This window comes from Planctobacterium sp. AWH2_060, assembly GCF_056158425.1.
In genome coordinates this window covers 1,095,755-1,211,097 of the sequence record NZ_JBSWTG010000001.1, presented here as the reverse complement: position 1 = coordinate 1,211,097, position 115,343 = coordinate 1,095,755, and the positions used below count along the sequence as shown (strand labels likewise).

General features: G+C 43.9%; 103 protein-coding genes (1 of these 103 cut by a window edge). 47 read left to right on the top strand and 56 right to left on the bottom strand.

What is annotated here, in order from left to right; genetic code table 11:
- Positions 1-85: 85 nt before the first annotated feature.
- Positions 86-1,264, bottom strand: coding sequence for a hypothetical protein (locus ACXAD8_RS05300; RefSeq protein WP_475225787.1), 1,179 nt, complete (start codon positions 1,262-1,264; stop codon positions 86-88).
- Between the two features lie 104 nt (positions 1,265-1,368).
- Between ACXAD8_RS05300 and ACXAD8_RS05295 the strand changes: the two genes are divergently transcribed.
- The 3 genes from ACXAD8_RS05295 to ACXAD8_RS05285 all read left to right on the top strand — a co-directional run bounded on the left by ACXAD8_RS05295 (position 1,369) and on the right by ACXAD8_RS05285 (position 4,126).
- Complete coding sequence (locus ACXAD8_RS05295; protein WP_475225785.1) at positions 1,369-1,668, top strand: P-loop NTPase fold protein; 300 nt, start codon at positions 1,369-1,371, stop codon at positions 1,666-1,668.
- Between the two features lie 45 nt (positions 1,669-1,713).
- Positions 1,714-2,882 (top strand): IS3 family transposase gene (locus ACXAD8_RS05290; protein ID WP_475225752.1). Its coding sequence is split into 2 segments (ribosomal slippage): positions 1,714-1,966 and positions 1,966-2,882, totalling 1,170 coding nucleotides; the frame shifts between segments, so codons are not numbered across the junction.
- 41 nt (positions 2,883-2,923) lie between these two features.
- Positions 2,924-4,126 (top strand): P-loop NTPase fold protein, encoded by a 1,203-nt coding sequence (locus ACXAD8_RS05285; protein WP_475225782.1) that lies wholly within the window; start codon positions 2,924-2,926, stop codon positions 4,124-4,126.
- 2 nt (positions 4,127-4,128) lie between these two features.
- Here the strand turns inward: ACXAD8_RS05285 and ACXAD8_RS05280 are convergent, their stop codons facing one another.
- The gene (locus ACXAD8_RS05280) at positions 4,129-4,515 is read right to left on the bottom strand and encodes a hypothetical protein (RefSeq protein ID WP_475225780.1); all 387 of its coding nucleotides are present in this window, start codon (positions 4,513-4,515) and stop codon (positions 4,129-4,131) included.
- Positions 4,516-5,072: 557 nt separating this feature from the next.
- Here ACXAD8_RS05280 and ACXAD8_RS05275 point away from each other — a divergent pair.
- Positions 5,073-5,330 (top strand): ribbon-helix-helix domain-containing protein, encoded by a 258-nt coding sequence (locus ACXAD8_RS05275; RefSeq protein WP_475225778.1) that lies wholly within the window; start codon positions 5,073-5,075, stop codon positions 5,328-5,330.
- Entirely contained in the window at positions 5,317-5,607 is a 291-nt protein-coding gene (locus tag ACXAD8_RS05270; protein WP_475225776.1) for a type II toxin-antitoxin system RelE/ParE family toxin, read from the top strand. The genes ACXAD8_RS05275 and ACXAD8_RS05270 overlap by 14 nt, the downstream gene beginning before the upstream one ends.
- A gap of 449 nt (positions 5,608-6,056) precedes the next feature.
- On the opposite strand, the gene ACXAD8_RS05265 is transcribed toward ACXAD8_RS05270, so the two are convergent.
- Positions 6,057-6,446 carry a Cd(II)/Pb(II)-responsive transcriptional regulator gene (locus ACXAD8_RS05265; RefSeq protein WP_475225773.1) on the bottom strand — a complete coding sequence of 130 codons (390 nt, stop codon included), beginning with the start codon at positions 6,444-6,446 and terminating at the stop codon, positions 6,057-6,059.
- A gap of 88 nt (positions 6,447-6,534) precedes the next feature.
- Here ACXAD8_RS05265 and ACXAD8_RS05260 point away from each other — a divergent pair, with 88 nt between their 5' ends.
- The 4 genes from ACXAD8_RS05260 to ACXAD8_RS05245 all read left to right on the top strand — a co-directional run bounded on the left by ACXAD8_RS05260 (position 6,535) and on the right by ACXAD8_RS05245 (position 13,019).
- Positions 6,535-7,275, top strand: a complete 741-nt coding sequence (locus ACXAD8_RS05260) for a transglutaminase-like domain-containing protein (protein WP_475225771.1) — start codon at positions 6,535-6,537, stop codon at positions 7,273-7,275.
- A complete protein-coding gene (locus tag ACXAD8_RS05255) occupies positions 7,256-8,143 on the top strand; it encodes a cation diffusion facilitator family transporter (RefSeq protein ID WP_475232883.1) in 888 nt (295 codons plus the stop codon). The genes ACXAD8_RS05260 and ACXAD8_RS05255 overlap by 20 nt, the downstream gene beginning before the upstream one ends.
- A 485-nt stretch (positions 8,144-8,628) precedes the next feature.
- Positions 8,629-9,858 carry an efflux RND transporter periplasmic adaptor subunit gene (locus ACXAD8_RS05250; protein WP_475225768.1) on the top strand — a complete coding sequence of 410 codons (1,230 nt, stop codon included), beginning with the start codon at positions 8,629-8,631 and terminating at the stop codon, positions 9,856-9,858.
- A gap of 11 nt (positions 9,859-9,869) precedes the next feature.
- Entirely contained in the window at positions 9,870-13,019 is a 3,150-nt protein-coding gene (locus ACXAD8_RS05245) for an efflux RND transporter permease subunit (protein ID WP_475225766.1), read from the top strand.
- 184 nt (positions 13,020-13,203) lie between these two features.
- Here the strand turns inward: ACXAD8_RS05245 and ACXAD8_RS05240 are convergent, their stop codons facing one another.
- From ACXAD8_RS05240 to ACXAD8_RS05215, 6 genes are all read right to left on the bottom strand, one after another.
- A complete protein-coding gene (locus ACXAD8_RS05240; protein ID WP_475225764.1) occupies positions 13,204-13,857 on the bottom strand; it encodes a hypothetical protein in 654 nt (217 codons plus the stop codon).
- A gap of 2 nt (positions 13,858-13,859) precedes the next feature.
- Positions 13,860-14,117 (bottom strand): hypothetical protein, encoded by a 258-nt coding sequence (locus tag ACXAD8_RS05235; protein WP_475225761.1) that lies wholly within the window; start codon positions 14,115-14,117, stop codon positions 13,860-13,862.
- A gap of 52 nt (positions 14,118-14,169) precedes the next feature.
- Positions 14,170-15,285: an ISAs1 family transposase gene (locus tag ACXAD8_RS05230; protein WP_475223818.1), complete on the bottom strand. Its 1,116-nt coding sequence runs from the start codon at positions 15,283-15,285 to the stop codon at positions 14,170-14,172.
- Positions 15,286-15,371: 86 nt separating this feature from the next.
- A complete protein-coding gene (locus ACXAD8_RS05225; RefSeq protein ID WP_475225759.1) occupies positions 15,372-19,079 on the bottom strand; it encodes a hypothetical protein in 3,708 nt (1,235 codons plus the stop codon).
- Between the two features lies 1 nt (position 19,080).
- A complete protein-coding gene (locus ACXAD8_RS05220) occupies positions 19,081-20,421 on the bottom strand; it encodes a tyrosine-type recombinase/integrase (RefSeq protein WP_475225757.1) in 1,341 nt (446 codons plus the stop codon).
- Positions 20,422-20,821: 400 nt separating this feature from the next.
- Positions 20,822-21,286, bottom strand: coding sequence for a hypothetical protein (locus tag ACXAD8_RS05215; protein WP_475225754.1), 465 nt, complete (start codon positions 21,284-21,286; stop codon positions 20,822-20,824).
- 258 nt (positions 21,287-21,544) lie between these two features.
- Between ACXAD8_RS05215 and ACXAD8_RS05210 the strand changes: the two genes are divergently transcribed.
- Positions 21,545-22,713, top strand: a protein-coding gene (locus ACXAD8_RS05210) for an IS3 family transposase (protein WP_475225752.1) whose coding sequence is annotated in 2 segments (ribosomal slippage) — positions 21,545-21,797 and positions 21,797-22,713 — 1,170 coding nt in all. Because the reading frame shifts where the segments join, the coding sequence is not laid out codon by codon here.
- Here the strand turns inward: ACXAD8_RS05210 and ACXAD8_RS05205 are convergent.
- Complete coding sequence (locus ACXAD8_RS05205; RefSeq protein ID WP_475225749.1) at positions 22,710-24,356, bottom strand: S8 family peptidase; 1,647 nt, start codon at positions 24,354-24,356, stop codon at positions 22,710-22,712. The two genes, ACXAD8_RS05210 and ACXAD8_RS05205, sit on opposite strands and share 4 nt — an antisense overlap.
- A gap of 1 nt (position 24,357) precedes the next feature.
- Positions 24,358-25,467: an AAA family ATPase gene (locus tag ACXAD8_RS05200; RefSeq protein ID WP_475225746.1), complete on the bottom strand. Its 1,110-nt coding sequence runs from the start codon at positions 25,465-25,467 to the stop codon at positions 24,358-24,360.
- A gap of 350 nt (positions 25,468-25,817) precedes the next feature.
- On the opposite strand from ACXAD8_RS05200, the gene ACXAD8_RS05195 reads away from it, so the two are divergent.
- The 3 genes from ACXAD8_RS05195 (at position 25,818) to ACXAD8_RS05185 (ending at position 27,768) form a co-directional block, all read left to right on the top strand.
- The gene (locus ACXAD8_RS05195) at positions 25,818-26,186 is read left to right on the top strand and encodes a hypothetical protein (protein ID WP_475225744.1); all 369 of its coding nucleotides are present in this window, start codon (positions 25,818-25,820) and stop codon (positions 26,184-26,186) included.
- A 354-nt stretch (positions 26,187-26,540) separates the two neighbouring features.
- Positions 26,541-27,362 carry a hypothetical protein gene (locus ACXAD8_RS05190; RefSeq protein WP_475225742.1) on the top strand — a complete coding sequence of 274 codons (822 nt, stop codon included), beginning with the start codon at positions 26,541-26,543 and terminating at the stop codon, positions 27,360-27,362.
- The gene (locus ACXAD8_RS05185) at positions 27,355-27,768 is read left to right on the top strand and encodes a hypothetical protein (RefSeq protein ID WP_475225739.1); all 414 of its coding nucleotides are present in this window, start codon (positions 27,355-27,357) and stop codon (positions 27,766-27,768) included. The genes ACXAD8_RS05190 and ACXAD8_RS05185 overlap by 8 nt, the downstream gene beginning before the upstream one ends.
- An 862-nt stretch (positions 27,769-28,630) precedes the next feature.
- On the opposite strand, the gene ACXAD8_RS05180 is transcribed toward ACXAD8_RS05185, so the two are convergent.
- On the bottom strand, positions 28,631-31,399 hold the full coding sequence (locus ACXAD8_RS05180; RefSeq protein ID WP_475225737.1) for a choice-of-anchor B family protein: 2,769 nt from the start codon (positions 31,397-31,399) through the stop codon (positions 28,631-28,633).
- 184 nt (positions 31,400-31,583) lie between these two features.
- On the opposite strand from ACXAD8_RS05180, the gene ACXAD8_RS05175 reads away from it, so the two are divergent.
- Positions 31,584-32,345, top strand: coding sequence for an MbnP family copper-binding protein (locus tag ACXAD8_RS05175; RefSeq protein ID WP_475225734.1), 762 nt, complete (start codon positions 31,584-31,586; stop codon positions 32,343-32,345).
- Positions 32,342-33,448 carry an MbnH family di-heme enzyme gene (locus tag ACXAD8_RS05170; protein WP_475225731.1) on the top strand — a complete coding sequence of 369 codons (1,107 nt, stop codon included), beginning with the start codon at positions 32,342-32,344 and terminating at the stop codon, positions 33,446-33,448. The genes ACXAD8_RS05175 and ACXAD8_RS05170 overlap by 4 nt, the downstream gene beginning before the upstream one ends.
- Here the strand turns inward: ACXAD8_RS05170 and ACXAD8_RS05165 are convergent.
- The 5 genes from ACXAD8_RS05165 to ACXAD8_RS05145 are packed head-to-tail and all read right to left on the bottom strand — an operon-like array spanning position 33,438 to position 36,796.
- Positions 33,438-34,337 carry an FAD:protein FMN transferase gene (locus tag ACXAD8_RS05165; protein WP_475225729.1) on the bottom strand — a complete coding sequence of 300 codons (900 nt, stop codon included), beginning with the start codon at positions 34,335-34,337 and terminating at the stop codon, positions 33,438-33,440. The two genes, ACXAD8_RS05170 and ACXAD8_RS05165, sit on opposite strands and share 11 nt — an antisense overlap.
- A 5-nt stretch (positions 34,338-34,342) precedes the next feature.
- Positions 34,343-35,521: a DUF3570 domain-containing protein gene (locus tag ACXAD8_RS05160; RefSeq protein WP_475225726.1), complete on the bottom strand. Its 1,179-nt coding sequence runs from the start codon at positions 35,519-35,521 to the stop codon at positions 34,343-34,345.
- A gap of 19 nt (positions 35,522-35,540) precedes the next feature.
- Positions 35,541-35,750 (bottom strand): DUF4266 domain-containing protein, encoded by a 210-nt coding sequence (locus ACXAD8_RS05155; protein WP_475225723.1) that lies wholly within the window; start codon positions 35,748-35,750, stop codon positions 35,541-35,543.
- Complete coding sequence (locus tag ACXAD8_RS05150) at positions 35,747-36,250, bottom strand: TlpA disulfide reductase family protein (RefSeq protein WP_475225721.1); 504 nt, start codon at positions 36,248-36,250, stop codon at positions 35,747-35,749. The genes ACXAD8_RS05155 and ACXAD8_RS05150 overlap by 4 nt, the downstream gene beginning before the upstream one ends.
- 42 nt (positions 36,251-36,292) lie before the next feature.
- On the bottom strand, positions 36,293-36,796 hold the full coding sequence (locus ACXAD8_RS05145; RefSeq protein ID WP_475225718.1) for a thermonuclease family protein: 504 nt from the start codon (positions 36,794-36,796) through the stop codon (positions 36,293-36,295).
- 283 nt (positions 36,797-37,079) lie between these two features.
- Here ACXAD8_RS05145 and ACXAD8_RS05140 point away from each other — a divergent pair, with 283 nt between their 5' ends.
- Positions 37,080-37,409 carry a hypothetical protein gene (locus tag ACXAD8_RS05140; protein ID WP_475225716.1) on the top strand — a complete coding sequence of 110 codons (330 nt, stop codon included), beginning with the start codon at positions 37,080-37,082 and terminating at the stop codon, positions 37,407-37,409.
- A gap of 55 nt (positions 37,410-37,464) precedes the next feature.
- Here ACXAD8_RS05140 and ACXAD8_RS05135 read toward each other — a convergent pair whose 3' ends face one another.
- Positions 37,465-38,133 (bottom strand): hypothetical protein, encoded by a 669-nt coding sequence (locus ACXAD8_RS05135; RefSeq protein ID WP_475225714.1) that lies wholly within the window; start codon positions 38,131-38,133, stop codon positions 37,465-37,467.
- A 220-nt stretch (positions 38,134-38,353) separates the two neighbouring features.
- Between ACXAD8_RS05135 and ACXAD8_RS05130 the strand changes: the two genes are divergently transcribed.
- The 8 genes from ACXAD8_RS05130 to ACXAD8_RS05095 all read left to right on the top strand — a co-directional run bounded on the left by ACXAD8_RS05130 (position 38,354) and on the right by ACXAD8_RS05095 (position 45,847).
- Positions 38,354-38,674 carry a DUF3718 domain-containing protein gene (locus tag ACXAD8_RS05130; protein WP_475225711.1) on the top strand — a complete coding sequence of 107 codons (321 nt, stop codon included), beginning with the start codon at positions 38,354-38,356 and terminating at the stop codon, positions 38,672-38,674.
- Positions 38,675-39,212: 538 nt separating this feature from the next.
- Positions 39,213-40,381 (top strand): IS3 family transposase gene (locus ACXAD8_RS05125; protein WP_475225063.1). Its coding sequence is split into 2 segments (ribosomal slippage): positions 39,213-39,462 and positions 39,462-40,381, totalling 1,170 coding nucleotides; the frame shifts between segments, so codons are not numbered across the junction.
- A 617-nt stretch (positions 40,382-40,998) separates the two neighbouring features.
- The gene (locus ACXAD8_RS05120) at positions 40,999-41,841 is read left to right on the top strand and encodes a LytR/AlgR family response regulator transcription factor (protein ID WP_475225708.1); all 843 of its coding nucleotides are present in this window, start codon (positions 40,999-41,001) and stop codon (positions 41,839-41,841) included.
- A gap of 229 nt (positions 41,842-42,070) precedes the next feature.
- Complete coding sequence (locus tag ACXAD8_RS05115; RefSeq protein ID WP_475225705.1) at positions 42,071-43,072, top strand: response regulator; 1,002 nt, start codon at positions 42,071-42,073, stop codon at positions 43,070-43,072.
- 7 nt (positions 43,073-43,079) lie between these two features.
- Positions 43,080-43,580 carry a PAS domain-containing protein gene (locus tag ACXAD8_RS05110; protein ID WP_475225702.1) on the top strand — a complete coding sequence of 167 codons (501 nt, stop codon included), beginning with the start codon at positions 43,080-43,082 and terminating at the stop codon, positions 43,578-43,580.
- A gap of 154 nt (positions 43,581-43,734) precedes the next feature.
- Positions 43,735-44,508: a DUF2884 family protein gene (locus tag ACXAD8_RS05105; protein ID WP_475225700.1), complete on the top strand. Its 774-nt coding sequence runs from the start codon at positions 43,735-43,737 to the stop codon at positions 44,506-44,508.
- Between the two features lie 87 nt (positions 44,509-44,595).
- Positions 44,596-45,030, top strand: coding sequence for an HNH endonuclease (locus ACXAD8_RS05100; protein ID WP_475225698.1), 435 nt, complete (start codon positions 44,596-44,598; stop codon positions 45,028-45,030).
- Between the two features lie 64 nt (positions 45,031-45,094).
- The gene (locus tag ACXAD8_RS05095) at positions 45,095-45,847 is read left to right on the top strand and encodes a penicillin-binding transpeptidase domain-containing protein (protein ID WP_475232881.1); all 753 of its coding nucleotides are present in this window, start codon (positions 45,095-45,097) and stop codon (positions 45,845-45,847) included.
- 13 nt (positions 45,848-45,860) lie between these two features.
- On the opposite strand, the gene hemW is transcribed toward ACXAD8_RS05095, so the two are convergent.
- From hemW to ACXAD8_RS05070, 5 genes are all read right to left on the bottom strand, one after another.
- Positions 45,861-47,039 (bottom strand): radical SAM family heme chaperone HemW, encoded by a 1,179-nt coding sequence (gene hemW, locus ACXAD8_RS05090; RefSeq protein ID WP_475232879.1) that lies wholly within the window; start codon positions 47,037-47,039, stop codon positions 45,861-45,863.
- 3 nt (positions 47,040-47,042) lie between these two features.
- A complete protein-coding gene (locus tag ACXAD8_RS05085) occupies positions 47,043-47,660 on the bottom strand; it encodes an XTP/dITP diphosphatase (protein WP_475225695.1) in 618 nt (205 codons plus the stop codon).
- A gap of 9 nt (positions 47,661-47,669) precedes the next feature.
- The gene (srmB, locus tag ACXAD8_RS05080) at positions 47,670-48,890 is read right to left on the bottom strand and encodes an ATP-dependent RNA helicase SrmB (RefSeq protein WP_475225693.1); all 1,221 of its coding nucleotides are present in this window, start codon (positions 48,888-48,890) and stop codon (positions 47,670-47,672) included.
- A 56-nt stretch (positions 48,891-48,946) separates the two neighbouring features.
- Positions 48,947-49,510 (bottom strand): acyloxyacyl hydrolase, encoded by a 564-nt coding sequence (locus ACXAD8_RS05075; RefSeq protein WP_475225691.1) that lies wholly within the window; start codon positions 49,508-49,510, stop codon positions 48,947-48,949.
- A gap of 131 nt (positions 49,511-49,641) precedes the next feature.
- Entirely contained in the window at positions 49,642-50,874 is a 1,233-nt protein-coding gene (locus ACXAD8_RS05070; RefSeq protein ID WP_475225689.1) for a multifunctional CCA addition/repair protein, read from the bottom strand.
- Positions 50,875-51,027: 153 nt separating this feature from the next.
- On the opposite strand from ACXAD8_RS05070, the gene ACXAD8_RS05065 reads away from it, so the two are divergent.
- The 4 genes from ACXAD8_RS05065 to ACXAD8_RS05050 all read left to right on the top strand — a co-directional run bounded on the left by ACXAD8_RS05065 (position 51,028) and on the right by ACXAD8_RS05050 (position 54,618).
- A complete protein-coding gene (locus ACXAD8_RS05065) occupies positions 51,028-51,939 on the top strand; it encodes an ExeA family protein (RefSeq protein WP_475225686.1) in 912 nt (303 codons plus the stop codon).
- A complete protein-coding gene (locus ACXAD8_RS05060) occupies positions 51,932-53,011 on the top strand; it encodes a general secretion pathway protein GspB (protein WP_475225684.1) in 1,080 nt (359 codons plus the stop codon). Before ACXAD8_RS05065 ends, ACXAD8_RS05060 begins: the two co-directional genes overlap by 8 nt.
- 26 nt (positions 53,012-53,037) lie before the next feature.
- A complete protein-coding gene (locus tag ACXAD8_RS05055) occupies positions 53,038-53,739 on the top strand; it encodes a hypothetical protein (protein ID WP_475225681.1) in 702 nt (233 codons plus the stop codon).
- 405 nt (positions 53,740-54,144) lie between these two features.
- Positions 54,145-54,618 (top strand): Dps family protein, encoded by a 474-nt coding sequence (locus tag ACXAD8_RS05050; protein ID WP_475225679.1) that lies wholly within the window; start codon positions 54,145-54,147, stop codon positions 54,616-54,618.
- A 58-nt stretch (positions 54,619-54,676) separates the two neighbouring features.
- Here ACXAD8_RS05050 and ACXAD8_RS05045 read toward each other — a convergent pair whose 3' ends face one another.
- The 8 genes from ACXAD8_RS05045 to ACXAD8_RS05010 form a co-directional block, all read right to left on the bottom strand.
- Positions 54,677-55,885, bottom strand: coding sequence for an HD-GYP domain-containing protein (locus tag ACXAD8_RS05045; protein ID WP_475225677.1), 1,209 nt, complete (start codon positions 55,883-55,885; stop codon positions 54,677-54,679).
- Between the two features lie 109 nt (positions 55,886-55,994).
- Positions 55,995-56,597: a 3-isopropylmalate dehydratase small subunit gene (leuD, locus tag ACXAD8_RS05040; protein ID WP_475225674.1), complete on the bottom strand. Its 603-nt coding sequence runs from the start codon at positions 56,595-56,597 to the stop codon at positions 55,995-55,997.
- 1 nt (position 56,598) lies between these two features.
- Positions 56,599-58,002, bottom strand: a complete 1,404-nt coding sequence (leuC, locus tag ACXAD8_RS05035; protein WP_475225672.1) for a 3-isopropylmalate dehydratase large subunit — start codon at positions 58,000-58,002, stop codon at positions 56,599-56,601.
- Positions 58,002-59,099, bottom strand: a complete 1,098-nt coding sequence (gene leuB / locus ACXAD8_RS05030; RefSeq protein ID WP_475225670.1) for a 3-isopropylmalate dehydrogenase — start codon at positions 59,097-59,099, stop codon at positions 58,002-58,004. The genes leuC and leuB overlap by 1 nt, the downstream gene beginning before the upstream one ends.
- Before the next feature lie 2 nt (positions 59,100-59,101).
- Positions 59,102-60,661: a 2-isopropylmalate synthase gene (leuA, locus tag ACXAD8_RS05025; RefSeq protein WP_475225667.1), complete on the bottom strand. Its 1,560-nt coding sequence runs from the start codon at positions 60,659-60,661 to the stop codon at positions 59,102-59,104.
- 588 nt (positions 60,662-61,249) lie between these two features.
- Positions 61,250-61,906 carry a hypothetical protein gene (locus ACXAD8_RS05020; protein WP_475225665.1) on the bottom strand — a complete coding sequence of 219 codons (657 nt, stop codon included), beginning with the start codon at positions 61,904-61,906 and terminating at the stop codon, positions 61,250-61,252.
- A 49-nt stretch (positions 61,907-61,955) separates the two neighbouring features.
- On the bottom strand, positions 61,956-63,248 hold the full coding sequence (gene eno / locus ACXAD8_RS05015) for a phosphopyruvate hydratase (protein ID WP_475225662.1): 1,293 nt from the start codon (positions 63,246-63,248) through the stop codon (positions 61,956-61,958).
- Between the two features lie 108 nt (positions 63,249-63,356).
- Positions 63,357-64,988, bottom strand: a complete 1,632-nt coding sequence (locus tag ACXAD8_RS05010; protein ID WP_475225659.1) for a CTP synthase — start codon at positions 64,986-64,988, stop codon at positions 63,357-63,359.
- 238 nt (positions 64,989-65,226) lie between these two features.
- Between ACXAD8_RS05010 and ACXAD8_RS05005 the strand changes: the two genes are divergently transcribed.
- The gene (locus tag ACXAD8_RS05005) at positions 65,227-65,634 is read left to right on the top strand and encodes a response regulator (RefSeq protein ID WP_475225657.1); all 408 of its coding nucleotides are present in this window, start codon (positions 65,227-65,229) and stop codon (positions 65,632-65,634) included.
- A 10-nt stretch (positions 65,635-65,644) separates the two neighbouring features.
- Here ACXAD8_RS05005 and mutS read toward each other — a convergent pair whose 3' ends face one another.
- Positions 65,645-68,221: a DNA mismatch repair protein MutS gene (gene mutS / locus ACXAD8_RS05000; protein ID WP_475225654.1), complete on the bottom strand. Its 2,577-nt coding sequence runs from the start codon at positions 68,219-68,221 to the stop codon at positions 65,645-65,647.
- Positions 68,222-68,256: 35 nt separating this feature from the next.
- Between mutS and ACXAD8_RS04995 the strand changes: the two genes are divergently transcribed.
- The 3 genes from ACXAD8_RS04995 (at position 68,257) to tmk (ending at position 71,066) form a co-directional block, all read left to right on the top strand.
- Positions 68,257-68,742 (top strand): CinA family protein, encoded by a 486-nt coding sequence (locus ACXAD8_RS04995; protein ID WP_475232877.1) that lies wholly within the window; start codon positions 68,257-68,259, stop codon positions 68,740-68,742.
- A gap of 358 nt (positions 68,743-69,100) precedes the next feature.
- The gene (recA, locus tag ACXAD8_RS04990) at positions 69,101-70,135 is read left to right on the top strand and encodes a recombinase RecA (RefSeq protein ID WP_475225652.1); all 1,035 of its coding nucleotides are present in this window, start codon (positions 69,101-69,103) and stop codon (positions 70,133-70,135) included.
- Positions 70,136-70,400: 265 nt separating this feature from the next.
- On the top strand, positions 70,401-71,066 hold the full coding sequence (gene tmk / locus ACXAD8_RS04985; protein WP_475225649.1) for a dTMP kinase: 666 nt from the start codon (positions 70,401-70,403) through the stop codon (positions 71,064-71,066).
- A gap of 75 nt (positions 71,067-71,141) precedes the next feature.
- Here tmk and ACXAD8_RS04980 read toward each other — a convergent pair whose 3' ends face one another.
- Positions 71,142-71,483 (bottom strand): Fis family transcriptional regulator, encoded by a 342-nt coding sequence (locus ACXAD8_RS04980; RefSeq protein WP_475225646.1) that lies wholly within the window; start codon positions 71,481-71,483, stop codon positions 71,142-71,144.
- 246 nt (positions 71,484-71,729) lie between these two features.
- Between ACXAD8_RS04980 and ACXAD8_RS04975 the strand changes: the two genes are divergently transcribed.
- Positions 71,730-72,353, top strand: coding sequence for a thiol:disulfide interchange protein DsbA/DsbL (locus tag ACXAD8_RS04975; RefSeq protein WP_475225643.1), 624 nt, complete (start codon positions 71,730-71,732; stop codon positions 72,351-72,353).
- Here ACXAD8_RS04975 and ACXAD8_RS04970 read toward each other — a convergent pair.
- The 11 genes from ACXAD8_RS04970 to ACXAD8_RS04920 all read right to left on the bottom strand — a co-directional run bounded on the left by ACXAD8_RS04970 (position 72,295) and on the right by ACXAD8_RS04920 (position 83,348).
- Positions 72,295-72,528 carry a gamma-glutamylcyclotransferase family protein gene (locus tag ACXAD8_RS04970; RefSeq protein WP_475232875.1) on the bottom strand — a complete coding sequence of 78 codons (234 nt, stop codon included), beginning with the start codon at positions 72,526-72,528 and terminating at the stop codon, positions 72,295-72,297. The genes ACXAD8_RS04975 and ACXAD8_RS04970 overlap by 59 nt on opposite strands.
- Before the next feature lie 81 nt (positions 72,529-72,609).
- The gene (locus tag ACXAD8_RS04965; RefSeq protein WP_475225640.1) at positions 72,610-72,996 is read right to left on the bottom strand and encodes a cupin domain-containing protein; all 387 of its coding nucleotides are present in this window, start codon (positions 72,994-72,996) and stop codon (positions 72,610-72,612) included.
- Positions 72,997-73,035: 39 nt separating this feature from the next.
- Positions 73,036-73,377 carry a gamma-glutamylcyclotransferase family protein gene (locus ACXAD8_RS04960; protein ID WP_475225637.1) on the bottom strand — a complete coding sequence of 114 codons (342 nt, stop codon included), beginning with the start codon at positions 73,375-73,377 and terminating at the stop codon, positions 73,036-73,038.
- 75 nt (positions 73,378-73,452) lie between these two features.
- A complete protein-coding gene (locus ACXAD8_RS04955) occupies positions 73,453-74,325 on the bottom strand; it encodes a hypothetical protein (protein WP_475225634.1) in 873 nt (290 codons plus the stop codon).
- A gap of 183 nt (positions 74,326-74,508) precedes the next feature.
- Positions 74,509-75,627, bottom strand: coding sequence for a pyridoxal-phosphate-dependent aminotransferase family protein (locus ACXAD8_RS04950; RefSeq protein ID WP_475225631.1), 1,119 nt, complete (start codon positions 75,625-75,627; stop codon positions 74,509-74,511).
- Between the two features lie 331 nt (positions 75,628-75,958).
- Complete coding sequence (gene prpF / locus ACXAD8_RS04945; protein WP_475225628.1) at positions 75,959-77,143, bottom strand: 2-methylaconitate cis-trans isomerase PrpF; 1,185 nt, start codon at positions 77,141-77,143, stop codon at positions 75,959-75,961.
- 54 nt (positions 77,144-77,197) lie between these two features.
- Positions 77,198-79,792 (bottom strand): Fe/S-dependent 2-methylisocitrate dehydratase AcnD, encoded by a 2,595-nt coding sequence (gene acnD / locus ACXAD8_RS04940; protein ID WP_475225626.1) that lies wholly within the window; start codon positions 79,790-79,792, stop codon positions 77,198-77,200.
- Positions 79,793-79,860: 68 nt separating this feature from the next.
- Positions 79,861-80,982, bottom strand: coding sequence for a bifunctional 2-methylcitrate synthase/citrate synthase (gene prpC / locus ACXAD8_RS04935; RefSeq protein WP_475225624.1), 1,122 nt, complete (start codon positions 80,980-80,982; stop codon positions 79,861-79,863).
- Between the two features lie 97 nt (positions 80,983-81,079).
- Entirely contained in the window at positions 81,080-81,958 is an 879-nt protein-coding gene (gene prpB, locus ACXAD8_RS04930; RefSeq protein WP_475225621.1) for a methylisocitrate lyase, read from the bottom strand.
- The gene (locus ACXAD8_RS04925) at positions 81,955-82,638 is read right to left on the bottom strand and encodes a GntR family transcriptional regulator (protein WP_475225619.1); all 684 of its coding nucleotides are present in this window, start codon (positions 82,636-82,638) and stop codon (positions 81,955-81,957) included. The genes prpB and ACXAD8_RS04925 overlap by 4 nt, the downstream gene beginning before the upstream one ends.
- Before the next feature lie 176 nt (positions 82,639-82,814).
- Positions 82,815-83,348, bottom strand: a complete 534-nt coding sequence (locus ACXAD8_RS04920; protein ID WP_475225617.1) for a DUF2062 domain-containing protein — start codon at positions 83,346-83,348, stop codon at positions 82,815-82,817.
- A 56-nt stretch (positions 83,349-83,404) separates the two neighbouring features.
- Here ACXAD8_RS04920 and ACXAD8_RS04915 point away from each other — a divergent pair, with 56 nt between their 5' ends.
- From ACXAD8_RS04915 to ACXAD8_RS04890, 6 genes are all read left to right on the top strand, one after another.
- Positions 83,405-85,690, top strand: coding sequence for a DNA internalization-related competence protein ComEC/Rec2 (locus ACXAD8_RS04915; protein ID WP_475225614.1), 2,286 nt, complete (start codon positions 83,405-83,407; stop codon positions 85,688-85,690).
- Positions 85,691-85,796: 106 nt separating this feature from the next.
- Positions 85,797-87,545: a lipid A export permease/ATP-binding protein MsbA gene (msbA, locus tag ACXAD8_RS04910; protein ID WP_475225612.1), complete on the top strand. Its 1,749-nt coding sequence runs from the start codon at positions 85,797-85,799 to the stop codon at positions 87,543-87,545.
- Entirely contained in the window at positions 87,545-88,516 is a 972-nt protein-coding gene (gene lpxK / locus ACXAD8_RS04905) for a tetraacyldisaccharide 4'-kinase (RefSeq protein WP_475225610.1), read from the top strand. The genes msbA and lpxK overlap by 1 nt, the downstream gene beginning before the upstream one ends.
- Before the next feature lie 29 nt (positions 88,517-88,545).
- Positions 88,546-88,743, top strand: a complete 198-nt coding sequence (locus ACXAD8_RS04900) for a Trm112 family protein (RefSeq protein WP_475225607.1) — start codon at positions 88,546-88,548, stop codon at positions 88,741-88,743.
- An 8-nt stretch (positions 88,744-88,751) separates the two neighbouring features.
- A complete protein-coding gene (gene kdsB, locus ACXAD8_RS04895) occupies positions 88,752-89,504 on the top strand; it encodes a 3-deoxy-manno-octulosonate cytidylyltransferase (protein WP_475225606.1) in 753 nt (250 codons plus the stop codon).
- 13 nt (positions 89,505-89,517) lie between these two features.
- Positions 89,518-90,180, top strand: coding sequence for an SDR family oxidoreductase (locus tag ACXAD8_RS04890; protein WP_475225604.1), 663 nt, complete (start codon positions 89,518-89,520; stop codon positions 90,178-90,180).
- A 119-nt stretch (positions 90,181-90,299) separates the two neighbouring features.
- Here the strand turns inward: ACXAD8_RS04890 and ACXAD8_RS04885 are convergent, their stop codons facing one another.
- From ACXAD8_RS04885 to ACXAD8_RS04860, 6 genes are all read right to left on the bottom strand, one after another.
- Positions 90,300-91,475: a hydroxymethylglutaryl-CoA reductase gene (locus tag ACXAD8_RS04885; RefSeq protein ID WP_475225601.1), complete on the bottom strand. Its 1,176-nt coding sequence runs from the start codon at positions 91,473-91,475 to the stop codon at positions 90,300-90,302.
- 766 nt (positions 91,476-92,241) lie between these two features.
- The gene (locus ACXAD8_RS04880; RefSeq protein ID WP_475225599.1) at positions 92,242-92,904 is read right to left on the bottom strand and encodes a hypothetical protein; all 663 of its coding nucleotides are present in this window, start codon (positions 92,902-92,904) and stop codon (positions 92,242-92,244) included.
- Between the two features lie 248 nt (positions 92,905-93,152).
- Positions 93,153-94,382 (bottom strand): ABC transporter permease, encoded by a 1,230-nt coding sequence (locus ACXAD8_RS04875; RefSeq protein ID WP_475225597.1) that lies wholly within the window; start codon positions 94,380-94,382, stop codon positions 93,153-93,155.
- A gap of 10 nt (positions 94,383-94,392) precedes the next feature.
- Positions 94,393-95,706 carry an ABC transporter permease gene (locus ACXAD8_RS04870; protein ID WP_475225594.1) on the bottom strand — a complete coding sequence of 438 codons (1,314 nt, stop codon included), beginning with the start codon at positions 95,704-95,706 and terminating at the stop codon, positions 94,393-94,395.
- A gap of 10 nt (positions 95,707-95,716) precedes the next feature.
- Positions 95,717-96,424 (bottom strand): ABC transporter ATP-binding protein, encoded by a 708-nt coding sequence (locus ACXAD8_RS04865; RefSeq protein ID WP_475225592.1) that lies wholly within the window; start codon positions 96,422-96,424, stop codon positions 95,717-95,719.
- 15 nt (positions 96,425-96,439) lie between these two features.
- A complete protein-coding gene (locus ACXAD8_RS04860) occupies positions 96,440-97,714 on the bottom strand; it encodes an efflux RND transporter periplasmic adaptor subunit (RefSeq protein WP_475225590.1) in 1,275 nt (424 codons plus the stop codon).
- Positions 97,715-97,959: 245 nt separating this feature from the next.
- On the opposite strand from ACXAD8_RS04860, the gene ACXAD8_RS04855 reads away from it, so the two are divergent.
- On the top strand, positions 97,960-98,445 hold the full coding sequence (locus tag ACXAD8_RS04855) for a GNAT family N-acetyltransferase (RefSeq protein WP_475225587.1): 486 nt from the start codon (positions 97,960-97,962) through the stop codon (positions 98,443-98,445).
- Entirely contained in the window at positions 98,445-98,912 is a 468-nt protein-coding gene (locus tag ACXAD8_RS04850) for a GNAT family N-acetyltransferase (RefSeq protein ID WP_475225585.1), read from the top strand. The genes ACXAD8_RS04855 and ACXAD8_RS04850 overlap by 1 nt, the downstream gene beginning before the upstream one ends.
- Positions 98,913-99,504: 592 nt before the next feature.
- On the opposite strand, the gene ACXAD8_RS04845 is transcribed toward ACXAD8_RS04850, so the two are convergent.
- A complete protein-coding gene (locus ACXAD8_RS04845; protein ID WP_475225583.1) occupies positions 99,505-100,044 on the bottom strand; it encodes a hypothetical protein in 540 nt (179 codons plus the stop codon).
- A gap of 284 nt (positions 100,045-100,328) precedes the next feature.
- Between ACXAD8_RS04845 and ACXAD8_RS04840 the strand changes: the two genes are divergently transcribed.
- Positions 100,329-100,727: a universal stress protein gene (locus ACXAD8_RS04840; protein WP_475225580.1), complete on the top strand. Its 399-nt coding sequence runs from the start codon at positions 100,329-100,331 to the stop codon at positions 100,725-100,727.
- A 55-nt stretch (positions 100,728-100,782) separates the two neighbouring features.
- Here ACXAD8_RS04840 and ACXAD8_RS04835 read toward each other — a convergent pair whose 3' ends face one another.
- The 3 genes from ACXAD8_RS04835 to ACXAD8_RS04825 are packed head-to-tail and all read right to left on the bottom strand — an operon-like array spanning position 100,783 to position 108,328.
- Positions 100,783-103,869, bottom strand: coding sequence for an efflux RND transporter permease subunit (locus ACXAD8_RS04835; RefSeq protein ID WP_475225578.1), 3,087 nt, complete (start codon positions 103,867-103,869; stop codon positions 100,783-100,785).
- A 2-nt stretch (positions 103,870-103,871) separates the two neighbouring features.
- Positions 103,872-107,231 (bottom strand): efflux RND transporter permease subunit, encoded by a 3,360-nt coding sequence (locus ACXAD8_RS04830; RefSeq protein WP_475225576.1) that lies wholly within the window; start codon positions 107,229-107,231, stop codon positions 103,872-103,874.
- A 26-nt stretch (positions 107,232-107,257) separates the two neighbouring features.
- The gene (locus tag ACXAD8_RS04825) at positions 107,258-108,328 is read right to left on the bottom strand and encodes an efflux RND transporter periplasmic adaptor subunit (protein ID WP_475225573.1); all 1,071 of its coding nucleotides are present in this window, start codon (positions 108,326-108,328) and stop codon (positions 107,258-107,260) included.
- 359 nt (positions 108,329-108,687) lie between these two features.
- Here ACXAD8_RS04825 and ACXAD8_RS04820 point away from each other — a divergent pair, with 359 nt between their 5' ends.
- From ACXAD8_RS04820 to ACXAD8_RS04800, 5 genes are all read left to right on the top strand, one after another.
- Positions 108,688-109,218: an SRPBCC family protein gene (locus tag ACXAD8_RS04820; RefSeq protein WP_475225571.1), complete on the top strand. Its 531-nt coding sequence runs from the start codon at positions 108,688-108,690 to the stop codon at positions 109,216-109,218.
- Positions 109,219-109,372: 154 nt separating this feature from the next.
- Positions 109,373-110,410: an XdhC family protein gene (locus ACXAD8_RS04815; protein ID WP_475225569.1), complete on the top strand. Its 1,038-nt coding sequence runs from the start codon at positions 109,373-109,375 to the stop codon at positions 110,408-110,410.
- A 4-nt stretch (positions 110,411-110,414) separates the two neighbouring features.
- Positions 110,415-111,023: a nucleotidyltransferase family protein gene (locus ACXAD8_RS04810; protein ID WP_475225566.1), complete on the top strand. Its 609-nt coding sequence runs from the start codon at positions 110,415-110,417 to the stop codon at positions 111,021-111,023.
- Positions 111,020-111,481: a (2Fe-2S)-binding protein gene (locus ACXAD8_RS04805; protein WP_475225564.1), complete on the top strand. Its 462-nt coding sequence runs from the start codon at positions 111,020-111,022 to the stop codon at positions 111,479-111,481. The genes ACXAD8_RS04810 and ACXAD8_RS04805 overlap by 4 nt, the downstream gene beginning before the upstream one ends.
- A complete protein-coding gene (locus ACXAD8_RS04800) occupies positions 111,481-113,745 on the top strand; it encodes a xanthine dehydrogenase family protein molybdopterin-binding subunit (protein ID WP_475225562.1) in 2,265 nt (754 codons plus the stop codon). The genes ACXAD8_RS04805 and ACXAD8_RS04800 overlap by 1 nt, the downstream gene beginning before the upstream one ends.
- Before the next feature lie 85 nt (positions 113,746-113,830).
- Here ACXAD8_RS04800 and ACXAD8_RS04795 read toward each other — a convergent pair whose 3' ends face one another.
- Both ACXAD8_RS04795 and moeA read right to left on the bottom strand, forming a co-directional pair.
- On the bottom strand, positions 113,831-115,201 hold the full coding sequence (locus ACXAD8_RS04795) for an MATE family efflux transporter (RefSeq protein WP_475225560.1): 1,371 nt from the start codon (positions 115,199-115,201) through the stop codon (positions 113,831-113,833).
- 13 nt (positions 115,202-115,214) lie between these two features.
- Positions 115,215-115,343, bottom strand: the final stretch of a protein-coding gene (gene moeA, locus ACXAD8_RS04790; protein ID WP_475225557.1) for a molybdopterin molybdotransferase MoeA. The gene runs 1,098 nt beyond the window's last position; only the last 129 of its 1,227 coding nucleotides appear in the window; its start codon lies off the right edge, out of view; its stop codon occupies positions 115,215-115,217.

The following is a 115,343-nucleotide window of genomic DNA, read 5'->3' as shown; positions in this document are numbered from 1 at the left end:
ATGCCGATAGTTACGATGCTATGACTATGACTAGGTTGCATCCAAGGCAGCTTATCAATCGGATGAATAAGCGCCAGTTCTTTACCTACTTTGCCGATGGCCGCGCTCGTGGGCCGGATACGTCGAGGTGAGCTTTATTTGAAGATTTTGCTTTAATTGTTTCATCCCACAAGTTTCTCAATGATGATGTTACAGTGTAAATCATATAGTTTATGATTACTTTTTGTATTGTATCTGGACAAACCGCTGTGCGCGGCGAGATTTGTGGTTTAATCGTATGAATTAGTTCTGCAACCCGAAAAATAATATGATTTTCAAAATCCTCTTGAGAGGATTGTTCGAAATACACTCTAACATTATGTATCTCTCTAAAAATATTAGGCAACCTCCCCTTTAGTGTGTTGAAGTCTGACTTATGTCCAATCGAATATTGAGCAACGTTCCCTATTTTATCAATAGCATCGAATAAGGCAGAAAAAAGTTGCTCAAAATTTGCTATTTTGCTGTCATCTAATAGTTCGTTTTCAGATGGAAAACTGTTTGGTATCTTGATCTCGCCACCAAAAAGACCAGTATTCGCGTCATTTTCTAGATCGAAACTATTTAAAAGCTCATCTGTTATTAATTCTTCATTGTTATCGAAAGTGCCATACATACACGTCAATATATTCTCAAGTATTGATTGAGTCTCTTTAGACATGTTGCGTAAATCGGCTAGTCTTTGAGCGTCAAAAGCATGTTTTTCTGGATGAAGAAAATCAAATACTAAGTGGTAATTTAGGAGAGTTGTTAGTTTATAGTCTTGATTCTCTGGGTAGTGTTTTAAATCTCGTTCACTCACTTTTTCCATGGAATCCACAAAGTCTTTCTTTCTCAAAAAGTATTCGTTTAATTGGTTCTGTTTTCGAGTGAGTTGTTGTTGCTGTTGTGAATGTAATATCTGCAAATCGGTGTTGGTTATTTGTATCTCTGTTTCGCGACTTCGTCGAACTAAAAACATGAATGCTAATATTGTAAGAAGAGCTGCACAGCATCGAAAAAACAATTGAAGGTTTTCTGCTAAGTAGTGAATACCCTGATTATTAAATACAAATCGAGACTGGAACAGCTCGCTTAAATTCATAAGCAAAATGAAAAAGCAAAACGTGATTCCGGCGGCAGTTATCTTTGCTACAAAATCCCTAAATTTTGAATGACGCCTTTTCAGTGTTTTGAGTTGCTCTTCTGTTGCCTGAATGTCTTGTATGAGTTGTGTTTGTTCCATGGCGAGTTTGTCCTTGAGATAAAAGTTAAGCTAATTACACTGGATAAAAATATTCCTATCAGGTAGCTTTTACAAGAAGTTTTTAGGGCGAAGGAATAACCAAAATGGCTGATACCAATGAGAGTGTAGAAGTGGGCATTGACGAAATCTGGAAAGACGACAAGCTGAACCGGAGGGCAGAGGCAGAGAAGCTGACAGAATACCTATTAAATCGATTCACAGTTAAGCAGGATTCCTTTGTGTTGAATCTGGATGCTGAGTGGGGCTTAGGGAAAACCTTTTTCTTGGAGCGCTGGAAGCAGGATCTTGAAATAAACAAACAATGTAAGGTTGTTTATTTTAATGCCTGGAAGTCAGACTTTCATAGTGATCCTTTGGTCAGCTTTATTGACGTGTTCCAATAGATTCACACACCCGGTTAAGAGATAATTCTCATAACTGGAGTATTTATGAAAACCCGAAAAAGCTATTCAAAAGAATTCAAACTGGACGCAGTGAGTCTGGTCACTGAGCAAAACTACAAAATTGCCGAGGCAGCAAGAAGTCTGGGGATCTGTGCCAATATGCTTGGCCGCTGGATTAAAGAGCGGGAATCTGAAGGTGCTCACGCTTTCCGCGGCAATGGCAAACTTACACCAGAGCAAGAGGAGCTTCGCCGTCTCAGGGAAGAAAATAAACGCCTGAAAATGGAGAAAGAGATTTTAAAAAAGGCGACGGTCTTCTTTGCCAAAGAAACCAGGTAAAGTACGGTTTCATCACCCAGCATAAGAAGACCTGGCCAATCAGCCTGATGTGTCAGGCATTGGGTGTCTGTCGTCATAATTATTACAGTGCGATGCGTCGGGAACAGGTCCAGGAGCCAGATCCACAGCATGATGAATTGATTGAATGGGTAGAAAAAATTGCGGACGCCAGTGACTTTACCTATGGCGTCCGGCGTATGAAACGAGCGTTGAATTCACTGGGTTATCCGGTAGGTAAGCAACGCACTCGTGCTTTGATGAAAGAAGCAGGTATCAGCGTTAAAAGGCGCAAGAAGTATAAAGTGACGACCAACAGCAATCATAACCAGCCAGTATTCGACAATGTACTGACACGCGAATTTGATGTGCAACAGCCCAACCAGGCTTACGTCTCTGATATTACCTATATCTGGACTCAGGAAGGCTGGTTATATCTGGCAGTGGTAATTGACCTGTTCTCACGCAAAGTCGTGGGCTGGAGCATGTCATCGCGTATGAATGCGCAGCTGGTCTGTGATGCACTGACCATGGCATTGTGGCAACGTCAGCCCAACGCTGGTCTGATCCATCACTCAGACCGTGGCTCACAATACGCGAGCCGTCAGTTCAGACAACTGCTTAAACGCCACAAGGTCACAGGTAGCATGAGCAGAAAAGGTGACTGTTGGGATAATGCGGTAGTAGAGAGCTTCTTTGGTACGTTGAAGCAGGAGCGAGTGCAATGGCGCTACTACCAGACGCGACATGCAGCGCAGCAAGATATTCTGCAATACATTACGATGTTTTATAACAGCCAAAGATTGCATTCATACTTGGATTACAGAAGTCCAAACCAATATGAAGCTGACATGGAGAAATTAGAAAAAGCCGCTTAACTGAGGTGTGTGAATTTGGTTGACCATGTCATATTGCTGCAGTGGAGTCTCAATTAAAGGAGTTTTTTGCAAAGAATGAAATTGTAAAAAGACATTGGACTAAACTTATTAAAGAAGCGGCCCCGACATTGATTGGTGCTGTAACAAAAAAGGCCATAGGTATAGGTGTTGAAGAGTGGAATGATGCGACAACCTCAGAAGAAGATGACTCCTCACATGATGATATTGAGACCGATGAAAAAGATAAGACAAGCGAATTGCCCTCCACTGTCAGCACAGTTGCTTCAAAACTTACCAAGCTTGCTATAGAGCAACAGAAACTAGCCAATGATAAGATCGATGTCTTCATCAAATGTATTGAAAAAATTGCATTTATTGCTGGAGGTGGTGTTGAGGGCAGGTCATCGCCTAATATTCAGGAACGTATTTCGCCTACTCCTGCGACAAAGCCCCTATTCATCTTTGTAGATGAGCTGGATAGGTGTAGACCTACCTACGCAATTGAACTCTTAGAAATCATCAAACACTTGTTCGAGGCCAAAGGGGTCTATTTTGTGGTGTCTACCGCCTCTGAACAATTAAGTGAATCCATTAAGGCTGTGTATGGACAGAACTTTAACTCTAAACTTTATTTAAATCGGTTTTTTTCCCAAAAGTATCAATTCATCGATACTGATATAGAGTCATTTATCACTTATCTTTGGTCTAAAGAGTTGGTGGGGTGTGAGAATTATCATACTTTTGAGAATTGGAATGATACACGAAAATCAATTATTGAATGTTTGGTGTGTATCGCAAAAGCTGTTGAAGCCAGCTTGAGAGATATTTATCAAGCGATTCATTATCTAGACTGTATACGATTACAGAATGCCAATTATGATATTGCTTTGGTGCCAATGGCCACACTAGTTTTCTTAAAAGTAACGAATCAAGATGTTTACAACACTTACAAAGAAAGCTTCAAAAGGAAACCAATTCTTAAAACTATTATTTCTAAAAATGAGTTGAAAAGCATAGGTTTAGCAAAACCAAAAACTAAAGGTCTAAATTATAATCTATTTCAAATGTCCACAGATATGGTCAATATTTGCTTGCAAGACCAAAAAAATGACAATCGGGGTAACATTGGATTAAACAATTGGAACACTGTATTTAAGCACTACAGAGAAGGCGCATCTTCGTTATTACAAGTCTATGACTATGCCGAAAAAGTTGATTCTTCGTTGGTAGTACTTGGTGATTAGTTTCAATTCAACCTATTAACCCCACGTCCTGGCCTGCTGCCAACCCACCAACTGACAGCGGTTGAGGTAAGGAATATCAGTTCCATTACCACCAGGCGGAACAGGTCGAATACTTCTTTGTCGGTGAGGCTTTCAAGGCCTCCCACCAATACCCAAATTTTTGTTGCCACGAGTGTGCTGGCTACCAGCAGGTAAACAGTGATGCCGGGGCGTATAACGCCTCGGATGGCATCCACGATTTGCACACCAGTATTGATTGCCTGGGTTTTGATGCTTTCCTTAAATGCTTCTTCCTGAATTATCTCTTTCTTTAGCTGGCCTTTTACCTGCTCGGTTTGTCGGTCGCTGTCGGCGATATCCAATTCGTGTTTGGCGTTAAACTCAGCCATTTTTTCGGTGTGGGCGTACTGCAGCTGCAGGTTCTTGCGTTCTTCGCGTTTAGCCAGCCAACTACCAAAGGTGCCGATAACAGCGCCAATGCCGCGCTAGTAAAGATTTCAGTAATCCAGTTTAATTCTTCAAATATTAAGAGGTTAGGAGACAAGTTGGATGCACTACCAAAGATATACAGTTGACTTTGTGTGCGATTATTGTTGCCTAAAAACGTTATATAAGGGGGGGTAGCACATGTGTGTCACCTTGGGAACGATACTGCTTAAATTCCGGCAGACTTTAATTAGAAAGGTCTGTTAGGCTAAAAAATGGTGGTCCCACCTAGACTCGAACCAGGGACATACCTATTATGAGGCTCCATTGGTAAGCTTATAATCCCTTTATAAGTGCGTGTTTTAACGTGGTCATGACCAGCTACTTACCGATGTTGTTATCACCTATGAATTATATGGTGTAACTCAAATTGATTCTTACTAGCTCTGTACTAAACCTTATTGCGGTAGTATAAAGTAGGATTAAATCCTTGCGAGATTTCTTTCATTGGAGGTATATTATGGCAATGGTAAAGAAAAGTATCACAGTGACTGAACAACAAGAGCAATGGATGCAAGCTCAACTTGCAACTGGTAATTATGCCAGTGATAGCGAGTTATTAAGAGATTTGATCAGAAAAGAGCAAATGCGTACTAGTGAAGTTGAAGTTATTAGGCAAGAGCTGATCAAAGCCGAGCAAAGCGGTTTTAGCTCTCGTTCCCCTGAAGATATTGTTAAAGCGGTGATTGCCAGAAAACAAACCAATGGCGAAGTATAGATTAAGTAGTGCTGCCGCTCAGGACTTCGAAAAGCTATTTGAATATGGTATCGATAACTTTGGTTTAACTCGGGCTAAATCATACATTGATGGATTGATTACTCAGTTTCAAAGCATTGCGGAAAACCCATTACATTACCAAGCAGTTGATCATATTCGTAATGGCTATAGACGTAGTGTGTATGGAAAACATGCTATTTACTACACCGCATCTAATGACTGTGTTGATGTCATGCGAATACTCAGTTCAGAAAACCTTAACTCCGCCTTTGAGTAATGAATGTGTCCAATTCGATATCAGATAGACTCTTAGAAATTGATAATCGACTATTTGAATCTGCTGTTTGAAGGGATGCCGAAAAGAAAATCAGGTCACTACCTGGCAGATCTCCTGCCGTGGGAGACCTACTAAACGAAACTAACCCCGTTTAGACGTAATTCGCCGGACGCTTACCTAATAATAACAGCGCACTATTTTATGAATAATTAATAGTAGAAACTAGACAGAACCCTAAAGCGTAACTGGGAGCTTTTTTACGTTTGAAAGTTGAGGATATTTCTAAAAATGGTGGCCCCACCTGGACTCGAACTGAAATGTGGTATGGACTTTACACCACCAATAATTAAGTAATTTTTATTTTATAGAATATAGAGTGTTAGGGATAATTTTCTAATCAATTTAATATACGAGTAACTCTTGTATCGAGCGAACAAAGAAGCTAATTATTACACCTCTAGCGTTCTCATAATCCCACACTTTTCAACTGTATTATCTGAGGAGCAGGCTTTCTTCATTATCTGAAGCTCGGATTTTAATGCTCTCAACTCTCGAATCCGCTTGTTTACTAGATCAAGCTGGTTTGCAATTAAGTCATTTATTGACGAGCAACTTTCTTCAGGTCTGTTTTTAAGCTCAAGTAAAGTCTTGATTTCTGACAAAGGAATATCGAGACTTCGACAATGTTTAACGAACTCTAATTCTTTGAACGCTTTTTTATCATATAACCGAAAATTTCCTTCGCTACGACTAGGCGGGTTCAGTAACCCTTCTTTTTCGTAATACCTAATTGTTTGTATTGAACAGCCCGATACCTTGGCTAGTTGGCCTATCTTCATATTAATTTCTATCCCGACTTGACTCTATAGTAACTATAGATTCTATGGTTATGTTATTCAAAGTGAAACTGCGTGAGTGTATGACAATATGAATGAGAACTATTTGTCTGAAACAACAATACTAGACTTCAATCATGAGACTATTCAGCGATTGATTAAAGAGCGAAATTGGCAAGCTATAGATGATTACAACAAGATAGGTGTCGCTTACACTTTTGTTAAAGACGAAATCCAGTTCGGATATAATCGCAGCGATGATATTGCCGCAAGCGAAGTATTAGCTGATGGCTATGGTCAGTGTAATACCAAAGGCAATTTATTGATGGCACTATTGCGAGCACTTGGTATTCAATGCCGATTTCATGGCTTTACGATAGAGCAACAGCTTCAAAAAGGAGCTATTCCTTCTTATGTATTTTGGCTTGCGCCTAAATATATTATCCATAGTTGGGTTGAAGTTTTCTTTGATGGTGAGTGGATAAGTTTAGAAGGCTTTATTCTGGATGAAGCTTATCTAACTTCAATTAAGTCTAAGTTTAGCCAAATTAAAGATAATTTCTGCGGATATGGAGTCGCGACAACCTGTTTGTCAAATCCAGAGACTGAATGGACAGGAAAAGATACATACATTCAAAAAGAAGGCATTCATGATGACTTTGGTTTATATAACTCGCCAGATGAATTTTACCGTCAAAAAGGAACTAATTTGTCAGGAATAAAACGCTGGTTATATCAAACTGTGATTCGTCATCTTATCAATATGAATGTTAATCGACTTAGAAACACCAGTAACCAAGGTAGAGGTGAAAATGCACAACCACAATCATAGTCACCACCACACACATGATAAAAGTGAGCGCATAGGTTGGACATTTTTTCTGAATGTCACTTTTACCATTATTGAATTCATTGGAGGCTGGTTAACCAACAGCACTGCAATCATGGCTGATGCAGTTCATGACTTAGGTGACAGCATATCTATCGGTTTTGCTTGGTTGTTGAATCACTTTTCAGATAAACAAGCATCTTCAACTTACAGTTACGGCTATAAGCGTTTATCACTGTTTGGTGCCTTAATAAATAGCGTTGTTTTAATTGCTGGCTCTATCTTCATATTGGTGGAGGCCATCCTTCGATTATCTAACCCCGAAATGCCGATGGTAGAAGGAATGCTAGGGTTGGCATTACTCGGTGTCACAGTAAATGGTTATGCCGTTTATAAACTCAAAGCTGGAACTACATTAAACGAGAAAGTATTAACGTGGCACCTATTGGAAGATGTTCTTGGTTGGGTGGCTGTCCTTCTCGTATCAATTATCTTAATGTTTGTGGATTGGCCTATTTTGGATCCATTGTTATCTATAGCCTTCACACTATTTATTTTGTTTAACGTAGTTAAAAACTTAAAGTCGACTTTTGCGTTGTTTCTACAAGCGTCACCCGATGAAGAAACACAAAACAAAATTACGGATGCCTTGTTATCTAAATCTGAGGTTGAAGAGATTCATCACTTACATTATTGGTCTTTAGATGGGGAAAGTCATGTGTTAACTGCACACCTCGTCTTGAATGAACCATATGATGCACCTAAGTTGCAATCACTCAAGCAAGTTATTTCTGAAGAGTTAAGCGCCTTTAATTTGTCGCATACAACCATCGAATTTGAATTTCCTGATGAAGTTTGCAGAGATGATTAACACCAATGTTGTACATTGCCCTTAGATTTGTACCAGTAAATTTGTTACATTACATACATCTAACGAAGAGAATAGAATATTGAACATTAACGTTGCTTTAAAAATACTGCTGATAATATCGATTGTTTTACAATCGTTTGTCGCCGTATCTGCAAGCACGGAAACTCATCAGTTAGACGTTGAGCATCTACAATCCATTCATGATCACGAAGCAGATCATTCTCCTCAGCTAGATAGTGATAACGAACACGATATCGAGGACTGCCACCATTGCGGACATTGTAGCGGCAATCATACCAGTTGGATTCTGGTTAAAGCGTTTACTCCAAACCTATCATTAAATAACTCACACAACTTTGATAAGTTGATTTCGTTGCCTCTAGGTACTTCAACTAGGCTCTATCGACCACCTATCGCTTAACTTCATTCCATAAAGAGCGCTATCGCGCAAACACAATTTGGTTTAATAAAAGTTAAGAGTCATTATGAATAATATTTTTCGAATCACTGGTATAGCCTTAGTGATCATTCTTGGTGTGCTTTCAATAAGCACAACATTGGCTAGTGAAAGTCAAAATAACACAGCATACGATGAACATTCACATGAGCATGAAAAACCCACCAAAGAACCTGCTCATGACCACGACCATGCTGAAGATAAAGAAAATAGCCCTGAAAAGCTTGCAATAAAGGAAGAAGCGCATGAAGAAGGAATTACCTTAAGTGCTGAAAAAATTAGATTAGCAGGCATAAAAATTGAGGAACTGTTGCCAAAGAAACACCTTAATTCGGTTTACGCTCCCGGAGAAGTGAAAGCAAACGGTTATAAGAGCTATATAGTTTCACCTCGCACAGACTCTGTGGTGATTAATCGCCATGCGAGCTTAGGAGACCACGTTAAATCTGGACAAAAACTGGTTACTTTGTTCAGCGAAACGATGGCTCAAACTCAAGCTGACTTTTTAATTGCGTCTTCTAACTGGAAGCGAGCTAAAAAGCTAGGTAGTAATAACATAAGCGAACGTACGCTTGTTGAAGCGGAAAACATTTATAAAGGTGTTTATGGCAAGTTAGTGGCTTTTGGTTTAACAAAGCAAGCGATTGATAAAATATCCCAACAAGATAGCGCTACGTTTGGACAGTACGGTCTTGTTGCTGAGCGAGAAGGCGTTGTTTTGCAAGATGACTTCATGCAAGGGCAGCGTATTGAGGCAGGTGAAACGATTATGTTACTTGCCGATGAGACTGACCTTTGGGTAGAAGCTAATATACCGCCAAATAAAGAAATAAATTTAGCTTTAGGCAGTCCAGCTTTAATTGATTTGAATGGTGTTAAATACCAAGCCAACGTCATACAAGAAGCTCACACTATTAACCCCATTACTCGTACCAGAACAGTAAGGCTATCGGTTACTAACTCTGGACATAAACTCCATTCAGGTATGTTCGTGAAGGTCTATTTTCAGTTCGAGTCGAGCAACGAAGTCATAGCAGTACCAGAAGACGCTTTGATACGAAGCAGCGATGGCGATTGGACAGTGTTTATTGAAGATCATCCAAACGAGTTTAAGGCTGTTGAAGTGACGAGAGGCCAATCTTTTGGTGAGTATCGCGAAGTTTTAGGTATTGAAGCCAGAACTAAAGTGGTGACACGGGGGGCTTTTTTTGTCGCGTCTGAAATCGCGAAAGGCGGATTTGATCCGCACAATCATTAAGGAGGCCATTCATGTTTAATCGAATTATTGATTGGTCTATTAATAACCGATTGCTCGTGTTAATCGCGTTAATTACGTTGATTGCAAGTGCAGTTATCACCATACCTAAGTTGAATTTGGATGCTTTTCCAGACGTAACAAACGTACAAGTCGCTGTTAATACCGAAGCTCCGGGTTTAGCTGCTGAAGAAGTAGAGCAACTTATCACTTACCCAATAGAAGCTGTGATGTACGCATTGCCAGACGTGGAACAAGTGCGCTCTATTTCAAAAACAGGCTTGTCCGGCGTAACGGTAGTATTTAAAGAAGGCACAGATATATATTTTGCTAGGCAACTGGTTTTTGAACGTTTACAAGCAGCGAAAGAGCTTATACCTGCTGGTGTTGGAACCCCTGAGATGGGGCCTAACACTTCAGGTTTAGGGCAAGTATTTCAATATTTGCTGATTTCAGATGACGAAAGCAAGTATGACTCAATGGCACTTAGAAGTCTTAATGACTGGATCATTAAACTTTTGATCATGCCTGTGGATGGTGTAACGGATGTATTGTCATTCGGTGGTAACGTCCGTCAATATCAAGTTAATGTCGATCCTTCTAAGCTATTGTCTTATGAGTTAACCCAAGAAGATGTTGTGTTAGCGCTTGAAAATAACAACGCCAATGTTGGTGGCTGGTACATGAATCGCGGACAAGAGCAGCTCGTTATTCGAGGTACAGGTTGGTTTGAAAGTGGTGAAAAAGGTGTTGAAAATATTCAGCAAGTACCCGTGAAAACACTTAATGGTGTAGTAGTTACAGTCTCTGATGTCGCTAAAGTAGAACTCGGCGGTGAGATCAGACAAGGTGCTGTCACTATGACACGTAAAGCTAACAATGGCGCTGTTGAAAACTTAGGTGAAGTGGTCTCTGGCATAGTATTAAAGCGCATGGGATCGAATACCAAAGCGACAATAGATGGCATTAATGCCAGAACTGAGCTTATCAATCAGGCATTACCTGAAGGCGTAAGATTTGAGCCTTTTTATGACCAAGCTGACTTAATTGAAAAAGCGGTGGCAACCGTCGTTGAAGCCCTTACTTTGGCTTTTATCTTTATCACTGTTGTACTTGCTTTATTTTTGATGAATTTAAGAGCCACATTCTTAGTGCTGGTTTCTATTCCAATCTCTATCGGTATAGCGCTTATGGTGATGGCTTGGTTGGGTATTTCAGCCAATTTAATGTCGCTTGGCGGCATTGCTGTCGCTATTGGCATGTTAGTCGATGGTTCGGTTGTTATGGTTGAAAACATGTTTAAACATCTAAATAGGCAATTAGAAAGTAGCAGCGATGAAGCGAACGATGATACTAAGAAAAAGTTGAAACTGGCAGGCAAGGAAGTCGCTCGTCCGATCTTTTTTGCAGCTTCCATTATTCTCGTTGTTTTTACACCGCTATTTAGTTTCGAAGGTGTTGAAGCAAAGCTGTTTCAACCAATGGCTATCAGCATTATGTTAGCTGTGGTATCAGCTATTGTTGTTGCTTTATTTATTGTTCCTGCTCTTGCCACTTTTATGTTTAAAAGAGGGGGGAAAGAAAGAGAAAGTTTGATTTTAAAACCTGTCGACATTTTGTATCGAAAGTTATTGAAAATCGCTTTAAGTCAGACCAAAGCCGTTGTTTTTTTCTCATTATCACTTATTGCTTCGGCAGCGGCTGTTCTTCCACAAATAGGGACAGAATTTGTGCCGGAACTAGAAGAAGGAACGATTAACCTAAGAGTTACATTAGCCCCTTCTTCTAGTTTGGAAACTGCGCTCTCGGTTGCTCCAATCTTGGAAGAAAAGCTAATGGCTTTCCCAGAAGTGACTTATGCGTTAAGCCGAATTGGTCGAGCTGAGATTGGTGGCGACCCAGAGCCTGTGAACAACATTGAAATCTACATTGGCCTTAAACCTGTTTCAGAATGGACAAGCGCATCTAATCGTTATGAGCTGCAAGATAAAATGGAGCGTTCATTGGAAGCATTTCCGGGACTGTTACTGAATTTTTCTCAACCTATCGCCACACGCGTGGATGAGTTGTTATCGGGTGTTAAAGCACAACTTGCCATTAAATTATTTGGCTCTGACTTACAGGTGCTAGCAAACAAAGGGCGAGAAATAGAAACTGCGATTAAGTCAATTGAGGGTGCTAAGGATGTTGCACTTGAGCAGATTGCAGGTGAAGCGCAGCTTGTCATCGCTCCAAATCGACTTGAGCTTTCTAGATATGGTTTATCCGTTGGTGATGTCATGGAAGTAGTTCAAGACGGCATAGGTGGAATTGAAGCTGGTCAAATCATCAATGGCAATGAGCGTTATGATATTTACGTGCGCTTAGAAAAGGAATTCAGATCTAATAGTGAAGCAATAGCTGATATAAGACTGCAATCTCCTACAGGAGCTTGGGTGCGTATTGGTGATGTAGCTACCGTGTCTTTTGAGTCTGGCCCTCCACAAGTTAGAAGAGACGATGTACAACGTCGAGTGGTTATTCAAGCTAATGTCCAAGGCCGTGATATGGGAAGTGTGGTTGAAGATATTCAGGCTGCGATAAAATCTGAAGTAAAATTGCCAGCAGGCTACTCAGTATCTATTGGCGGTCAATTTGAAAGCCAGCAACGTGCACAACAGCGCCTTTCTATCGTCGTGCCGTTATCTTTGGCTTTGATAGCTTTGCTTCTTTACTTTGCGTTTGGCTCAGTAGGACAAGCTATGCTGATCTTACTTAATGTTCCACTAGCCGTTATCGGTGGCGTGTTTTCACTATATCTCTCCGGTCAGTACCTATCAGTCCCAAGCTCTGTTGGCTTTATTACTCTTTTTGGCCTAGCTGTACTTAATGGTGTCGTCATGGTGGAGAGCATTAACCAACGGATCAAAGATGGGCTTGTACCCGACAAAGCAATATTTGATGGTGCTACATCAAGGTTACGCCCTGTTCTCATGACAGCTATTACTTCAGCGTTAGGTTTAATACCTATGTTGATGTCAAATGGAGTTGGTTCGGAAATTCAAAGACCACTAGCAAGTGTAATTGTTGGCGGCTTAATTACAGCTACTTTATTGACGCTTTTTGTTGTACCTAGCTTGTATAAGTTTTTTTCTAAAGGAAAAATAAAAGAGATCGCGCTATAGCGTCTCATTTAGCCCCATACAATTCTGTTTGGGGCTATCCATGCTTCCTACTCTCAAATTAGATAGTCACATGAATGTCCTTTCATGATGTTCTAAAGCCTGTTATAGGTAATTTTAAGTTATTTTTACATGTAGTCTGACAGTGTTAAGTAATGGTTAAATTACTTGTTACGGCCTTATTAATTCAGATGCCCGTTCCAATGATTTGAATAATCGTAGATTCAAGAATCTTAGACTTTTTTAATATGTCTTTGGGAACTAGTTCATTGTCAACAATTTTGGATAAATCTATGAGACTTTCTTTATCAATTACGACAGAATCTTTGAACTCACATAACAGTGCAACTATCACCTTATGACTGGCATCTAAAGCTTCCAAGAGGTCATTCTGGGAAAAATTCGATGTTAGCAAATGAGGCTGTTCCACCTTTTTTAATAAATTCTTATTTTTGTATTCTAGTTTTTTGATTTGATTTTGAAGGCTGGTGATCTGTGATTCTTTTGTTACTTCTAATAACGCCATAGAATATTTTTCATTCGAGTTTTTCTGACTGTTAAAGTGCTTGAGAACCTTCTCCCTATATGGGGCTTTGTCACTAACTAAAGTTGAAACTGAAATCTTATCTATTTTGTTAGGGTAACGGTTTGTCGCAATATTTATCTCTTTTTCGTTGTACTTTCTTGCGATAAAAGTTGCTAGTTGCCAAAGAGATTCAAATTGAGATTTACTTTGCTCTAAGTCTCTAAGTATTTCGAAAATGGCGTCAAGTCTTATCTTACACTTGGTAGAGTGGTATCTATTAGCGTTACTTTTGTTAGCAGGCTCAATTTTTTTCATATCTAGCTTATTACTTTTAGATTAGAAAGTTTTTTGAATGTCTCTTCAATGTCGTCTAGTGTTTTGTTTAATGAAATAGGGTTAGTGATATTGATGGAGGCAAGCAAGCCCTTTGTATCTGTGTCCTCAGAAGATAACTCAATTTGCTCCTTAATTAATGTTCCGAGCTCATCACCGTTGATAAGCAGCTTTCTTCTAAATTTGTCCATTTGAGCTTTTGCTGAAGGTGTTGCGTACTCAGAGTTTGCTAAGCTATCCATTTCGCGAACCAAGGCTTTGTTGAGAGGTGTATCACGGCGAGAGCATGAGCGTTCATTTATTAACCATCTCGTTGCAGCCCGCTAAAAATACGGTTTCCAGATACCTTTCTTCCATCAGGGCCATGCGTGTTTTTCGACGAACACTGGCTTTTCTGCTTTTATCTGCCTTAATCATGTTTTTGGCTATGTGTCTCAGACGAGCCAGGTTTTCTGCACCATTACCTCTGAATATCTGGCAATCGTCCTCTTTCATGGCCGTATCTAAAACCCAATGCAGGCTGGATTCTATTCCCCAGTGACCTCGCACTGCTTTGGCAAACTGCTCTGTAGTCAATGCTGCTGAGCTAATGTAGTAACGATATTCCAATGATGGTTTTTCGTCATTATGCTGATACCTGACAGCCATACCCATGCTTTTTAATCCTGTCCATTGAGAAAAATCCTCCGATAATTCAGAAGCATCAAGAACATGATATTCTCTGGCTTCAATACGCCCATGACCCTTTTCTATCTTAAGTGATTCAGAACCAACTCCGCGAAACGCCAGCTTTAATGCATCGTAAAGCTTTTTTTGATTGCCCTTAACCGCCAAAAGATATTCAGCGCCCTTGTTAACGATGGTCTTCGCTATGGCTTTTTGACAACCCATTGCATCAATCGTAATAAGACAACCTTTAATATCCAGCAGGTTAAGTAATTCGGGGATAGCGGTGATCTCATTGGATTTGGTGTCCGTCTTTATTTGCCCCATCACAACGCCATTTGCTGTCGCAAACGCACTCACCATATGGATCGCGGACTGGCGGTTCTCTCTGTTATAAGAGCTACGCAGTGTTTTTCCGTCTATGGCAACGACTTCACCATCGGTCAGGGTATTAACCTTTTGCATCCAGCCAATAAAGCTACGTTGTAACTGTTCCGGCTCAATACTGGAAATGATACGTGCAATGGTGTCATGAACAGGCAACCCTTCCCTGAATAAACCCAACCCCTGCAACCAGTTTAGTCTGGCATGACCAAAATCCTCAATGTCTTCCCAGCCTTCGCATCCGGTAATAACACCGCAAATGGATAAGAACAAAACATCGTACAAAGGATAGGTCACTTTAGCAGACTGGCGGGGATCGGTGACATCGGAAAAATGGTCAGCGAAAACATCAATATTCATCAAACTGGCTCCCAAAAGGGAGTATAAGATCACAATGATATGAACAGGTCCAGGAACATAAACGAAAACAGACTCAACTGCTCAATTTATGTTCGCGATCTCACCGTGAGAGGTGTATCGGCTAATTTATTGTTTTCAAAATGGAGTATTAAGGCTTTGGGGTTCGCGACTAAAAGCTTACCGGAAACTTCGGTTGATGATTTATTTTTCATCTCCGTGACTTTGCGAGCCAGAATTTGAAATGACGCCACCCATGCGGTAATAGCAGATGCAGCCCTTTGCCTTTCTCCTTCTAACTTACTTAATTGACCAGATGCATTCTGAGGGTAAGATTTAATTTTTTTTAACGTCGACTCTAAATGCTCGAAAGAGTCAACATGCTTTCTAATTTCTCCAAGTATTGAGGGAATGTTATCAACCGTTTTTACCGAGTAATAACATGGTCCGCAATTGTATTCTCCAAACTCATCAATTACGTCTTTTGGGCACTTGGCACCAAAAGGGCATATATGGGTTGGAAAATACGCAAGTTGTGAATTGTTGATGTTTTGAATTGCAATTAAGCCGCTATTTGGCATTCCTTGTCGTTCAGTTTGTGATGAGAAGGAAATCGCTCCCAAATCTCGCATTGCTGTCTCAGGCTGGGACTCAACTACATCTTTGATGTTCTTTTCCAGTGCTTTTTGTGAAAGCTGAAAATAGCGCTCCAGTAAACTATTAAAACTTTCTGGGGAGCCTTCTTCATCATTTTTTACTAACCCTTCAAGGTAGTTAAGGTCTAGCTTAATATAGTAGTAAAGGCATGCTAGAGATTCATGACCTGTTATATAATCTTTAATAGCACCAGGAGGAAGTAATGTAATTTTTTCACTAGCGACGGTAGCTCTAGTTCCATGTGGTGTATGTTTGGTTTCATATTTTGTGTGACAATAATATGCCTTAAGTATAGATTGTTTAAATAATAAACGATTGCTGTAAGGCTTTGTGATAACATTCTTTAGCTCATTTTGTCGCTGATGATAAGCTTTAATTGATACTATAGAGTCTTCTCCTAAGTTACCAACCGCAGGTAATGGTAATTCATAAAACTCTCTATAAATATCGAAAAGAAACAATAGTCTTCGGTATTGGCCCGCTACACTTGCCTCAGATAATGTCCCAGAATAAGTGTTTTTTTCATTAAAAATTTGTGTCAGCGGAGAAATTAGAGGATAGGGACTAGCTTCATCGTCATTGTAAAATATTTCTTCGATTTCGGGGTCGACAAAATCAGCAAATGATTCATATCGAAGTAGTGTGTTAATAACTCTGCTACTAACTATAGCGTTCCAGGACGTTTGCTTTACTTTGTCTGTGTTAACCAAAAGTTCATACGCTTTATTATTATTGAGTTTTTTGGTTGGTATGACCGTACCTCTATCAATATTGATATCCGAATTTGGGAGACCAGTTTTCCACATGTTCGCGTCTAGATGTCTGATATGTATATGTCGAATACCTGTTTCTAGTGCAATAAAATTCTCAAAAACTTGTTGGAAAGTTGGGTAATAATAAGCTGAATTATTATAAGTAGTTACCGCTTCAGATGTAAAACGAGTCGGGATATAGGGTATGGGATAGCATTTGTCATCCATGTAGAAAACAGGGATAAAACCTAACTCCTCACAATCATATACCTGATCGTTTTTAGTTGCTAATCCAAGTTGGTATAAGTTGTTTGAGACCAAATACCAATAGAAATCGCAAATAGCAGCAGTAAATGACCAAATTACAGGGAATTGTGATTTATCAAAAATCTCTTTGTTTGTACCACTTGGTCGCTTTGATATCTTCTTGTCTAAATCTAATATAGGGTTTCTAAAATTTTTAATATTTTCATCGTGCTTGTAAAGCTCTAACCAGTCGAAAAAATCAGAAATATGTTTTAACTGGACATTGAAAGTATCAGCGTTAACTTTTTTGCCCAAATGGCGTACTAAGTCTGTTTCCCAGTCTTTATTGGAAACGTGCTCACGAGTAAAATCAGCGGGTTTTAGAGGAATTTTTTTGCTATTTAGACCTATGCTATTGGGTAACTTTTTTTCAATGAAACTTATTAACTTATTGAGAGCTGATTTTTTTTTATATTTAGCTCTTTTAGTAACGCTGTGTTGATCTAAGTATCTGTCTATATATTCCCGCCAAAGGTTACGTTTTTCGGGAGCTGCTTTGCGAGTAGTACTTAGTTCTTTTATTTGCTTAGACAATTCTTCAAAGTTTGTTAAGGGGAGAGCACCAAAGTCATCATCCCAACTGAGCTCTTCATTCTCCATTTTGCGAATGTCTTTTAATGTAATGTCGGAAAAACGATATCTGTTAACAGCCATTAACGGACTTAGAAGTTTTTGGTTACTGTTTGCCTTAATCAGCCCGTCAGGGCATAGAGTTAAAAGAGTTGTCGGATAGTGCTCGAGCATCCAATCTTTATTGTTGGCAAAGAAAGCTTGGAAGTCTCTGGGAAGTAATACTAGCTGTTTGCAATAAGCTATTTGCAGCATTATTTTTAGCGAGATCTTTAGCTCGTTAGAAAAATCTATAGTCCACTTTTCTCGTATTTCGTCAAAGTTAGTTTTAAGAACGTTTGCTATATCACTTAAAGAAATTTCTCTTAGCTTAGAAAGAGCGTATAACTGAGATATTTGGTGGGAGTCAATTTGTAAACATTTTTCAAATACGTAAATGAAAACCAATCGTGGTGTTGCTTTATTTATTTTTTCATAGCTTGAATACGACTTAGGGCTGCTATAATGCCGAGATAAAAGAACTAAAAACGTGTCTTTAATCAAACTAATACTCAGCCTTTGAAATTCACTATCTGTTGGAATCACGTGAAGTTTATTTGATGAGTTATAATTTAGAGCGGGTAGTGAGTTATATTCTTCAGTTTTTACTGAGTCATTAACTTCAGGTTTTTTCCCCAATTTCCGTTCTTTACCATTTTCATCTGTTACAACAGAATCACATACATCAGCGAGCTCTTTGAGAGAATATCTACACCGTGTCGGGGAGTATGCCTTGAATCCTGCTAATAATGGATAAAAGGGTAAGGTTTTTCTATTATTGCTTCCTGTTCTTTCTGAATGAGAAAAATAAAAGCTTCGAAAGCTAGATATATCAGTTAGGTCAATATCCTCAATGCTATACCAGTCCGTCGCGATCAAGATATTATAAGAATAATCTTTGAGGTACGTTGATCTTGTGTCTACACAACCCTTTAAGCTTTTAAATCTCTCATCTTCTATGAAAGTATTTTTAATGAGCTTCAACGTTTCTGGGTAGATTGGTAGCGCTGTTTCAATCCAACGTTTATTTTTTTGCGTTCTAGGAAACGAAAAGTTTATTGGAAGCAATACTGCTTTTTGAGCCCAAAGAGCGTAAAAGAAAACTCTTAGTCCAATCTTCAATTGCTTTTGTGCTGTTTTTACTATTTTCTTGCTTTCAGGTGGTGCAGATAGACAATTGACAACTTGAGATATCTTTTCTTGAGGCAACTCGTCGCAGGTACATAGTTCAAACATTAATTCGCACCAGTTAGTGTCAAATCCGATACTTGTTGAGCTTTTATGATTATGAAGATACTTGAAAATTATAAGTGCCGGAAAAGTCTTCGTAGATATCACTGAAGGGGCAATTGTCTGCTCGGTTTCGATATGTGATTTAAGCACTTTGAATGAATCATCAAGTGCTGAATGGATAGCGCTTTTTAGTGCTCCACCTTCAACAATAAACTTCAGTTTGTAGGTTGAATTAAACATTCTAAGCAGCTAAACGCAGTTCGATCTCTTCGATGCGTCCTTTGTGGAATTCAAGTTGTATTTCGTCAAAGCTCATGTCATTACTGAAAAGCTTTTCATTAGCTTCTGCTACATGTGCCTTTACCAGCTCCTCATCAATCTTTGCATATAACTCTGTAGAAGAAGGTGAGCTGTGTCCAAGGAGTTTCTGCACATATGCTATAGGTAAACCATACACACCACCTTTTAAGGGCAGCCAATTCAATATATATGTCGCATAGGTGTGCCTTAGTGAATGAGGACTTATCCCTTCTAAATTCTGGATACCTGATATCTTTGCTGATTTTTTAAACATTTTAATTCTTGAGCTTCTATCTGAGCAAAAATAGGGGCGATTAGTTTTAGTATTAGTAAATAGAAATGGGTGGTTACATAAACTCATCCTTTCTTGAGTCAAGTATTTCGCAACGTTTTCAAAAAACAGGCTTTTAAATGGTTCTATAAGAAAAGTAGCGGTGGTTTCTCGTCCTTTCCATGCCAATTGAGAGTACTCATCATCAGTCAAGTTGAGTTCATCTTCACTAAACTCAAATGGGCTATTCAAAGTTATTTGTTGATTTTTAAAATCGATATCCGACAAACGAAGTTGTAGTATTTCATGGCTTCGTGCTCCTGATGCAGCAAGAAGTGCGTAAATTGCTTTATCTCGATAAGAGCTGGCTGATTCTATTAACTTAACTACCTGATCAAACTCAATCGTTTTTGTGATGTAGAACTTATTTCTCTTCTTGGGTTTAGGTAATTTTAGAGCGCTAGCCCTTTGCTTTCTATTGTTTTTTATACCCCCTCTAATGAACCCAGATAGAGCTGAGTTTTTTAAGATATTCCCAATCTCAGATTTGCTTTTTATTCTCTTGGTGATGTGAAGGAATGCAGAGTCAGATATATCAATTATGCTCGCTCCTTCTATTTCATTAATTAAAATGAATTTGGTTATTGCAGCATCGATTGCAGGTAGAGAAGAGCGTTTTGTATTCTTGTTGTGATTTAAATCAGAAGCGATTTGCTGCGTAATCTTAAATCTAGACTTTTTTCCTCGAAGCAAGAAGTTAGGATAGTTTTGCAAAATACTTTTGATTTCGTCAGGCCCGATATCGTAATTCAGTAGCTCGATATACCTTGTAAAATAGTTTAAGAACTTGACTAGGATCTGACCGTACTGCTCTATAGTGTTGTTCGCATAATTTTTATCTTTTAAAAACTCGATAAAGCGAGTAAAAGGCAAATACTCGGAGTTACCTCGGATAAGTAGAGGATCATTCAATATTGATTTTGGAGTATAGAAGGTAGGTATATATGCCATTGTAATTCACTAAATTAAGGAAATCTTATTTAGTTATAGCAAGGCGTTTAGTCAATCATCAAGAGGCTAACCTTTTGAAATTAATACATAATATTCCGTTAATATAATCGAATGTCAAAGTTAGGATGAAAACTACATAGGAATGTGGGTTTTAATAACTTAACTCTATGAAAATTCCTTATTGTAGTTGAAAATATTATAAAAAAAGTTGAGGCCAGTGATGCTTTAATCCTGATAAATTTAAAAATCTCGCATTTTCTGAAAGTAGTAATTCTTAAAAATTTTGAAGAATAATAAGCGACAAATCTCAATTGAGGCTGACTCAAATAAAAAGGGGGCACATGCTTTATTGACATATGCCCAACTAAAAATTGTTGAGATCTTTTTCTGAACCTATCCTCTAGATCTTAAGTCTCTCTTGAACTCCAAGCTCTGATTGATACCTGTTAGGAGCCTCGTTTCTAATTGCATTATGTATATCAATGTTTGGGTCATTTTGAGGATCCTCAATCGTTACTACTACCGCGTATTTAGTTTTGGGGTTCTTCAAAGTCCATCTCGATTCGTGAGCTATTAGTATTTTCCAGTCTCCACCATGAATTGCACTTGAAAATGTCTTTTCCATCTTGATAACGGTGGAGTACCTATCGCTATCAAGGACAGAAGACTTAGAAAACGGAACATCTTTATATTCATTTCTATTATTCAGTTTTATTATTTTTGTGCGGATATGGGATTTGCAGTATCCACTTTTCAAAACAGCACTAGTTTCTGGAAAGAAAGATATCGTTACTTTTACTTTTATTTTGTTTCGAACTTTTCTGTTAACTAAAACTGAAGGGACGTAGAAGGGGATCTCAATCATGTCCCGAAAATCCATATCTCCTTGATATAAATAAGACTGTATGTTTTTAGTTGAATTACATAAGAATGCGACATCAGGATATCCATGTCCTTGCAAATGCATTAAATTTTTAGTTTCGAAGTCTAATAACTCAGTTTTTTTCGCAAAATGTATTAGCATTGCTTTGACCAAGCAAGCCGAAGCACTAGGAATAAACTTGACGTGTTCCAATAGATTCACACACCCGGTTAAGAGATAATTCTCATAACTGGAGTATTTATGAAAACCCGAAAAAGCTATTCAAAAGAATTCAAACTGGACGCAGTGAGTCTGGTCACTGAGCAAAACTACAAAATTGCCGAGGCAGCAAGAAGTCTGGGGATCTGTGCCAATATGCTTGGCCGCTGGATTAAAGAGCGGGAATCTGAAGGTGCTCACGCTTTCCGCGGCAATGGCAAACTTACACCAGAGCAAGAGGAGCTTCGCCGTCTCAGGGAAGAAAATAAACGCCTGAAAATGGAGAAAGAGATTTTAAAAAAGGCGACGGTCTTCTTTGCCAAAGAAACCAGGTAAAGTACGGTTTCATCACCCAGCATAAGAAGACCTGGCCAATCAGCCTGATGTGTCAGGCATTGGGTGTCTGTCGTCATAATTATTACAGTGCGATGCGTCGGGAACAGGTCCAGGAGCCAGATCCACAGCATGATGAATTGATTGAATGGGTAGAAAAAATTGCGGACGCCAGTGACTTTACCTATGGCGTCCGGCGTATGAAACGAGCGTTGAATTCACTGGGTTATCCGGTAGGTAAGCAACGCACTCGTGCTTTGATGAAAGAAGCAGGTATCAGCGTTAAAAGGCGCAAGAAGTATAAAGTGACGACCAACAGCAATCATAACCAGCCAGTATTCGACAATGTACTGACACGCGAATTTGATGTGCAACAGCCCAACCAGGCTTACGTCTCTGATATTACCTATATCTGGACTCAGGAAGGCTGGTTATATCTGGCAGTGGTAATTGACCTGTTCTCACGCAAAGTCGTGGGCTGGAGCATGTCATCGCGTATGAATGCGCAGCTGGTCTGTGATGCACTGACCATGGCATTGTGGCAACGTCAGCCCAACGCTGGTCTGATCCATCACTCAGACCGTGGCTCACAATACGCGAGCCGTCAGTTCAGACAACTGCTTAAACGCCACAAGGTCACAGGTAGCATGAGCAGAAAAGGTGACTGTTGGGATAATGCGGTAGTAGAGAGCTTCTTTGGTACGTTGAAGCAGGAGCGAGTGCAATGGCGCTACTACCAGACGCGACATGCAGCGCAGCAAGATATTCTGCAATACATTACGATGTTTTATAACAGCCAAAGATTGCATTCATACTTGGATTACAGAAGTCCAAACCAATATGAAGCTGACATGGAGAAATTAGAAAAAGCCGCTTAACTGAGGTGTGTGAATTTGGTTGACCATGTCAACTCGAATAGCTTTGCTGCTAAGCGAGTTATTAGAGGCGCTGAAAAACTTGTACCTCTGGCGTAAGACAAATAATCACCTGTGTTAGATAAACCCACAACATTAAGAAAGTCGTGTTGTGACCAATTATTTCCGCAGTTCCCGCCATGTGCGATTAGATCTGGCTTGTGATATCCCGAAAAGCCGGGACCTCTTCTAGTAAAAGGGGAGGGCTCTGAAGATTTCGCCATACTGCCCGTTGCATCCTCAAATGCAACAGAACCAACCGTCAAGCCTAGCATGGACTCGCCGGGCGACATTAGTCTACTCTCATCGAGATCAAAATATTTAGGGTAGCTCTCTTGTGGTAGTGGGCAGCTTGGCGACCATGGTATATTTCCAGTGCATATAACAAACAAAACATCATACTTCCTAGATAAAATATCAATTTCACTAGCTAAAAGGTGCACGATGTCATCTTTGATTGAAGCTGGAGCATATGGGTTTTGAGGTGTGCAAGAAATAGACAAATTGTAAACTCGAATTTGCTTGTGCCACTTTTCGACCGTTGAACGAATAAGTTCTATTAATTGATCAACGGTTACTTTTACTTTATTACCTAAGTCATCAAACTTATTAATACAAACACTCAACAATTTCACGTCAGGGCTAAGGCTGCCTGTAGTTAATTGATCTTTTATAGAATCACCATAAATGATTCGGCTGCCCACAAAAGTTCCGTGTGCTGTGTTTACACCTCGATTGTCTCCAAATGGGCAGACATCTTCGATGATGCTATCAATCAAAAAGCGATTGTCTTTTTGAATCCCAGTATCGAACATACATGCGTATGCTTTTGATGTATTTGGTGTGACGTTAATTGTGTTGTCTAAAGGTTCGCCAACACTGGCCATTTCAGTAATAATCTCATCAGCAGAGTCTAATGATTGAATAGATACAAACGACTCAGCTAAGCTTTTTAGAACAGATTTCTTTGACCTAACTCTAAGTAATGTTCCTTCCTCTCTAGGCAGGAAAGAGAGTATTTCACCATTAAGAGCTTCGACATAACTCTTAACTCCAGCATAAATCACATCGAGATCATTTGAATCTATATCGGGAAAAAGAGAAATTAATGCATCTCCTTCGGTATTGTCTTCAGTAAAATCTAATTGAAACCTTTCGGATACCTTCTCTTCAAAAGGGATTAGAGATAATTCTTCAATAGATGCGTATTTTGATTTCCCTTTACTTTCTGACGACTCACTATAAGTATTTAATTGTGAAACTAAGTCGTCAAATGATTCTTTAGACGTGCTAACGTGAGCAATGTTACTCTTCGGTGACCCAACAATTTTTGAAAGTAGATTCTCCTCTAACTTTTTACCTGTTGATGTAGATACTTTTTGTTCCTCTGGTATTTCAACCTTAAAGTATCTATTACCGATTGTTTTATCTTGTGATGTCGCGAAAATAGCCTTTAAACGATCTGCTTCGGCAAATACTTTGTGAGCATGTTTTCGGTAGCTATCCCTAGGATAAGTTCCGCCACCTCCGCCGTCATATTCTCTTTTAACGGGAGGAGCTGGTTCATCTTTGATAAAAATATGCGGCCTTTGATTTTCTACGTCCATGTTATGAGCTCTTTATTTTGTGGTGGATTGTTGAATGAGAAATACCTGTAATGTCTTCTAATTTTGAATATGTATATTTCTTTTTGTATGCTAATTTCAAACACTTAATTGCTTGTATTAAGCGCCCTTCATTAGTTGATTGGTTTGAGTCTCCTCGCCTTGCGTTTTCGATGGAAGACAAGAGAAACGATTCAATAAGGTCAGTTTTTTCAATTAATCTTCGCCGTTTAGACTCATTAATAGTTCTGTTCAAATCGGCACCAGTCATGCCAGCTGTCAGCTCAAGGATTTCTTTTTTGTATTCTGAGCTACTATAACTTTCACCTAGCTCGGTTTCTAACAGGTTATCTCTCACATTATCTTTAGGAGGAACTAACTCCCATACTACGTCAAAACGCCTCCAAATTGCGGGATCTAACATATGAGCATGGTTAGTCGCAGCTATGAGAATTCTATCTTCTGGAAGGTTATCAATATTTTGAAGTAATGATATTACGACTCGTTTGAGCTCACCTAATTCTGACTTATCATCACGCAGTTTGGCTATTGCATCAATTTCATCTAGGAAAAGAATACAATTATTAGTTTTCAAAAAGCTAAATATCTTTCGAATATTTTCGCCTGTTTCTCCCAAATATGATGATATTAGAGAATCAAATCTAACCGTATAAAGCTCTCGTTTCATTTCTGAGGCAATATATTTTGCAAGCATAGTCTTTCCGCACCCCGGAAGGCCATGTAATAGGAGAGTATTTCTAGGTTTTATATCTTGTAACTTTAATTCTTTGAACATATTCCACTCTCTAAAATAGAGAGCTAATTCATTATTCATCCACTTTGGGAGAACAGGCTTTTCCGCGTTGATATCGTTGAATCTTTCAAGTAGATCTATAGGAGGAGCAGAAAGGCTATGTTCAGACATAACAAATGTATCTGAGATTAGATTGTTATTAATTGCTATATCAGCCGCTTCTTTTATTCTAGTTGCGGCATTGTAGTGCTTTTTCTTTCTCTCAGACTCATAAATATTGTCGGCAACGGCTTTCACATCATTCCAATCCTTCCGAGACAATGCGTCAAAAATATCTATAAAGTTTTCAACGGTTGGCATTACTCAATGCTCCAAGTTAGTGTGCCTGACAAACTATTTAAATTAAGTTTATCCAATAATTTGAGTTTACCTGAAATGTTGGATAAATCAATATTGAGTCTACTCCCCTAATGGATTCTGTCGATATTAGAAACTTTAAGGATGACGTCTTGAACTAACTATATTGCAGCTAGTAAGCCGAAATTGCTTAACTATTTCAAGAAAGTAATATTGATTTTGTGTATAGTTGATAAAGGCCGTAATGGCGGCCTGTGACCACAATTACGAAGCGAAAGCCCATTTTTAAAATTGCTACTTATTGTCTAGGTATCAGAAGTGCTGTGGATTTCTTGATACTCTGAGGGTTAGTAGTGTCTGAAGGAAAATCACGATTATTAAGAACTGCACAACGGCAGGCCAGAGCACTGTCTGATTTGTCAGGGTGCAAGCTAAATCAGGCTCAAATGACTTTAGCTATTGATGTATTTGGTTATATGTCTTGGGCAAAACTAAGATCGGCGATAGAAAAAGATGAGCTTCCAGAAATAAAAGCTTGTTTACTGGACTTGGAACACGAAGACACAGCTCTATTAATTTCTGTTATAAAAACTAACTGGCAAGACTGGTCTATAAACTTCTCTCAGATTAAATACCTAAAGGGAATTGAGACTAAAAAAATTATTTCACATATCCTTAAAATTGATGAGCTTGAATTAGAGAAAGTCATCAATCAAGATTAACGATTTCTTATCCATTCTCGTTGTGTTTCCTCGTAGTTAAAGCTTTTTAAATTAAGAGTCAGTGCGCTTGAAAAGACAATTCATATATATTGCCGTCCCGCTAGTTTTACTATGATGCTTCATAGGGAAGTCGCATCAACTACTATTAAGGTCGGCGATTTTTCTTAATTGGTGTAGCCAGACTTGAGTTAAATAAGTTAATTGGCGTAGACTAATTGTGTATTCGTTATCAATATGAATTCAGGGCTGTGCGGACAGCCTGTGCCGCCAATATACGACGAAGCTCAGCATCCGTAAAAACTTAATGATTTATGTGACATACGCGTGGTGGGTTTATGTTTAATAGGTATCATTATGAGTGCATTGTCCGTTAAGTGTGGTTGTGTAGTTTACGACCGATCCAAAACCTATTCTCGACTAGATCATAATTCAGTAGCCCCTTGTTTAAAGTTTGATGTTGAATACACACATGATTATATCTCACGCATTATAGGCTTTTGTTATAGAGGCCAGTCGATTTACAACATTGCTGAGGAATTAAATAAGTGTGTTGACTATGTCTTTTATCATTTCACCCATGATTTAGAGACCATGAATCAAATATACACGGATAATAAGATTAAGCGGCTCAGAAAAGAAGTTAGAAAACCATTAGATAAAATCCCTTTTCTATTCGAATACGACTCTCTGTGGAATTCTAGAATTAGGGCAGTTTTAAGTGATATTGATTGTTACGATTTCTGCATAAGTCCTGCTGAGTTAATGGAATTGAATGGATTATCTGTTGAAAAACTCAACAAGGTTTTCAAAGCACTTAAAGTCGATTATGTAGTTGATGAAACATCTAAACTTCATAGCTCATTAGAAGATAAACTTGTTTGTCAATTGCAGCAATCAGAACATTGGATTCAATACAACCAAGTCAAACCATTTTACGATACTGCCGCACTTCCTCTCACAATCGACAAAAGGTCAATGACGCGGGAGCAGGAAACAGATTGGATATTGAGGAAAATACTCCCTTGGTTCAATAATGAACTTGAGGCTATATTCTGGTTTAAAAACGATATTATTCCTAGCTTAGGCTCACATACCCCCGAATGGCTATTAAATAATGGAAAATTTGAGGCATTGAAGTATTACATAAAAGCAATCGAGCTAAGTTGCGATGCTTGAGCTTGAGTACACTGAAGTGAGAAGAAACGAAGACGTAGATTTACTTGCTGCTAATCTAGAACATTGTGTCGTTGTTAAGTTAGTCATTAATATTTTAGATAAGTGGGAATGTGGGGTTGAACAAAAAGGTAAAATACTTGGTTTAGATCCTAATTCTTGGAAAGAAAAGGAAATAATCTTATCAGATCAGCAGCTCATACGAGCCAGTTACATTGCAAACATTCATGCTGTTTTAAGAACAAAATTCAATAATGAAAGTAATATATATGGCTTTATGAGAATGCCAAATAAAAATGAATTTTTTGATGGAAAACAACCAATTGAAGTTATTTCTGAAGGAGGTGTTGAGTCGTTAAAGTCTACTTATTATGAACTAAAAAAGAATTTACTAGTAAAGGAAGATTGAAGAAATGGTGGCCCTTCACAGACTTGAACTGTGGACCTACCGATTCAGATAATCCTATGTTTTCACATAAGCCTGGACTATATCATCACCCTCGTATTAGTACGGTGGGGTGTCGGACGCTAATGGTGTATTACGTAACAAGATCGTGTTACTCCACCTAGTCTCTGAACCTTCCTGATACGCTTATCAGGCTTGGCTGCTGATTGGCATGTTTATTTTAGAAATAAACGAAGCTTTCCAGCAATTCATCCGATTTTTCCATATAACATTACTGCTATAGGTCACAAATAACTTATGAGTCGGGTGCTCTAACCAACTGAGCTAAAGGGCCATCTCTTCATTTTGTATAATCTAGGAGAATATACATTTAAAACAATTTAATAAACTTGTTTTAAATTTATATTCTCAATTCCATTTTTACTTACGAGTAAACTCGCAGTTCAAGGACTTCTTGTCCTCTTTATTTCTTCTCTACCCTTTGTCCTTTCTGTCTTATTCAATATACGAGAATTCATATACCACATAAGAACCAGGGACCTACCGATTATGAGTCGGGCGCTCTAACCAACTGAGCTATAGGGCCATTTTCTTCTTTGTAGCACTAGTGTGCGTTGTAACCATCCATGGTGAGCCATTCCAGCTCAGACTTCCTGTCTTCGCGTAAATTTCTCTCGACGTGATGTTAAATCACCTCTCGTCCTCTTCGAGGACCGAAATTTACCCAACTGAGCTATAGGGCCATTTTTGAATTGCTTATAGATTGGGAGTGGTTCCCTTTAAGCGCTGCGCAGTATAGCAGTTTTATTTTTGTTGTCATTAGTTTGTCTACAACTTGCTGCCAATTGCGCATTTTTACGTCAATTTAGCCGATTTTATTGTTCAACCTTCTGATCACTACCATCAAAGCGCCAAGCAATACATAGCCTAAAGGCAGGCTGCCGCCACCAGAGCTGGATGGGGGCGGGGTAGTTGTGGCCGGTGGTGTTGTTGTTTGCTCTGCTTCCACCGCTACGCTGATTTGCTGGCTGCTTTGTACACCAAAGTCATCGCTGGCCGTCACTTGCAACTGCACATCTTCGGCTGGCATGGTGAAAAACACATTTTGGGTATCACTGTCGTTTAGTGTCACTGCTGGGCCGGAAATCTGAGTCCATTGCCACACCAGGTTGTCACCTTCCGGGTCGATGCCTTCAGCGCTGAGTTCTACCAATTCACCTTCAGCGATGGTGAGAGCAGACAATTCGGTAACGATGGGGGCCTGGTTGCTGTCGTCGTCTCTGATAATGATGTTAATACTGGCATTGGTTCCGATAAACTCATCGTTGTCGGCACTAAGTTGCAATACATAACTTTCTTCAGTTTCGGTTTCATCATCATTGATGATGTCAAAGCTGATGGTTTTAGCATTGGTATCACCATCGGTCCATGTCAGGCTGCCTGATGCCAGTTGGATGTCGTTCTGGCTGGAGTCTTCGAGTGCGTAGTTAACGGAAATACTTTGTTCGTTACCATGTTGGCGGTTTAAGGTAATTTGTGCGCTGCCCTGGGTTTCTAGCACTGTCAGGCTGTCACTGGAGAAACTGATGCTGCCGTAGTTGATTTTGGCGCGAATTTTGATTTCAGTTAAATAGGTATCTCCCAACGTGGCACCATTGGTGGGGTTCATCAGGCGCAGAAACAGGCTCTCTGTGGGTTCCTCGTTGTCTGCGTCATTAACAGTGTTAATGCGAATGGTACGGCTGTCGTTTTCATCAGCAGTCCAGTTCAGTGTGTCCATTTCCAGTTCATAATCGCCGCTGGCTGTGGTACCAGCAATTAACTCAACGCTGACACTGGCTGCGCCAATAAAGTTTTTGTGAACCTGAATTTCAATGCTGTCACCTTCATCAACGGTGACATTTCCACTACTGAAATTAAAGTCGCCGCTGCGGGTTTGATCCCGCAATACGTAAAGACCACTGTTGATATCACTAACCAGAATCAGGCCGCTAGGCAGGTAAGGGTAGACGCCCCAGGCACCGCTAAAGGTGCTGCCATCAGATATTGGATAAGTATCAAAAAAGCCCACTGTTTGTGGGTTGGTGGCGTCGGTAATATCCAGAATCGTTAAACCACGCTCATAATTAGACATGTAATAACGATTACCGCGCACGAAGCCATTGTGGTCGATGGCTTTGCTGGTTCCTGTCCAGGTACCAACGCGTACCGGACTGGTTAAATCGGTGATATCAAATACATACAGGGTTGAATTCATTCCGCGATTGCGTTCATCCAGTTCATCGTGAACAAAGATATAGTTGCGATCTTCGCTCCACCATCCTGAGTGCACATAACTGGCAGTATCGTAAGTGGTAGTAGCTAATGGTCTGGCATCGTCCAGGTTGGTGTGATCCCATAAGCGAAACTCGGCTTCGTTAAAATCTAATATCAGGGTGCAGCCATTTTGATTGGCGTTTGCACACTGTGATTTGCGGTCGTCGGTGATATTCACTGACGAGGCATCGTGGGTATATAACAATGAGCCTGCCAGGCTTGGCGTGTAAGCAGCTTCTGGTTGTGTGGGGTCTTGCAATGAATAGGTGCGCATGGCGCCACTGTAGTTGGGCTGCCCCAAAATGTGTAAACCGGCGCTGTTATTGAGGCCGATGTTGAGGGAGTAATCCACATTACTGATATACACGTTGTGAGCACTGGTGTCCGTGTTGGTTTTGTTGGCCACTGTCAGGCTGTTGGGCAGGTCATTAAGATCCAAAATGGTTAAGCCTTCGCTGGCGTTGTCAGCAGTCAGGTAGGCATAGGCTTGCCAGAGTTCCAGTTCGGCATCGAAATATTGGTATACCTTAACGTCGCGCCAAGTGGTGCTTTGCTGGGTTATTTTACCCACTACACTAGGGTTTTGTGGATCGGCAAGGCTCACTACTGATACGCCGTTGCGCAAACCAATAATGGCGTATTCCTGTCCGGTGTTAAGGTCCACATGACCCCAGATATCATTAGCTGCGGAAGCGGAAAATTCTGATAAAGGAACATGACTTACCAGATCTACTTTGTCGCAGGTAAATTCAGATGCTGTGCCGTTGTCGCAAGTGAGACCTTGTTGACGTTCTTGTAGCGCTGCGATTTGGTGATGGGCCTTTTTTAGTTCCGCAGAAAATTGCTCTGATTTACTGTCCACTATTACCCGAAAGCCTTTTTTCTGGGCAAGTGCACGATATTCAGGAGGCACACCTATCAGGGTGGTTTGATTTTTTTCAGGGGCATGGATTTGATAGTGGTCAGCGGTGCTGTATCCGGCAAACACCGGGTTTATCAGATCATCCAGGTGCAATAAATCAGCAGGAGAGCTGACTTTGTAACTGCCTTCAGCAACTAAAATCTTATCTCCTTTTTTGGCCTGAAGTTGTGCATAGGCAATGCTTTGGCAGGGGCGAAAACGGTTGGCACAATCGCCACTGTCTTTACCGGATTGTGCCACAAAACGCGCCTTGTCATGTTCTGAGTGAGCCTGCACCGATAACGACGTAAGACCCGACAGAAAAATACTACCGACCAGCATTCCGGGCAGTATCTTATTACACAGCTTGTTTAGCTTAGTTTCCGTCAGAGGTGACAAAAAGGCAGATGTTGTCATAGATTTATTGTCCTTATGAATGCTTTAATCGCACCTAAAAATAACCCATAATCCAAAGCCTTTTTTGCCAAGAGTCTGCATGGCGTGGCTTTGTCTTTATGTTAGTTGGGTGGCAGGGTGTTTATAGTTATCTTTTTAACGCACCACTTAATTCCCAAAGATTGTGAATTTATCAGGAATTCCCGTGAAGCAAAAACTTTTCCCAGTGATACTCGTCAGTTTGCTGATGTTGAATTCAGCCTGCGCACCTAAACCTGTAAACACACAAATACAGGTACAGTTGTGGCACCAGGGTAACCCTATAGATTGTCAGGCGATAGCTTTCGATGAGCAACAATGGCAGCTGGATAGCTTTGCTTTTTACCTGAGTGACGCTAGCTTGATAACAGAACAACAATCGTATCCGGTGACTTTTTACAGCGATGTACCACAATTACAATTGCTTCGGTTTGATGCCGAAAGCTGTCAGGGGCAGGTGACATTGCGTTCTGCAAAACCCCTAACATCCGCTACGGCACTGGCCTTTACTTTGGGAGTGCCGTTCGCCTTGAATCACGGTAACCCGGTAACTCAACCTGTGCCACTGAATGTGCCGGATATGTTCTGGACCTGGCGAAATGGCTACAAGTTTTTACGCCTCGACATGCATAGCCAGCAGGATAACTGGGCTTATCATTTGGGCAGTGTTGGCTGTGTGGCTGATAGCGCAGTAAGAGTACCAAAAATGGAGTGTGCAAAACCCAATCGCAGTCGGTTCGAAATCTCTGTGCCACAAGAGGAGTCTTTGGCTTTAGTGCTGCATCTGGACAGGCTGTTACAGGGCGTGTCGGTTGCAAAACGCAATCGCTGCGTAATGCATGGCGATAAAGAACCAGTATGTGAGCAGTTATTCGAGAATCTGACGGCTTCTGAGCAACCAGTTTTTAGCCTGGAGGCATTGCGTTGAGCTGGCCTCGAATTTTAATACTTCTGATTGCAATACTGATCTTACCTTATTGTCAGAAAGCACCGACACCCTGGCAATGGCAAATCCCGGAGGGTTTTCCGGAACCTGTAGTTCCAGCTGACAACCCCATGACGGTTGAAAAAGTGGAGCTGGGCCGGCATCTGTTTTTTGATCGTAATTTATCGGCAAATCAGGTGCAGTCTTGTGGCAATTGTCACCAGCAGCAGTTTGCCTTTGCAGAACCATTACCGCATTCCACAGGCAGCACCGGTCAGAAAGTAAGACGCAACAGTATGCCTTTAATTAATGTTGCTTATAACACCCATCTGACCTGGGCTCACAGTGAGCTGACAACACTGGAAGCGCAAATTTTGATTCCCATGTTTGGTGAGGAGCCAATAGAGTTAGGCATTACCGGTCATGAGGCCGATGTTTTGGCGCGATTTGATAACGATAAATATCGGCCCATGTTTGCTGCGGCTTTTCCGGGCGAGCCGCTAAGCTTCGACCTGATTGTCAAAGCGTTATCCAGCTATGTACGCAGTTTAACCTCTTTTAATTCTGCCTTTGATCGCTATGCCTATTATGGCGAAGATGACGCCCTGAGTGGGTCGGCCTTGCGGGGAATGGAGCTGTTTTTTTCTGAGCGGCTGGAATGCCATCATTGCCATGGTGGTTTTAATTTTAGTCAGGCCAGTAAACACGCCGGGCAGGCATTTGAGGTGACAGCGTTTCACAATACCGGATTGTATAACGAAGATGGCAAGGGGGCTTATCCAGGTTCAGACACTGGCTTGATGGAAATAACCCTTAAACCCGAACACATGGGCCATTTCAGAGCACCCACTCTACGAAACGTTGCGGTTAGTGCACCCTATATGCACGATGGGAGCGTTGCCACGCTGGAGGAGGTGATTGCCATTTATGCCGCTGGGGGCAGAGGGGCGGGCATCAATAGTCCGTTAAAAAGCCCGTTTATACATGGCTTTATGCTCAATGACCAGGATATGCAAGATTTGTTGGCGTTTTTGCATAGCTTAACCGACGAAAGTTTTTTAACCGATCCGCAACACGCCGATCCCGGCGCTGAGCCTATCCTTTAAATTGGCTTTCTACTCTGAAGTGTTGATCTATGGTGACGTAAGGTGCACCGGTTTCGGCAATCCATTTTTTACCTTCTTCTTCACCTTTTAACATGGTGATGGTGGCCAATGTACCGGCCACAATGCATTGCTCGGCCCAGACGCTCACTCCTGAAAGTCCTTCCACCGGCCAGCCAGTAACGGGATTGAGTATATGGCTGTACTTTTTATCATTGAGCACAAAGCAACGGGCATAATCGCCGCTACTGGCTAAACCACCAGAGTGCAGGGCGATTTTTGCGACAGGCTCACCTGGAATTGCGGGGTGGCTGATACCAATTTCCCATGGCCTGCCATCTGGATGAGGACCGGCTGCGGCGATGTCGCCAGCCAAATCCACCAAGCCATGACGAATACCCACTTCTCCGATGAAATTAGCTAATACGTCAGCAGCATACTCTTTAACTATGCCGCCAAAGTCCAGCTCCATTCCGGCAATGGGTAAACGAAACGCATTTTGCTCCATTGGCAGTTTATCAAAACCGATTTTATCTAAAGTGCGGTTAATATCTTCCTGGGCGGGGACACTGGGGTTTTTAAAATCCCATATCTGGCGTAAAACACCGGAAGTGATATCGAACAGACCGTCGCTTTCACGATGTGCAATGGTAGCGTACTGCATCAGGATCCAGGTTTCGGTATCAATTTCAAATAGCTGGTCGCTTCCGGCAGCTTTATTGATTTTGCTGATCAGGCTGTCTGGTTGGTAACGGGAATATTTGGCTTCCAGTCTGGCCATTTCTTCAACACAGGCAACTTTTGTCTGATTGAACTGTTGCTCGGATTCGCAATAAAAGCTGAGTGCGCAGGGAGAACCCATGGCTTTAAACTGAAAGTCAAATAAATCCATATAATCTAAAATGTGAAATCGATGCCAACACTAATTAACGTGAAATCCAGCAAAGCAGGGTGTTCACTGTCAGCATCTGCTAAAAAGTGACCGCCACCGCTGGCGTATTTCTCACCACTCAGCATTAATGACCAATTTTCAAAGGCCTTTGTTATTTTTAAGCCATAGGTTACTGCACCGTATTCTGACAGTCTATAGTCGGTGGAGTAATTTCCATCAGCTCTCACATCAGTGTGGAAGGTTTCATAAAAAAAGGCTTCTGACTGTTCATAAAGTCGAATAGAAGGCACAATTTGAAAGCCGTAATCCCAATTCTGATACCAGGCTAAATCTATGGTATTGGAGCGAATATCCCAATCATCTTGGTAAAAACGGTAATCAAAATGCAGTGCCGCATCTAAATCATCCAAAAAGTATCGGTTCTGTACAGCCAGGGTGCGCGATATGCGTTTTTCGGGGCGGGAATCTCCAATTAACGCACCATCTACGAATACCTGTTTGTAGGGATCTGACAAATAGCCACTTTTTCGCGATAAGCCTACAGCGACTTTTAGTAACCACTGCTTATTCATAATGCGGGCGTAGCTGGCCAGGTATGAATTGCTGTGTTTGCTCTGTTCTGTGGCTGGCCGTGTTCGGTAGATTTCTGCGTCTACCGGGTTGATATCATCGTTGCTGACATCAGCAGAGAAGGTCCATGTTGTTAATCGGTCTTCTGATTCTTTGGCATAGCCGATTGAGTAACTGCGACTTTTATAGTCATCTTCTGTAGAGCGAGCGGCACCCAAGGTTAGTACATCTCGGTCCAGCGCGATTTTAAGCGAGGCCGCTACATCTTCTCGGGTATCTTCGATAGACGCACCACTCATTACCTGCTTGGGTTCTTCACCCGGTACCTGGAATGTATACCAAGGCGATGCCCCAGACATTTTTTCGTGTTGATAATCAACATTGATCTGCATGGTGTCGCTTAATGGCGCTACCAGACGAAACTGATTAACCTCAATGTCGTAGCGTTCGTATTGCTGGTTTAATACGTTTTCTTGCGGAACCGCAGACTCTTCGTAGTTGTAGTGACGAACGCCAACCTGAAAGTCCTGAGCGATTTGTTGCGCTTTTGCTTGTAGCGCAGGCAGACAGGCAGCCGCAGCGGATAATGCCAAAAGCGCGTTATTGTTTTTCATCTTGTATTACCTGACTGGACTAGTTACAACCGCACCCACCACCACTATTGGTGGCACCACCTGAAGAGGCCTCTTTACTAAAATAGACATGGCGATGAAACGCTGCCTGCATGGCGTCAGGTTCGAAGGCCATTTCGTTTTTGGCGAAGCGACCTTTTTCCCACGGCTCAACCGTAGAGACACAGGCCGTGCTGAGTAAACTTAATACAACGCAGAAGATCTTTTTCATGGTGTTCCTATCAGGTGCTCAATTTGTTTGATTTTTTTATTCTTTTTGCGCTCATTAAATCCGATGTGCCGGCCTTTAATGATGCCGTTTTTATCTATGACAAAGGCAACCGGGAGTCCTGGTAACTGCAGACTCTCAGCGAGTTTGTTTTCCGGGTCGGTATAGACATCAAAGTCAGCGGGAGTATCGGCTAAAAACTGTTTAGCGTCATCGGCAAATTCGTCCATATTAATGGCCACCACTTTGAAAGTGTCAGCACTGTATTTTTGCTGTAACTCATTCATAAAGGGGAAGGACTTTTTACAGGGCTTACACCAGGATGCCCAAAAATCCAGATAAACGACTTTGCCTTTTAATTCTGTTGTGGAGATGCTTTCGCCGGTTTTGAAATCAATTAAAGTCACTTCTGGAAGAGGCGCATCTGCGTAGGCATGGTGGGCAGAGAGGCACAATATTGTGCAGTACATCAGATAGCGACAGTACTGTAAAATTCGTTTCAAAACATCACTCCTAAGCACTAAAAAGCTGAAAGTTAGTTGTATTTATCCTGGCTGGCGCGGCATTGGATTAGCTTTTTTCTGTTTGCCTTGTTCACGCCAAACCCAGGGAGGAATTCGCAACGCATGAGCTTGTCCCCACAAACCCTTACCTGAGTTCATAGCCTCATTTTGAGCTTCGCTGTAGGCTAACTGTAGTTCATAACTGAGTTGTTGTGGAGCCAGCCAGGCAAAGCCGTCTCTGAGCATCAGCAGGTTGATATTTTCACCCTTTAGAATAATTTCTCCATCTTGTGTGAAGTTGACCGATTTTTCAAAGACTTTATTACGCAACCAGGTTTTGGCTTCTCGGCCAAAAGGTTGTTCTCGCTCTGGGGCGTCAATCCACAACAGGTCTTTGCTCTCAGTCTTTCCATCGGGCATCTGTATTAATAAGGTGTCACCATCAATAATTTGCACAACTTTGTTTTCCGGAGGTGCCGCCTGATGGCAAGCGCACATAAACGCCAGCAGACAAAAAGTTAGTAAATGTCGGTAGATGGTGGTCATAGGGTAGAGCCTGATTGTGCACAAAACACCCTAACTCTAGCTGTGCCGATAAAGATGAACAAGGTTAACAATTCAGTTTGATGACTGCTTCACAAAAATCTTTAAGGGTGCAATGGCTAAAATTCCAACAAACTTAACTTAAAACCCCTAAATAAGTTGCGTTTTGAAGCACTTGCAGCTAAATAATAAGTGTGAAACATTAATTATTCTGTTATCTTTTTTAGAGTTATTTTGTTGGCTACAGACTGATATAAACGACAGAGCCTTAGAATTGGAGTAGACAATGACCGAGAGGCCTTACCTTGTAAGTGGTAGAAACACCATAATTCATAAAGTCCGTAAACTGGACTTAATTATTATCAATGGCGAAGAGCAACCGCCTATCATCGTCACCCACAAAGGCGTGAAAAAATACACCGGCCGTGTTCCTGAAAATAAGCGTGAAGCTAAAATGATGGATGCCGAGTTAGTTGATCTGACTCTGGGTGAGTTATTCGGCGATGAAAAGACTCTGCTTTTCGTTCAGACCATCAACGGTAAAGAATACAAAGTGGATTACAGCAAGTCTGATACACCACTGTTTGTGAAAATTCATCAGGACAGCGTGATTTAGTTTTTAGATCTGATTGTCCGATACAATTTCAAAAGCCCCTTGCGCAGGGGCTTTTTTATTGGATCTTATTAACCCACTGGTGCGGGCATTGGCTGGCAAAGCCTCTGATAAACTTCTCTCTGCCTTTTAATTGCCGGGCTTTGTTTTGATCAAATATCGCTAATCGGCAGATATCGATGGGTGTCACTTCGGATGAATTCACAACCGGCACTATGGTGGCGCGTTGCAGTGCTTCGGCGATGAGTTCAGAACAAAAGAACTGACTAAAGTCCTCCCGGTTTCTTCCAATCTTTGACAGTGGCCCAAAAAAAGCGGGGATATCCAGCGCCGACATCAATGCTTGTTTTACATCGTAAGGCTTAAATATTTGTGTGTGTAAAAATCGATACCAGTGACTTTGCTTAAGCGTTAATTTGTTTCTGGCTGAGTTATTCAATGGAAACCACCACACTTCACCGGGGTAATTTTCAATTCGCTCACACAGTTTGTTTACCATCACGCCTGATTGGCCGTTTAAGCGTACCGCTTCAATAATGTTTTGAACGGTAGGGCGGCGAGGGTGGTGAAGGTTTTCAACATCCAAAACCATGGCAACATGAGTGATACTGGAGCGCGTAGCTAGCTTAACAATTCGACTGAAATCACTTTTACCACTAAAAGCAATCAAATCACCGGGTAAGATAAATTGTTTGACTTCCTGGTAATTACGTCGTTTAAGCTGCATTGTGGTAAAAATACTTCATTCGGGAGTTTTATTGGCCGTTACGATAAACAACCTGTTTAGCGCGGTCAATTGTCGTGATAAATGGTTAATTAATCGATCTGTCTTGCAGTCCCGCCAGACATCGAAGATTTAATGCTGAGATTACTGTCCCTGCATAAGCTGTAGTCAGAGTTAAACGAAAAGTTTTTCTAAAAGCAGCAGAACAGCAAGTGAGGACATCATGAGAAAAGTAATTTTAACCGTAATCGCAGCAAGCACAATGGCGTTATCTGGCGTATCCCACGCAGTTGGTAATGATCTTGAAAATCGATTGGTGGATCTGTGTAAAGCAGTGAAGTCAGATGATCGCTTCCAGCTAATGAAGGAAATCAAGGAGAACAACCTGAATGCTGATGAAGTGATTGAAGGTTTGGTTTGCAATGGTGAGGATGCCGTTACCTTTGCCAAATTAAACGGCGCAGAAAAAACGGCAAACCTGCTAATTGAGCGTTCAGACCACAGTGGCAAAATCGTAGTAATCGAAGACCTAGCGAAAAATTAAATACCAGAGTTGTGATAAGTTGTAATTTAATTACATTTTATCAGGTATTTTTGTTATTTCGTCTCAGATTGATTTTATTGTCATAAAGTTTGAGTAACATTTGAGTTGTTGGGCGTAGTGAACCCGACAAACAGTATTCAGTCTCTACAAGCGTATTGCGCTTTGCTGATACATTGTAAACAGCAAGGTGTAATAACCTAAGAGCAATACATGTTTTTATCCTGGACAAAATAGAGGGCCTCGCCCTCTATTTTTTTATATGCAGCGACACTGATTAAACCTTAGCAATTCTGCTTGCAAATTGTCTTTGCTCTTAAGATGTACAGGGCGAGAGCATGAATGTTCATTTAGTGTCCAGAAACTAATAGTCTTCTTTTAGGGATTAAGTAAAACTGCTTCGTTTGCGGGTTTTGTTCCGCCAATATTTGTTCGGAGAGCTGAACCTAATCTCCCTTTACGCGCAATAAACTAAGACATTGACGTGTTCCAATAGATTCACACACCCGGTTAAGAGATAATTCTCACAACTGGAGTATTTATGAAAACCCGAAAAAGCTATTCAAAAGAATTCAAACTGGACGCAGTGAGTCTGGTCACTGAGCAAAACTACAAAATTGCCGAGGCAGCAAGAAGTCTGGGGATCTGTGCCAATATGCTTGGCCGCTGGATTAAAGAGCAGGAATCTGAAGGTGCTCACGCTTTCCGCGGCAATGGCAAACTTACACCAGAGCAAGAGGAGCTTCGCCGTCTCAGGGAAGAAAATAAACGCCTGAAAATGGAGAAAGAGATTTTAAAAAAGGCGACGGTCTTCTTTGCCAAAGAAACCAGGTAAAGTACGGTTTCATCACCCAGCATAAGAAGACCTGGCCAATCAGCCTGATGTGTCAGGCATTGGGTGTCTGTCGTCATAATTATTACAGTGCGATGCGTCGGGAACAGGTCCAGGAGCCAGATCCACAGCATGATGAATTGATTGAATGGGTAGAAAAAATTGCGGACGCCAGTGACTTTACCTATGGCGTCCGGCGTATGAAACGAGCGTTGAATTTACTGGGTTATCCGGTAGGTAAGCAACGCACTCGTGCTTTGATGAAAGAAGCAGGAATCAGCGTTAAAAGGCGCAAGAAGTATAAAGTGACGACCAACAGCAATCATAACCAGCCAGTATTCGACAATGTACTGACACGCGAATTTGATGTGCAACAGCCCAACCAGGCTTACGTCTCCGATATTACCTATATCTGGACTCAGGAAGGCTGGTTATATCTGGCAGTGGTAATTGACCTGTTCTCACGCAAAGTCGTGGGCTGGAGCATGTCATCGCGTATGAATGCGCAGCTGGTCTGTGATGCACTGACCATGGCATTGTGGCAACGTCAGCCCAACGCTGGTCTGATCCATCACTCAGACCGTGGCTCACAATACGCGAGCCGTCAGTTCAGACAACTGCTTAAACGCCACAAGGTCACAGGTAGCATGAGCAGAAAAGGTGACTGTTGGGATAATGCGGTAGTAGAGAGCTTCTTTGGTACGTTGAAGCAGGAGCGAGTGCAATGGCGCTACTACCAGACGCGACATGCAGCGCAGCAAGATATTCTGCAATACATTACGATGTTTTATAACAGCCAAAGATTGCATTCATACTTGGATTACAGAAGTCCAAACCAATATGAAGCTGACATGGAGAAATTAGAAAAAGCCGTTTAACTGAGGTGTGTGAATTTGGTTGACCATGTCACATCAGTTAAAACAACGATGAGAGCTATCAGGGATGATAGCTCAATCAATGCCCAGCACAGGGATGTGCTGTCATTGATGGTCGTCGTTGTTCTGATGGCGAAGTTTATGATTTTGCGCGTCAGGGGCTGCGGGGGATTCTTAAGGGGGGCGCAGCCCGGTCCCCTTGAGGCGCAGTCGGCGCCCCGACAATGATTTCAATCAACTTATAATGGTTGAATTAGACCACGGTGCCAAAAAAGTCTATCTAACAGCAAACTCAAAACCAGAGCCTGTAGTTAGGTTGAGTACTGCAAGATCGATAATTTAAGACGTAGTCAAAATAATTAAGCTTTAGCTTCGGTTAGGTCAGGCTGTGTCGGATGTCGCTCAAAAATCGTTCGCGATATTGCCCTGCTAAGATGTAACCATACATAAACAAATTTCAAATTCTTCACAGCTTGTTACATCCCGCGATTGTTAGAGCGCCTGATTCGTCTATGCTGAATTTGGGGGAATAATTTTGGAGTTTATTTAGAGCGTGTCGAAAATTGCGGTACACATTTCGTATAGCAAAGGTCTGCACGCTCTCATCGAGGCAAAAGCTAATGCACAAAGAGTTTGTAAAGGTATTGATTGCTGACGATGAAACATTGGCCCGGCAAGGGTTGATGAGTCGTCTTTCAAAATTCTCTCACCTTGAGATTTTACCGCTTTGCGAAAACGGTAATGAAGCGCTGAGCAGTATCATTCGTCACCAGCCTGACGCGGTATTTCTGGATATCGAAATGCCAGGGTTAACCGGTATTGAGTTGCTTAATAAGTTACTGGAACAAAAACATCAATTACCTTACGTGGTGTTTACTACGGCACATCAGAGTTTTGCTCTGGAAGCGTTCAACTTTGAATCATGTGATTATTTATTGAAGCCAGTGGACTGCGATCGGCTGGCAATCTGTATTCAGCGCATCGAAAAAGCCATTGAACAACAAAAAGCCTTCGCTATGCAGGAGAAGCTACAACAATTATTAACCCGCAAAACCGGTAAGACGTTGGACGGTTTTATTGAAAACCTGGAAAGTGACAACCAATGCCAGCTCAATGATTTACAAAACTACATTTCCTTTAAGTCGGGCACTGAATGGATAAAGATTGCTTTACAGGATATCGACTGGATTGAAGCGGTAGGTGATTACATGTGTTTACATGTGAGTGGAAAACAGCAGATTATTCGCAAAACCATGAAGCAACTGGAAAGTGAATTGGATGCCAGTCACTTCCCGAGGGTCAGTCGTTCGGCAATGGTTAATGTCACCAAAATTAACAAGCTAACTCCGAATTCAAATGGCGAATATTTCGCGCATTTAAAATGTGAAACTGTGGTAAAGGTTACACGTAAGTACAAATATAAATTAGAAGAAATCCGCAATAAAAACTCACCAATTCATTGAGCAAGTTCTGCAAAAATGTCGGTTATCTGAGCAACCGGCATTTTTCGCTCATTAAACGCACAAAATGCAGCATAAAATTCATATATTCGACTAAAGTCGCATGGTAGTCTGTTCGATAAGTCCATATAAGTCTTTGGGTATTCTGAAATTTACTGCTATCTATTGTATATGGCACATTTTTTAATACATACATCCAGACCCACAGGGACACGAGAGAAAAATTACCGGTATGTTTTCAGTATTGATTTGCGATGATTCAATGGTTGCCCGTAAGCAAGCAGCCAAATGCTTGCCTGATGACTGGGAAGTGCAGATCCATTTTGCGAAACATGGTGGCGAAGCTATTGAAGCGCTAAAAGAGGGCAAAGGTCAGCTTCTTCTGCTCGATCTCAATATGCCCATAATGGATGGCTATGAAACCCTCGAAAATATCATTAAAGAAGGCTTAGATACCAAAGTTGTGGTGGTTTCGGGAGATATCCAGCCGGAAGCACACGAAAGAGTAAAAACCCTTGGAGCTTTAGACTTTATAGAAAAACCAGTCAGTAAGCCGGTGTTGAAAAAAATTCTGCTAGCCAACGGGGTGCTGGAAGAAGTTAAAGAAGAGATCAAAAACGAACCCAGTGTCGATGCGTTAGACCCAGACATACGGGACTGCTATCAGGAGATCACAAATATTGCCATGGGGCAGGCTGGTGATCACCTTGCCAGAATATTGAATGTGTTTGTGCGCCTGCCTATTCCAAACGTTAACCTTATTGAAGTGTCTGAGCTGCACATGATGTTGCAGGATATTGAACTTAAAGACTCGGTATCTGGCATTTGTCAGGGGTTCGTGGGACCGGGTATTAGCGGAGAAGCGCTGTTTATCCTGAGTGATTCCAGTTTTGGCGACGTTGCCCGTATCATGGGGATTAACGGTCAGGTGGATGATCAGGTGCAGTTGGAACTGTTAATGGATGCAGCCAATATTTTAATTGGTACTTGCCTTAATGGTTTGGCTTCCCAATTGGATTTGTATTTCAGTCAGGGGCATCCGGTAGTTTTAGGACAACATCGCAGTATCTCTGAATTAATTTCCAGTAATAAACTGCGCTGGAAGCGGACCCTGGCGATAGAGTTAAGTTATGGATTGGAAGGTTATAACGTACATTGTGATTTGGTACTGTTGTTAACCGAAGAATCAATGAAAGCCATGAATTATAAGCTTTCTCACCTCCTTGAAGATTGATGACACAATGGATGAATTAGACGATTTAGATGATTTAGCTGAATTCCATTGGATGATGGACATGCTGCAAACTGTAGATGTCGGCATTGTTGTTGTGGATACTCAGTTTCAGGTGCGGGTGTGGAACGCATTTATGGAAAGTCACAGCGGGTTATTGCCCAGTCAGGTTCGAGACCGTAACCTGTTCCAGTTGTTTCCGGAAATTGATGAAGCCTGGTTGCGTAACAAATGTCGTCCGGTATTCGAGCTAAAAAACCGGGCCTTTATTACCTGGGAGCAGCGGCCTTATATCTACAAGTTTCCCAATTACCGTCCTATAACGGGAACGGAAGATTTTATGTATCAGAACGTCACTTTATCTCCGCTGACCGGGGCAACCGGAAAAGTGGATCATATGTGTATGATGATTTACGATGTCACCGATGTGGCCGCGAATAAAAAACGCGCAGAGGCGGTGGAAGTTACCTTGAACGAACTGAAGGAAAAAACCGGGCATAGTAGAAAGTAAGTTCTCCAGCTTAATGTTTTCTGAGCCACAAAACCCTTGTTTAAAATTGTTGTCACGCATTTTGACGTGATTTTTGTTGTGCTTGTCGGAATCAAAATGCAAAAGTATTACTTATCTGTGACAATCAAATGGTCGTGATATCGGTTTAAAACGGATGATTAGATTAGTAATTTTATTTTTCAGTGCAATCAGCTTGTCTGCCCATGCTGACCTCAAATGTGAGGTGGATCTTAATTATGGCATGGTGGTCACGGACAAGAGCATTCGGGTGATAGATGAGTCCCGCACATTGTACCAAATTAATTATGACCATCAGCTAATAGTGGCGGGAAACTGGATTGAGTTAAACGAGACTCAAACCGAGAAACTCAAAGAGTTGGCTGACGGTATTCATTATTCGGTACCTAAAATGATTATTCTGGCTACAGAAGGTGTAGATCTGGCGATTGAAACGGTTGAGCACGTTTATGTAGGCCTGGTGGGTACAGACCACAAGAGTTTTGATAAGCTGACTTCTGCACTGGATCGGGTTAAAGATAAAGTTAAGAAGAAGTTTATTCATAGCCATGGCAATTATTATATTGGACCTGGCAGTTTAGAAAATGTGGACGATCTGGTCGATCAGGAATTAGAAGCTCAAATCGAAGAAGCTATAAATACCTCTTTAGGTGGTGTTTTATCAGCGATTGGTGGCCTGACACCAGGAAACGATGAGCAGATGGAGCAACGCATGGAAGAGTTGTCGCAGCGCCTGGAGTCAATGGGTAATGAGATAGAGCGCACCGTGGGTCCGAAGGCCGATAGTTTGCGTAAAAAAGCGCAGTGGTTTTGCAACAAAATGGGCTACCTGGATCGTGTAGAGAATGAATTGCGAAATGAAATCAAACAGCTAAAAGATATTGATGTTATCCGCGTGGGTAAGGGCTGAGTAGCCATCACTGCATTACTGGGGGATTTGTCCCGGAGCAAACAGGGTCACCCGATTTCTCCAATACAGATATAAATGGACGTGTGCATGTATTCGGTCAGTTTCAGAAAAGAATCTACAAAGCGAAAAAACTACAAAACGCTGAATGGAGCCTACCGCGCCATTTGGACGTGGTTGAATCAAAATGCTGAGTGTGGATATTGCTCCGCGTCCATTATGGGACCGGGCTTACAGCCTGCAACCCATTTTAGTGTCGACACAGTCCCTTACAAAGTCAAAGACAAGACCGACTTTTTACAAACAAAAGAGTGGGCTATCCTTCGTCACCAAGCTTTTGCCAAATATGGCAATCAGTGCGCTTGTTGTGGAATCGGGCCAGAACAGGGCGCTATTCTGCATGTTGATCACATTAAACCTCGCTCTTTGTATCCCGAGCTTGAATCTTGTATTGATAACCTTCAAATTCTTTGTCAGCTGTGCAATGTTGGCAAGTCGAATGTTTCAGAAATGAAGTGGCGATAGGTTATCTAACCATTAATATAATAATAAGAATTACGGAGTTAAATTGAAGAAATTCATTTTGTGCATGTTGCTTTTGAGTTTCAGTGTTGTTGCAGAAGAGGAAGCCAGTTGCGATATTAATTGTACTTTCGTGATGAAAGAGCAGGGCGGGAAATCAATAGCCATTATCAATAATGAACGTGCTAAACAAGCCTTTACTCCCTATTCAACCTTTAAAATCCCCAACACCCTGATTGCACTGGACACGGGTATTGTTAAAGATACATCGCAAAAATTGAGTTTTGATATAGATAAATATCCGGTGCAGAAATGGTGGCCAGAAGTCTGGTACAAGGAACCATTAGTCATTCGAGCCGCGTTTCAAAAATCCGCAGTGCCGATTTATCAGCAAATTGCCACTGAGGTTGGGCAGGCTCGTATGCAAGACTATCTGACCCAGTTTGGTTATGGAAATCATGACATCTCTTCCGGGCTGGATACCTTTTGGTTAAACGGCAGTATGAAGATATCAGCCATACAACAAGTGGATTTCTTACAACGGCTGTACAGTGGTGAATTGCACGTATCTGAGCAGGCGTTAAACACCTTTAAAAAGGTTATGCTTGTGGAGCAAACCGAGGAATACACTCTTTATGCGAAAACCGGTGGCGGCCCTCTGGCAAAAGACAAAGCGTTGGGCTGGTACGTGGGAATTATCGATAAAGGTGAAGAGGTATATTATTTTGCGCTAAACATTGAAGGCAGGCGCTTTAGTGATGTTAAGCACAAACGTATTGATGCCGCCATGAATGAGCTGCGCAGAGTCGGTGTACTGTAAGCTTTAGCTCAGCTTATTCAAGAAACAGGCTGAGGAATTCGTTGAGATAGCGTTTGCCCAATTCCGAAACCTGCCAATGGGTGTCGGATTCTGTTAACAAGCCTTTTTGCAATGCCACTGCCAGACGCGACTGAATCTCTTTACTCTCTGCTGACAGCCCAGTGCGCTGTAGCAACTCATCTTTTGGGCATGGCTCCAGTAAACGAAAGCGATTCATAAAATATTCGAACCCCAGATCATCTGCATCAACCTGAGTTTCCTGAAATAGCTTGTTACGGGTTAAATCCATGTAGCCTTTCGGATGCTTGACTTTGGCAGTTCGTATGATGCGATTATTTGTCAAAGTGATCTTGCCATGGGCGCCGCAACCGATGCCCAGATAGTCACCAAACCGCCAGTAATTCAGATTGTGCTGGCATTGTTGTCCTTGCTTACTGTAGGCCGATATTTCATATTGCTGATAGCCAGCAGCCTGCAATAGCGCATCTCCCTGTTCCTGAATATCCCAAAGCGTTTCATCTTCAGGCAAAGTGGGAGGTCTGGAGTGAAATAGTGTATTGGGCTCAATGGTAAGTTGGTACCAGGATAAGTGTGGAGGATTTAAGGCTATGGCTTGTTTCAGGTCGCTCAGGGCGTCCTCTAATGATTGTTCCGGCAAGCCATGCATAATATCAATGTTAAAGGAGTTTAAACCTACACTTTGAGCTATGCCCGCCGCTGTTGCAGCTTCCTGGCTGTCATGAATGCGACCAAGGCGGACCAGTTTTGCATTATCAAAACTTTGAACGCCGATGGATATTCGATTAACACCGGCTTCTACATAGCCCTGAAACCTCTCTGCTTCCACTGTCCCTGGGTTTGCTTCAAGAGTAACTTCAATATCTTTTGCAAACGGGATACGTTGTTCTACGCCGCGTAAAATTTCTGCGATTCCCGCTGCTGAAAACAAGCTGGGTGTGCCGCCACCAATAAAAATACTGTGTATTTCTCTTGGGCTAGTATCCTGTTCCAGATAGCGATGGATGTCCTCATCCAGATCCTGAAGCAGGTGCATGATGTATTCCTTTTCCGGCAAGTCGCGGCCGGTTTGGCCCTGCTTAATACCGTGGGAATTAAAATCGCAGTAAGGGCATTTCTGGACGCACCAGGGAATGTGAATGTAAAGGGATAATGGTGGCACGATTAAGAGTATCTACTAATCTTGTTGGGTTAAAACGCCCGCTTCAAGCAATTGTGGCAGAAGCAGTTTAATGGCATTGCCGCGATGGCTGATTTGGTTTTTTTCCGCTTTGCTCATCTGCGCAGCACTGCGTTTATGTTCTTCTACCCAGAATACCGGGTCATAACCAAAACCTTCTGTGCCGGTAGGTTGCGTTAATATTTGTCCACGCCAGATCCCCTGAGCAATAACCGGAGTTGGGTCTTCAGCACTGCGCATAAATACTAAACAACAGTGAAATTGCGCGCCACGGCGAGGTGCAGGAACATCCTTTAATTCACTTAGTAGCTTGTGAATGTTGTCAGTATCGCTGGCCTCTTCTCCTGCATAGCGTGCCGAATAGATGCCAGGTGCTCCACCGAGGGCGTCTACCGCTAAACCCGAATCATCTGCGATTGCCGGAAGTCCGGTTTCTGATGCAGCATGGCGGGCTTTGATAATGGCATTTTCAGCAAAGGTGCTGCCGGTTTCTGCCACAGAGGAAACATTAAAATCAGATTGGGGCCGCAGATTGATAGCATAAGGTGACAACACTTCAGCGAGTTCTTTAACCTTGCCCTTATTTCCGGTGGCTAATACAAATTCACGAGTCATAACTTGTCTCTACTTTTTAGCTTTTGCTTTGCTGTTTTTCTTAGCCGCTGATTTTTTCTTTTTCGGCTTTTTCCCAGCGACTTTAGCTACTTTGTGTTTAGGCTCCAGGCCCTTAACTTTTTGCGGTTTAATGCTGTCGCCGGTAAAGCGGCTGATCTTACCCATCATTTCCATATCGTGGGCTTCAACCAGAGAGATGGCGTTGCCTTTTTTACCGGAACGACCTGTGCGACCTATACGGTGCACATAAACATCGGCAGTGCGGGGTAAATCATAGTTAATGACATGGCTGACATCGGGAATATCAATACCACGGGCGGCTACATCTGTGGCCAGCAACACAGGGCATTCACCATTTTTGAAGGCCGCTATGGCCTTGTTGCGTCTGTCCTGCGGCATTTCGCCCTGTAGATATACATAGCGAACATTTTGTGACTGTAACCATGCTGCCAGTTCCGCCAGGCGCTCGCGGGTTTTTATAAACACCACGCAGCGGCTCAGTTCTTCGCTTTGCAGATAATGTAAAAGCAGGGCGCGTTTGTGCTCCAGAGTGTCGGCAAAATGTAGCCATTGCAGGATCTTGGGGCGCTCTTTACGCGATGGGCTTGCTTCCACTGAAATTGGGTCATTCAGCACCGTTAAGGCAAAACGCTCTACGTCTTTGCTGTCTAGCGTCGCTGAAAATAAGTGGGTTTGCTTGCGCCAACGCGCTTCGGCACAAATCTGACTGACTACAGGTCCAAATCCCATATCCAGCATGCGGTCAGCCTCATCCAGAATAATCCATTCCAACTCTCTGCAGTCAAAGGCTTCACGTTCGATGTGTTCGAACAATCTTCCGGGTGTAGCAATTACGATATCAACATTGCTCTCTAACAGATCCAGATCTGAGCCATAGTTAATACCGCCAATAATTGTACCTGAGGTAATATCGGTGTAAGCGGCAATCTTTTGGGTTTGTTCCTGCACCTGTAACGCCAGTTCACGCGTGGGGGTCAGGATAAGAATTCTGGGGCCATGAGGCTTTTTCGCCGGATAATCCAACAAATATTGGCAGGCAGGTATCACAAACGCTGCGGTTTTTCCGGTGCCGGTAGGGGCACTGGCTAAAACGTCTTTTCCATCCAGTGCCGCCGGAATGGCTTCCATCTGAATACTGGTGGGTTTGCTAAATCCCATTTCAGCAATGGCGCGGCAAAGCTCATCATCCAGTTGTAATTCTTCAAACATGCATTAACCCATTAAATTTTTGCCGGATTATACCTGTTTTAATGGGCTATGTTCGATTAAAAGTGCCAGGTATATGCGATATTCGCGAAATCCATGCCTGGATTGTTGTCGTTTAAACCGCCGTTAGAGTAGTGCATGTAGCGCAGTGCTATGGACTCTCGCAAGTTTTCGCCAAATTCGAATATGACACCAAGGCGATCTTCAAACTGGTAATGGGAACCGATATCTTTGCCAGCAAAGCGGGTGTCTTCCACCAAAGAAACGCCGATGCCGAATTCCCATTTTACCGGGTATTTGTCGTAAATTCGGGCAAACTCCTTGCTGAACACTGGCGAGATAGCAAAGGCAAAATTGCTTTCGTGTCTGACCGGATCACCAAACTCCCAGAAATTCAAACTAAACTCCCAGTAAAGATCGAGTGTGCCCAACCATTCGAATCGGTCTATTTTCGTAACCACAGGGCGATAACCAAGCCGTATACCCTTTAGATCACCTTCGCCATGCAGGTATTCGATAGAGATAGCTTGGTCATAGTTGTCTTGTAATTGCCAATCTTGTGCATTTGCCTGAAAGGTCGAGGCAGCAAACAACATCAGCGTTGCTAATAGTACTTTGTGCATTGTAATTATCCATTCAGAATTGTTATGTACCGAATGGTATATAAATCAAATGCAAAAGATTAGCGCTAAAATTAGATGAATACGTTCTAAAATATTGAATTAAAATTACTTGAAATGGAATTTACGCCATTTTAACTTTTTGTTTGCTCAGCCTTAACCTGAGCAACGATTTGGCAACGTCTTTGACTGAGTTCCTGTTTAATCTCAGCGCCTTTAAAGCCGTCGGCAATGATGTTTTGCACATTGACCTGGAGGGCTGCATCCAGGCATTTAATCAGATAAGGGCGTTGTGGGTAGTCTCGTTGTTCAAACCCTGTGCGGCCTTTGGCATCCGCTTCACAGGCTAGTAGCATGTCGTGAAAACGCTCCGGTTTGCGCCAGGCATCAACTTTGTCGAAGAGTTTAATAATAGTTTGTGGCTTTAACTCAAACGCTTTGTGTACATTACCGTGAAGTTCGCAAGTGAGTTTAGCCAGTTCGGTTTCCAGTTTCGGTGCTTTGATGCGGCTGCATAAATTGTCCACTAACGGCAAACCAGCTTTTTCGTGACCGCGATGGCTTGGCCAGTGCTGGGGCTCGGTGAGCCCTTTGCCCAGGTCGTGTAATAGTGCAGCGAAGCGCACGGCTGTGTTTTGGCTTAGTAGCGAGGCTTGTTGTAAAACCATCATGACATGGATACCGGTATCTATTTCCGGGTGCCATTTTTCGGGGTTGGGAACACCCCACAAGGCGTCCAACTCAGAAAACCAATCCTTTAAGGCCTCACAAGCTTTCAGCGTTTCGAAATACACTTCTGGATTTGGCTCTGATAGGGCTTTGGCCGTTTCTACCCAAACGCGTTCTGCCGAGAGTGTTGTAAGTTCACCAGATTGGGCAATCTCGGTCATTAATGTCAAAGTTTCTGGAGCGATTGTGAATCCGTATTGTTTGTATCGGGCGGCAAACCTGGCTACCCGCAGCACTCGTAATGGATCTTCAACAAATGCCTCAGATACATGGCGTAAAGTTCTCTGCTCCAGATCCTGCTGCCCCTGATAGGGGTCGATTAGTGCGCCATGCTCATCCTGTGCCATGGCATTGATGGTTAAATCGCGGCGGATCAGGTCTTCTGCTAATGTCACATTGACAGAGGTATCGGTTTCAAAGCCGGTATAACCTGCACCAGATTTCTTTTCCTTTCTGGCCAGAGCGTATTCTTCTTTAGTTTTGGGGTGCAGAAATACCGGAAAATCTTTACCTACCTGCTGGTAACCTGCTTGCAACATGGCGTCTGGTGTGGCACCTGTCACCACCCAATCTTTATCCTTTACTTTGCGCCCCAATAATTTGTCTCGAACGGCACCGCCCACCAAATACACTTGCATTATTTCTATTTTTTCTTCATCGCTGGTTCATGATTAACAGCTATTATGCCGGAAAATGTGAATTTTTACTTTTGATGTTTTGACTTAATAATCACAAATCGTCAGGATAGCCAACCAGAACGAATTGATTCAGCGGAAACCGGACAACCAGATATGTATCTGAATTATTTTGGGTTAAAGGATAATCCATTTTCTATTGCCCCAAACCCCGAGTACCTTTTTATGAGCCCGAGACATCGGGAGGCGTTAGCCCATCTGACTTTTGGTTTAAGAGAAAGCGGCGGCTTTGTCATGCTTACCGGGGAAGTGGGCACAGGCAAAACAACGGTTGCGCGTAAGTTGTTGCAGGATTTGCCAGCCACTACTCAAGTGGCGATGATATTAAATCCTACCTTATCCGCCATCGAATTACTGGCGACAATCTGTGATGAGCTGGGTGTTGAGTATGAGCGGCAATTATCCAGCCTCAAGTACTTTACTGATCTCATCCTTAAAAAGCTCAGCGATAACCACAACAAAAATAAAAGTACTATTCTGATCATAGACGAGGCTCAGCACCTGATGCCAGAAGTGCTGGAGCAATTGCGGTTACTAACCAATCTCGAAACCAATCGCGAAAAGCTGATGAAGGTGGTTTTGATTGGACAACCAGAGTTACAACAGTTGTTAAAACGCAATGAGTTAAGGCAGTTGGCGCAGCGTATCACTGCACGCTATCACTTATTGCCACTGACTTCTGGCGAAGTTAAAGAGTATGTTGCCCACAGGTTACAGGTGGCCAATGGCGATCGTGGCGTGTTTAGTCCGGGAGCTTTGCAGGCGGCTTATCAAATTACCGGTGGAATTCCCCGTGTTATTAATCTGTTGTGTGACAGGGCGCTGACCATTACAGCCAGTAAACAAATGTTGTCGGTAAAAAGGCACATTTTGGTGGCTGCAGCACAGCAAATCTTGGGTGAGGATGTGGTTAAGCAACGTCAGGGCAAGCAGCAAACTATTCTGTTTAGCTTGTTGTTTGTGGTGAGTGCGGCATTGGGTTTTGCCATGGGGAGTTGGTATGGCTAAACAAATTCGTATCGGGGACTTACAACCCGGCATGTTTATTCTGGGCATCATAGAACAAAATGGCCCGGTAAGAATTAAAAAAACGGGACTGGTAACCAGCCAGGAGATGGTTCAGGGACTGGCTGAGATGGGTGTTGTGTCGGTGGCCATTGACCCGGAAAAAACCGTGGAACTGGAAATCGAAGACAAGCATCACGTTTCCCAAACTCAGTTCGTTATGCACGCCAATGAAGAATCTCCACGACGGGATGCAGACAATCAATTAACTGAGCAGTTTAATCGCAGCCTGTTTATGCCTTCATTGCAAAAGGTGCCATCGGCATTGCAGTATTATGGCACTCAGTTCGGTATTGCCGTATTGGTGGTGGTTATCGGTTTTAGCGCTGGTTGGTTCGCTAGTAGCGTCAGTAAAAATGTTGGTGCACCAGCAGATTCATCAATGATGGTTAAGGAGAGTGTGCAGCCAGAAAATCCTCAGCTGGGGGATGCGACTCAAAGCTCACAGCAAGCCGACAGTGTGGCAGATAACATTGATAGTCGGGAAGTTGCTCAGCAACCACAAGAGGAAGCAGCGCCAGTCGATGAGTCAGAAACTGAAATTGTTGCAGCTGCCCCCGCTCAAAATGAGCCTGTGAGTGTCGATACAGAAAGTACAACTGATATTACCGAGACTGGCACGGAAGAGTTGGTGGCCAATCCAGCTGTTTCACCAGAATTGATGAAGCGATTTGAGGCGGCTATGGCGGATTTGGAAAAAGAATCTGCGCCAACCGTAGGTGATGACGGAGAAACTCTGGAGTATGGCTCAGCCAATAATAGCTATAACTCCACCGATGTGCAGCGGGTCGATCAGTTACCAGCCAGAGTGATGACACGTTTACCCAGCATGTCATTTTCTGCCCACATGTATGCCTCTAACCCAAATGATCGTTGGGTTAAGTTAAATGGCATTGAAATGGGAGAGGGTGAATGGCTGGACGAAAAACTGTTTATTGAACGTATTGAACCACAACACGTGATTTTAGTGTTCGAAGGCCATCAGTTCAGTATGCGGGCGTTGTCAGAATGGTAAAACCTCGCTAAGTAAGGGGTAAAGGTTTGCAGGAAAGTGAAGCCAGAGCGTATTTTTTGCGAGATATGCGTCAGGCAAAAAACAAAGTTGAGCGCTTTTATAAGGCCGAACATGAATTCGGTTCTAAAAAGCATGTGCAGCAGTTTTTAGCGGATTTCCGGCAGGCGCACGCGGGTATTACTATTTTTGAGTATCGCAAACCTACGCGGCACCCCTGGCATTTTCATCACACCTTTTTCTACATCGAACCCAAAGCGATTGAAGAAGATGGCATAGGGAAATTGCTGTTGCTGCAGCAAACCACGCTGGATTCTAAGAAGCTAGTGAAAGGTGACTTAAGCGACATATTGAATGTTCAGGTGACCCGCGATCTGGTGCTACACGAACACTTTTTCACGCGGTTAATTCAGCGCGCCGAGTTATCGGGTTTAAAAGCCGCACTCAAGCTGACGGCTCACTCATTGGCTGAGGTACTGGTGCAGATTAAATTTGCGCTGACTCAGTTTGAAGAAGGACAAACCCTGCATCTGGTTTTCCCGGATAAGGTCTTTATTGTGACTTGCGAGAAAGCACAAGCTCTATTAATTTTTAAAACCGTTATACTGGCTGAGTTTATGACCGAGCGGCAATTGGGAATTTATTCCGGAGCTATAGCGCAAGCTAAAATGTCAAAAAATGGTTTTGTATCCCTCAGAGAAGATGAGGAAGCATACGAGGTTCTTTTTTAAAAATTATTTTAAGTTTTTATTAAAGTTTTTTTCAGAATGAGCCGATACCTCTCACAGTTATGTTTTTATTGTGAGTGAAACCGATGGGATCGAAAGTAGTACCCTCTAACATTTTGCGTTTATGGTTTTGGATGATTGACAGTTCAGGCTCGGTCGAACTGGAACAAAGCGCCACCGAATCTATTCTTAAGTTTTACACCGACATGAACGTTGCGCGTAAAGAACTGGATATGCCCACTCACTTTTAATTTGTACAGATTTATTATCCTCGTTGAGCTTATCTGGTTTGCGATAAGCTCGCTGTAATACACTTCTCAATTGTCAATTTTAGTTTTTGCTTGCCTTTACGCAGCTTGCCCCAATACTTTATCTGAATCCAACCCATTCATTTGAAAGGAGAGAGTAATGACGCCGATTGATATAGGTATCAATGAACAGAATCGTTTGAAAATCGCTGAAGGTCTAAAACGTTTGCTGGCTGATTCATATACCCTTTATTTGCAAACCCACAATTTTCATTGGAATGTCACCGGTCCGCAGTTTCGTGAGTTACACTTGATGTTCGAAGAACACTACACTGAACTCGCTGTCGCCGTTGATGATATTGCCGAGCGCATTCGAACCCTGGATGTCGCAGCGCCGGGCACATACAAAGAATTTGCTCAGTTGAGCTCTATCGAAGAAGTAGAAGGTGTACCAGTAGCAGGTGACATGGTAGATATTCTGACTCGTGGACATGAGCAGGTTGTTCGAACTTCCAGAGAAGTGTTGGCTTTGTCTCAGGCCGCTGATGATGAATCCACATCTGCCCTTGTTTCAGACCGTATGCGCATTCACGAAAAAACTGCATGGATGCTAAGAGCAACCAGAAAACAATAAACAAATCTAGCACGATTAAGGCTGAGGCTTAGAATTAAGCCTCAACCACTAAATGCTATTACACCGAACTCAAAAATACATCTCTGAAAAACTTGGTGAGATTCAATTTGAATTCATTGGGTCTGACCGTGCTTTCGATTTCGTCGGCCACTTTTGCTAAATCGACCCGCTTTAACTCGGTATGAGCGCCGCTGGAAATACTGTAAAAACACATAACCAGTGGTTTTATCGGTTCATCTTTGTTGGCTTTGACTATGATACCGATCTTGCCGCTTTTTAGTTTTACCAGCGACCCTACAGGGTGAACGCCAATACAGCGAATAAATTGCTGCACCAGTGATTGGTCGTATTTGCCTGAGGTATCTGAAAGTAATTTTTTGAGCGCAGCAGTCGGGGTGTAACCTTTTCTGTAGGGGCGGTCGCTGGTCATTGCATCATAACTATCAATAATTGCTGCCATGCGCCCGTAGGTATTAATTTGATCGCCTTTTTTACCTTCGGGGTAGCCGGAACCGTCAAGTCGTTCATGGTGGTCCTGAATAACACTCAAGACGACATCGGAGACATTCTCTTCCTGAGAAACTAACTCGACCCCAAAATCCACATGCATTTTTATCATTTCCTTATCATTTGCATGGAATTTATCGCCTTTTTGCAATAGTTCGTCGGGGATGGTGGCCATACCGACATCCATGAGAAAACCGCCCAGACAAAGATCTTCTGTGAGCTCTTTATCAAAACCCAGATGTTTGGCAAAAACGCCCATGTAAATGGCGCAGTTGACGCTGTGCTCCCAGATATAGTCTGGGGCATCTTTGATCAGGGATACGCAAGACAGGGCATTAGGGTTCTCGAAAATACTGTCTATGATTTCTGAGGAGACTTCTTTTATCTCTTCTATATTGGGATGTTCCCCATTGCGAACTTTATCCAGAAGTTTGCAATGAGCTTGTTTGGCGTGGTCGTGTAGCTTTTGTGATTGATTAAGTGAGTCTGACAGCGATTTTTCAGGTACTTTCTTTGTGGCTTCCTCAGGCTCTGGCTCGGGTTCGGGCTGATGCCGAGCAATTTCTTTTAAGTTACTTTTACTGTAGTCCACCTCTAATTCCAGAATGCCCTTTTGTTTGAGCAGTTCTATAAGTTCTGGACGTTTGATTAAGCCCTGAGATTTTACCTTCAGCTGACCACTTTGTTTGGTCACACGACTGACAAACATCCCGGGTACGAGTTGATCGATGGAAACTATTGCGATCTGATTTTGCTGCATAATATCAATTCAATCTGTCAGTTAGTTCAATCTGAATGGGAAAGTATTGCCAATATCACAGATATTGGCAATAAATCATTGAAAAATACAGAGAAATAATTCTGGAAGTTTATGCTAACCAGGCTGGAATACGCGATTCGTAATCCGATATTTGCGCTTCGCTTTCCAGCGTTTGACCAATGGCATCCAAGCCTTTGATTAGATTGTTTTTATGGTGGGCCTCAATGTCAAAACTAAAACTATTACCATCACAGGACAGGGTTTGTTCTGGTAAATTGATAGTTATGGCACAGTCTGAATTGGCGTCAACCGCCGCAAACAGCGTATCCATGGCTGCACTTGGCAGAGCTACTGGCAACAATTGATTATTCATGCAGTTACCATAAAAGATATCTGCGAAACTGGTGGCAACGACCACTTTAAAGCCATAATCGGTTAGCGCCCAGGGGGCGTGCTCGCGACTGGAACCACAGCCAAAGTTCTCTCTGGCCAACAAGACACTGGCTCCCCGGTATTCTGGCTTGTTCAGTACAAAGTCTGGGTTTGGCTCTTTTTCTTCCAGGTCCAGGTAACGCCAGTCATGAAACAGGTGCTTGCCAAATCCGGCGCGACTGACTGAGGTCAAAAACTGTTTCGGAATGATTTGGTCGGTGTCGACATTGGCACTGTCCAGTGGCACTGCCGTGCCGGTGAATTCGGTGATTCCGCTCATATTATTCTGCTCCATATTGTCTGACATCTACAAATCGGCCATTTAGCGCCGCCGCAGCGGCCATGGCAGGGCTTACCAAATGAGTTCTGGCTCCACGGCCCTGGCGTCCTTCAAAATTGCGGTTACTGGTTGATGCACAGCGGTCGCCTGGCTGTAAAATATCGTCATTCATACCCAGACACATGGAACAGCCCGGAAGACGCCACTCAAAACCGGCATTGATAAATATCTCATCTAATTTTTCCGCTTCTGCCTGGGCTTTTACCTGGGCAGAACCGGGCACCACGATAGCGGTAACGCTGGAGGCGACTTTACCTTGTTTGGCCACTTTGGCCGCGGCGCGTAAATCTTCAATACGACTATTGGTACAGGAGCCAATAAATACATTATTTACTGACAAGTCGGACAGCTTTTGCCCGGCTTCTATACCCATGTATTTTAACGCCTTGCTGGTAGAGATTTTTTCCACGCTGTCGTTAAAATCGTTGGGGCCTGGGATAGGGCTGTTTATGCCAATGACCTGGCCAGGATTGGTACCCCATGTAACTTGCGGCTCAATATCTTGCGCCTGTAATGTAACCAGGGTATCAAATTGGGCACCAGCATCCGATTTTAACTCGGCCCAATCTGCCAGCGCGGCTTGCCAGTTTTGGTCTTTGGGTGCGTAGTCGCGACCTTTGATGTAATCGATGGTTATTTGATCCGGTGCGATTAAGCCCGCCTTGGCCCCCGCTTCGATACTCATGTTGCAGATGGTCATTCGCTCTTCCATGCTCAAGGCTTCAATCGCGCTGCCTGCGTATTCAATGACATGTCCGGTGGCACCCGCATGACCTATTTTGCCTATGATGGCCAAAATGATGTCTTTAGCTGTGATCCCCGGAGGTAACTCACCCTGTACATCTACCTTCATGGTTTTTGCTTTGCTTTGTTTCAAGGTCTGTGTTGCTAACACATGCTCTACTTGCGATGTGCCAATACCAAAAGCCAAAGCGCCGAATGCGCCGTGCGTAGCAGTGTGAGAGTCACCACATACTACTGTCATTCCGGGCAAGATTAGTCCCAGTTCAGGGCCAATTACGTGTACGATACCTTGCTTTTGGTGGCCTACGGGGTACAGCTCTATACCATTGGCTTCGCAATTGCTCATTAAGGTTTGCAACTGCAATTGGTTGGCCGGGCCACAGGCATCTATCGCTAACGAGCGGGTAGAAATGCTGTGATCCATGGTGGCAAAGGTTTTATCAGGGCGTCTTACTTTACGTCCTTTTTCGGTCAGTCCCGCAAAGGCTTGTGGAGAGGTGACTTCGTGGATCAGGTGGCGATCGATATACAACAAGGTATCGTTGCCCACTTGATCAACAATATGACGTTGCCAGATTTTTTCGTAAAGGGTTTGCGCCATTAGTGACTCTCCTTAATAGCGTTGGCGATAAAATCTCCCACCTGGGACGTTGATTTAGCTTCATGGCGTTTGTCAGCAGGTAATAGCTCTGCGGTTAATACCTGAGATTGCAGCGCTTTTACCACGGCACTATCGATGGCATCTGCGGCATCATTTTCATTCAGGCTGTAGCGCATCAACATCGATAACGACAAAATTTGTGCAATAGGGTTGGCGATGCCTTTTCCTGCAATATCCGGAGCCGAACCGCCTGCGGGTTCGTACATACCGAATCCGTCAGCGTTTATACTGGCAGAGGGTAATAAGCCCATTGAGCCTGTGATCATGGCGCATTCATCAGAGATGATGTCGCCGAACAGGTTGGAGCACAACAACACGTCAAAATCCGAAGGACATCGAATTAGCTGCATGGTCGCGTTATCGATATAGATGTGCTCTAGCGTGACATCCGGATAGTCTTTCGCAACTTCTTCAGTGACTTCTCGCCACAGGCGACTACAAACCAGTACGTTGGCTTTGTCTACGGAGGTAACTTTCTTGTTGCGCTTTTGTGCTGCTTCAAAGGCAATTTTGGCGATGCGGCGAATTTCCATACGGCTATAACGCATAGTATCAAAGGCATATTGCTCTTCACCTTCGCCTTCCATACCTTTGGGTTGGCCGAAGTAAATTCCGCCAGTTAATTCCCGAACCACCAATACATCAAAACCGCTGGCAGCAATGTCGGCGCGCAGTGGTGAAAAGGACTCCAGACCTTCATAAATACGGGCAGGGCGCAGGTTACTGAATAAACCGAAATGACTGCGCAAAGTCAGCAAAGCGGCTCTTTCAGGGCGTTGTTCCAGTGGCAGATTATCCCATTTGGGACCACCGATGGAGCCAAACAATATGGCATCAGCATTTTCACAACCTTTCAGAGTCTTGTCAGGCAGGGCGTGACCGTCCTGGTCGATGGCATATCCGCCAACATTAAATTGCTCAGTTGTGATATTTAAATCAAACTTGTGTTTGATGGTTTCCAGCACTTTTAAGGCTTCGTTCATGACCTCGGGGCCAATCCCGTCTCCGGCCAATACTGCGATATGTTTTCCTGACATGGTTATACACCTGCTATTCGTTTGACTTGTTTTTTCTGATGATCGATTTGATCTGCCAGATACGTATTATTCATTACATAAATTAAGGCTTTGACACCGGCTTCTACGATATCGGTGGCCAAACCAATTCCGCTGAAGCGACGCCCGTTGTAGGTAGCAATCACGCTTACCTGTGCCAGTGCGTCGGCACCTTCGCCTTTGGAATCCAGTTTAAAATCAACAATCTCGATACTGTCTCTGCCGGTGGCTTTGATAATGGCATTAAAGGCTGCGTCTACCGGACCGTTACCGGTTGATGATTCGGTGACTTCCTGATCGCCAAATGCCACAATGACGGTAGCACTGGGCACTATGTTTTTACCTGCATTGGCGTGAAGGTAGTTCAATTGATAATAGGCCTCGTCCTGACGGGTTTGATCAAAGAACACTAACGCCTCTAAATCGTAATCGAAAACCTGGCCTTTTTTGTCGGCCAATTTCAAAAATGACTGATACAGTTGGTCCAGATCAAAATCACTGTCCTGATAGCCTAACTCGTGCATTCTGTGCTTAATCACATGGCGTCCAGAGCGGGATGTCAGGTTCAGGTTATTTTTGTTGATGCCCACAGATTCAGGCGTCATGATTTCATAGGTATTTTGTGCTTTTAACACCCCATCCTGGTGGATCCCCGAAGAATGACTAAAAGCATTTGTGCCGACGATGGCTTTGTTAGGTTGCACTGGCATGTTGCACAATTGACTGACCAGTTTTGATGTTCTGGAAATTTCAGTGCTTCGGATGTTGGTTTGCAATCCTAATAACTGCTCTCTGGTTTTTAAAATCATGGCGATTTCTTCCAGTGAGGCATTACCCGCCCGCTCACCAATACCATTGATAGTGCATTCTACCTGACGCGCACCGTTTTCAACGGCTGCTAATGAATTGGCCACGGCCAATCCTAAATCGTTGTGACAATGTACAGATATTGTGGCTTTGTCGATGTTTGGAACCCGGTTGAACAGATTCTTAATGATGCCGCCAAACTCAGTGGGGGTAGTGTAGCCAACTGTATCCGGAATATTCACGGTAGTGGCACCTGCATTTATGGCGGCTTCTACCATACGGCATAAATAATCAATGTGTGTACGGCCGGCGTCTTCGCAGGAAAACTCGATATCATCTGTGTATTTACCAGCGTGCCTGATGGCCGCTACTGCCATTTCCACCACTTCGTCATTGGATTTTCTCAGTTTTGAGTCCACATGAATCGACGATGTGGCGATAAAGGTATGAATACGAAAATGATCAGCAACCCTTAGAGACTCACCACAAGCATCAATATCCTGCATAACTGCTCGTGATAACCCGCATACGGTGGCATTTTTTATTTCTTTGGCAATGGTTTGTACCGATTGAAAATCGCCAGGCGAAGAAACCGGAAATCCCGCTTCGATAATATCAACACCTAATCGCTCAAGCGCCAGCGCAATCTGGAGTTTGTCCTTCACCGTTAGGCTGGCGGGTAACGCCTGTTCACCATCACGCAAGGTGGTATCGAAGATCTTTACCTGATTGTCCATGTTAACTCCTGATTTGCTGTGCTATATACAAAAAAACCCGTGCTGTGCACGGGTTTTTCATGAATGCTTTTGGTTGTTTACTTACAACTCACCCGTGCAGTTTTGCCTGCCATAAGGAGAAGTAGGAGTGAAGTAAACTTAATTGCCATCTTGGGTTGAATGTTCTCAACGTTTGTATGGATGTATTTGTAACGTTTATCACGGATAGGGTCAATAGCGCCTGCGATGTTTTTCAGAGATAAACGCAAGTTTTTGGTTATATTTCATGATTAAAAACTGCAAACTGGTTTGATAAGTATAAAATCACCATTTGGTTAGGATGTTTATCCTATTTTGTTGTGGAGCGATCTTCAGTTCTACAATCTACTTCAAATCAAACATGGTTGTTCGAATAAATTCGAACCTACAGTAGCATGGATATTTGAATTGTTGGTGCTGCATCAGCAGAACAATAATAGCCAGGAATACTTTAGGTTAACGAACTTCAGTTCGACCAACCCATTTAAATCAAACTCCATTGTTCGCATAAATAAAAACCGACAGTCGAGTGAACAGGTTTGAGGAGAGCGCTGATAGCGCAAGGCGAATTTACACCGGAAAACGAAAGTTCTTCCAGTGAATGGTAGTAGAGAGCAATAACTCTCTGAGGCTGAGTTTACGGGGATGGGTGATACCTTTATGGCTCCAGCGATGACCACAGCAAGCGGAAGTCATGGTTGCCTTTGAAGGTTTTTGCAGAATAACCAACTGTTGTTGCTTGTGCTGCAGTACCGGTTGCGTTTCTTCCTGTGCCTCTAAGGAAATCCACTTATTTTTATTGAGGTGAATGCGCTTGTTGGGCAAATCCATAATATCAATGGAATCCAGCTCCAGATAGATATGTTCAAAATCCATCAGCAGCACTGGCACAGGTAAGCCATAGCAAGAATGCTTCATATACCAGTCAACGGCTTCTTCAGTGAAATGCTGTTTACCGGGACATTTGCGAGGTTGTTTTAACTGCCAACTGGCGTTGTGGATATCCACCGCCATTGGGTTTTCGGTGGTGAGCAGTTTATAGGCTGCATTTTTAACATGATAAGAAAGTCCCGCCAGCTTGCGTTGGATTCTAACGGTATCGAGATTATCTTGTTTGGCGATATCCAATAGGGTTGATTCAAACAGTGCAGTGCACAGTTCGGCGTATTCCAATTGCTGCTCACTGCCATGGAATATTGAGGTTTGGATATCGTTGCTGTCAAACATGGTGTGAGTCTGTCAGAGTTGCCACCGAAGTGGCAACATCTTATCAGTCTTATTGACCTTTAATGGCCGAGCGACCAGCGTATGCAACAGAACTGCCTAGTTCTTCTTCGATGCGTAACAACTGGTTGTACTTAGCAACACGGTCAGAACGACACAGTGAGCCGGTTTTAATTTGGCCTGCAGCTGTACCTACTGCCAGGTCCGCGATAGTGGCATCTTCAGTTTCACCTGAACGGTGTGAAATAACTGCTGTGAAGCCCGCGTCTTTGGCCATTTTAATGGCTTCCAGAGTTTCGGTTAGTGAACCGATTTGATTGAATTTAATCAAAATGGAGTTACCAACGCCTTGCTCGATACCACGAGACAAAATTTTGGTATTGGTTACAAACAGATCATCACCTACCAACTGAACTTTATCACCAATTTTTTGGGTTAATTCGGCCCAGCCATCCCAGTCACTCTCGTCCATACCATCTTCGATGGAAACGATCGGGTACTTGTTGCTCAGTTCAGCCAAATAGTCGGTAAAGGCTGAAGGCGTGAAGGATTTGCCTTCACCGCTCAGGTTGTAGCTGCCTTCGCTGTAGAATTCAGAAGAGGCACAGTCCAAAGCTAAAGTGATGTCTTTATCCATCACATAACCGGCGTTTTCTACTGCTTCAACGATTACAGCCAGTGCTTCTTCGTTTGATGCCAGATTAGGAGCGAAACCACCTTCGTCACCGACTGCAGTATTCAGGCCTTTGCCACTTAATACTTTTTTCAGGCTGTGGAAGATTTCTGCACCCATGCGCAGGGCTTCTTTAAAGGTGGCAGCGCCAACAGGCTGTACCATGAATTCCTGAATATCAACGTTGTTGTCTGCGTGCTCACCACCATTGATGATATTCATCATAGGCACTGGCATGCTGTATTGGCCTGGCGTACCGTTAATGTCAGCAATGTGCTGATAAAGTGGTACTTTCTTTTCCATTGCAGCGGCTTTGGCGGCAGCGAGCGAAACCGCCAGGATGGCATTGGCACCCAGCTTTTCTTTGTTTTCAGTGCCGTCCAACTCGATCATGATTTTGTCTAGCGCAGCTTGCTCAAGGGCATTTTTACCCAGCAATGCTTGTTGGATGTCATTGTTAACTGCTGCAACAGCCTTAGTTACGCCTTTACCTAAATAGCGAGACTTGTCGCCATCTCTTAATTCTAATGCTTCGCGTGAACCCGTAGAAGCACCAGAAGGTGCACAAGCGCGGCCCCAGGCTCCTGATTCGAGAAATACGTCTGCTTCAACCGTTGGGTTGCCACGTGAGTCTAAAACTTCGCGACCTACAATCTTTGTAATGTTTGCCATAAAAATATGTTCCTGAAAATGGGTTCGCAATTAATCCGCATAAACTAGCAAAAGCGTAGCAATATCGCTATGAAATATGGCTGCGCTTTGCGTTAAATCTGTTACAGATTAATTATTGTCTTTGTTGTATTTTCCCGCTGCTGCGACAAATCCTTCGAATAGCGGGTGTCCATCCCTTGGTGTAGAGTTGAATTCAGGGTGAAATTGTCCTGCCACAAACCAGGGGTGATCATCATTTTCAATGATTTCCACCAGGCGTTTGTCGGTAGACAATCCTGTCACTTTCAGACCAGCTGCTTTTATTTGTGGTAATAAATTATTATTCACTTCGTAGCGATGTCTGTGACGCTCGAAGATTGTATCTGAACCATATAGATCATGTACTTTGCTACCTGGTTCCAGGTGGCAAAGTTGGCTACCTAAACGCATAGTACCACCCAGGTCGGATTCTTCAGATCTTACCTCAGTGCTGCCAGCTGAATCTTGCCACTCTGTAATCAAGCCCACCACCGGGAAGGGCGTTTCTGGATCGAACTCGGTGCTGTTGGCATTTTCCATGCCTGCAACATTACGGGCGTATTCAATTAATGCTACCTGCATACCCAAACAGATGCCCAGGTATGGTACTTTGTTTTCACGTGCGTATTGTGCAGTGCGAATTTTGCCTTCGATGCCTCGCTCGCCAAAGCCTCCGGGGACCAATATGGCATCCAGGCCAGCAAGTACGGCTTCCCCTTTGGTTTCCACATCCTGAGAGTCAATATATTTGATACTAACATTCAGGCGGTTTTTAAGGCCTGCGTGTTTTAGTGCTTCGTTAACTGATTTGTAGGCATCTGGCAGCTCGACATATTTACCCACCATACCAATGACAACCTCGCCAGTGGGGTTGGATTCGGCATAAAGTACTTGCTCCCATTCACTTAAATCTGCTTCCGGGCATTCAATACCGAAGCGATTGACCACGATATCATCCATGTTTTGTGCTTTTAACATGGCCGGGATTTTGTAAATGCTGTCTGCGTCCCGTAAGGAAATAACCGCTTTTTCATTGACGTTAGTGAATAAGGCTATTTTGGAGCGTTCATTGCTTGGAAGTGGAACTTCCGAGCGACAAACCAGTAAATCAGGCTGAATACCCACCGAGCGCAATTCTTTTACAGAATGTTGCGTAGGTTTGGTTTTGATTTCGCCGGACGCTTTCATGTAGGGGATTAGGGTCAGGTGCATGTAAAGCGCACGCTCGCGACCAATTTCCGTGCCTAGCTGACGAATTGCTTCAATGAAAGGTTGTGATTCGATATCACCGACAGTACCGCCGATTTCAACAATTGCAATATCAGCGCCTTCAGCACCTTCTACGACACGTCGCTTGATTTCATTGGTGATATGAGGAATAACCTGGATAGTGGCACCCAGGAAGTCACCACGGCGCTCTCGCTTGAGAACTTCTTCGTAAACTTTTCCAGTGGTGAAGTTATTGCGCTTGGTCATACGGGTGCGAATGAAACGCTCGTAGTGACCCAGATCCAGGTCAGTTTCAGCGCCATCGTCAGTAACAAAAACCTCACCGTGCTGAATTGGACTCATGGTGCCCGGATCGACATTAATGTAGGGATCCAGTTTCAGCATGGTCACTTTCAGGCCCCGTGCCTCTAATATCGCCGCCAGAGATGCAGCAGCAATGCCTTTACCAAGTGATGATACAACACCACCAGTTACAAAAATATAATTCGTCATGTAAAACCTAAAGGATACAATTGAGCGCCAAGAGGTGGCTCAAAGAGACTGTCAGATGGCGCTACAGTATACGGAAATGCGGCTTTGCAAACAATGAGTTAAGCGCAATCTTTTTGGAGAATTTACGCGTTTGCGTAAATATTATCCCCTGTAAAGATGAATTTTGTGAAAAGCAGATTTATTGCTTATCTTTAAACACAGTTAGAGGAGTAACCAGTACCGATGAAAGTGAGGATACGTGGCTAAGGAGCAAATAAATTTTAATACTGAAATTTTGATTGTGGATGATGATGAGCAAATCCGCAGCTTCATTCGGATAATATTAATGAAACTTGGGTTTTCTCAGGTTCAGACATCCAGCAGTTGCCATGATGCAATCGACAGGCTGCGCGTTAATAACTATGGCTTGGTGTTTTTAGATATCAATATGCCAGGCGCTGATGGCATGACATTACTGCGCTTGATGCGGGAGAAGTACCCTAAAATTAATGTAGTTATGTGTTCAGGAGACAGTACCGCGCAGAATGTAAAAGAGGCTATTGCTGGCGGTGCCGTCAGTTTCTTAGCAAAGCCTGTATTGGCAAAGAATCTGATGAATCTGTTTGATAAGTTGGAAGTACCCTACAAAAACTTATTATCTCATTAAAACGACTCCCTCAGGAGTCGTCTAGAGATTTAAGTTTATACAGAATGTCCAGTGCTTCCCTTGGCGTTAAATCGTCGGGATTAGTGCTCTGAAGCATGGTTAAAGCGGGGTTGGTACTGGTGAGAAAGTCGCTTTGAACAGGCAGCGGCTGAGCTGCACCGTCATGGGCAGTGCTTTCCAGTGTTTGCAGTTTTTGTTTTGCCCTGCGAATAACTGAATTGGGCACGCCAGCCAGCTCTGCCACTTGCAAGCCGTAACTCTTATTAGCTGCGCCTTCTTGTACGGCGTGCATAAAACGAATACCGCCATCGTATTCCACAGCATCTAAATGGACATTGACGATCCCTGGTGTATCCTCTGCCAGTTGCGTTAATTCAAAGTAATGAGTGGCAAATAAACAGTAGCTGTTTAGTTTGCTAGCCAACCATTCTGCTGTTGCCCAGGCTAGAGATAAACCGTCGTAAGTGCTGGTACCCCGACCAATTTCGTCCATCAATACTAAACTGTGTTGAGTGGCGTTATTGAGTATGTTGGCAGTTTCTGTCATTTCCACCATGAACGTGGAGCGGCCCGAAGCCAGATCGTCTGAGGCGCCAATACGGGTGAATATGCGATCGATAATACCTATGCGTGCTTGTTCAGCTGGAACGAAGCAGCCAATATGCGCCATTAATACAATTAGCGCGGTTTGTCTCATGTAAGTCGATTTACCGCCCATGTTGGGGCCAGTAACAATCAGCATTTTACGAGCATCGGTGATGGCTATCGGGTTTGCAATAAAGGGACTGGATACCATGGTTTCTACAACCGGGTGTCGACCGTGATGGAAGTGTATTTCGTTGTCATCGGTCATTTCCGGTTGATGATAACTCAAAACCTCAGCTCGCTCTGCGAAATTCACTAATACATCTAACTGTGCAATGGACTCTGCGGTATCTTGCAGAGCTGCCAGATTTGGGATAACCCGATCGAAGAGCTGGTCATATAGTTGTTTTTCCAAAGCCAATGCAAGGGCCTGACTGGAAAGCACTTTATCTTCATATTCCTTTAACTCAGGAATAATATAACGCTCGTAGTTTTTGAGGGTTTGTCGACGTACATATTCAGGTGGCACTAAATGAGATTGACCTTTACTGACTTCAATGTAATAGCCATGCACTTTATTGAAGGCCACTTTCAGGTTGCTGATCCCGGTGTCTTCCTGCTCGCGCTTTTCAATCTTTTCCAGTACGTCCGTTGCGCCTGTCATTAGAGCGCGATATTCATCTAGCTGACTGTTATAACCAGGTTTAATTACGCCACCATCTCGAATTAACATGGGGGGCATGTCTACAATGGCATCATCCAGTTGTTGGTGTAATTCGGAAAAAAGTCCGATGTTGTCTTTTAACAGTAGCGCTTCTGGATTGCCCAGCTCTTCCAGAAAAATATGTATCTCTGGAAGTTGCTGCAAGGCCTGTATTAATCGGGAAAAGTCTCTCGGTCGCGCGCTTCTTAGCGCCATTCTGGACAGTATTCGTTCCAGATCGCCCACCAGTTTCAGGTTTTCCTGAACCTGTACAAAATCAACTCGCTGAATTTGTTCAACCAGGCTATGTCGTGCGCGAATAGCGTTGCGACAGCGCAATGGCTCATGTAGCCAGCGTCGTAGCAAACGGCTTCCCATCGGTGTTTTGGTCTGGTTCAGCACAGAAAATAAGGTGTTTTGCTCACCACCGGACAGGTTCTTAGTAAGTTCAAGGTTACGGATGGTGGTAGCATCCAACTGTAACAGATGGTCATCTTCTGGCTTTTTCAAAGCCCGAATATGGGGCAGGGCACTGCGTTGTGTATCTTTGACATATTGCAAAATGGCGCCTGCCGCTGCTAGTGCCATTTGCGATCTATCTTGCTCAATACCAAACCCCGATAATTCACGGGTGCCAAACTGTTCGTTGAGCAGTTTAACCGCCGTTGCCGGGTCAAATTCCCATTCAGGTCTGCGTCGCAACCCGGCATTTTGATCAAACAACCAGGTATATGGGAAGTCATCAGGATATAGAATCTCAGCAGGGCGAGCTTTTTCCAGTTCGGCTTCAAGTGCTTCGGTGCTTTGCAACTGGCGGATCACAAAGCGGCCACTACTTACGTCTAAAGTCGCGAAACCTATCTCCTGTTTGTGGTGAGAAACTGCTGCTAACAGATTTTCGGCACTGTTTTCTAACAGGGCTTCATCTGTTACTGTGCCAGGTGTAATGATTCGGGTGACTTTACGCTCAACGGGGCCTTTGCTGGTTGCCGGATCGCCAACCTGTTCACAGATGGCAACCGATTCCCCCAGTTTTACCAATTTGGCGAGATAGCCTTCAACAGCATGGTAGGGAACACCTGCCATGGGGATGGCATTGCCGCCTGATTTGCCTCTGGCTGTCAGGGAAATATCCAGTAGTTGTGCGGCACGTTTAGCGTCATCCCAGAATAATTCATAAAAATCGCCCATGCGATAAAACAACAGGATTTCTTTATGTTCGACTTTGATGCGTAAATACTGCTGCATCATAGGGGTATGGTTTGCCAGTGCGGCTTCACTATAATCAGGTGACGACATATTTATTTTTTACTTATTTTTGAGAAGTTTCGATGATTTCAGATCAGATTTTGACACTTTCCGCTCAACTTGGTGAGCTACTCACAGACAAAAACTGGCAGATTACCTGTGCCGAGTCCTGTACCGGAGGAGGCATAGGATACGCCATTACCAGTGCCCCTGGAAGTTCAAATTGGTTTCAACGAGGATTCATCACCTATAGCAATGAGGCTAAATCCGATCTTGTCGCCGTCGACCCCGAAATCATTAATAAGCACGGGGCGGTTTCACAAGCGGTTGTAGAGCAAATGTCCCTCGGTGCCTTGAAAATGGCAAAGGCCGATGTGGCGGTGGCAGTGAGCGGTGTCGCCGGGCCGGGTGGGGGAACTGCAGACAAACCCGTGGGTCTGGTGTGGTTTGGTTTTGTTATTGGCGAGCAGCAATTTGCATTTTCTAAAATATTTACAGGCGACCGAGCCAAGGTTCGGGAACAAACCGTAGAAGTGGCAATGCAAACATTGATCAAAAAGTTGGCATTATAAGATTTATCCTACTTTTATTGTGCAGGAGAGGTATTTGGATTGTTGCTCGAAATACATGTAAAATGTCGCCGACTTCAGGTCGGCGACATCTTGAAAATTAAAAAACTCTCAATTTTTTAAGCACTTATAAAATACTTTAAAAAAAACATTGTAACTGTATGGTTGTACAGTATACTTGTGCTCAAGTACTGGTTGAAAATACAGTTGTTTGGGTTGAAAGCAATACCCGTCTACTAACTTCAATCAATATTTACCCATAGCTAACGAAAAAATTACGCTCTGCCTGAAAATCAGTAGGGGCGACCATAATCACAATCTCTCAGGTTACATGAGAGTATTTTAGAAACAGGGGTTCACAATGGACGACAATAAATCACGCGCACTATCAGCAGCACTTGGACAAATTGAAAAGCAATTCGGTAAGGGCACCATTATGCGCCTTGGCGACAACCTGGCGATGGATATTGAGTCTATTTCCACTGGCTCATTGTCGATTGATATTGCATTGGGGATAGGCGGATTGCCTTGTGGTCGAGTGGTGGAAATCTATGGTCCGGAATCATCCGGTAAAACCACGCTGACGCTACAGGTTATTGCTGAAGCGCAGAAGAAAGGTAAAACCTGTGCATTCGTGGATGCGGAGCACGCACTAGATCCAGTTTATGCCGCAAAGCTGGGTGTAAACGTTGAAGAGTTATTAGTGTCGCAGCCAGACACAGGTGAGCAAGCGTTGGAAATTTGTGACATGTTGGTCCGCTCAGGAGCCGTAGATGTGGTTATTGTGGACTCTGTAGCCGCTCTGACACCGAAAGCTGAAATTGAAGGTGAGATGGGTGACTCTCACGTCGGTTTGCAGGCGCGTTTGATGTCTCAGGCACTGCGTAAATTGACTGCTAATATCAAAAAATCTAACACCTTGTGTATCTTCATCAACCAGATCCGTATGAAGATTGGTGTGATGTTTGGTAACCCAGAGACGACAACCGGTGGTAATGCACTGAAGTTCTATGCTTCTGTTCGTCTGGATATTCGTCGCATCGGTTCAGTAAAAGTTGGTGACGAAGTAGTGGGTAACGAAACCCGCGTCAAGGTAGTAAAGAATAAAGTAGCTCCGCCGTTCAAACAGTGTGAATTCCAGATTATGTATGGCGAAGGTATCAGTAAAGAAGCTGAATTGATTGACCTTGGTGTACAGCAAAAGATGGTAGAAAAAGCGGGTTCCTGGTACAGCTACAATGGCAATCGTATCGGACAGGGTAAGGCCAATGTAGTGCAGTTCCTGAAAGACAATGTGGAAATTGCTAATGAACTCGAAACTCGTCTTCGCGAAGAACTGTTACTAAAGAAAACTGGTAAGGCCGAGGATGCGAAAGAGGAAGCTCCAGAGCTTTAAATCAGATTACCGCTGTAATTTTGTTTAGCTAAAAGAATTGCAGCAGTTCAAGAACACTTTTTAGTGTCTCCGTAATACAACCCCTCGTTAGCGCAAGGGTATTTGTCGGGGCGGTTACTCAGGTAACTGCCCCTTTTTTATTGGCTTAACTCTTCTAATTAACACTGACAGATTTCGTCGTTAGTGGCATTATTACGCCTCGAATTTTTTCAGGCGGCTACACGCCTGGATAAACCAAATAAATATTGCAATACAGGTCTGAACCATGACGGGAAAACTAATAACCATAGAAGGCATTGATGGCAGTGGTAAGGGTACACAAAGCCAACTGTTGTTAGAACAGCTTAAACAAGCAGGGAAAAAAGTAAAAATGTACAGTTTTCCGGCTTATGAGCAGACTTTTTTTGGACGAGAAGTGGGCGCTTTTCTGCGTGGTGAATTCGGCTCCATTGACCAGGTGCATCCGAAGCTAGCCTCAGTGTTGTTTGCCAGTGACCGATTGGAGCAGAAGCCTGATTTGTTGGCTGATCTCAATGCGGGATATTATGTGGTTTGTGACCGTTACGTGGAATCCAATATGGGCCATCAGGCGGCTAAGTTTCCAGAGCAAGAACGCGTAGCTTTTATTGACTGGTTGGAAGAGTTGGAATATCAAGTCAATGGCTTGCCAAAACCCGATATTACTTTTTTCCTCGATGTGCCACTGTCGGTATCAAAAGAGTTGGTACTTAAGAAAAAGCAACGCAGTTACACCGATGAAAAAGAAGATATACATGAAGCCGCCCACGGCTATCTGGAAAAGGTTTATCAGGTGTACCAATATCTAAATCAAAAAAATCAATGGTGCCGTATTCCCTGTGTGGATGACGATACAATAAGATCTATTGAAGCCATTAACAATGAATTGTTGCAAAGAGTTCTGGCGCTGTAGTTTAGCTTGCAAGGGCCCTTTACTGGATTAATTGGGCTCGTTATTCATTCTTCACTAACGCCATGTGAAGAGCTTTTAACCCAGCCTTTTCGCCCAATTGCCATTGTGCTGCAATGTGCAGTTTTCTTCTGTATCAAACAGAATTTGGTTTCTGACTGATTTTAAGGAAATGTTTAATTTCTGAAGTTCAGAGATGATAAGCGACTGGATATAATCATTTCTGACTGACAATAAGTAGTTATCCAGGTTGTTATTGGTATCGAAAACACAGATCACTTTGAGGCTTTGCGGAAAGTTATTGTAATTCACAAGGTGGGTAAGCCATTGAAACCCTTCAAGGTCTTTCAACGCTGCTTCGCATACTTCCGTTAATCCTGAACGAATTTGATTGTCTAGTTTTTTATCTGATTTACGCATGACTTAAGGACAAGAGTGTGAACTTCCGAAGTTTTGTGGAATACAGGTGAATATGATATTGCAAATGGTATCACTTAAATAAATCTGTTCCTTTGTTTCTCCCGCAATATTTTGATACAGAATCAGAAGACACTTTTATCTGGTTAACTTGTTAGTATGTCAGCAAACTAAATGGCAATCCTACTTAGTGGTCACAGGCTTTACTAGTTTGGTCTGTAGGACAACAATAAAAATCAAGAGCACCCTATGAAAACCAAAGTATTTCTTTTGCTTGTAACTTTGTTTACAACACACCTTTTTGCCGCTGAATTTGAAGAAGGCACTCATTACACTGTACTGGAAACACCGTTATCCGACAAAAAAGGGGTGACTGAGTTTTTCTCTTTTTATTGTCCACATTGCTTTAGCCAGGAAGCTTTTATGAGAGACCTGGATGCATCTTTGCCTGACGGTATCAAACTGCAGAAGAACCATGTAGATATGATGCCGGGAAGAGATATCGCTATTGAACAGGCATTAACTAAAGCCCTAATCGTTGCTGAGTTATTAAAAGTTAAAGAGCCAGTGGTAGACGCTGTTTTTAGAAAGATTCATGTAGAAAAAGGCGACTTCTCGTCGATAGATGACATCAAGGCGGTGTTTGTTAGCCATGGTGTAGAGGGGGATAAATTTGATAAGGCCATGAAGAGCTTTTCCGTTGTGCCAAAAGCGAAAAAAATGGCCAAGAAAACCACTGAGTTGAGAAAGCAGGGCATTGGTACTGTGCCTACTTTGATTGTAAATGGTAAATATTATGCTAATACCCGCAGTATTAAGTCTTTCGATGAATACAAGGAACTGGTGTTGTTTTTAGTGGGGCTTCCGCTTTAATCGCAGAACAATACAAGTCTGGGTGTAGTGAATACACCCACGCTGTAACGGATTCACCATTGTCTAAGTCTACCTTTACTTGTATCCGGCTATAAGCCTCACCTTCAAATTCATCCAGCTCTGGCCAATGCTCGGCTAGAGCGTTTTGATCTCTGCGGTAAAACTTTGCAAACAGGCGCAGCCCGAAGGGAGCTTGACATAAGCGCGTTACTCGTACGCACTTTTGAGGAATGCGGCAGCAATTTCTGCAAACGCATCAGAACACTTTATTTTCAGTACCTTCACCCGGAGTAATAAAGAGTAACTGAGACTTTTGGACTGTTTTAGCGGTATGCCATACCCCACGAGGCACAATAACAAAGTCTCCGGAGTGACGTAAAGTAACGGCCCGGTCACCGATATTCTCCTTTAATATCATAGTTATTTCGCCTGACATCAATACCACAATTTCGTCGCCTTTTGGGTGGATTTCCCAACTGGGCCAGTCACTTTCAAATGAGTGCATTGCAATCAGGCTATGACCCTTAAACTGTTGGTATTGATTATCCAACCGTTCGTACAACCCTGCATCGGCAATTTCAATAGTTGCTTCCTGATGAGAATTCAGGACGACAAAGTTTTCAGTCAGATTGGTGATTTTCATTGGGAGTCAGTAATAGTTTAGTCAGGGATGAATTATAGCTTATAGCTGAATTTCCGGGTTTAAACTGTATACCCAGGCTGATACTGTTTCCCCGTTCTCCAACAACGCTGAAGTCGTAATTCTTTTGTATGCTTCACCTTCAAAGTCATCCAGCTCTGGCCAATGCTCGGCCAGTCTCTCAGAACTAAATACATAGCCCGGGACTTTGTCCCCATTAGCTTCGATTTTGATGGCTGGATAGCCCATTGTGGCTCCCCAACCTTGTTCGTGCAGGGTACCGCGCACAGTCGCTTTGGTAAAACAGCCACCGATGTTTTCCAGCAAGTGGGCGTTAGGGCGGCCCGGGCAAAGGGTTCCATAAACAAAGAGTTTTTCTGTCATAGTTCAACTTCATGAGTGATATTAAGCAATAGTGCTCATACTAAACCTACAACGCTGCTTAGCAACACTAAAAATTCATCGGCAGCCAGCTGGAATGTCTTCTGGTAGCCTCTCAACACAGACCAGTTTCATGGTTTTACTCTCAGCCTGATACTGAGTGAGGTTGATGGTCTCTTTTAAGCCCTCATCGGTGCTAAAAAACACTTTATGATCCAGCATAATGTCATTTAGCAATGTGACGCTGCATTGCAGCGGATCTTCGTGTTTTTTTAGCGTTGGTAAGAATGCCGTGCTTCCGTCAGTATTTAGCAGACCGATTCCTGACGCACCTTCCGCTCCGGCACGCCAGGGAAAGTTGGGACACTCTGTATTGATAGGGATTGACGTGACTCCTTGTTCCGCGCAGGAAAGAACTTCATCTTCTGACCAGTTGAAATCCACCTGTACATGTTCAAGGTAGGTGGGCATTAAAATACGATAATCAAAGTTCACAATTTGGGCTGGTTTCGTCCCAGTAAAGGTGAAATTGTCGGGCGTAACTAAGCCGATAAAGGGTTGCGCGTCTTTTTTCGCAGTGGCATTTTCAATTTGCTTTGTAGTGCGCCAGGCAGGGGGAGAGGCAATGTAGTATTTACTGACAACGTACTCTTTACCGGATTCAGACATCCTTGAACCATAGGGTATAGCACCCAATATCTGGTTTTGGGTATCCCAATATACTTGGGTCTCAACAACTGTATTGTTACAGCCGTAAAGAGAAACAGGTTGAGGAACATCATCAATAGTCGGTGAGCGGCCTGCGTTAACATTTAATATGCCACTTTGGGGTGACTCAATAATCTGAGCCTGGGTTTGGGCTGAGTGCCAAATCAGGCATGCCGTCAGAGCAAAGGTAAATAGTGTTTTGGTCTGATTCGCTACTGAGCGCAGTATGGACTTGAATTTCATTTCTTGGTATTCCATCTGAATGTTGGGTTTATTGAATTGTTACAACAAGATTGTATTGCAGCCAATAACACGGGATTACAGTATAGGAACAGAAATGGTAACAATCACATTAAGGGGAGATTTTTCTAAGGCAATAAAAAAGGGGCTGCATCAATTTGAATTCACCCCTTGGTGGGAACTGTTTTAATTTAAGGCTTGTTTTAAAGCTGCTAAACAAAGTTGTACGTTTTCGCTTCTGGCAGCGTAACCCATTAAACCGATACGCCATGCGTTACCAGCAAAGGCTCCCAGGCCTGCGCCAATTTCCAGATTAAATTCTTCTAACAGGTATTTTCGAACCTGTGCATCATCCACTCCTTGGGGAATTCGCACCGTGTTTAGCTGGGGTAGTCGCTCTTCCTTGGGTACCACAAACTCCAGTCCTAAATCCAATAATCCGGCTTTCAATACTTCGTGTTGGTCAGCGTGGCGTTGCCAGGCAGAGTCCAGCGTTTCCTGTTGTAACAGTAATAGCGACTCATGTAAGGCATAAATCGAATTTACCGGGGCTGTATGGTGGTAGCTGCGTTTACCTTCACCAGACCAGTAGCCCATCACCAGAGTTTGATCCAGGAACCAGCTTTGTACGGGAGATTTACGGTTTTTGATCTTAGTTACTGCTTTTTCGCTTAAGCTTACCGGTGAAATTCCAGGTACACAGGACAGGCACTTTTGGCTGCCTGAATAAATTGCGTCTATACCCCAGTCATCCACTCTCAGTTCAACACCGCCCAATGAAGTAACAGCATCCACAATGCTTAAACAGTCATATTTTTGAGCCAGTTGGCACAGAGTTTTGGCATCAGATAACGCACCGGTTGAGGTTTCGGCATGAACAAATGCCAGAAACTTTGCATCGGCATGACTTTTTAAACAGTCTTCCACAGCTTGAGGATCTACTGCTCGGCCCCATTCCTGTTCAACGGTAATGGCTTCACCTCCACAGCGGATGACATTTTCTTTCATTCGCTGACCAAAGACGCCATTAATGCAAACAATGACTTTATCACCTGGCTCCACTAAATTTACGAAGCAGGTTTCCATACCGGCAGAGCCCGGTGCTGATACCGCAATGGTAAATTCGTTCTGGGTCTGAAAAGCGTATTGTAACAGGGATTTGGTTTCTTCCATTAAACCGATAAAAAGCGGATCAAGATGTCCAATGGTCGGTTTAGCCAATGCCGCCAAAACCTGAGGGCTGACATCAGAAGGGCCGGGACCCATTAAGGTTCTGCGCGGAGGATAAAAATGTGAAATTGCCATAGGGTAATGCACTCCTTAATTCTTATAGCCCCAGCCTAACACGAAGCCATCAAAACACCTGTTTAATTTGCTAATACAGGCTATTCACTAAATTTATGACGGGTTGTTTGTGTATTCTGCCTGGTGATAGGGCTTGCTGAATAGGTAGATCTGGCAGTATCAACGTCGAATATTTTAAGATACGACATGAGTTCTCGTGTCAAGGAACGTTGGGGGTTCAAAGGGGGCACTTTCTTCTTTAACCGGCGTCAGCACCCGACACAATTTTTATATTGGAAGCGGGCTAGACGCCTTCTTATATCAGTTTGAAGTTACTGTTTTAAAACGTAACTTACTCAGGCACGCGCACCCAGCCTTCCATTAACACTCTGGCACTACGGCTCATAATGGCCTTGTCGGCCAGCCATTTACCATTTGTATTAGTGGCTTTTGCTCCTACTTTTAGCGTCCCTGATGGATGCCCGAAGGTCACTTCTTCTCGCTCAAGGCCACCGGCAGCGTCATTCACCAGGGTTCCCTGAATTGCAGCTGCAGTGGCTATGGCAACCGCAGCAGTGCCCATCATGGCGTGATGTAGTTTGCCCATGGACAAGGCTCTGACGTTTAAGTCAATATCCTGTTTAGCTACTGCTTTGCCGCTGCTGGCAATGTAGTCTTTCGGTGGCGCTACAAAGGCGATTTTAGGCGTATGTTGTCTGGCTGCTGCTTCAGAGATATCAGTTATCAGGCCCATTTTTACTGCCCCGATAGCTCGCAAGGATTCAAAGCGCGCCAGAGCACTGGGATCTGAGTTGATATCATCCTGCAGCTCACAACCGCTGTAACCAATATCTTCTGCTCTGACAAACACTGTAGGTATGCCAGCATTGAACAAGGTAGCTTGTAACTTTCCGGAAGAAACCAGCTCAGTGGGAACAGTTAATTCGTCTACCAGGTTGCCGGTTGGAAACATGTCTCCATCAGCATCAGCAGGATCCAGAAATTCAACTTTTACTTCTGCCGCTGGGAAGGTCACACCGTCCAGTTCAAAATCACCGGTTTCCTGAACTTCACCATTTGTAATGGGTATGTGAGCGATAATGGTTTTCTGGATGTTCACCTGCCAGATGCGCACTACAGCAATACCATTTTCTGGTATACGGTCTTTGCTTACCAAATTGTTGTTAATTGCGAATGCGCCAACAGCGGCGGTTAGATTCCCGCAATTACCAGACCAGTCGATAAAAGGTTTATCAATGGCCACCTGGCCAAACAAATAATCTACATCGTGCTCTGGTTTTTCACTTTTGCTCAGAATAACGGTTTTGCTGGTGCTGGAAGTGGCACCGCCCATGCCATCTGTGTGTTTTGCATAAGGATCGGGGCTACCTATGACGCGCAATAACAGCTTGTCTCTGGCTTCTCCTGCCACCTGTGCGTATTCAGGCAGGTCCAATAAATTAAAGAACACACCTTTACTTGTCCCGCCACGCATGTAGGTCGCTGGAATTTTAATTTGGGGTTTAAATTGAGTCATAAAAAACCTTCAAAAGAAAAGCGACACAGAGTGCCGCTTTAATATTTTAATTTCTCAGGCTGCGCCTTCAGAGGCTAAAAAGTCTTTGGCGAAGCGCTGTAATACGCCACCTGCATCATAAATTGAGACTTCTTCTGCAGTATCCAGACGACAGGTTACAGGGACTTCAACTTTCACCCCATTGGCGCGATTAATTACCAGGGTGAGAGTTGCTCCAGGTGCTTTGTCGCCTTTGACGTCAAAGGTTTCGGTACCGTCAATACCCAGCGTAATGCGTGTCGTCCCTGGTTGGAATTCCAGTGGCAAAACACCCATACCAATCAGGTTAGTACGATGTATGCGCTCAAAGCCTTCTGCAACAATCACTTCAACGCCTGCCAGACGGACGCCTTTAGCCGCCCAATCTCGGGAAGAACCTTGGCCATAGTCAGCCCCAGCGATGATGATCAGCGGTTGTTTGCGTTCCATGTAGGTTTCGATTGCTTCCCACATGCGGGTAATTTTACCTTCTGGCTCTATCCTGGCGAGTGAACCCTGTTTGACCTTACCGTCTTCCACCACCATCTCGTTAAATAGTTTTGGATTGGCAAACGTGGCTCTTTGCGCGGTCAGGTGATCGCCTCGGTGAGTAGCATAAGAGTTAAAGTCTTCTTCGGGTAAGCCCATTTTGGCCAGATACTCACCGGCGGCACTATCCGCCATAATGGCGTTAGAAGGAGACAAGTGATCGGTAGTGATGTTATCGCCTAATACTGCCAATGGACGCATACCAGTCATAGTGCGCTCTCCTGCCAGTGCACCTTCCCAATAGGGCGGACGGCGGATATAGGTACTCTGAGGACGCCAGTTATAGAGCGGCTCAGTTTTCTCACCATAGTCGACACTCAGTTCAAACATGGGATCATAAACCTGACGGAAATGCTCAGGTTTAACGCTGGAAGCAACAATGGCGTCTATTTCTTCATCGCTTGGCCAAAGGTCTTTAAGCGTAACTGGATTACCTTGCTGATCATGCCCAAGCACATCCTTTTCGATATCGAAACGTATTGTTCCGGCAATGGCGTAGGCCACTACTAACGGTGGTGATGCCAGAAAGGCCTGCTTGGCGTAGGGGTGAATTCGACCATCAAAATTACGGTTACCTGACAAAACAGCCGTTGCATAAAGGTCACGATCGATAATTTCTTGCTGAATTTTTGGATCTAGCGCACCGCTCATGCCATTGCAAGTAGTACAGGCAAAAGCAACAACACCAAAGCCTAATTGCTCCAGTTCAGGCAATAAGTTGGCTTCTTCAAGGTACAGTTTTACCGCCTTAGATCCGGGTGCCAGTGAAGATTTAACCCAGGGTTTTCTCATCAGTCCTTTAGCATTGGCATTTCGTGCCAATAAGCCTGCAGCGATTACGTTGCGCGGATTACTGGTGTTGGTACAACTGGTAATTGCAGCAATGATCACCGCGCCATCAGGCATCTTATCCGTTTCATTTTCTACAACGCCGGCAATACCCTGGCTGGCAAGATCCGAAGTGGCTACACGACGATGCGGATTGGAAGGTCCTGCCATATTGCGTCCAACTGACGAAAGATCAAATTTAAGCACTCGCTCGTATTCAGCATTGACCATCTCATCGGCCCACAAACCGGTGGTTTTGGCATAGTTTTCAACCAGTTGCACCTGTTCGTCGTCGCGACCGGTTAGTTTTAAATAGTCGATGGTTTGCTGATCAATGTAAAACATTGCTGCTGTAGCGCCGTATTCCGGGGTCATATTGGAAATGGTCGCTCTATCGCCAAGGGTCAGGTGGCTTGCGCCTTCACCAAAGAATTCCAGATAAGCGGATACAACACGTTCTTTACGCAAAAATTCAGTCAGCGCGAGTACGATGTCAGTGGCTGTGATGCCCGGTTGCGGTTTGCCAGTGAGTTCAACACCTACAATGTCTGGTAAACGCATGTAAGAGGCACGGCCCAGCATCACATTTTCTGCTTCTAAACCACCTACACCAATGGCAATAACACCCAGTGCATCAACATGTGGGGTGTGACTATCGGTGCCTACTAATGTATCAGGAAACGCGACACCATCTCTGGCCTGAATAACCGGAGACATACGCTCAAGGTTAATCTGGTGCATGATACCGTTGCCAGGCGGGATAACATCCACGTTTTTGAAGGCAGTTTTGGTCCAGTTGATAAAGTGGAATCGGTCTTCGTTACGGCGCTCTTCGATTGCGCGGTTTTTTTCGAAGGCATCAGCTTCAAAACCAGCATGCTCAACTGCGAGTGAATGATCCACAATCAATTGCGTCGGCACTACCGGGTTTACTTTGGCCGGATCGCCACCTTGTTCAGCTATGGCGTCTCTCAGACCAGCTAAATCTACTAGTGCGGTTTGGCCTAAAATATCATGGCAAACAACGCGGGCCGGAAACCATGGAAAGTCCAGTTCGCGTTTACGTTCGATAATTTGTGTTAAAGAAGCCGTCAGGTTTTCTGGCGTACAGCGGCGCACCAGGTTTTCCGCCAGTACTTTGGAAGTGTAGGGGAGTTTGTCGTAGCTTCCGGCTTTAATGGATTCTACCGCGGCACGGGTATCAAAATAATCCAGTTTGCTGCCCGGAAGCGGTTTGCGGTAATCAAAGTTCATCTTCATTCTACCTAAATTGAGTTTGCGATAAGAGGCGTAAAGGGAGGCATGTCCTCCCGGAGCAAGACTTACCGTTCAGCAATTGGCGGAACCGGACGCAATTCTTCGCCAGTATATTCTGCAGAAGGACGAATAATTCGGTTATCCGCGCGCTGCTCCATAACGTGAGCAGCCCAGCCTGTCAGGCGAGACATCACGAAAATTGGGGTAAACAATTTAGTGGGAATACCCATGAAGTTGTAAGCAGATGCGTGGAAGAAATCGGCGTTACAAAATAGCTTTTTCTCGCGCCACATGACTTCTTCACAACGCACAGAAACCGGATACAAGACGTCGTCACCCACTTCTTTGGCTAATTTCTCAGACCATAATTTGATGATCTCGTTGCGAGGATCCGACTCTGAGTAAATGGCGTGACCAAATCCCATGATCTTTTCTTTGCGGGCTAATTTGCCCATCATTTCTTCTTCGGCATGGTCGGCAGAGTTAAAGCCTTCGATCATTTCCATCGCTGCTTCATTGGCACCACCGTGCAGAGGACCACGTAATGAGCCGATAGCGCCGGTCACACAAGAGTGCATATCAGACAGGGTAGATGCACAAACACGAGCGGTAAAAGTTGAAGCATTAAATTCGTGCTCTGCATATAGGATCAAAGAAACGTGCATAACCTGCTCGTGCAACTCTGCTGGTTTTTTACCGTGCAACATGTGCAGGAAGTGTGCACCGATAGAGTCATCATCAGTTTCCACGTCAATGCGTACGCCGTCGTGAGAAAAGCGATACCAGTAACACATGATGCTTGGGAAACAGGCTAACATCCGGTCTGTAACTTGCTGTTGCATGTCGAAGTTGGTTTCACCTTCCAGATTACCCAACATGGAGCAACCGGTGCGCAAAACATCCATCGGGTGAGCGTCAGCAGGAATGCGCTCCAATACTTCTTTTAGCGCCTGAGGCAGACCACGCATGGCTTTTAGTTTGGTTTTATATTCGCTTAACTCGCTTTGATTTGGCAGGTGACCTTTCAAAATCAGGTGAGCCACTTCTTCAAACTGGCATTGGTTCGCCAGGTCTTTTACATCGTAACCACGGTAGGTCAAACCCGAGCCGCTTTTACCTACGGTTGAAAGTGCGGTTTTACCTGCTACTTGTCCACGCAATCCAGCGCCACTTAGTACTTTTGCCATCGGAGGGTCTCCTTAAAATAGGGTATTGTAATTTTAGTCGTTAATTGGATTTATTGTCGGGCAATCGCCCGACATTTGATATGTTATTAAAACTGTTTTATTTGTTTTTGCCTTCAGCAAACAGGGCATCTAATTTTTGTTCGTACTCGTGGTAGCCCAGATAATCGTATAAATCCATACGGGTTTGCATTTGGTCGACGACGGCTTTCTGATCACCGTTTTGCAGAATCGAGGTGTACACTAATTCCGCTGCCTTGTTCATGGCGCGGAAGGCACTTAGCGGATACAACACCATATCGGCTCCCCATTCGCCCAACTGTTCCTTGTTCCACAGTTCGGTTTTTCCAAACTCGGTGATGTTCGCCAAAATAGGCACGTCCAACGCTTCAGCGAAGGCGCGATAGTGTTCTTCTGTTTGTACTGCTTCAGCGAAAATGCCATCTGCTCCGGCAGCAACATAGGCTTTAGCACGGGCAATTGCTGCTTCAAGGCCTTCCTGTGCAAATGCGTCGGTACGGGCCATGATGAAAAAGTCAGGATCTGTACGGGCATCAACTGCCGCTTTGATGCGATCTACCATTTCTGCCGTGCTGACAATTTCTTTATTGGGGCGGTGACCACAGCGTTTTTGCGCTACCTGATCTTCCATGTGTACAGCCGCTGCACCGGCTTTTTCCATATCTTTGATGGTTTTTGCAATATTAAATGCGCCACCCCAGCCAGTATCAATATCCACCAGAAGTGGTAAATCACAGGCTGCTGTTATGCGCTGAACATCAGCAATAACATCGTTTAATGAAGTCATACCCAAATCAGGTAGACCGTAAGAGGCGTTAGCGACACCGCCACCGGAAAGGTAAATGGCTTGGTGGCCGATCTTTTTGGCCATGATGGCACTGTAGGCATTAATCGTACCCACGATTTGCAAAGGCTTGTTCTCAGCCAGAGCTTGTCTGAATTTTTTTCCTGCACTCATGATTGGGCTCCTGTAGGGTTTAGGTTGGAAAGTTTTTTAGCAATATTTTGTCTTGAATAATCAATATGGCGGCGCATCAGAATCTCAGCTAATTCTTCGTCACGGTGACTGATGGCCTGAATAATGTGTTTGTGCTCGTCATACGCAGTGGTTACACGTGGGCCTGCCATGCCCAGTTGTACCCGGTACATTCTGACCAGGTGATAAATACCGTTGCTGAGCAGGCTGATAAGCTGCTTGTTTTTACTACCAATAATAATGCGGTAGTGAAAATCCAGATCACCGGCTTCCTGATAATAACGTTCGCCGGTTTTTACTTTATCGAAATGACTCTTCAAAAGTTCATTCAGGCTGACAATCTCTTCATCTGTCATATTGCGCGCAGCTAATCTTGCAGCCATGCCTTCCAGAGATTCCCGGATTTGATAGAGTTCCGATAAACCTTCAGAAGACAGGGTAACTACCTTAGCGCCGACATTGGCTTTACGCTCGATAAGGTGATTGGCTTCCAGACGATTAATGGCTTCTCTGATCACAGCACGGCTGACACTGTATCTTGTCGACAATTCAGTTTCACTGAGCTTTGAGCCTGCTGCGATAACACCTTCTACAATATCGTTGCGAATACTTAAAAAGGTCTTGTCTGCCGTAGTAACCGGCGCTGAAGAAGATGTAAACATGTGAAACGTGCAAGCGTCAGATGAACAATGTCGACAATTTTAGGGTAATTTGGTTAATAGTCAAATCGAATTGGCTTTCATTGTCGACAATGTGTGGGTTTTAAGCGTGACAGAAAGATTCTGAATGTGGTTCAGTTACTGAGTGGAGTTTTGTAAAACGTGGTTCAATTGCGGTGTCAGGAGGCCGCTTGCTTTTGACGACGGGCTAATTGACGTTGTTGCCAGGCCTTTTTAACTGAAAAGCGCCAGACGTAGTTAAGTCCAAAGTAACCAATAAGTCCAAACACGACAGCACAAACTAAGCAACCTAATAAAAACGCCGGGCCGATGGTTTCCATACTGTTCACTACCCATTCCCAACTGGGTTCAAACTCAAATTTGCTAGCCGGTGTCCCAATAATAAAAGTCCCAACTTTGTAAGCCCCGTAAAATATAGGAGGCATAGTGAATGGATTGGTTATCCAGACGGTGGCAACTGATACCGGCAGATTAACTCTTAAGGGAATAGATAAAGCAGCTGCCAGCCACATTTGAAAGGGTACCGGCCAAAAGGCGAAAAACAGACCAATCCCGAAAGCGCCACAGGCGGATTTGCGATTTAAATGCCATAGATTTGCATCGTGCAACAGCTTGCCAAACACTTTCAGAGCCTTTTGCTCTTTGATGGATTGGTGATCGGGTAAAAATCGTCTGATTAACTTTTTTGGCATATATGTTACGACTTATGCAGTGGGATGCTGCTACACAATGAGAATTATACAATACTATGGACAGGTTTCTTTTCTCTTTTATTACTGCCAGTGTTTCTGCATTACTTTGGCCCACACTATTGCCTTTGTGGACCACAGTACTGTTGCTGATACTGGGGTTGGTATTATTGAGAAAATCCGCGCTCTTGTCCGGTTGCTGTTTCGGTATTTTCTGGATGCTGAGTTTAGGCCATTGGGTAAACTCTGCGCAACCCAAACCGGCACTATTTTTACAACCCGTTACTGTAATCGGTGAGATTGGGTCAGTTTTAGTGGCGCAGGAAAAGCTAAAATTCGATCTGCATATCAGCCATATTAATTTTTCTGACAATCCCGAAGAATCACAAATTGAGCCATTTCACTCTAAAGCTCGTCTCAGCTGGTTACAACCATCGATGATTTTAAAGGATGGGCAACAAGTACAATTGCAAGTGAAACTAAAACCTCGATGGGGCTTGAGCAATGAAGCGGGGTTCAACTATCAAACCTGGTTGTTTGCCGAAAACATAGCGGTCACAGGGTATGTAAAAAATTCAGACCACAACAAAGTATTGCGCGGGCAATCCTCTATAAGACAAAGTATCGCCGACAAGCTGGTAGAATTTAGTAAACCAGAAGTGCGTTGGCTGTTAGCTTTAGCCATCGGTTATCGAGGCTTATTGGAGCCCGGTGATTGGGAGTTGTTACAACAAACCGGTACCGCCCACCTGGTGGCCATTTCAGGCATGCACCTGGGGATGATTGCATTGTGGAGCTATCTGTTCAGCTGTTTATTGTGTTTGCTTTGGAATGCTACATTTGCTCGTTTTTTTCTTACTAATTTGCGGGTTGTTGGGCTCACTGCCAGCCTGATCTTCAGTTTTTTTTATTTGTCGCTTGCTGATTTTGCTGTACCAACCATGAGGGCCTGGCTAATGTTACTGTTGGCTTGGGGGCTGGTAATTAGCGGTAGTCACTGGCAAACCAGGCGATTTATTTTGTTCAGTCTGGCAATGTTTATTCTGTTGTTTCCTGGAAGCCTTTTTAGTCTGAGTTTCTGGCTGAGCTTTTCCGCCATAATGGTACTCTGGTTTTTGTTTTGGCGTTATCCCTTAAACAATCAAGGGTTTAAGGCAAAGTTCATTTACTTTGTCAAATTACAGTTAGGGATTAGTGTCCTGATGCTGCCGGGGTTGTTGTGGCAATTCAATGGTTTAAGTACTATTGCGCCGCTTATAAATTTGATTGCCATTCCATTTGTCACTTTTGTTTTGCTGCCTGCCAGTTTATTGACCACTGTCGCAACGTTTTTAGGCCTGCCTTTTGCGTCTGAATTACTCTCTTTTACTTTGGAAATGTTTGCCAGCAGTGAATTCTTGCTCAGAGGCATCGCTGGCTTCTCAACGGCCTGGGTCGACTTGCATCTGGTATCCGGAGTTTCTGCGGCGTTCCTGTTGTTATTTATTCTGGCATTGATGATACCTGAAGGCATCCTTCCTAAGCCCCTGTATTTGCTTTTTATTTTGCCATTTTGCACTGAGTTTAAAAAAGCCAAACCTGACTATTGGCAGGCTGATGTGCTTGATGTTGGTAATGGCTTGGCGGTATTGCTGCGGAGCAATGACAGGGCTGTTTTATACGATACCGCGGCCAGTTATCCGGATGGATTCACCATGGCCGATGCCGTTATCCTTCCGGTATTGAGAAAGGCAAAAATCCACCGAATTGATAAATTGATTATCAGCCATGCTGACAATGACCATATTGGCGGTTTGGAGGCAATCTTAAATGATTTGCAAGTCTCCGAGCTTTCTGTGGCCAAAGGAGATTGTCAACGGGGGATGTTATGGCACTGGCAAGGCATTAAGTTTGAAGTGTTATGGCCCGATTATAATTATCCGGCTTTGTTAGTCGAAGATAATAATCAGTCTTGCGTAATTATGCTGGATGATGGACGGCATCGACTGCTATTGCCCGGAGATATCGAAGCTAAAGTAGAAGTGTTACTGGCCGAGTGGCATAAAAATGGTGAAATTGATTTACGTGCAGACGTACTCGTGGCTCCACATCACGGCAGCAAATCTTCTTCATCTGGTGCTTTTGTTTTGGCCGTTTCGCCCCAATATGTAGTGTCATCTACTGGCTATATGAATCGCTGGGGAATGCCTGCCGAAGTAGTAACGAAGCGCTACCAAAAGGTATCTGCCCGTCATTACAATACAGCAGAGTCGGGACAAATCTCTGTGCGCTTCCACAAAGAGGAAGTACTTCAGGTATTATCCTGGCGCAATGACATACAGCCCAGGTGGTATTTACGCGATTGAACCTATAATTGCTGTAATTTGATTGTCGAACGGCTAAACTAAGGACTGTTATCCGTACAAAATTCAAAAGCTTACGCTTTACCTTGTTTTACACTGAAATTATTTAATGAATCAAACTGAATATACCGGAGCCGTATTTGCTCGTTTTTGCGTTTATTTGAAGCGCTTTAAGTTACCATTTGTCGCTGCCATTACAGGAATGATTGGTTATTCATTGATCGATGTTTTTGTGATCTCCCAACTGGAACACGCCATCGATAAGAGCCTGGTACAGGGAGACCTGAATTATTTGCGTCTTGCTGCTTACCTTATCGTGCCGCTTTTCATTTTGCGTGGCGTATTTAATTTTATGGGAACCTACACCTTGTCCTGGATTGGCAACATGGTGGTGATGCAAATGCGTCAGGAACTGTTTTCCCGCTTTGTGCATTTGCCGGTTTCATTTCACGATCAACATTCCACTGGGCAACTCATATCCAAGGTTATTTACGATACTGAGCAGGTGTCAGTGGCTGCCGGTAAAGCGTTGTTGACCCTGGTGAGAGAAGGCGCTTTGGTGCTGGGCTTGTTGGCCATTATGTTTTATAAATCCTGGCAATTGAGTCTGGCCTTTTTGGTAATTGGCCCTGTAGTTGCACTTATTGTGGCTTATGTGAGTAAGCGGTTTCGCATAGTGAGCAAAAACATACAGAAATCTATGGGTAACCTGACCACCTCTGTAGAGCAAGTACTAAAAGGCCACAAGGTGGTTCTGATGTTTGATGGTCAGGAAAAAGAAGAAAATAGATTTCAGGACAGAAATAATCACAACCGACAACAGAACATGAAACTAGTGGTGTCGCGAATATTGTCGGTTTCCAGCATTCAGGTAATCGCTTCGATTGCTCTGGCTGTGGTGCTGTTTATTTCCAGTATGCCTGGCATGGTGGAAAACCTAACCGCCGGTGTGTTTACTTCTGTGGTCGTCAGTATGACGATGCTGTTAAAACCTCTTAAACAACTCACCACAGTTAACAGTGAGTTTCAAAAAGGGATGGCGGCGTGTGAAAGCATCTTTGCCGTACTGGATCAGCATGAAGAAGAAAATACCGGCCTAAAACAACCCGACAGAGTAGAGGGGCACATCGCATTCAACGACGTGTGTTTCGCCTATGATCCACAAGGGGAGCAAGTGCTTAAGCACATTTCGTTTCAGGTTCCCAAAGGTGAAAGTGTTGCACTGGTAGGGCGTTCGGGGAGCGGTAAATCTACCATATCAAACCTGCTTACACGTTTTTATCAGCCACAGTCTGGCGAAATTACATTAGATGGCATTTCTTTGTCTGATATCGAGTTGCGGGCATTAAGAAATCAAATTGCAGTGGTATCACAACAGGTAACCCTGTTTAACGATACGATTGCCAACAATATTGCTTATGGCATGGAAGGTGTAGTTTCTCGGGAACAAATCGAAAACGCAGCAAAGGTGGCACATGTTCTGGAATTTGCTGAACAGCTTGAGCGCGGTCTGGATACCTTTGTGGGGGAAAATGGCCTGATGCTGTCTGGTGGCCAGAGACAACGTATTGCTATTGCCCGAGCCGTGCTAAAAGACGCGCCTATTTTGATATTGGATGAGGCCACCTCTGCACTGGATACCGAATCAGAGCGCTACATTCAGGAAGCTCTGGAAACCTTGCAAAAAGAACGCACCAGTATTGTCGTGGCTCACCGTTTGTCCACCATTGAAAATGCAGATCAAATTTTGGTGATCAACAAAGGTGAAATAGTTGAGCAAGGCAAGCATAAAGAGTTACTTGAAAACAATGGCATGTATGCCCAATTACACAGAATGCAATTTGCCGAAGGTGCTTAATGAGTAATTTACAAGCATCTTGGTACAGACCCTTTAGTTGGTCCTTATTGTTATTACCATTTAGTTTGTTGTTTTGGCTGATTAGTACTTTAAGAAGAAAAGCCTATGCCAGCGATATTCTGACAAGTCATAAAATCGGTGTTCCGGTTGTGGTGGTGGGTAATATCAATGTCGGCGGCAATGGAAAAACGCCGCTGGTAATTTATCTCAGTAATTTCCTGAAGCAACAAGGTTACAGACCGGGTATTGTCTCCAGGGGTTATGGTGGCAAAGCGCCATCTTACCCGATGACCGTGCAGGACAATTCAGATCCGGCCCAATGTGGTGATGAACCTTTGTTTATCAGACAAAGGGTTAATTGCCCTGTTGTTGTAGACCCAAATCGGGTGCGTGGCGCGGAAACTCTGGTAAGTGAACACAAGTGCAATGTCATTATCAGTGACGACGGTTTACAGCATTATCGTTTGGCAAGAGATATCGAAATTGCTGTGGTTGATGGACAACGCCGACAGGGCAATGGTTTGTTGTTACCGGCCGGGCCGCTTAGAGAAGGAAAGTGGCGTCTACAGCAGGTGGATTTCATCGTGCTGAATGGTGGTAAGTTAAAAAAAGACGAATATCTGATGTCGCTGGAACCGGGGCGTCTTGTTAATGTGAAATTTAAAGGTCAAACCAAATCCCTCAATCAGATTACAGGTCCGGTTTCGGCTATTGCTGGGATTGGTCATCCAAAGCGGTTTTTCGACCTGTTGCGGAATAAAGGCATTAAGCTTGAAAATACTCTGGCATTTCCCGATCATCATCAATACAAAGCTGCGGATATCCCGAAAAACACGGTATTGATGACCGAAAAAGATGCCGTGAAATGCGCTGGTTTTGCGCAGGATTCCTGGTGGTATTTGCCGGTAAGCGCGAAATTAACCGAAAAGTTTAATCAGGACTTTTTGACTAAACTTAAGAATTGTAGTTAAAGCCGTCAGGCTGTTGTTGAAAGGATAATATGATGCCTATCGATCCAAAATTGAGCGATATTTTGGTGTGCCCTTTGTGTAAAGGGAAAGTGATTTATGTGCGTGAATCAGAAGAGCTGGTTTGTAAGTTCGATAAATTAGCCTTTCCGGTTAGGGATAATATTCCGGTTATGCTGGAATCTGAAGCCCGCAATTTATCGCTAGACGATCTCAATTCAATTTCCTGAGTCAGCTAATGGAATTTACTGTAATTATTCCCGCTCGATATCAGTCTAGTCGTTTCCCGGGTAAACCTTTGGTGGATATTAAGGGTAAACCAATGGTGCAATGGGTCTATGAAAAAGCCATACAAGCAGGTGCCAGACAAGTGATTGTGGCTACCGATGATGCCCGTATCCAAAATGCCGTAGAAGGTTTTGGTGGGCGTGTTTGTATGACCCGTGATGATCACGAAAGTGGTACGGAACGATTGGCTGAAGTTGTGCAAACGCTGAATTTGTCTGACGATGAAATCATCGTTAATGTACAGGGGGATGAACCCTTTATACCTGCTGAAAATATTGTTCAGGTGGCACAAAATTTGGCGAATAATCAACAAGCCAAAATGGCCACTTTGTCAGTGAGTATTACCGATAAGGAAGAATCGTTTAACGCTAATGCGGTGAAGGTGGTAACAGATGCCAAGGGTTATGCATTGTATTTCAGCCGGGCCACAATCCCTTATGACCGTAGCCGTTTCCTGTCTGTCGCACAATCCGACATAAAAGATATTGGCGACTTTTATCAACGCCATATCGGTATTTATGCTTACAGCGCGGGATTTATTAAAGAATACATTGAGCTGGCGGTATCTCCGTTGGAACAAATTGAGTCATTAGAACAACTCAGAGTGCTGTGGCATGGTTATGCTATTCATGTTGAACAGGCCAAAAGCACACCGCCGCCTGGCATAGATACACCTGAAGACTTACAAAGAGCACTTAAATAACAAGGAGTTTAGTATGCAAAATGTAGTGATAACTGGTGCTAATCGCGGTATCGGCTTAGAGCTTACCCGAATATATCTGGCACGGGGCTGCAAGGTATGGGCAATTTGTCGCCAATCCAGTGATGAGCTGGCAGCCACCAACGCCAACATAATTGATGGTGTTGAGCTGTCCGATTTAGAAGGATTATCAGGAATGATTCATCCTCTGCATGGCGTTGGTATTGATATTCTGATCCATAATGCCGGTATTCTCAGAGATGAAAGTTTAAATCATATTGACGCCAGTACCATTGAGCAGCAGTTCAGAGTTAATGCTATAGCGCCTTTGGTGCTAACTGATCTACTGTTGGATAACCTTAACGCTAATGCCAAAGTGGGCGTTATTACCAGTCGAATGGGGTCTATGGGGGATAATGGCAGCGGTGGGCGTTATGGCTATCGTATGTCAAAGGCGGCGTTGAATGCTGCAGCAGTATCACTGGCTCACGATCTCAAGCCCCGCAACATAGCCGTGGCAATTCTTCATCCTGGTTATGTACAAACTGGCATGGTTAACTTCAGGGGAGAAGTCCCGGCAGATGAATCCGCGCAACGTTTGGTAACTCGCATGGATGAACTAAATCTGGATAACACAGGCACCTTTTGGCATGCCAATGGTGAAGTTTTACCCTGGTAAGTCTAGAGCGTGTTGACCTTTGCTGCAAAATTGTACCGCAAAGATCAAAACGCTCTAATTAGATAAAATAAAAATGGGCGTTGTGATACGCCCATTTTTGTATATTGTTTGAAAGCTTATTAGCCGCGATTTCGGCCCAGCTGATCGTGACTAGACACCCAATCACCAGCAATAACAGCGCATCCCAGAGAAATATCTCCAGCAAGCACCGTTGCGGCCACAATTTCCGCAAACTTATTGGCTTTGCCTTTACCCACACAGCCCAACATGTTTAAACACTCTCTTTGAGTTGGCAGGCCTGTGCCGCCACCGAAGGTTGCACAGATCAGGGAAGGCAGTGTTACTGCCAGGTAAATATCGCCATTGTCTAGTAATTCATGGGTGAACAAACCCGCGTGAGACTCTACAACGTTAGCTTCGTCCTGACCGGTTGCAATAAACAATGACGCAATACCATTGGCGGCGTGCGGTCCGTTGTAGGCTGCCCCTGCCATCAAGGCGCCGGTATTAGCTAATACGGTTGCTTTAGCAAGCATTTTGGTATCAACACCCATGATGGCCTGTAGCACTTCTTTTTTCACTGTTAATTCGGCAATAACCCGTTTACCGCGGGAATGTAACATATTCAGATGTGAGTGTTTTTTATCGGTATCCATGTTGCCAGATAACAGATAATTAGCACCACCTGGATAGTTTCTTTTTATCCATTCACACGCCATTAGCGTTGCTTTGCCCACCATGTTTTGACCAGCAGCATCGCCTGTAGTGTAGTTAAAACGCAGATAGCGAGACTTAGCAACAGACCATTGGTGTATGTGCTTTAACTTACCAATACTGGTAGTGCTTTCAGCCGCTGCTTTGATGTTGTCAAAATTTTCTTTGACCCATTCGCCAAATGCTCTGGCTTCGCGGGCATTGTCAAACAGGAACGCTGGAGCGCGTTGCATATACTGCTCAACAACTGTAGTGGTTACACCGCCGCTTTCCGTGATTACCCTCATACCTCTTGAGTAACTGGCAACCAGGGTGCCTTCTGTAGTAGCGAGAGGGATGTAAAAATCGCCCTGGGCGTCTTCACCATTAATGCGCATTGGACCAGCAACACCAACCGGCATCTGACAAATACCAATAAAGTTTTCAATATTGCCTGGCAGTACTCCGGTATCAATAGTGTATTGGCCGGTTAACGTCATGGGTTCACCCGTTTTAGCCTCGATAAACTTGCGTCGCTCTGCCGCCATTTCCGGTGTGTAATCGTTCTCTTTACTACGAGGAATACGAATATCATCTCTCATTTTAGTGTGTCCTGTTTAAAATTTTAATGACAATAGTAGGGTGATTTTTTTTGACGTTATTAGTATAAACATGTAACTGGTCAGACCACAAGTGGTAATCTGTAATTTCTTGTTTTGAATGCAAAATTTAACAAAATCGAAATATTTAGTAGAAAATAAAATGCGGAGAGTAGGCTGCTAACCGAAAAGTTATTAATGGGAAGACGCGTAGGAAGGGGCCATGAATGCTCATTTAGTCACCTGTAGGTAGAACTTCAGTTCGACAAAGCAAACTGAATCAACCACCGTTGTTTGACTGGCCGATTTTTGCTCCTGCAAAATCGGCATTCACTACGTCCATGTAGCTCAAGTCAAACCGTTATAGGTCTGAATTTATTCAGACACCGCTACCAAATTCAACCATCGCTGTTCGAATGAATTCGAACCTACAGCCAATCTTCTAGTTTTAGCTGCACTTTAGCCTTATCTCGTGAATGGACCTGATTTGACCGGACTTCGAACATTACAACGACTGGTTATTCAACAAAGTTTAAATGGGTGTCATGTTTAAATTTGGGTGTCATGTTTAAATTTGATACTGGACCAAATCGTAGTTCGGCAGCATTCCTTAAGGTGTCGCCGGCGCCCCGGCAAAACAACATCAAGCGTTGAAATTTTGGTACTTTACGGGCAGAGCCCGTATTAGTGATAATCACCTGTTGAAGTTGGTGGTTTAGGGCAAAACATAAAAAGGGCCATTAAGGCCCTTCGTTTATTGCAATGCTTTCTATCGATATGCTTCTGTTTCGTAATACAGCGGCTTCATCGGACCGCAAAGGGTCAGGCGGCTGAATAACTGTGGAATTGTTGGTGTCGCTGACGGTGTACTAAACTCAGTAACACAACTCACCATGTCGTCAAACAGAATGAGGTTATCGAATGTGGGAGGCTGTTGCAGTCTGTGTACAAGAATAAATTCGTTTGTACCCACTTTTACCTTGTCGTAGACCTGTCTGATGCTGGATGGTTTAATTTCATCGAAGGTCCTCAGGTATAACTGCTGATCAAAGGATATAACAGCTTGCTCATGCACTTTCATGCCGCCGCGATCAAAGTGTCCCATATAAATATCCATAACCACATCTAGTTTTTCGCCTCTCAACAGGCGTTGCAGATTAAATGGCTGAGTCTTAGCGGTGACCAGATCAGCGTCTCTTACCAGAAAGCGAACAGGGGGAGTTTTGGTATTTATTTTGTATAGCAATTGTTGATTATGGGGCTTTTCATAGCCAGGCATGGGGTAGGCGAACAGGGTAGTTCCCATGCTGACTAAAACCATGTTATAGCTTCCCATATAGGCAGGATCTAACGGCGGTGGCGGTTGGTCTTCATTGGCAAAACTGGTCTGAGTTAAACATAACAACAGGATTATTAAGCCAAATTTAGTCATTGAGTGGCACCCTTAATTTCAAAAAACAGCACAACGCCTTGTTAATAGTGTAGTAGAGATTTGTCACAGCCAACTACTGTCAGCCAATTTGGCATAAGTATCCTGGTTTTTAACTCAGAAAAACATAGTGCTTTAGTATATAAGAGCGGGTACAGGTATTAAGTGATGGGTAAATGTACAATATGAGAATGAAAATCCACAATGTGAAAATGTGATCACCCAACTTGCCGGGTGATCACACATAAGATTTAAACCGTTCGGGTGGCCATGGCCGGAGGAATATTGGCCGCTTTTTTGGCCGGACCCAAAACCGCCAGCTGTCCCAGCATCCATAGGCAAACCATGCCCAGAGGAATGTAATACCAGGTTATTCGATTTAACTCGAAAAAATTAACCAGCAGGATATTGAGTCCAATACTCAAAGCGGCACCGGCCATGACACCGATACTGGTGATCATAAAATTCTCCAGCATAAAATAACGAATTATTTGCCACTGAGTAGCACCCAGAGCCCTGCGGGTACCAATTTGCTTTTTGCGTTTGTTAACATTAAAACTGGCCAAGCCTACGATGCCCATGCCAGTAATAAGCACTAGCGTGGTCATTACAATGGTCAATATTTTAATCATGGCAGCATGGAAACCATAACTGTCTTCACGTACTTCGGCAAAAGATTGCATACCTCTGACCAGGCGTTCATTGCTGCGCTGGGCAAGATACTCTTCCACATCTCTCATGGCCTGATCGCGCATGCCATCCTCCGCTCTGACGAAATAACGAGTAGAGTTGTTGAACGCAAAATATTCAGGTGACAGCATGGTGTTTTCCAACTGCTCCCAGCCTATCCAGGGAGCCTGCAAGATATCGATGATACCAATGATTTGCATAGGTTCGTTGTAATCTATGTAGACGGTTTTGCCAACGACTTCATTTATGTCAGAGTCGGGAAACATATCCTGTGCCAGCGCTTCAGTGATGATAATATTTTGCGGCCAGCCTTCTTCTGTACCATCGCGATAGCGCATTTCCTGTTCAGTAAAGTTCTGTCCTGCCAGCAACTGCACATCCAGGGTATCAAGTCCATGGTGATCCACCATGTAAACGGCGGTGGCAACGTCATCTTTGCCCTCACCGGGTTCGACCTGCAAGCTCATGGACCAACCGCCACCGCTGATTGGAATGGCATTGATGGTGGTGGCGTTGCGCACAGAAGGTAATGCCCTTATCTGACGCAGATCTTCCTGAATGGTGTTGCGGTTATCAAACTCGGTGGCAAAACCATTACTGCTGACATAAAAACTGTCGGCTTCGTCTACACCGCTAATTCTGGCCATGAGGGCCTCACGCTCATCAATAATGAAGATGGCGTTAACCACTATAGTCATGGTAACTGCAATTTGTAGTGCAATGAGTAATGCGCCCATTTTATTGCGCAGCAAGGTGCGAAAGATTGGGCCTAGTTCCAGAGATGCTTTCATAATAATCTCCTTATTGACTTTTTAGTTGGCTGGCAGGGGCAATAGAACAGGCGCGCCATGTGGGATATAACCCAGCCAGAATCGTTGAAACCAGCGCGATGATGATGGCCAACAACGCCATGTTCATATCCAGGCTGGTTAGCTTGTCAGCAAATTCTCCATAAAGCGTTCTGAGACCCTGTAAACCAAAATAAGAGAAGCCAAGCCCCAAAAGTCCACCCGCTATGCCAATACAGGCGGTTTCAACGGTATGTTGAATAAACAGATCGCTCTTGGTGGCACCCACCGCTCTGCGCAATCCAATTTCACTGGACTTACCCATGAACTTAGACAGCATCAGTCCTATGGTATTGAGCAAACACACTGCTAAAAACATTAGCGACAGCCACATCATAATTTGGGCATCGTCGGCGACTACTTCGTTGTATTCCAGCCATTGCTGCACATTGTTTAAGCGATTGTCTAATGGGCGAGGAAAGCGTCCCAGTTCCTTCTGGCTGTTGACATAGTTGTCTAAAAACTGAGCGTAGTCAGTTCTTTCTCCGGGGCTATCGAGTTCCACCCAAAACTGGAAGTTGACACACTCGGAATTCAGAAAGCCCTCAAATCCATCTTCGTCTGGAGACTTCCAGCAATTGACGTTCCCCCAACTTGGCAGTTTCATATTTAGCTTGAGTTGCAGTGGAATAAACAGTTCTGATGGACGACCAAAGTTATCGTTGTTGAGGTCGTAAAATTTTGGAATAGGGTGCCATTCATCAATGACACCCACGACAGTAAATACTCCACCAGATAAGGTGACGGTCTCACCAACTGAGTTTTTACCACCAAACAGAGTTTCATTGATTTCCCGGGTGAGGACAACGACGTGTCTGGCGCTCTCATCAGCGGCTTTGTCCCAACCAGAACCATAAAGAAATGGCACATCAAACATGCTGAAAAAGTCGCCATAAGTGAGGCGATAACCCGCCTGAAATGGCTTAACATCCGGATCTGCTGGTTCCACTACACCGCCAGATTTAGCCATAGCGGCCTGGCGTTTGCCCATTTCTGCTTTTTGCAGGTTGGTGGCATCGGTCCAGGTTAGCTGAAAGGGCGGATCATTAGGATCTACCGCAGCTTCATGGGGACCCCAATTGTCTAACTGCACGTGAAACAATACATCACTTTTGTGTTTAATGGGATTGTTGGACATTAGGTAGTTTACGGTGATGGTGGTCATACAGGCACCAATACCCAGTGCGATGGCTAGCACCATTAGGCTGCTCAGCACGGGATTGCGCCGCATACTGATAAACGCCAGTCTCAGGTAATAACTGATCATGCCTGCATCCTCATCCGTTCACGACTTCTTTTGATTGTTCAGCGACCACTTCGTGCAATTCACTGACTTTACCATCGCGAACATGAATGTTGCGTTTTGCCTGGGCGGCTAAATCGGGATCGTGAGTTACCATAACAATGGTGGTGCCTTGTTGGTTGATTTCCTGCAACAGGGACATAACACTATTGGCCATCTTACTGTCGAGGTTACCGGTTGGCTCATCGGCTAATAAGAATCGCGGTGAACCAGCCAACGCCCGGGCAATAGCCACGCGTTGTTGTTGACCGCCGGATAGCTGCGCGGGTAAGTGTTGCATTCTGTTGGAAAGTCCAACGGTTTCCAGGCTTTGTTCGATGCGCTGTTTGCGTTCTTTGCTGCTAAAGCCTCGGTATCTGAGTGGTACGTCAACATTGTCAAACAGGTTGAGATCCGGGATCAGGTTAAATCCCTGAAAAATAAACCCGATTTTCTCATTTCTGACTCGGCTTCTGGCGGCATCACTAATTCCTGAAACGTCTTTTCCATCCAGCAAATAGCGTCCGGAAGAGTAGGTCTCCAGCAATCCAGCGATGTTTAAAAACGTGGTTTTCCCGGAGCCAGAGGGCCCGGTGACGGCCACAAAATCGCCTTCGTTAACCTCCAAAGTAAACTCTTTTAAAGCATGAGTTTCTACCATATCGGTACGGTAAACCTTACTAATATTTTCCATTCTTAACATTTGAACTTCCCCCAATTATTGAGTGAGTAAAACGGTCTCAGCGCCATCAAACGCTTCGGTACTTGAGACGATAATTTCATCGCCAATATTTAATCCGGATAAAATCTCTACGGCTCCAAGACTACGTGCGCCGGTACTGATTGGCGTGCGAATGGCCCGGTTGTCCTGAATCAGATAAGCCACCTTACCTCCTGCGCTTTCTAAGAACTGGCCCCGCTGTACCATCAGTACATCGGATTTGTTTTCCATGAGTATGCGGGTTGTAAGTCGTTGATTTTGACGCAAGCCCAATTCTGAAGAGTTGGCAAAACGCACCCGTCCAGTCACCTGATTGTTTTGAATTTCGGGGGAAATCGTGACCAGAACTGCCGAGTGCGTTTCACCATTAAACTGTATTTCTGCGTCCATACCGATGGCCAGGTCATCGGCGTAACTTTCTGGAATTTGCAGCTCCACTTCAAACTCGCTGAGGTCCACAACGGATAAAATGGCCTGGTTTTGCGCCACCTGGTTTTTTTGCTCTACAGCCAGGTTACCGACAATTCCGGCTACCGGGGAGCGAACGGTGAGCTCTTGTACTTTGCGTTGCAAATCAGCGACTAGTAGTGCTTGCCGCTCTACCTGTAGTTGATTGGTTTTTAACTCAAACTCAAAAGATTCGATGGCCAGTTGTGCATCTTCAACCGCGTGCTTGTGTTCCAATCGAGCGTTCTCTAATTCATCTTGTGCTTTTTCAAAATCAATGGCGCTGATACTGTTACTTTTTATCGCTTTGTCAGCGCGACGTTTTTCTCTGTCTGCTGCCGTTAATGCCACTAACGCCTGATCGATGGATTTTTGGTTGTTGAGGGCTTGCTGTTTGGCCTGAATTTTTTTGCGGTCTAATTCTATTTGCAAACGCTGTAAGGTGGCTTCTTCCTGTTGTAACTCGTTGGTCAATTCCGGACTTTCAATCATAGCCAGAATCTGTTGTTGCTCCACCGTGTCTCCTGCATCTACCATGTAGGTGATTGTGCCTTGCGAAGGACTGTATAGCTTAGGACTGACGGCGGCAACGACTCGCCCCTGAACCGATAAGTCTCTGACAAAGTCACCTTTTGTGACTTTCGCCAAGCGCAAACGCTCCCGAGATACGGAAAGATCGGAATTGGCCCAGTCGCTATAGGATGGTGCGACAATACCGGCTATTGCCACTACAACCACCACCGCGACAACGCCTTTTAGCCACTTGCTTTTGTTAGATTTTGGAGCCAGTACAACATCCTGACCACTGGTATCTGTTATTTTCATTAATATCCCCGAAATAACTATTAATGCTGAACAATCATTGGCTAAGTCGCGCAGGATTGGTAAAAGGTTTATTCAGCACAGGAAAATTTTTTAGACAGAATGTTGCAAATTATTTTTATGCAACAAAAACATGTTGTTACAGGGATAATTGGAAATGACTGAATTACATTTCAAAGCCTGTTTTTGCTTGTTTTCGCGAGGATTTCGCAGAATAATGGGGTCATATAATTGCTGTGGTGCAGGGAATGAATTTTAGTCAGATTGAAGCGGCTTATTTGCCTGAAATACTCAGATTAAACAATCGGGAAGTCCCGCATGTTAACGAGCTGGATTTAGATACTTTAGCCTTTTTGTGTAACGAAGCGGCGTTTGTGCAAGTTTGTACCGATGAGTACGCCATTTCCGGTCTTGTAATGGGGTTTATGAAAGGCGCGGATAATCATGGGTTTAATTTTAATTGGTTTTGTGACCGGTTCGATAACTTCCTGTATATAGACCGTATCTTTGTTAGCCCAATTTACAAAGGCCGCGGCATAGGCAAAGCGCTGTATCAGCAAGCTGAAACATTTTGTCGTAAAAATGGCATAGACGCCTTGTGCTGCGAAGTTAATGAAGAGCCTCCTAATCCCGCCTCTCATCAGTTTCATCAACGCTGTGGTTTCGATCCTGTTGAGTCGGTTTTGCATCCTGAAGGCAAAACCGTACAAATGTATCGCAAGTTGATAGTCTGATGCTGATTAAACCCGACGCTGTTACAGACGCCAGAGTAGTGGCGTTACTGGAAGAACACATAGCGGATATGTACGCCACATCGCCTCCGGAAAGCGTACATACCCTGGATCTGGCATCCTTGAGAAACACAGATATCAACTTTTGGTGTGTCTGGGATGGTGACTCAGCCGCTGGATGTGTTGCGCTAAAGGAGCACGCTCCCCATTGGGCGGAAATTAAGTCGATGCGCACCTCAAATGCTTATCGGGGCAAGGGCATCGGCCGCTTGTTATTGGAGCATGTTATTCAGCAGGCAGAATTAAGACAGTATCAATATTTACGCTTAGAAACGGGTATCGAACCTTTTTTCCAACCTGCACGGACTCTGTATGCAGGTTATGGATTTGTTGAGCGTGGCCCTTTTGCCAACTATGGCAACGATCCAAACAGTGTATTTATGGAAAAGTCGTTTCGCGCATTTGCCTAGACGCAAAATCTTCTTTTTAGTGGGGAGTGAGGCAGGGCGAGAGCATGAGTGCTCATGTAGTGTCCAGAAACTAATAATGTTCATTTGGAGATAATCCAAAACTGATTCGTTTGCGGGTTCGGTTCCGCCAATATTTGTTCGGAGTGCTGAACCTAATCCCCCTTTACGCGCAATAAACTACGACTTCAGTTAAAACAACGATGAGAGCCATCAGGGATGTGCTGTCATTGATGGGCGTCGTTGTTCTGATGGCGAAGTTTATGCTTTTGCGCGTCAGGGGCTGCGGGGGATTCTTAAGGGGGCACAGCCCGGTCACCTTAAGGCGCAGTCGGCGCCCCGACGATGATTCATATCGAACGAAGATGGTTAAACTATACTGCGGCGTCGAAATAAATTTCGACCTACCAACAAACTCAAGATTGAAGTCCGGGGATAGGTGGAGTGTGTCAATATCGATTTTTTTAAACGTAGCCGAAATAATAGGTTTTAGCTTCGATTAGGTCAGGCTGTGTCAGATGTCGCTCGAAAATCGTTCGCGATCTTGTCCTGGGGAGTGAGGCAACCCATTTGAAACAGGTTGCCTGAATAGCGATTAGCCTTGAACTAATGCTGAAAACTTGTCATTGCGAACAACTTTACCAATCAGGTTTTGTACCGCAGGCATCAAAGCTTGTGCTGTTTGATTACAAGCTGTCTCGCCATAAAAGCTGCTGGTATATGAGTAGCTTTCAGTAACAGACATTGACTGGCCGTTTGAGGAGTTAATAGTTACTGCAATATCCCAGCTTCCAGAAGCTGAATTGAAGTCGATGGAGTCCAGGGTGCCGGTCAAGGTGATCGGGCCATTTGTATCGTGAATCTCAGCCATGGTTAACTCATCAACCAGTGCTTTGCGAATAAAGCCTTCAAACGACTGACCATCCGGTGTCTTAATTGGGCCTACGCCACGACACATGATGCTGGTTTTGCTTTCGCCGGCAGCGTTAAATTCACCAATATTAATTTTAGTATCTTTGATGTTTTTCAAAGCTGAAATATTGTCTACAGAAACCGCATAGCGATTAACTGAATAGGTAGAACAACCTGATACGGTCATTGCTACCAAAGAGGCAAGGGCAATCTTTTTTAACATTCCTGTTTCCTTGTTTTGTTGTTTTACTATCCGATTGTAGTCGAATCTTGTGTGCTATTGTGTTTTTTTGAATACACAGACAGTGCAGCGCATCTTAACGACACTTAATCAGACTTTCCACATAGAACCCAAAAAATATTTTTACTCTTTTTCATTGCAACAGCAGCAAATCATGATTCAGGTCAAACCAAGGCGCCATTTAGTTTGCTATTAATGAGTTATTCAAGCCTGTTTTGGCGCTATTGTTGATGAACCTGGCTTAGATAATTAACTGAGAGGAAACTATGTATAAAACCATTGTTTGTGCGGTGGAAATAGGTGATGAAGGCAGTGAATTGTTGGCAAAGGCCTGTACTTTAGCTGATAAGTTTGCCAGTCGCTTGATTGTAGTCAACGTGCTGCCATACAGCTTTTTGCCCAAAGATTATCAAAAAGAGCTGACTGAGAAAGCCATACCGGAGTTCGAAAAAATGGCGGCAGAATTTAAGGTGGCGAAAAAGAATAGGCTGTTAAAAGTAGGGAAGCCTCACGAAATTATCTGCAAGTTGGCTAAAAGCAAAAAAGCAGACCTGATTCTGTTGGGCACACATTCCAAAAAAGGATTGCAGTCCATAATTGGCTCAACCGCCACTGCCGTATCAAATAATGCGCCCTGCGATGTGACTTTGGTGAGAATCAAATAGGCAATAAAAGGAAAGAGCCTGACTTATTTGGTCAGGCTCAATTCCGCATTGTTGCTTAAACGGCTTTAATAAATCTGGATACCAGCACCTTGCTGTCATTAATCATATTGCGGGTTTTACGACGCAGTTTTAGTAATAACAAATAGGCAAGTGGCACCAGGAACAAACTGGTGACGGTGGAGAACACCAGACCGCCAATGATGGCTATGGCCATAGGCGAGTAGGGAGGTCCATCACCACCAACATTAGTATCGCCCAGCGCCAGGGGTAATAAGCCAAGAACCGTTGTGGCAACCGTCATCAGAACCGGTCTGACACGTGTCAGGCAGCCTTCCATAATGGCATCATGGACACGATGACCTTCGTTGACTAACTGGTTGATTCGGTCCACCAAGACAATACCGTTGTTTACCACTATGCCCATCAGGATCAACATGCCTATCATTCCCATAGTTCCCATGGGAGTTGCTGTAATTGCGAAGGTCCAGAACACCCCGGTGAATGAAAATAACAACGAGGTGATTACCGCTGTGGGTAACAATAACGACTCAAATAAAGCCGCCATCACAATGTAAATCATGGCGATAGCCAGTAGCATATTGGTTTGCATGATGGCTTCTGATTCGCGCTGCTGACGGAAGCTGCCATCCAGTGACCAACTGTAACCAGTGGGTAATTCCAGATTGCCCATGATCTTCTCAATATTCTCGCGAGCTTCTTCCAGAGTCATTTCCTCTTCCAGGTTGGCTCCGATGGCGATTGCTGTCTGGCGGTAGTAACGATTGATTTGTGATAGTCGACTAGTGACTTTTAAATCCGCAACCATATCCAGCGTGACTGTTTTATTACCGTCACGGGCTACCGGCAACGACTTTAACTCTTGAATCGAGTGCTGCAGAGCCTCATCAAACATCAGACGAATATCCACTTCACCATTATTGCCGTGTCGAAAGGTACGCAAATTGTTGCCGCGCAATGCGGTGGCGACAATATTACTAATGTCACGGGAATTTAACCCGAAGCGATAGGCCTTTTGGCGATCCACATGGATTTGCAATTCACGCTGATTGTCGTCGATTTCAGTTTTCACATCGGCCAACCCATCGACATTACTCAGTACAGGGACCACCTGATCAGCGATGCGCAACAGGCTTTCTGAAGACGGACCCAACAAGGTCAGGCGAACGCCACCGCCGCCGCCATCATCCCAACGGAAACTGGGCTTAGCACGAGCAAAGCCGGGCAAAGACTCCCGAATCATTTCCTGAATATCCTTTTTCTTAATTGGTAATTCATCGTTTAGGGTAATACCGGAAACTGCAAATCCAGGGGTGTAGTAGCTGTAAATAGACTTAATGTGGAATTTTTCCTGATTGGCATACAAGAAGTTTTCCAGCTTAGTTACAGTTTTTTCTACTTCATCCAGGGTGTAGTTGCCGTTGATGTTGTAGTTCAGCCAAAGTCGGTTGCGATTATCCATTCCTTGTTCGTGATCCGGTACCAGTTGTGCCACAAATACAGTGCTTACCACCATAAGCACCCCAATAATGGCACTCCAGCCTTGATGCGATAGCGTCCAGGCTAACATGCGTTCATAGCGTTGTTTCATAACGCTGGGCTTGGCATCTTTTGGCTTAGGTTTGTGTTTGATCTTAGATGCCAACAAAGGGATCAGGGTTTGTGCAATTAACAGGGAAGCAAACAGCGAAATACAGATGGAAATGGCCACATGCTCCAGGAAAATTGTCAGACTGACCTTTTTACCAATAATATTAGGGAGAAATACAATGGCAGTGGTTGCTGTACCGGCGATAACCGCGAGGCTAACTTTGGATACACCCACCTTGGTAGCGGTGACCGTATCTTTAATGTTAACTTTTTCTTGTTCGATGCTCTCGGTAACTACTACAGCATTATCCACCAGCATACCCACGGCCAGCATCAGTCCCATCAGCGACAGAATATTAATGCTGTAGCCAAAAAAGAACATAAAACCAAGGGTAATACACAATGAGAAGGGCACGGAAAGCACCACTATCAGGGTCGTCGTGAAGCGGCGTAAAAAGGCGTATAACACCAGAATTGACAAGAAGGCTCCCAATAAACCCGCATCCACCAGATCCGACAGTGATGAGGTTACAGATTCGGCTTCATCATCAAAAATCAGCAGGTTGATACCGTTGAATGCCGGGTTTTCATTGGCTTCGTCGATAACTTTCCAGACCCGCTCAGATACCTCAACCAGATTAGAGCCGGATTCACGAAAGATGTTGAATCCCACCGCATAGGTCTGGTCGAGGTGGCGACCTTCTGAACGTCGAGGTGTCTCATATTGTATTTCAGCGATATCCTTTAATTGAATACCCTTGGCAACATACAGTTCTTCGATTTCCTGCATACTGCGATATTCACCCTGAGGTGTGACCGATATTTTTTCCTGGTTTTCAAAGATATGTCCGGCGCTCATGGAAAAGTTCGCTGCCTGCAGTGTATTGACCAACTCTCCAACACTGACATGCAATGCCGCCATGCGTTCCTGGTCGATACGAATGGCGATTTCTTTTTTCAATACACCATAAAGTTCTACTCTGGAGACGCCTTCAACCCGCTCTATGGGCTGTTTTAAGTTGCGCTCCAACAGGTCATAGGCGTTAGACAGGTCGCGCTCACTGGAAACCCTGAGCTGGAAAATAGGCAGATCATTAGTGTTGAACTGATAAACCAGAATGCGTTCTACATCATCTGGTAATAAGTGCCGGATGGCATCGATTTTTTCACGGGCCTCGATGCTCTTGGCATTGATGTTTTCGTCCCATTTAAACTCAATACCTACCTCTGCCCCATTTTCCCGAGAGGATGAGCGCAGGCGCTGAATACCCGACATGGTGGCCAGTGCTTCCTCCACAGGACGGGTGATCATTTTCTCAACCTCGGCGGGAGAGGCGTCACGATAGGGGATGTTGATATAGATTTCCGGAATATCAATGCCCGGGAATTTCTCCAGCGGCAATAATCGGCTGGCGATGAGTCCCAATAACAACATCGAAGCGAAAAACATGCAGACGGTTACTGGGCGGCGCAGGGCAAAATTCGCCAACCCTGCACCTAAAACCTGAAACTTATTTTCCTGTTGTTGATTCATGACTAGGCTCCTGCATTGCCGTTAGCAGATTCCAGGCTGCTGTTGTCAGCTTGTTCTTGCTTTTGCTCAAACTTCTTGCGATCAAACAGACTGTACAAAATAGGGATAAAGAACAGCGTTAATAGTGTGGCGAACATCAAGCCAAAGATGACCGTGATAGCCATAGGTTTACGAATTTCCGCACCTTCACCGAAACCCAACATCATAGGTAATAAACCTAAGGTGGTGGTAAGTGTGGTCATCAATATTGGGCGAAAACGGGTCAGGGCAGATTCTTTGATGGCCTCCATTTTTTCAACGCCTTGTTCACGTAACTGATTGATTCTGTCTACCAGAACGATGGCATTGTTTACCACGATACCTGCCAACATGATAAGACCGATAAATACCACAACAGATACCGAAGTGCCGGTCAGGTATAAGCCGTAAATAGAACCGGCACAGGCCAGAGGGACGGTAAACAGAATTAAAAACGGATGCAGTAGTGATTCAAACTGTGATGCCATTACCAGGTAAACCATAAAGATGGCTAAAGCCAGGGCGAATTTCAGGGATTGGAATGACACTTCCATTTCTTCGTTCTGACCTGAAATCTTAGCTTGCATGCTCAGTGGTAATTGCATACCAGCTAATAGCGCTTCGGCATCAGCAACCGCTTCACCTAAATCACCGTAAGCCAGGTTGGCGGAAATAATAGCCACTCTTTCCTGACCGACGCGAGTAATTTCACTGGGGCCGATAGAGGTTTCAATATCTGCCACGGCGTCCAGAGTAATAGGGCGCGCAGCTCCCGGATTAACGATGATTTGCGACACATCCGCTGCTGAGTCTCGTTGTTCTTCCTGGGTACGCACCAGAATGTCGACTTTGCGATCATTGATGGAATATTTGCTGGCAATTTCACCACCGATTTTTGCCGCAACCAGTTGCGCTACATCAGGGGACGATAATCCTAATTGCGCCAATTTAGCGTGGTCAAAATGAACTTTGAGTTCCGGGTTCCCGGATTGCAGTGACGATTTTACATCGGCAAAGCGGTCATTGCTTTCCAGTGTTGTGACGATTTGCTCGCCATAGCGACGCAACATGCCTAAATCATAACCCACCAATTCGATTTCCAGTGGTGTGCTGAAGCTGAATAGTTCAGGTTTACCAAATTTACTTTGTACGCCTGCTTGCGACTTCAGGTATTCACGCATGGCGGCCTGGGTGGCCAATTCGTCTTGAGGCAAAGAACCTGGTTTTAATACCACATTTAACTTACCCCAATAATCACCACCCTGGCTGGGTGAAGCGTTCATCAGACTACCGGTTCCGGCAATCGAATAAGTACGATCAACATGGGGCAGGGTTTCGGTAAACCGTGATAATTCGTTTAATACCTGATCGGTGGTTTCAAGGCGTGCGCCTGTGGGCAAGGTCACTTCAACATCAAACTCACCTTGTGCCATTGGCGGAATAAGTTCAATTCCCAACTTGCTGACTAAAGCCACTGAGCTAAGTGAAATTAACAGAATGCTGCTGATCACCACTGCTCGCTGCGCCAATGCGAAATTCAATAAATGTTGATAAGCGCTATAAATGGCATTGTAGGCCTTATCAAATACCCACAAAATCGGAGTAAACAAATAGCCCAGTGCTTTGCGCAGAAGTCTAACAACGATCACTACCAGGCTGCTGATAAGCAAAGGAATGAAATAAAACAAGCCTTTGATCAGGTATTTAGCAGGTAATGTTAAATAATAGAAGAACTTACCCAGACGAGTTGTGGGTTTGCTTTTGGCACTTGAAGGGCCTAAATCCAGGGTGTCGGCTTCAGAGTTTTTGTTAGCGCGGCTGGCCATCATAGGGATAATAGTTAAAGCCACCAGTAACGAAGCTGCCAAAGCAAATGTCACCGTCATGGCCTGATCACCGAATAATTGCCCGGCAATGCCTTCCACAAATACCAGTGGGAAGAAAACCGCCATAGTGGTCAGTGTAGAAGCGACAATAGCCATAGACACTTCTTTTGTGCCTTCTGACGCTGCGGTTTTATTATCCAGCTTTTGTTGTTTTTTGCGGTCAATGTTTTCCAGTACCACAATGGAGTTATCAACTAACAGGCCGATTGCCAGGGCGATACCGCCTAAGCTCATGATATTCAGACTGATGCCGTTGCCATACATCAGGTTGAAAGTGGCAACAATCGAAACCGGAATAGAAATGGAGATAATAAAGGTGGGCCAGATGTTTTTCAGGAACAGATACAAAATCAGCATGGCCAACAGACCACCGACGATACCTGCTGATTTTACTTCATCTATGGCATTAGAAATAAAGGTAGACTGGTCGTACACCAGTTGCATTTTATATTGCTCAGGGATCTCTTGCTCAATCCGTTGCAGGCGGTTTTTTACGTTTTCAGCCACTTCAACGGTGTTGGCGTCGCCTTCTTTGTAGATAGCAATCTCAACCCCTTCGAAACTGTCAAACCGGGTAATCGAAGTACGTTCTTTATGGCTGTCCTTAATTTCCGCAATATCGCCAAGACGAATATGGCGACCATTGCGGGTAGCAATAAACAGGTCGCGCATCTCATCCAGGGTTTCAAATTGATTAAGGGTTCGAACCAGATATTCTTGCGAGCCATCTTCTACGCGACCACCGGAAGTATTGACATTTTCCTGTTGTAGTCGGGTGACAATTTCACTGATGGTGATATTTAACTGGCTGGTTTTTTGTTGGTTGATTAACACCTGAATTTCATTTTCCAGGCCGCCACCTACTTTAACCGAGGCAACGCCTTCTACAGATTCAAGCTTGCGTTTGATTTGCTCTTCAGCATAAATCCGCAAACGCTTCATGCCAGCAGTATCTAAACTGGTGAGTTGAGTTTCCTGCGCTGTGTTGTCGTTTGCGTCAGGGTTGTCAGTTTTAGGGGAGGGCAACGCACCTCCCAATCCGTAGCGCATAATGGGATCAAGTGACGGATTAAAGCGCAATAACAGTGGCTTAGAAACATCAAGTGGTAATTGCAAAATGTCCAGTTTTTCTCTGACATCCAGGGAGGCCAAATCCATGTCTGTGCCCCATTCGAATTCCAGCAATACGTCTGATTGTCCGGCCTTGGAAGTGGATTTAACCGAGCGAACGCCTTTAACCACACCAATGGCTTCTTCTATTGGTTTTGAAACCAGCTGTTCTAATTCACCTGGAGCGGCACCTTCGTAGTCCGTTCTGATGGTCAGTGTCGGGTACGACAACTCAGGCAATAGGTTGATAGATAATCGGGATAAGGACACCATGCCAAACAATAAAATGGCAAAAGTAAACATCCACACGGTAACCGGGCGCTTAACCGCCACATCAATGATACTCATTTTATTCTCCGAATTGTGTGGCTTGCTTAACCGTTAACGATTTCTACATTGGCCTGATCTTTCAGGTTGTGATGTCCGGTAATAACCACTTTTTCAGAACCATCCAAACCTTCGGTAATTTCTACAAATTGACCTTCCTGATAGCCAATTTTTACTGCAGTTTTGGAAGCAATACCGTCTTTAACTACAAAGACATTAATTTGATCGTCAATGTGCAATAGGGCTTTGCGAGGCAGTAAGGTTGCGTTTTGATGGGTGTCATAGTTAAGTTTAACTTTTGAGAACATACCGGCTTTCAGGTGGTTATCTTCGTTAGGAACTCGCAAAGTGACTTTGAATGTGCCGGTTTCGGCATCAATAACTGGCGAAATACGCTCTACATAGGCATCAATGTTCTGGTCACCCAATGCCGTGATGGATAAAGACGCTTTTTGATCTTTGTGAACACGGGCAAGTTCTTTTTCGGGCAAGTGCACAATGCCGTATAGCTGGCGCTGCTGCACAATCTGGAACATACGCTCACGCTGGAATGACTCTGTCAGGTTACCCACTTTGGCATTTCGCTCGGCTATGTACCCGGAAATCGGAGCTCGAATTGTCGTTTCTGCTAAATCTAACTCCGCCAATTCTAAGGTTGCTTTCGCTGACTCAAACTGAGCGGTTAGCTTGTCGTAGGTATCATCACTGACCAGCTTTTTGTTGTAGACCTTATCAATCTTGTCTAATTCTTTTTGGACACCGCGTAAATCGGCTTTGGCGCGATTCAGGTTCAGAATATATCGCTCTTGCTCAAGTTTCGCTAAAGGCTGACCTTTTTCCACATAGTCGCCTTCTTCAACATAAATGTGTTCTATAATCCCTGAGGCACGAGCCACAACAAAAGCTTCTTCTTTAGCTTCAAGCACGGCTGTGGTTTCGTAATTGGATGAGATGCTACCAATGGTTAAATCTGACACTTCCACTGGGATGGAAATAATTTCTTCGGCTTCTTCGGCATTATTTGTGGCTTCGGCTTCACCACATCCGGATAAAAAGGCGCTGCTTACGGCGATGCTACTGGCAAGTAAAAGGGTTTTTAAGTTGTTATTGTGTGTCATTTGTCTTCCCCTGAAAAAAAATTGAACAATTTGCGAAACTTGCCAATCGATAGCATTCACCATGCCATGTAAAAAATGTCATAAAAAACATAAGGTTATCATCATTGGTTAACAATCCTTCGACTAACTATTCCTACATGTTAGCCAATATCACCAACTATTAGCGATATTGGTTAAAACTGCACAAAAAGTATTTTGTGTCTTCATGTAAGTAAATAAATTGTAAACCTGTTTTGAATTCAAACCTACCGAGGATTGGATATTCCGCTATTATTGGCTGTATCTATTGTAAGAATTCGTTACATCGCCAATGGTCTTGTCGATGCTGATGTTAAAAAAGTTTGAAAAGGAAACAAAAAATGAAAGCGTTAAAATATGCAATATTGGGATTGACGGGGGTTGTGGTGTTGTTTCTGGTGGTGGGTTTTTTACTGCCTTCAGAGTTTCATGTGCAGCGTCAGATTAAAATTGACGCACCCGCTGAAAAAGTTTTTCCTCATGTGGTTGATCTTAAAGAGTGGAAAAAATGGGGCGTGTGGTTTGAACGGGATCCGGAAATGCAGGTGACCTATACCGGTCCTGATGGTTTTGTGGGGCAAAAATCCAGTTGGTTGAGTGAAACAGAAGGTTCGGGAGAAATGACCATTACTGAATTATCCCCTCAAAAAAAAGTGGTATACAACCTATACTTTCCCGATTTTGATATGGGCAGCACCGGTGAGCTGACATTAACGGAAGAAAACGGCGTAACTACGGTAGTCTGGGCCGATTATGGGGATGTTGGCAGTAATCCCATCAATCATTATTTTGCCGCTATGATGGATGGTATGGTAGGGCCAGACTTTGAAGCCGGGCTTAAAAACCTGAAAATGCTGGTTGAATCCCAATAATCAAAATTGGCGGGAAGCAGAGCGTCCCGCCATTAATCTCATTTATTCATTACTTCGTCTTTTTAAAATGGACGTAGCTGTCACAGGTCATTTCCATTGTACGGAATTTTTGTTACAACACAGGACTAACCGAAAAAGGGAATAATTGCATCGCATGAGTGCTGTCAAAAATAATCACCTTACCTCTCTTCTCAAAATCTGGTTTCCACAAAAAGATGATTTGGAATGGGTACTGGCCACCATCATCGAGACGGATGGTTCCAGTTATCGCAAGCCTGGCGCTTTTATGTTCATCAACAGTCTGGGACAGTATCATGGTTTGTTAAGTGGGGGCTGCCTGGAAGCGGATATTATGCGGCAGGCCAGGAAGTGTTGGGATAGTGGCAAAAGCCATATCATCCAATACGACATGCGAGATGAAGACGATATTGCATGGAAGTTAGGGATTGGCTGTGGCGGTATGGTGCGCATCTTATTGCAACCCGTAACCGAACAAAATGATTATCTGGAATTGAGAACATTAAAAACACAACTGGAAAATAACCAACGCTGTTTTTATTTGTTACAGGCAGAAGAAAAAGCGCCCCAAAACCGTTGCTTAACACAGATCCCGCACGAAGCGGATTGGTCAATGAATCGCCTTAATACCTTAGATGACGATAACTGGTTCGCAAGCGAACAGAATCCTGTTATCCGCCTGGGGATTTTTGGCGGTGGTATTGATGCTATTCCACTGGCCAATATCGCAAAACAATTGGGCTGGCATGTGACCTTGTTTGACGAGCGGCTGGGGTATGCAAAACAATCCTTTTTCGAATCCGTCGATAGCATTATCCGGGATAAGCTGGATGATTTACACAATCACCCGGTGCTGCAGCAATTTTCGGCGATCGTGCTGATGAATCACAATGTCACTATGGATGCCAAATCACTGTTGTTGAGTCAATCCAGCTCTGCCAGATATGTCGGCATGTTAGGCCCTCGCCATCGTACCGAACGGGTATTTAAAGAAGTAAACACCTCAGACTCGCAACTGTCTAAACCATTACATAATCCGATTGGCTTCGACATCGGTGGAGAGCTGCCAGAATCCATTGCATTGAGTATGTTAAGCGAAATCCATGCGGTATTGCACGGCGCCAGCGGACAGACGCTAACCCAAACATTGCCCGCCTCCAGATTAGCAGGTTAGGGCAATGGCTGGTTATTCTCTTGGGGTATTATTGTTAGCAGCCGGACAAAGCCGGCGATTTGCTGGCATCAAGCAGTTGGCGTTGTTGCAGCATAAAACCATGTTGCAGAGTGCGCTGGATTTGATTGCAGAGGTGGAGTGTGATTATCGGGTAGTGGCATTGGGAGCCAATCAAACCGATATTGAAACCGCCATCAAAGTTCCATCAAATGTCAGTATTAAGACAGTTTCAGATTGGCAAATTGGTATCTCAGCAAGCATCAAAGCTGGCCTCGAAACCCTGCCTAATTGTTCCCACATGTTGATAATGTTGGCTGACCAGCCTGATATTTCGTTGCAACAAATTGAACAACTTATTGCATACAGCCGTAGCAACCGGGAAGCAATTATTTGTGGCAATTATCTGGAGAGAAATGCCGTACCTGCAATTTTTCCCGCTGACGACTATGCTTTATTGCGCAACCTGCAAGGAGATAAAGGCGCGGGAAAGTATCTGAACAGTCCAGAATACCAAGACAAAGTGATTGCTGTCGCGCTGCAAAGCGGCGCAATGGATATTGACACTCAGGAAGATTTGAGCCACTGGCAAAAACAACAAAAGGTTAATCTATGATTACATTTACCCTCAACGGAAAGCCCACCAAGGTCGACGCCGAAGCAGAAATGCCACTGCTCTGGGTGATCCGCGACTTGCTGAATATGACAGGAACGAAATATGGCTGTGGTTTAGGTGTCTGTGGTGCCTGTACCGTGCATATGGATGGGCAACCCATCCGCTCCTGTGCGACGCCCGTCTCCGTTGTAGCCGGAAAGTCGGTTACTACTATTGAAGGTTTGAGTGAAGATGCCAGTCACCCGGTTCAACAGGCCTGGTCGGAACACAATGTGCCGCAATGTGGCTATTGTCAGTCTGGCCAGATGATGTCAGCAGCCGCCTTGTTGGCCTCTAATAAAAACCCCAGTGACGCTGATATTGATAATTATATGCAGGGTAATATTTGTCGTTGTGGCACTTATACTCGTATTAAAGCCGCAATTAAAACTGCAGCTAAATTTGTGGAGGTTAAATAATGTTTATTGAACAGCTACAACAACGCCATGATTCGGTATTACACAACGTCAGTCGCCGCGGATTTTTAAAAACTCTGGGTATCACAGGTACCGGACTGGTACTGGGAGTGACGCTGCCTTCTTTTTCACCGGTTTTCGCTGATGAAGCCGGGGAAGGTGAAATGAACCTGTTTGTCAGTATCGAGGAAAATGGTGAAGTACATATTGTCTGCCATCGTTCTGAAATGGGACAGGGGATCAGAACCTCATTGCCACAAGTGTTAGCGGATGAATTAAATGCTGACTGGCAAAAAGTGAAAGTCGTACAAGGCTTGGCTGATGCCCGTTATGGCAGTCAAAACACCGATGGTTCACGCTCTATTCGACATTTTTATCAGACCATGCGAGAAATGGGCGCTTCTGCCCGTACTATGCTTGAGCAAGCTGCTGCCGAAAGGTGGGGTGTACCAGTCAGTGAAGTAAAAGCTGCAGACCACAAGGTTACACATCAGTCCGGCAAAAGTCTGGGCTATGGTGAGTTGGCCTCTGCGGCCAGCAAAATAACTCCTCCTGATGTGGCGAGTTTGACCTTTAAAGACAAAAAAGATTTTAACTATATTGGTAAGGGGCTGACCATTGTCGATATGCAGGATATCCAGACCGGTAACACTGTATTTGGTCAGGATGTGCAGATGGAAGGCATGTTGTACGCCAGTATTGTTCGCGCTCCGGTAGTTGGCGCGAATGTGGCATCTTTCGATAAAGAAAAAGCTTTGAAGACGCCGGGAGTCGTTGACGTAGTGGCTATGCCCGAGCGCAGTTTTCCGGTGGGTTTTAATTCCCTGCCTGGAGTTGCCGTATTAGCCAATAATACCTGGGCAGCTCAGCAGGCGGCGAAAAAACTCAAGATTCAATGGTCTGAGCATGACAACCAAACCCATGATTCTGCGAGCTATCTGGCCGCGTTGCAGGAAAGTGTGAAAACTAAAGGCAAGGTTCAGCGCAGTGTTGGTGATGCCTATGCAGAAATGGACAAAGCCAAAACATCTGTTGCAGCTTCTTATTCAGTGCCATATCTGGCCCATGCCACCATGGAGCCGCCAGCTGCTACGGCGGTGTTTAAGGAGGGGATGGTGGAAATTTGGGCGTGCACCCAAACACCACAATCTACGCAAAATACGGTTGCTCAGGTGTTGGGGCTGGAGCCAGCTCAGGTGAAGGTAAACGTGACTCTTCTTGGTGGTGGATTTGGTCGTAAATCCAAACCGGATTTTTCTGTGGAAGCCGCTATATTAGCGAAACAGAGTGGCAAACCAGTAAAGGTGGTATGGAGTCGGGAAGATGATATTCAGCATGGCTATTACCATGCTATCAGTGCGCAACACTATCAGGCGGGTCTGAATGATAAAGGGCAGGTGAGTAGCTGGATCCAGCGCAGCGCTTTTCCTAGTATTGGTTGGACGTTCAGCGGTAACACCAAAGAGCCGCAATTCTGGGAGTTGTCACTGGGCTTTGGCGATGTACCTTTTCAACTGGCCAATTTGTCCTGTGAGTCGCATGAGGCGACGGCTCATGCCCGTATAGGTTGGGTGCGCTCAGTGTGCAATATTCAGCATGCCTTTGCGTTGGGCTCATTTGTGGATGAAGTGGCAGTTGCAGCTAACAAAAGCACCCATCAGATGTGGTTAGAACTGATTGGTGAGGATGCCAACATCGATCCCAATGAACAAGGCTTTGAATTCGGCAATTATGGGGAATCTCTGGAACGTTTTCCTCTTGATACCAAACGTCTGAAGCACTGTCTGCAAGAGGTGATTAAACAATCAGGCGCAGATAAGCCTGCGGCCGAGAATGAAGCCTGGGGTATCAGTGTACATCGCAGCTTTGTCAGTTATGTCGCGGTGGCGGCCAAAGTTAAAGTGGAGAATAATAAGGTTACTGTGCTGGAAATGCATTCCGCGATTGATGCTGGCACTGTGGTTAACCCGGATCGGGTTAAATCTCAACAAGAAGGCTCAATGATTTTTGGTTTGTCTATTGCTTTGTTAGGCGAGATTAGCTTTAAAGAGGGTAAGGTTGAGCAGTCTAATTACCACGATTACCAAGTGCTTAAAATGAACCAATGCCCGGAAATCCACACCCACATTATTGAATCAGATGCACCTCCTGGTGGTGTCGGTGAACCTGGCACGCCACCCGTGGCAGCGGCCATAGCCAATGCTATCTATCACGCCAGCGGTAAGCGAATTCGCGATTTACCTGTGAAAAATCACATGCAGGTGTGATGGCTTATATAGCAAGAAGGGACACAATTTCGTGTCCCTATTTATAAGCTTACTTTCAGAGAAAAACCGCTTTTTAATGCGCAATCTAACTTGCCTGAATCGCCGGTGATAACGGCGCTTTCTGAATATAGCGAATGCGCAGACTGAGCAAAATTGCTGCAACGGTAAGCCCCATTATGATACCCACCCAGAAGCCTGTGGCTGCCATCGCAGGTACGATAATATCGGTCAATGCCAGCGTGTAACCCATGGTTAATCCAACTCCCCAATACGAGCATATGGTGATGATCAGCATGGCTTTAGTGTCTTTGTAGCCACGTAAAATACAGCCACCGATTACCTGTATTGCGTCTGAAAACTGGAACACTGCGGCCAGGAATAACAAGTCTGCCGCCATGTTAATGACGTCTGCTTCTGTACTGTAAAGGCCAGATAATTCATAACGCAGTAGTACTGATATCAGTGCGTTGATGGCAGCAAACGCCAAGCCTAAGGTTACTGCGGTATAACTGGCGTCTCTTGCGGCGCTTTCTCTGTCTTCACCTAACAGATAGCCAATGCGGATAGTAACCGCAAGGCCGATACTCAGGGGCACCATGAACAGTACTCCTGAGACATTTAACGCTATTTGATGGGACGCAACAATTTTTGCGCCTAACGGAGACAACAATAACGCTATAACCGAAAACAAAGTCACTTCAAACAATAAGGCTAAGCCAATAGGTAATCCTATTTTTAAGTGGGTAATAATTTTTGCGATATCGGGTTTACTGGAATGACTGAAAAAGGGGGCAAAGGCCAGATCCTTGGAGAACTTCACATACAACCAATTGCAGGTCATCATCGCCACAAACACCAGACCTGTGGCGATACCACAGCCAGCACCGCCAAACGCAGGAACACCAAATTTGCCGTAGATAAACACATAGTTGGCCGGAATGTTCACAATTAATCCCACAATCATAATGATCATGCTGGGCTTGGTATGAGATAAGCCTTCGCTGTATTGGCGCAACACCATATAAACGCAAAACGCCGGGAAAGCGACAAACACATATTGCAGATAATCTGCTGAAATCCGGTGCAGATCAGCAGCCATATTAAAGGGCGTAAAGAATTGATAAGTAAAAAAACTAGCGATAAATACCAACAGGCTCAATCCAAGTCCGATATACAGCGCCTGGTGCCCCACTTCAGGGATAGGAGAGTGATCTTTGGCACCATGTAGTCGGGAAATAATTGGAGGCAACGCCATAATGATCCCTTGTACCAGGATCATCACCGGGAAAAATAAACTGGAGGCAACTGCAACCGCCGCCATATCGGTGGACGATAAACGGCCCGCCATGAGGGTATCTGATACACCCATCAGCATCTGAGTCAGTTGCGCCACCAGCAATGGTCCGGCTAATTTTAAAAGTGAACGTGATTCGGTTCTGAATGAACGATATTTCAAATTGTTCTCTGTATCAATTTAATAAAGGGTCAAAGGGCAGTATGGTGACTTTACTGTTTTTACTTAATTCACTGCAATCGGCGTCAATCACCACAAAACAGTTGGCGTTGGTAAATGAATTCATGATTCCCGAGCCTTGTTT

Coding starts and splice junctions, on each gene's coding strand:
- ACXAD8_RS04980 (WP_475225646.1), bottom strand. CDS start 71,483: ATGCGTAAATCAGATAAAAAACTAGACAATCAAATTCGTTCAGGATTA.
- ACXAD8_RS05085 (WP_475225695.1), bottom strand. CDS start 47,660: ATGACTCGTGAATTTGTATTAGCCACCGGAAATAAGGGCAAGGTTAAA.
- ACXAD8_RS05075 (WP_475225691.1), bottom strand. CDS start 49,510: ATGCACAAAGTACTATTAGCAACGCTGATGTTGTTTGCTGCCTCGACC.
- leuC (WP_475225672.1), bottom strand. CDS start 58,002: ATGGCGCAAACCCTTTACGAAAAAATCTGGCAACGTCATATTGTTGAT.
- ACXAD8_RS05095 (WP_475232881.1), top strand. CDS start 45,095: ATGTTGCTTTTGAGTTTCAGTGTTGTTGCAGAAGAGGAAGCCAGTTGC.
- ACXAD8_RS05215 (WP_475225754.1), bottom strand. CDS start 21,286: ATGATTGAGATCCCCTTCTACGTCCCTTCAGTTTTAGTTAACAGAAAA.
- ACXAD8_RS05070 (WP_475225689.1), bottom strand. CDS start 50,874: ATGCAAGTGTATTTGGTGGGCGGTGCCGTTCGAGACAAATTATTGGGG.
- ACXAD8_RS04950 (WP_475225631.1), bottom strand. CDS start 75,627: ATGGCAATTTCACATTTTTATCCTCCGCGCAGAACCTTAATGGGTCCC.
- ACXAD8_RS04820 (WP_475225571.1), top strand. CDS start 108,688: ATGAAAGCGTTAAAATATGCAATATTGGGATTGACGGGGGTTGTGGTG.
- lpxK (WP_475225610.1), top strand. CDS start 87,545: ATGAGTAATTTACAAGCATCTTGGTACAGACCCTTTAGTTGGTCCTTA.
- ACXAD8_RS04850 (WP_475225585.1), top strand. CDS start 98,445: ATGCTGATTAAACCCGACGCTGTTACAGACGCCAGAGTAGTGGCGTTA.
- ACXAD8_RS04830 (WP_475225576.1), bottom strand. CDS start 107,231: ATGAGTATCATTGATGTGGCGGTTAAGCGCCCGGTTACCGTGTGGATG.
- ACXAD8_RS04870 (WP_475225594.1), bottom strand. CDS start 95,706: ATGATCAGTTATTACCTGAGACTGGCGTTTATCAGTATGCGGCGCAAT.
- ACXAD8_RS04885 (WP_475225601.1), bottom strand. CDS start 91,475: ATGAGAGATGATATTCGTATTCCTCGTAGTAAAGAGAACGATTACACA.
- acnD (WP_475225626.1), bottom strand. CDS start 79,792: ATGAACTTTGATTACCGCAAACCGCTTCCGGGCAGCAAACTGGATTAT.
- eno (WP_475225662.1), bottom strand. CDS start 63,248: ATGGCAAACATTACAAAGATTGTAGGTCGCGAAGTTTTAGACTCACGT.
- ACXAD8_RS04880 (WP_475225599.1), bottom strand. CDS start 92,904: ATGACTAAATTTGGCTTAATAATCCTGTTGTTATGTTTAACTCAGACC.
- ACXAD8_RS05265 (WP_475225773.1), bottom strand. CDS start 6,446: ATGAAGATAGGCCAACTAGCCAAGGTATCGGGCTGTTCAATACAAACA.
- ACXAD8_RS05245 (WP_475225766.1), top strand. CDS start 9,870: ATGTTTAATCGAATTATTGATTGGTCTATTAATAACCGATTGCTCGTG.
- leuA (WP_475225667.1), bottom strand. CDS start 60,661: ATGGACAATCAGGTAAAGATCTTCGATACCACCTTGCGTGATGGTGAA.
- ACXAD8_RS05060 (WP_475225684.1), top strand. CDS start 51,932: ATGGCTAAACAAATTCGTATCGGGGACTTACAACCCGGCATGTTTATT.
- ACXAD8_RS04965 (WP_475225640.1), bottom strand. CDS start 72,996: ATGAAAATCACCAATCTGACTGAAAACTTTGTCGTCCTGAATTCTCAT.
- ACXAD8_RS04975 (WP_475225643.1), top strand. CDS start 71,730: ATGAAAACCAAAGTATTTCTTTTGCTTGTAACTTTGTTTACAACACAC.
- ACXAD8_RS04810 (WP_475225566.1), top strand. CDS start 110,415: ATGGCTGGTTATTCTCTTGGGGTATTATTGTTAGCAGCCGGACAAAGC.
- ACXAD8_RS05295 (WP_475225785.1), top strand. CDS start 1,369: ATGGCTGATACCAATGAGAGTGTAGAAGTGGGCATTGACGAAATCTGG.
- ACXAD8_RS05165 (WP_475225729.1), bottom strand. CDS start 34,337: ATGGATTTATTTGACTTTCAGTTTAAAGCCATGGGTTCTCCCTGCGCA.
- ACXAD8_RS05130 (WP_475225711.1), top strand. CDS start 38,354: ATGAGAAAAGTAATTTTAACCGTAATCGCAGCAAGCACAATGGCGTTA.
- ACXAD8_RS05225 (WP_475225759.1), bottom strand. CDS start 19,079: ATGTTTAATTCAACCTACAAACTGAAGTTTATTGTTGAAGGTGGAGCA.
- ACXAD8_RS05180 (WP_475225737.1), bottom strand. CDS start 31,399: ATGACAACATCTGCCTTTTTGTCACCTCTGACGGAAACTAAGCTAAAC.
- ACXAD8_RS04920 (WP_475225617.1), bottom strand. CDS start 83,348: ATGCCAAAAAAGTTAATCAGACGATTTTTACCCGATCACCAATCCATC.
- ACXAD8_RS05045 (WP_475225677.1), bottom strand. CDS start 55,885: ATGCAGCAAAATCAGATCGCAATAGTTTCCATCGATCAACTCGTACCC.
- ACXAD8_RS05135 (WP_475225714.1), bottom strand. CDS start 38,133: ATGCAGCTTAAACGACGTAATTACCAGGAAGTCAAACAATTTATCTTA.
- ACXAD8_RS05050 (WP_475225679.1), top strand. CDS start 54,145: ATGACGCCGATTGATATAGGTATCAATGAACAGAATCGTTTGAAAATC.
- ACXAD8_RS05100 (WP_475225698.1), top strand. CDS start 44,596: ATGTATTCGGTCAGTTTCAGAAAAGAATCTACAAAGCGAAAAAACTAC.
- ACXAD8_RS05275 (WP_475225778.1), top strand. CDS start 5,073: ATGGCAATGGTAAAGAAAAGTATCACAGTGACTGAACAACAAGAGCAA.
- ACXAD8_RS04865 (WP_475225592.1), bottom strand. CDS start 96,424: ATGTTAAGAATGGAAAATATTAGTAAGGTTTACCGTACCGATATGGTA.
- ACXAD8_RS05140 (WP_475225716.1), top strand. CDS start 37,080: ATGACCGAGAGGCCTTACCTTGTAAGTGGTAGAAACACCATAATTCAT.
- ACXAD8_RS05250 (WP_475225768.1), top strand. CDS start 8,629: ATGAATAATATTTTTCGAATCACTGGTATAGCCTTAGTGATCATTCTT.
- ACXAD8_RS04875 (WP_475225597.1), bottom strand. CDS start 94,382: ATGAAAGCATCTCTGGAACTAGGCCCAATCTTTCGCACCTTGCTGCGC.
- ACXAD8_RS04960 (WP_475225637.1), bottom strand. CDS start 73,377: ATGACAGAAAAACTCTTTGTTTATGGAACCCTTTGCCCGGGCCGCCCT.
- leuD (WP_475225674.1), bottom strand. CDS start 56,597: ATGAGCGGAATCACCGAATTCACCGGCACGGCAGTGCCACTGGACAGT.
- ACXAD8_RS05280 (WP_475225780.1), bottom strand. CDS start 4,515: ATGGCTGAGTTTAACGCCAAACACGAATTGGATATCGCCGACAGCGAC.
- ACXAD8_RS05205 (WP_475225749.1), bottom strand. CDS start 24,356: ATGGACGTAGAAAATCAAAGGCCGCATATTTTTATCAAAGATGAACCA.
- ACXAD8_RS05155 (WP_475225723.1), bottom strand. CDS start 35,750: ATGAAAAAGATCTTCTGCGTTGTATTAAGTTTACTCAGCACGGCCTGT.
- ACXAD8_RS04860 (WP_475225590.1), bottom strand. CDS start 97,714: ATGAAAATAACAGATACCAGTGGTCAGGATGTTGTACTGGCTCCAAAA.
- recA (WP_475225652.1), top strand. CDS start 69,101: ATGGACGACAATAAATCACGCGCACTATCAGCAGCACTTGGACAAATT.
- ACXAD8_RS04800 (WP_475225562.1), top strand. CDS start 111,481: ATGTTTATTGAACAGCTACAACAACGCCATGATTCGGTATTACACAAC.
- ACXAD8_RS04925 (WP_475225619.1), bottom strand. CDS start 82,638: ATGTTTACATCTTCTTCAGCGCCGGTTACTACGGCAGACAAGACCTTT.
- ACXAD8_RS05270 (WP_475225776.1), top strand. CDS start 5,317: ATGGCGAAGTATAGATTAAGTAGTGCTGCCGCTCAGGACTTCGAAAAG.
- prpC (WP_475225624.1), bottom strand. CDS start 80,982: ATGGCAAAAGTACTAAGTGGCGCTGGATTGCGTGGACAAGTAGCAGGT.
- ACXAD8_RS04840 (WP_475225580.1), top strand. CDS start 100,329: ATGTATAAAACCATTGTTTGTGCGGTGGAAATAGGTGATGAAGGCAGT.
- ACXAD8_RS05160 (WP_475225726.1), bottom strand. CDS start 35,521: ATGAAAAACAATAACGCGCTTTTGGCATTATCCGCTGCGGCTGCCTGT.
- ACXAD8_RS05200 (WP_475225746.1), bottom strand. CDS start 25,467: ATGCCAACCGTTGAAAACTTTATAGATATTTTTGACGCATTGTCTCGG.
- leuB (WP_475225670.1), bottom strand. CDS start 59,099: ATGTCAGGAAAACATATCGCAGTATTGGCCGGAGACGGGATTGGCCCC.
- ACXAD8_RS04825 (WP_475225573.1), bottom strand. CDS start 108,328: ATGACACACAATAACAACTTAAAAACCCTTTTACTTGCCAGTAGCATC.
- prpB (WP_475225621.1), bottom strand. CDS start 81,958: ATGAGTGCAGGAAAAAAATTCAGACAAGCTCTGGCTGAGAACAAGCCT.
- ACXAD8_RS05190 (WP_475225742.1), top strand. CDS start 26,541: ATGAGTGCATTGTCCGTTAAGTGTGGTTGTGTAGTTTACGACCGATCC.
- kdsB (WP_475225606.1), top strand. CDS start 88,752: ATGGAATTTACTGTAATTATTCCCGCTCGATATCAGTCTAGTCGTTTC.
- srmB (WP_475225693.1), bottom strand. CDS start 48,890: ATGTTTGAAGAATTACAACTGGATGATGAGCTTTGCCGCGCCATTGCT.
- ACXAD8_RS05260 (WP_475225771.1), top strand. CDS start 6,535: ATGAATGAGAACTATTTGTCTGAAACAACAATACTAGACTTCAATCAT.
- ACXAD8_RS05065 (WP_475225686.1), top strand. CDS start 51,028: ATGTATCTGAATTATTTTGGGTTAAAGGATAATCCATTTTCTATTGCC.
- ACXAD8_RS05235 (WP_475225761.1), bottom strand. CDS start 14,117: ATGGATAGCTTAGCAAACTCTGAGTACGCAACACCTTCAGCAAAAGCT.
- prpF (WP_475225628.1), bottom strand. CDS start 77,143: ATGACTCAATTTAAACCCCAAATTAAAATTCCAGCGACCTACATGCGT.
- ACXAD8_RS05110 (WP_475225702.1), top strand. CDS start 43,080: ATGGATGAATTAGACGATTTAGATGATTTAGCTGAATTCCATTGGATG.
- ACXAD8_RS05255 (WP_475232883.1), top strand. CDS start 7,256: ATGCACAACCACAATCATAGTCACCACCACACACATGATAAAAGTGAG.
- ACXAD8_RS04855 (WP_475225587.1), top strand. CDS start 97,960: ATGAATTTTAGTCAGATTGAAGCGGCTTATTTGCCTGAAATACTCAGA.
- ACXAD8_RS05120 (WP_475225708.1), top strand. CDS start 40,999: ATGCACAAAGAGTTTGTAAAGGTATTGATTGCTGACGATGAAACATTG.
- ACXAD8_RS04815 (WP_475225569.1), top strand. CDS start 109,373: ATGAGTGCTGTCAAAAATAATCACCTTACCTCTCTTCTCAAAATCTGG.
- ACXAD8_RS04915 (WP_475225614.1), top strand. CDS start 83,405: ATGGACAGGTTTCTTTTCTCTTTTATTACTGCCAGTGTTTCTGCATTA.
- ACXAD8_RS04955 (WP_475225634.1), bottom strand. CDS start 74,325: ATGAAATTCAAGTCCATACTGCGCTCAGTAGCGAATCAGACCAAAACA.
- ACXAD8_RS05240 (WP_475225764.1), bottom strand. CDS start 13,857: ATGAAAAAAATTGAGCCTGCTAACAAAAGTAACGCTAATAGATACCAC.
- mutS (WP_475225654.1), bottom strand. CDS start 68,221: ATGTCGTCACCTGATTATAGTGAAGCCGCACTGGCAAACCATACCCCT.
- ACXAD8_RS04900 (WP_475225607.1), top strand. CDS start 88,546: ATGATGCCTATCGATCCAAAATTGAGCGATATTTTGGTGTGCCCTTTG.
- ACXAD8_RS04805 (WP_475225564.1), top strand. CDS start 111,020: ATGATTACATTTACCCTCAACGGAAAGCCCACCAAGGTCGACGCCGAA.
- ACXAD8_RS04845 (WP_475225583.1), bottom strand. CDS start 100,044: ATGTTAAAAAAGATTGCCCTTGCCTCTTTGGTAGCAATGACCGTATCA.
- ACXAD8_RS05115 (WP_475225705.1), top strand. CDS start 42,071: ATGTTTTCAGTATTGATTTGCGATGATTCAATGGTTGCCCGTAAGCAA.
- ACXAD8_RS05145 (WP_475225718.1), bottom strand. CDS start 36,796: ATGACCACCATCTACCGACATTTACTAACTTTTTGTCTGCTGGCGTTT.
- tmk (WP_475225649.1), top strand. CDS start 70,401: ATGACGGGAAAACTAATAACCATAGAAGGCATTGATGGCAGTGGTAAG.
- ACXAD8_RS05010 (WP_475225659.1), bottom strand. CDS start 64,988: ATGACGAATTATATTTTTGTAACTGGTGGTGTTGTATCATCACTTGGT.
- ACXAD8_RS05020 (WP_475225665.1), bottom strand. CDS start 61,906: ATGTTTGACAGCAACGATATCCAAACCTCAATATTCCATGGCAGTGAG.
- ACXAD8_RS04890 (WP_475225604.1), top strand. CDS start 89,518: ATGCAAAATGTAGTGATAACTGGTGCTAATCGCGGTATCGGCTTAGAG.
- ACXAD8_RS05185 (WP_475225739.1), top strand. CDS start 27,355: ATGCTTGAGCTTGAGTACACTGAAGTGAGAAGAAACGAAGACGTAGAT.
- msbA (WP_475225612.1), top strand. CDS start 85,797: ATGAATCAAACTGAATATACCGGAGCCGTATTTGCTCGTTTTTGCGTT.
- ACXAD8_RS05230 (WP_475223818.1), bottom strand. CDS start 15,285: ATGAATATTGATGTTTTCGCTGACCATTTTTCCGATGTCACCGATCCC.
- ACXAD8_RS05220 (WP_475225757.1), bottom strand. CDS start 20,421: ATGGCATATATACCTACCTTCTATACTCCAAAATCAATATTGAATGAT.
- ACXAD8_RS05300 (WP_475225787.1), bottom strand. CDS start 1,264: ATGGAACAAACACAACTCATACAAGACATTCAGGCAACAGAAGAGCAA.
- ACXAD8_RS05105 (WP_475225700.1), top strand. CDS start 43,735: ATGATTAGATTAGTAATTTTATTTTTCAGTGCAATCAGCTTGTCTGCC.
- ACXAD8_RS04835 (WP_475225578.1), bottom strand. CDS start 103,869: ATGAATCAACAACAGGAAAATAAGTTTCAGGTTTTAGGTGCAGGGTTG.